The sequence below is a fragment of the Cryobacterium sp. M23 genome (genome assembly GCF_002929655.1).
Lineage (GTDB): Bacteria > Actinomycetota > Actinomycetes > Actinomycetales > Microbacteriaceae > Cryobacterium > Cryobacterium sandaracinum.
This window is the reverse complement of record NZ_PJJV01000082.1, coordinates 111,434-224,129: the sequence shown is the minus strand read 5'-3', so window position 1 is coordinate 224,129 and position 112,696 is coordinate 111,434. Positions and strand designations below refer to the sequence as shown.

Below are 112,696 nucleotides of genomic sequence, written 5' to 3'. Positions count from 1 at the left end.
TGGCTGCTCGAGAGCACCGCCCGCCGCTGGGCGACCCTGGCCGACGCCTGGCATGCGGCCCTGCCGCCGGATGTGCGCGGGATACTCGCCCGCCGGCCCGGCGTGTCCTGGGGCGACGTGCTGCGCAGCTTCGTGGCCTGGCTCTACCCGGCCGGCGGCCAGTGGATGGACGACCGGGTCACCGAGTTCGCCGAGGACGCCGAACTGATCGGCATCACCGCCCACCAGACCACCAGCCCGGCCGGTGCTTCGGTGCTGGCCGGTGACCTCGAGGCGGCCGTCGCCACCATGGCGGCCGCGCTGCCGGCGACCGGCGGCGCGGTGTACCTGCAGAACGACCTGTCGATCGTGTCCCCCGGACCGCTCGCCCCCTCGATCGACAGCCGCCTGCGCGGGCTCGCCGACGTGGAGAGCCGGGAACTCGCCCTGAGCTACCGCATCACCGCCAACTCCGTGAACCGCGCCCTGGCGGCCGGCGAAAGCGCGGAGTCACTGCTCGATTTCCTGCGCACGGTCTCCCTGACCGGCATCCCACAGCCCGTCGACTACCTGATCCGGGAATCCGCCGCCCGCTACGGGCGCGTGCGCGTCGGCCCGACGGACCCGATGGAGTCCCCGGCCCAGGCCTATGTCCAGTCCGACGACGCGGCCCTGCTGAGCACCATCGCCGTGGACCAGACGCTCGCCTCCCTCGGCCTTGTGCCTGCCGAGGGCAGCCGACTGACCAGCCGGTTCCCCTCCGACGTGGTCTTCTGGGCGCTCAGCGATGCGCGCTACCCCGTCGCCGCGGAGGACGCCACCCATGAGATCGTGCACCTGCGCCGCCACCAGCTCGCTCGGGTCGTGCCGGTGGACGCCCCGGATCCGGCCGTCGCCCTGGTCGATAGGCTGCGTGCCGCCGATGGCGGCGAGGGCCAGGCAGCGGATGCCTGGCTCGCCCGCCAGCTCGACTTGGCAATCAAGGCGAAGCAGACCGTCGTCGTCAGCATCGCCATGCCCGGCGGTGTGGTGGTCGACTATCTGCTCGAGCCGGCCAGTGTGGGCGGCGGGCGCTTCCGGGCCCGGGACCGTCGCGCCGACATCGAACGCACGCTGCCTCTGTCCAGCATCATCAGCATCACGCCGGCGCCGTAGGTGCGGGCCTTCACGCTGACCGGGCGTAGGATTAACGGCTATGTCTGATGGCCCTCTGATCGTCCAAAGTGACCGTACGGTTTTGCTCGAAGTCGCCCACCCTCTTGCCGAGGATGCGCGCCACGACCTGGCCGTGTTCGCCGAGTTGGAGCGTGCCCCCGAGCACATCCACACCTACCGCATCACCCGGCTGGGGCTGTGGAATGCCCGCGCCGCGGGGCACGACGCCTCCAACATGCTGGCCACGCTCGAAAAGTACTCGAAGTTCGCCATCCCGCAGACCGTCAGCGTGGACATCACCGAGACGGTCGGCCGGTATGGCCGGCTCATCATCGAACGTGACACCGAGGGTCAGCTCATCCTGCAGAGCAACGACCAGGCCGTGCTCACCGAGATCGCCGGGGCCCGGCGCATCGCGCCCCTCCTGATCGGGCATCCGTCGCCGGACTCGTTCCTGGTCGAGCCGTGGGCGCGCGGCCAGCTCAAACAGGAACTGGTGAAACTGGGCTGGCCGGCCGAGGACCTCGCCGGCTACACGCCGGGAACGCCGCATCCGATCGGTCTTTTGGAAGACGGTTGGGCGCTCCGGGACTACCAGAACAAGGCCGTCTCCAGCTTCTTCGACGGCGGCTCCGGCGTGGTCGTGCTGCCCTGCGGGGCCGGAAAGACGCTGGTCGGCGCCGGGGCCATGGCCACCGCCAAGACCAACACGCTCATCCTCGTCACCAACACGGTCTCCGCCCGTCAGTGGCGCGACGAACTGCTCAAGCGCACGACCCTCACCGCCGACGAGATCGGCGAGTACTCCGGGCAGGTCAAGGAGGTCAGGCCGGTCACGATCGCGACCTACCAGATCCTCACCGCCAAACGGAAGGGCGAATACGCGCACCTCGAGCTACTCGACGCCATGGACTGGGGCCTCGTCATCTACGACGAGGTGCACCTGCTGCCGGCCCCCGTGTTCAAGCTGACCGCGGAGTTGCAGGCCCGCCGCCGCCTCGGCCTCACCGCCACCCTGGTGCGCGAGGACGGCCGCGAGGGCGACGTATTCAGCCTGATCGGCCCGAAGCGGTTCGACGCGCCCTGGAAGGAGATCGAGGCCCAGGGCTTCATCTCCCCAGCCTCCTGCTTCGAGGTGCGCATCGACCTGCCCCAGTCCGAGCGACTCAGCTATGCCGCCGCCGCCGACGACGAGCGCTACCGGATGGCCGCGACCGCACCCGCGAAGCTCGACGTCGTCAAGCGCCTGGTGGCCAAGCACCCCGGAGAACGCATCCTCGTGATCGGACAGTACCTCGACCAGATCGACGAGCTCGCCGAGGCCCTGAATGCCCCCAAGCTCACCGGTGCGACCCCTGTCGACGAGCGCGAGCGCCTCTACCAGGCCTTCCGAGTCGGCGAGGAGAAACTGCTCGTGGTGTCAAAGGTCGCGAATTTCTCGGTCGACCTGCCGGAGGCCACCGTCGCCATCCAGGTCTCGGGTTCCTTCGGCTCACGCCAGGAGGAGGCGCAGCGCCTCGGCCGGCTTCTGCGGCCGAAGGAGTCCGGTCTGTCCGCGAACTTCTACACGCTGGTGGCCCGCGACACCGTCGACCAGGACTTCGCCCAGAACCGCCAGCGCTTCCTCGCCGAGCAGGGCTACAGCTACACGATCCTTGACTCGCAGAATCTGGACGCGCAGGTCGTCTCCGTCTGACCGGCGATGAAACGGCCGGTCAGGCGGTCGGAAAGGAAGCCTTCCGGCGGGCATAGCGCAGGAACAGCATGTCCCCGGCGGTCAGCACGTGCAGCAGGGACATCTCCCGGATGATGGCGGCGGCACCGGCGGAGATCCGTCCGGCCGGGCCGCCCTCGAGCACGGGGCTGACGGTGAGGCACAGCTCGTCGACGCAGTCGGCGTCGATCAGCGCACCGAACAGGTTCGGCCCACCCTCGCAGAGCATCTGCGCCAGACCGCGCCGAGCCAGCTCCGCCCGCATCAGCCGCGGGTCCACGACGTCCTCCCCGCAGACCAGCACGTCCGCCACCTCTGCGAGCTCCGCGCGTCGCCGCAGCGGTGACGCTGCGTGCGTCACGACCAGCGGTCGCACGGCGGCGTCCGCGAACAGCGAGTGGCTCGGCTCGAGGTCCAGCCGTGAGGACACGATGGCGACGGGCAGCTGCGCCGGAAGTCCGTGCCGGACCCGCCACGCGGCATCTGCGGGGCCCTGACGGATGCCGACGTACCCCTCGGCGCGCACCGTGCCCGCACCGACCACGATCACGTCGGCGAGCATCCGAAGGGTATCGAAGACGAGCCTGTCGTCGGCGTTCCCGAGCCCGCCGCTCACGCCCTCCCGGGTGGCGGCGCCGTCGAGGCTGGCGATGAAATTTACTCGCAGGTGCGGCAGAGTGCGGTCAGGCACCCGGTAACGGATGATCAGCTCGTCACGATCCAGCAGCATCAGGCCAGGTTATGGCGCACGTACGCCGGTTCGCGGAAGCCCAGGATCGCCTCGGTCATCCGCACGGCGTCGACCGCGGCGACGACGTTGTGCATCCGCACGATCCGGGCGCCCTGCAGGATGCTGTAGACGGCGGCGGCGAGCGATCCCGCGATCCGGTCGCCCCGCTCACGGTTCAGCGTCTCCCCGATGAAGTCCTTGTTCGAGACTGCGACCAGAGTGGGGTAGCCGAGCGCGGTGATCTCGCCGAGCCTCCGGGTCAGCTCGAGCGAGTGGTAGGTGTTCTTGTTCAGGTCGTGCCCGGGGTCGACGATGATGCGGGATGCCGGGACGCCGCGACTCCGGGCCAGCTCGATCCGTTCATCCAAGAAGGCTGCGACCTCGTGCACCACGTCGCCGTAGGTGGGCCCCGGCCACGGTGTGCGCGGCGGCGCGAGGCTGTGGGTGATCACCAGCGTCGCGTCGCTGTCCGCGACGACGTCAGCCATGGCCGGGTCGTGCACCCCGGTGGTGTCGTTGATCACGTGGGCGCCGGCGGCCAGGCTGGCGCGCGCCACGGCGGGATGAAAGGTGTCGACGGAGATGACGACGCCCGAGCCGCGCAGGGCCTCGACCACCGGGACGACCCGGTCGATCTCCTCCTCAATCGGAATGGACGGGCCGGGCGCGAATCTCGCCCCGCCGATGTCGACCCAGTCGGCGCCGTCCAGGATGGCGCGCCGGGCGGCCGTGACGGCCTCGTCAAGAGCGAAGGTCGCCCCCTTGTCGTAGAAGGAATCCGGCGTGCGGTTGACGATGGCCATCACGGCCACCTCACGGGAAAAATCGAACAGTCTCTCCCCGATCAGTCGCCGTGGATGGATCAGGTCGGGCAGCGCCGGGCCAGGTCGAGTGGTCGCGTTGTCCATGTCAGGTCCTTCAGTCGGGTGCTCCGGCGAGAAGTTCGTCCAGCTCAATGTTCTCATCCGCGAGCCGGGTCGTGTCGACCCGCACCTCCGTCCGGATGAAGCGCTGCACCGTCTCGTTGACGTCCCACACGTTGACGTTCATGCCGGCGACGACCCTGCCGCCCAACACCCAGAACGCGATGAATTCCCGCCTCGCCGGGTCACCGCGAAACACGACCTCCGCATCCCGGGCAAGTGCGCCGTACCCCGAGTACTCCATCCCGAGGTCGAACTGGTCGGTGTAGAAGTACGGGATCGCGTCGTAGCTGACCGCCTGGTCAAGCATCGAGCGGCCGGCCGCGGCGCCGGCCCGCTCGGCGTTGTCCCAGTGCTCGACGCGCAGATGGTGCCGCAGCACCGGGTGGAAGACCGTGGCGACGTCACCCACCGCGTAGACGTCCGGGTCAATGGACCGGAACGCCGCGTCGACGACGATGCCGTCGTCGACGGTCAGGCCCGCGTCCCGGGCCAGATCCGTGTTAGGCACCGCGCCGATGCCGATGACGACGACATCGGCCGAAACGACCTCGCCGCCGGGGAGTCCCACTCCGGTGACCCTCCCCTGCGTCCCGATCAGTCGGTCGGCGTGCGTTTCCATCCGCAGATCCACCCCGTTCACGCGGTGCAGCTCCGCGAACACCGACCCGACCTCGTCGCCGATCACCGGGGCCAGCGGCACGCCGTCCCGCCCGAGCACCGTGACGGTGTTGCCGTAACCGCGGGCGGCCGCGGCGACTTCGAGACCGATCCAGCCGGCCCCGACGATCACGACCCGGCGGTTTCCCGGCTCCAGCTCGGCTCGCAGCGCCTGCGACTCGCCGACCGTGCGCAGATGGTGCACCCCGGCCAGGTCTGCGCCCGGGCCGGGAAAGCGCCGTGACGACGCCCCTGTTGCGAGGAGCAACCTGTCGTAGCGCACCGATTTGCCCTCCCGCAGGGTCAGCTCGTGGGTGTCGAGCGCCAGCCCGGTCACCCGGGCACCCAGCCGCACGTCGATGCCCCGCTCGTCGTACCACGGTGCCGGGTGCACGTCGATCGTGTCCCGGGCGGCCCGCCCGGCCAGGTAGTCCTTGGAGAGGGGCGGCCGCACGTAGGGGTACTCGGTCTCCCCGGCCAGCAACACGATGCTCCCGTCGAACCCCTCGGAACGGATGGCCTCGGCCGCTCTGGCCCCGGCCAAACCGGCCCCCACAATCGCAAAAGTCGGAACAGTCATTCTGGTCTCCCCACGCCGCGGCAGTCTGGTTTGCTCACCAATCTACTCGCCAGCGCGCATACCGGGCATTTTCAGTAAACCTTCAGCTAACGCGCAGATACTGATCTCATGACTGACGGCCCACGCATCCTTATTGTCGACGACGAACCCAATATCCGGGATCTTCTCACCACCAGCCTGCGCTTCGCCGGATTCGCCGTGCGAGCCGTCGGAAACGGCGCGCAGGCGATCTCCGCCGTCCTCGAGGAAGAACCCGACCTCATCATCCTTGACGTCATGCTGCCGGACATGAACGGTTTCGGAGTGACCAAGCGCCTGCGGACCGCCGGCTACACGGCCCCGATCCTCTTCCTCACGGCGAAGGACGACACCGAAGACAAGATCACCGGTCTGACGGTCGGCGGCGACGACTACGTCACCAAGCCGTTCAGCCTCGATGAGATTGTGGCCCGGATCAAGGCCATCCTGCGCCGGACCATGCACGCCGACGAAGACGCGGTCATCCGCGCCGGCGAACTCACCATGGACCAGGACACCCACGAGGTCCTGGTCGGCGACGCCCCCATCGAACTCAGTCCGACCGAGTTCAAGCTTCTGCGCTACCTCATGCTGAACCCGAACCGGGTCCTGTCGAAGGCTCAGATCCTGGACCATGTGTGGGAGTACGACTTCAACGGTGACGCCGGCATCGTCGAGTCCTACATTTCTTACCTCCGCCGCAAGGTGGACGCGCACTCGACCGAACCCCTCATCCAGACCAAGCGCGGCTTCGGTTACATGCTCAAAGCCGCCAAGGCGTAGTCACAGGCTGCGCTCATACACTGGGCTCCTATGCATCAGTCACTTATGGAGCGGTGGAGCCGCATTTCCCTGCGTTCCAAAATCACGGGCGTCACGGTCCTGATGCTGACGCTCGGCCTGCTCGTCTCCGGCATCGGCACGATGGCCATGCTTCGCCAATACGTGATCCAGCAGGTCGATTCGCAGCTGCAGATCGACGCCCAGTCCGCCTCGAACAGCTACTCGGCGGCGGCTCTCGGCCAGGGCACCACAGCCGTGGTCTCTTCGGACTACTACGTCGCCCTGTATGACGAGCACGGCAGCCTCAAGGACCGCACCTGGCGGGATGTCCCGCGCAGTGAGCTGCCTATCCTGACCGCACCGCTCGACCTGCAGACCGTGATGGAGCTCGACGGCAAGACGATGACTCTGGTGGACTCGGCACACGACACCGAGTTCTTGGCCGTCGCCGTGCCGCTCGTGATCTCGCCGCAGGGAACCTTGGGCACGCTGGTCATGGCGGTCTCGTTGAGGCCGACCGAGAACACCATGGCCACCTACCTCACCATTTTCCTGGGGTTCGGGCTCGGGGTCGTGCTGGTGGGCGCCCTGCTCACCCGGCTCCTGGTGACCACCACCTTTGCACCGCTGCGAGAGGTGGAGCGCACGGCCGCGGCCATCGCCGATGGCGACTTCAGCCAGCGGCTCGGCGGCGCCACGCCCAACACCGAGGTCGGTCGCCTCAACCGATCGCTCAACACCATGCTGAGCCGCATCGACCGCCTCTTCAAGGACCGCGCCCGCACCATCGACCAGATGCGCCGCTTCGTCGGCGACGCCAGCCACGAGTTGCGCACTCCCCTCGTCTCGGTGCGCGGCTACGCCGAGCTCTACCGAATGGGTGCCCTGCAGACCCCGGAAGAAATCGCACAGGCCATGGAGCGCATCGAGAAAGAAGCGATCCGCATGGGCGGCCTCGTCGAAGACCTGCTCGAGCTGGCCCGGCTCGACGAGACAAAGCCGCTTGCCCTCGCGCCGGTCGACCTGATGCCGCTCGCCCGTGACGCGGCCCTCGACGCCATGGCCTCCTCCCCCGGTCGCACCATCACCGTCGTCACGCCGATCCCCACCGAGATCGAGGACAGCACCGAACGCCCCGCCATCGACCTCGCTCACTCAACGGGAGAAGTCCCCTCCGCTGCCGCACCAGGTTCGAAGCCCGACGAGCCGAACCACCTGGCGGGCGGATCCGTCTCTTTCGCCGGGGCAACCCTGGCGCGGCTGCGCACCCGCAAACCGCGCAAAGCGGATGTTGCGCTGCCGGCTCCGGAACAGACTCCGGTGACCGAGCCCGGCACTGTGCAGGCCGTGGTGATGGCCGAGGAGAACAAGATCCGCCAGGTCATCACGAACCTGATGGGCAACGCGCTACGCTTCAGCCCGACGGACAGCCCGGTCGAGCTCGAGGTCGCAGTCGACCGCCGAAACCAGCGCGCCTCCATCGCCGTCATCGACCATGGTGAGGGTATCCCACCGCAGATCAGGGAGAAAATCTTCCAGCGCTTCTGGCGTGCGGACACCTCCCGTGCACGGGAGACCGGCGGCAGCGGGCTCGGCCTGGCGATCGTCGCCTCGATCGTCGCCAGCCACAACGGCACCGTCCAGGTCGTGGACACCCCCGGCGGCGGCGCAACGTTCCGGGTCTGGTTCCCACTGGCCTGTTCTCCGAGCGCGCCCCAGCGCGTCGCCCCCGTCATCACGTCGTAGCCGCGTGCCGCGGCGTCAAACCCCCCGCGGTTCCTCCCCCGCGGTCCGGGAGGATGATTTGCCATGGCACAACGGCAGCCAACGGGAACGGCTGCAGGCGGCTCCGTAGTCTGATCGGTATCTTCCCCTGCCGAAAGGACCCCCATGACCCGCTATCAGGTCGACAGCGAAGCAGTGCTCCACACCACCTCCGTGGCGCGCGCCACGATCGGGCGCATCCAGGGCGAGGTCGCCGGGCTCATCGCCCAGCTGACCGCGCTGGAGGGCTCGTGGACGGGCCAGGCCGCCACCGCGTTCCAGGCGGCGGTCTCGGACTGGCGTGCCACCCAACAGCAGGTGGCCCAGAGCGCGGAGGGATTGAATCTGGCCCTGAACCAAGCCGGCCAGCAGTACGCCGAGATCGAGCAGGCCAACGCGCGCCTCTTCCTGCGTTAGCCGCGACCGCCTGCGCATTGGCGACGCCTGTTTTGACGACGCCTGTTTTAGCGACGCCTGTTTTAGCGACGCCTGCATTAACGACGCCTGTTTTAGCGAGGCCTGCATTAACGACACAGGGCGCCTCCCGGCGGAGGCGCCCTGTGTTGTGAAGCGGTGAAGCGGTGTGGACTTAGAAGTCCATTCCGCCGCCCTGGTCGCCGGCCGGAGCAGCGTTCTTCTCCGGCTTGTCGGCGACTACGGCCTCGGTGGTGAGGAACAGTCCGGCGATCGACGCTGCGTTCAGCAGCGCGGAACGGGTGACCTTCACCGGGTCATTGATTCCGGCGGCGAGCATGTCGACGTACTCACCGGTCGCGGCGTTGAGGCCCCAACCGATCGGCAGGTTGCGCACCTTGTCGGCGACAACGCCCGGCTCCATGCCGGCGTTGAGGGCGATCTGCTTGAGTGGAGCGTCGATGGCAACCTTGACGATGTTCGCTCCCGTTGCCTCGTCGCCGACCAGCTCGAGCTTCTCGAACGCGGTCTTGCCGGCCTGGATCAACGCAACGCCACCACCGGCGACGATGCCCTCTTCGACGGCAGCCTTCGCGTTGCGGACGGCATCCTCGATGCGGTGCTTGCGCTCCTTGAGCTCAACCTCCGTCGCGGCGCCGGCCTTGATGACTGCGACTCCGCCGGCGAGCTTGGCGAGACGCTCCTGGAGCTTCTCGCGGTCGTAGTCGCTGTCGGTGTTTTCGATCTCGCTGCGGATCTGCTGGACACGTCCGGCGATGGCTTCGGGGTCTCCGGCGCCTTCGACGATGGTGGTCTCGTCCTTGGTGATGACGATCTTGCGCGCGTTGCCGAGGAGGTCAAGCGTGACGTTCTCGAGCTTGAGACCGACCTCTTCGCTGATGACCTGTCCACCGGTGAGGATGGCGATGTCCTGCAGCTGGGCCTTGCGACGGTCACCGAAGCCGGGAGCCTTGACGGCGACCGACTTGAAGATTCCGCGGATCTTGTTCACCACGAGCGTGGCCAAGGCCTCGCCGTCGACGTCCTCGGCGATGATGAGGAGCTGCTTGCCGGTCTGGATGACCTTGTCCACGATGGGGAGCAAGTCCTTGATGTTGGAGACCTTGGAGTTGACGATCAGGATGTAGGGGTCTTCGAAGACCGCTTCCTGACGGTCGGGGTCGGTCACGAAGTAGGCGGACAGGAAGCCCTTGTCGAAGCGCATGCCCTCGGTGAGCTCGAGCTCGGTGCCGAGAGTGTTCGACTCCTCGACGGTGACAACACCCTCCTTGCCGACCTTGTCGATGGCCTCGGCGATGATGGCGCCGATTTCGGCGTCACCGGCGGAGATGGAAGCGGTGGCCGCGATCTCTTCCTTGGTCTCGACCTCTTTGGCGTTGGCGATGAGCTCAGCGATCACGGCGGCCGTGGCCTTCTCGATGCCACGCTTGAGGCTGATCGGGTCTGCTCCGGCCGCGACGTTGCGCAGGCCTTCACGAACGAGCGCCTGAGCCAGGACGGTGGCGGTGGTGGTTCCGTCGCCCGCGACGTCATCGGTCTTCTTGGCGACCTCCTTGACGAGCTCGGCACCGATCTTCTCGTACGGGTCGTCGAGTTCGATCTCCTTGGCGATGGACACGCCATCGTTGGTGATCGTGGGAGCGCCCCACTTCTTTTCCAGCACCACGTTACGTCCGCGCGGGCCGAGGGTGACCTTGACAGTGTCAGCGAGGATGTTCAGGCCACGCTCAAGGCCGCGACGGGCCTCTTCGTTGAAAGCAATGATCTTTGCCATATGTGTTTCTCGTCCCTCCCGGACGTTACCAAAACGGTGATGGGTTGGCACTCAAACAGAGAGAGTGCCAAGTTGATTCTGGCACTCTGGGGTCGAGAGTGCAAGTGAACGGCAAGGTGCCGCAGCCGCGGCTACGGCACCAGCACAACCGTGCCTCGGTCCGACGGCACCAGCTCGATCCAGGTGTTACCGGCGGCGAGACGAATCGTCACGCCGAAGTCATCGACGAGACGGATGGGGGCGGTCTGGTCGGCCTTGGACCAGACCGCATGCACGGACTTGCCGCCGGCCGAGACCCAGGCTTCCCCCGAACCGATCATTGTCGTCGTGGGAACATCTCCGTAGGTGCCGTCGATCGCGACCCGCAGGACCAGGACGTTGGTCGCCCGCAGCTGCGCACCGGTGGCGTCGAGGTCAGGTGCGCCCTCCTGCGAGCGCAGGTAGGCAGCACCGGCCGCATCCCACGTCCAGCCGGGCCAACGGGCGGTGGAGAAGGTGGAGTTGATCGCCGCGACGGGCGCGCCGTCGACGGCCGCGGACGATCCCTGCACGGTCGCGGAGTAGGCAAATTGCTGGTTCGGCGGCGGCACGGTGGCGTTCCGCGCGACGAGCGCTGAGGCCTGGAGGATGACGTTGTGCGGGGCTTCCCGGTCATCCGAACGCGCGAAGAGGCCGGTGTCGTCGGTATCGAAGGCGGCGCTGACGACATCCGTCGCGTCCATCAGGTCGATGAATTTCTGTTGGCCGCCGGAATAAGCCGCGATCCCGCCGAAGGGCGCGATGATGTCCGGGTCCATGGGTCGGATCGATCGCACCGGCCCGACGAGTTCGGGCACGTCGGAATGCCAGACCGCGACATAACGGGTCAGCCCGCCCTCGACCAGTTCTTCGAAGACGATGTCGGCGCGCTCGAGAGAGAGCTGCGGCCTGGCCGCTTCGTGGTTGTCGATCTTCACCGAGAGGGCAGGGTTCTGGAGGCTCCCGGCCGGCACACTCGTGCCACGCAATGGGGCGACCGCCGGGTCTGCGGCCGACTCGAAGGTGGAGTTCCAGGGCGTGCTGGTCGAGCTTGTCGGCGGCTTCGGCGCGTCACTGGCGCATGCGGAGACCAGCAGAAGGGTCGGCAGAAGGACGACCCCGAGCATCCGGATGGACCGAATTCTCGGTGCCGCACTTCGTCGCTGCGCTTGAACCACTATTTTCGTTGTCACGCCCCAAACCCTAACGCGGCTGCACTGCCGCGCACACATACCCGGGAGCGACTCGACTCTTCGGTCGACCGCTGGAACATCCCCCGCTGGATCAGATCGGACGAACCGCTTCTGCCTGGGGCCCCTTTGCCCCTGTACCCAGTTCGAAGATGACGTGCTGTCCCTCTTCCAGAACCTTGTAGCCGTGCATGTCGATGGCCGAGTAGTGGACGAAGACGTCCTGGCCACCTCCATCGACGGTGATGAAGCCGAAACCCTTTTCAGCGTTGAACCATTTGACGGTTCCGTTCGCCATGTATAACTCCTTGTTGCTGTGAATTCGTCGACACGCGCCCGTTGGCCGTACCGGGCCTGGCGCAGGGATTGCGTCCATTGCATTCGACCGATGGAATACGTCTCCTGCGAGAACGCCCGGACAAACAAAATGAGGGACCAATGCTCAATTTACGGAAGCTCCGGAAGAACGAAAGGGGGTTGACGCGCGAGCGCCCGACGTATAGGCGACGGCTATTCGGCCGGCTCGTAGTCGGCGCCGACGACAACGGTCAGGTCCGCTGCGGAATCGGCGAAATCGCTTGAAAGCAGCACCTCCGAGCCGGGCAGTGACTCCGCGACTCCGCGGGCCGCTCCCTCCAGGGCCGCGTCGGCGTAGTAAACCGTCGTGGTTTGCACATCCTCCGTGCTCGCGTTGTCCAGCTCTTCGATCGTCCAGCCCTCCGCCTCGAGGACATCGCCAACGGACCGGGCGATCCCCTCGCCGGCGGTCCCGTTCAAAACGGTCACGGTCGAGTCAGGGTCCACGGTCGCGGCCGGCGTCGGCACCGGCGCCGGAGTGTCACTCGGAGTGGCGCTCGGCTCGGCCGCGCTGTCAGCAGTCGTCGCCGTGCCCGGCAACTCGAAGTTCAGGTTGTTGTTCAGGACGGCCAGGCCGACGACTCCGATGCCGACCAGCAGCACGGTTGCGCCGAGAGACCACCAAACTGCGACCCAGCCGCGCCCTTTCTTGCCGGGCGCGCGGTGGGCCCCCACCCGCTCCAGGGAGTGCGGGAGGTGGTCGAAGCGGTCTTTCGCGTAGGAGTTCGGCATCGTGAGGCTGGTCAGATCCTTTGTGGTGGTGATGAGACACGGGAAGGGTGCAGGTCAGGGAGTCAATCGGTGGACTGTAGCGACCGGCGCTCCCTTGCCTGCGACCGGGCGTCGCGCATCCGCTGCAGGCGTTTCACCAGCATCGGGTCGTGGGCCAGGGCCAGCGGCGAGTCGATCACAACCCCCAGTAGTTGATAGTACCGGGCGGCCGAGAGGCCGAACTCGGCCCGGATCGCCTGTTCCTTGGCGCCGGCATGCTTCCACCACTGCCGCTCGAAGGCGAGGATCAACCGGTCGCGCGCGGACAAGTCTGCCGGCGAGGAGGACTCCGAGGTAGGCTCCGCGGGAGTCGACGAACCGGGAGTTCCGTCCACGTGCCACCTCCCTCGATCTCTGCAATCCTAATTGTCGATGCCTGCGTACTCGCTGGGCCGTTGTGCCGTGCTGTCCAAGGTGGAAAAACCTGCCTGTCTCCTGATCGAGGAATACCGCCGCGGTCTGGCGAGTTTATTGTTGATACGGACAGATTTCGGCCTCTCCGGGGTCGAGCAGGAAGGAACGGAACATGGACTACGAGGTCGAGAAGTCGGATGCGCAGTGGCGCGCGGAGCTGAACCCCGAGCAGTACGCCGTACTTCGCGGCGCCGCCACCGAGCGGGCGTGGGCCGGCGAGCTCCTCGATGAGGGCCGCTCCGGGATTTACACCTGCGGGGCTTGCAATGCCGAGCTGTTCAAGAGCGGCACGAAGTTCGACTCCGGTTGCGGCTGGCCGAGCTTCTACGAATCGGTGCGTCCCGAGGCCGTTGAACTCCTCGAAGACCGCACCCTCGGCGTTGTGCGCACCGAGGTGCGCTGTGCGAAGTGCGGCTCGCACCTGGGCCACGTTTTCGACGACGGATTCGGAACGCCCACCGGCGACCGGTACTGCATGAACTCCATCTCGCTCAATTTCAAGCCGGTCGAGTAAGCATTGTCCGACCTCCTCGATACGGTCAATCATCGACGCTCCCATTCCAAGGTCACCGGGCAGGCGCCGAGCCATGCGGAACTGCTGCCTTTGGTGGCTGTCGCGGCCCGTGTCGCCGACCATGGCGCTCTGCGTCCGTGGCGGCTGATCGAGTTGCGCGGTGACGCCCGGCGCCGCCTGGGCGAGGCCATGGTCGAGGCCGCCGGGCTGAACGGCGCCGAAGCCGCCAGGCTCGCCGCTAAGCCGCTACGCGCCGAACTTCTGATCGCCGTGGTCGCGAGCCGTCGCGAAAGCGACACGGTGGCGGTCTGGGAACAGGACGCCGTCGCGGCCGGTGTCGCACACATGCTGAGCCTTCTCCTCGCCGCCCAGGGCTGGGGCGTCATGTGGCGTTCCGGCACCCTGGCCCGCACGCAGCCGGTGAACGAAACCCACGGCCTCGCGGCCTCGGAAGAATTGCTCGGCTGGCTGTACGTCGGGGGCATTCCGGCCGATGCAAAACCGGGCGTGCGTTCGCCGATCGATCCGACGGATTTTCTCAGCGCCCTCAAGGAAACCGTCACCGAGAGAACCACGATCTGAAGCGATGAGAGAACAGGGCCGGCCACGGGACTTGAACCCGTAACCCCCACTTTACAAGAGTGGTGCGCTACCAATTGCGCCAGGCCGGCATGAGGCGATTGACGCCTCGACACACCATCCTAAATGACGAACCCGTGCTGTGCCGCCATCGAAGCGGGGCGACTACCCTGCCGGTGGCGGCTCGGGGGTCGGCGTCGAGGTGGAGTAGGTCGCGCCGGCCGCCTGTAGCACGAAGGCCGCGAACTCCCTCGGGTCGTCGAGTGCGCCGACGTACTGCTTTCCGTTGACGAGCACGGTGGGTGTGCCGGTGATGGCCTCGACCTCGGTGTTCGGCAACGGACCGGACAGAGCCCGGTCGGTGGATGCGATGACCCACGATTTGAAGGTCGTGTCGTCAATGCACGCGTTGATCTGCGACACCCGGTCGCTCACGCCGGCATCCTTCACGAGGCCCTTGATGGCCGCGTCGTCGTGACCGGCAGTGCCCTCCTTGGGCTGTTCCTGGAACAGGATGGCGTTGAAGTCGTAGAAGTTTGCGGGGGCGTAATTGGCCACACATGCGGCGGCGTTCGCAGCCCGAAGCGAGTATTTCGTGCCGGAGGACTTGTGGGTCAGGATCGAAACCGGGTGGATCTCCACGGTCGCGGCACCCGACGTGACCCACTGGCTGATCTGGTCACTGTTGGCGGCCTCGAACTCGCTGCAGAACGGGCAGAGGTAGTCGGCGTAGACGCGAATGTCGGCGACCGTGCCGGTCGCATCCGGCTTGGACGGTATCGGCTTGGCCTCGGGCTGGAGCGCGGAGGTCGTGACCGGGGTCATCCCCTCGGAGATCAGCACGCCGTCACTGGCCATGTTCGCCGGACCGGGGCCGACCGGGGGAATCGAGTTGATGATGACCACGGCGATGACCGCGGCAATGGCGACGCCGGCGGCGGCGATTCCGCCGCGCAGGGCGACCCGGTAACGGCGGTCCTTCTTCTTCTGCTCCTCGCGGATCCGCTTGGCCTTGGTGCGCACCGCGTCACGTCGCTGATTCTTAGAGGGACGGCTGTCGCCCGATCCGCCAATAGTCATGAATGCTCGCTCCGAGTAGTTAGTGCAGAGGCAAGCCATTTGCGAATGCCTCCCAAATAGTAGGTCCCCTTTCTGGGAAACGTCCAGACGGGGCCTGTGGGCGGGCTCCGCCGCAGAATTCCCGCCGTCGCCGCGATCCCCCGACATGACATACTAAGAAAGTTGACCTGTCGCACATGACGCGCGGCAGGCGTAGTAACCCATCACAACGGATCGTCCGGCACGTACCTGCCGGTGAAGGAGTAATCAACCATGGCTTCAGTCACGTTCGACAAGGCGACCCGCCTGTATCCGGGTTCCTCTATTCCCGCCGTTGACAAGCTCGACCTGTCGGTTGCCGACGGCGAGTTTCTCGTGCTGGTCGGCCCGTCCGGCTGCGGCAAGTCCACGTCCCTGCGCATGCTCGCCGGCCTCGAAGAAGTCAACGACGGCAACATCTTCATCGGTGAGCGCAACGTGACGGATGTCCCGCCAAAAGACCGCGACATCGCCATGGTCTTCCAGAACTACGCTCTGTACCCCCACATGACGGTCGCCGAGAACATGGGCTTCGCGCTCAAGATCGCCGGCGTCAACAAGGATGAGCGCGCCGCCCGCGTTCTCGAGGCCGCCAAGCTGCTCGACCTCGAGCCGTACCTGAGCCGCAAGCCGAAAGCGCTCTCCGGTGGCCAGCGTCAGCGCGTCGCCATGGGCCGGGCCATCGTGCGTCAGCCCCAGGTTTTCCTGATGGACGAGCCTCTGTCGAACCTCGACGCCAAGCTGCGCGTGCAGACCCGCACCCAGATCGCTTCGCTCCAGCGCCGCCTCGGCGTCACGACGGTCTACGTGACCCACGACCAGACCGAAGCCCTCACCATGGGCGATCGCATCGCGGTCCTCAAGGATGGCGTGCTCCAGCAGGTCGGCACGCCTCGCGACCTGTATTCGAAGCCGAACAACGTCTTCGTTGCCGGCTTCATCGGCAGCCCGGCCATGAACCTGTTCCTGGCCGACACCGTCGACGGCGGCGTCAGGTTCGGCACCGCAACGATCCCCGTGCCCCGCGAGACCCTGGCCGGCTCCACCGGCAAGAAGGTCACGATCGGCGTTCGCCCCGAGGACATCCACCTGTCAACCACGCATGGCGAGGGCCTCGAAGTTGCCGTCGACCTGGTCGAGGAGCTCGGCGCCGACGGTTACCTCTACGGCCACTCCACGGTCGAGGGCAAGCGCACCGATATCGTCGCTCGCGTCGATGGTCGTTCGCACTCGTCCGCCGGCGACACCGTTTACCTCACCCCGACGCCGCACCACATGCACGTGTTCGACGCCGAGACCGGCCTGCGCCTCGGTGGAGCAGTCGCCGACTAGGCACCCGCTCGTCAACGAACGGCCGGATGGAGCATGCTCCGTTCGGCCGTTTTGTCGTTCCCCGACTGCGGAGCACACCGGTAAACTCGACGGATGAGCGGTTCACTCAACATCACATCGGCCACTGCCGATCCAGCCCTACTTGACCTTCCCTGGCACCTCCCGCTGGATGCCTGGCCGAACGAGAACATCGCAGCCCTGCCCAAAGGCATCTCCCGCCACCTTGTGCGCTTCGCTCATTTGAGCGGCCGTGTCGTCGCCATCAAGGAGACCACCAGCGAGATGGCCAAGCGCGAGTACGAGATGCTCCGTACCCTGCAGGGCCTGGAAATTCCCTGCGTCGAGCCGCTCGCCGTGATCACGAACCGCACCGATGACGACGCCGAGCCGCTGAATTCGGTGCTCGTCACCCGGCACCTCAAGTTCTCGCTCCCCTACCGCGCGCTCTACTCGCAGACCCTGCGGCCCGACACCGCCACCCGGCTGGTCGACGCCCTGGCCCTGCTGCTGGTACGCGTGCACATGGCCGGCCTCTTCTGGGGTGATGTGTCGCTGTCCAACACCCTCTTCCGCCGTGACGCCGGCGCGTTCGCCGCCTACCTGGTCGACGCCGAGACCGGGCAGCTATATCCAGGCGGGCTCTCCAACGGCCAGCGCGAGAACGACCTGGAGATCGCGCGCGTCAACATCGCCGGTGAGCTCATGGACCTCGAGGCCGGCGGTCGGGCGGCCGACGAGCTGGATCCCATCCGGGTCAGCAATGGGATCGTGGCCGCCTACCGGCTGCTCTGGAAAGAGCTCACCGGGTCGGAATCCTTCTCCAGCTCCGAACGCTGGCGCATCACGGAACGCGTCGAACGCCTCAACGACCTCGGGTTCGACATCGAGGAACTGGCCATCAAGACGGACAACACGGGTACGACCGTGCGCATCCAGCCGAAGGTCGTCGACGCCGGCCATCACCAGCGGCGCCTGCTGCGGCTGACCGGGCTCGACGCCGAGGAGAACCAGGCCCGGCGCCTGCTCAACGACCTCGACTCCTACCGGGTCTCCTACGGCGACCCGGAGGCCGACGAGGAGATGCTGGCGCACGAGTGGCTGGTGCGCGTCTTCGAACCCGTCATCCGGGCCATTCCCCGCGATCTCAAGGGCAAGCTGGAGCCGGCCGAGGTCTTCCACCAGCTGCTCGACCACCGCTGGTTCATGGCCCAGAACCAGTCCAGGGACATCCCGCTGGCCGAAGCCGTCACCTCCTACGTCAAGGACGTGCTCCGGCACCGCCGCGACGAGGCCACCGTGATCGAGCCGGCCACCGGCGAGATCACGATCCCGATCGACGTGACCGACGATGAGTCCGCCGCCCTGGCGGACGCGGCCGAGTCGGCCGCCGACGACGCGGCCGACTGGCGCCTCAAGGTCTGATCCGGCCGGCGTTCCGCCGGGTCCGTGTACCCAGCCGAACCGTGAGAAAAGCCCGCCGATTGTGGGCTTAAGGGGCTTTTCTCGCGGTTCGGCCTGCCTGACGGGCGCCCGGCGGGTCGGGTTAAGAGGCTGCGGAGGCGGCTGCCGCCGTCGCGGCGGCTGCCTGCTTCGCGACCTTGGCGGCCTTGGCAGCCGCGCGCAGTCGGGAGACCTCGTACAGTGTCACGCCGGCCGCGATCCCCGCGTTGAGGGATTCGGTCGAGGCGCTGATCGGGATCGACACAATCGCGTCGCAGGTCTCGGTGACGAGGCGGGACAGCCCCTTGCCCTCGCTGCCGACCACGATCACGATGGGGCGCTCGGCGAAACCGATGCCGAGCTCGGGCAGCTGGGTGTCGCCATCACCGGCGAGGCCGATGACGAGCACGCCGCGCTCCTTGAGCGCCTTGAGCGACTGGGTCAGGTTGGTGGCCATGGCGACGGGAAGTCGGGCAGCGGCGCCGGCCGACGTCTTCCACGCCGACGCGGTCACGCCGACGGACCGACGCTGCGGCACGATCACGCCATGTCCGCCGAACGCGGCCGTCGAGCGGATGATGGCGCCGAGGTTGCGGGGGTCGGTGATGCCGTCGAGGGCGACGAAGAGCGGCTTGTGGCCGCGGCTGATCGTCAGTTCCAGCAGCTCGAGGGGCTGGGCGTACTCGTAGGACGGCACCTTGAGCGCGAGACCCTGGTGCACCGAGTCCCGGCCGGCCAGGCGGTCGAGCTCCGGGCGCATGACCTCGAGGACGGGGATGCCGCGGGTCGTCGCGAGGGTGAGGACCTCCTTCACCCGTTCGTCCATTTCGATGCGCGTGGCGATGTACAGGGCCGTGGCGGGGATCTTAGCCCGCAGCGCTTCCAGTACGGAGTTGCGCCCGGTCACAACCTCATGCTCGTCGATCTGCTTAGCCCGGCGGGTGGACGCTCCGCCGCCGCCGGTGTTGCCGGTGGTGGCGCTGCGCGGCGCGCTCTTGGGACCCGCGGAACCGCGGCTGCGGCCGCCGCCGGCCGCGACGAAGCGGTCCTGGGCGAGCTTGCGTTTGCCGGCGGGGTGGTAGGGGCGGTCTTCCGCTTTGGGCGTGGGCTTCTTGCCCTCGAGCGCCTGGCGTCCCTGGCCGCCGGAACCGACCTGTGGTCCCCGGCTGCCCTTGCGCACGGCCCCGGTGCGGGACTTACGGTCTGTGTTCTTCATCAGTCAAAACTCCAATGGGCACCCGAGGGGGTGTCTTCGATGGTAATTCCGGCGGCGACGAGCTCGTCCCGGATACGGTCTGCGGCCGCATAGTCGCGGCCCTGCCTTGCGATTTCGCGATCGTCGAGCAGGCGCTCGACGAGGGCGGTGAGTGCGATCATGGCCGGTTCGTCCGTGGCCACGGACCAGCCCGGTGAGAGCGGGTTGATTCCGAGAACCTCACTCATGGCGAGCACGTGACCACGCGCGGCGGCGGCCGCGTGCAGATCTTCGGCGTCCAGCGCCGCGTTGCCGGTACGCACGGTGTCGTGCAACACGGCCAGAGCCTGAGGCACGGCCAGGTCGTCGTCCATGGCGGACGCGAATTCGTCCGGGACGATCTCGACTCCGGATCCGGCGAAGCGGGTGTCCGCCAGGCGGCGGTCGGCGCGGTCGAGGAAGCTCTCGATTCTTTCGAGGGCCGCTTCGGCCTCCACGAGGGAACCCTCGTGGTAGTCGATGGTGGAACGGTAGTGGGCCGCCCCCAGGTAGTAGCGCACGACGATGGCGCGCGCCTGGTCGAGCAGCTCCGCCGCGAAGACCGAGTTGCCCAGCGACTTGGACATCTTCTGCCCGTTCACGTTGACGAGACCGTTGTGCACCCAGTAGCTCGCGAAGCCGTCGCCGGCGGCGGCGGACTGGGCCAGCTCGTTCTCATGGTGCGGGAAGCGCAGGTCGAGCCCGCCGCCGTGGATGTCGAAGTGGGAGCCGAGGTAGCGGGACGCCATGGCCGAGCACTCGATGTGCCAGCCGGGACGGCCGGCTCCCCACGGGGACGGCCAGGAGGCGGACTCCGGTTCGTCGGCTTTGCGACCCTTCCACAGGGCGAAGTCGCGTGGGTCATTCTTGCCACGCGGGTCGGCATCCGCTGCCGGTTCCATGTCGCCGCGCAGCTGGCGGGTGAGGTCACCATAGTCGGGCCAGCTCGCCGTGTCGAAGTAGACGTCGCTGGAGGCGTCATCGGCCGGGTAGGCGTGCCCGAGTTGGATCAGTCGGGTGATCAGGTCTTGCATCTGCTGGATGCTGGCGGTCGCCCTGGGTTCGTAGCTGGGGGCGAGGATGCCCAGCCGCTGGTATCCGGCGGTGAACTCCAGCTCGTAGCGGTAGGCGAGCGCCCACCACTGCTCGGTGCCCCCGACCGCGTGGGCCAGAATTTTGTCGTCGATGTCGGTGACGTTGCGCACGAAGGTGACATCGAAGCCGCGGTAGGTGAGCCAGCGGCGCAGCTGGTCGTAGACGAGGGCGCTGCGCAGGTGGCCGATGTGGGGCGAGGACTGCACGGTGGGTCCACAAACGTAAATACCCACCGCGCCGGGCGTGAGGGGTATGAAGTCGCGGAGGGCCTGGGCCCTGGAATCGTAGAGTCGCATGGTCACGCTTCCCAGCTTAGGTCAGGGTCTGCCGGGGGTTCGGGGAGAATGAGCGCCGTCGCGATGGCGGCGAGGCCCTCGCCGCGGCCAGTGAAGCCCAGGGCATCCGTCGTGGTCGCCGACACGGCGACCGGCGCCTTCAGCAGCGATCCGAGCAGCGCCTCCGCCTCGGCCCGGCGCGTGTTGAGTTTGGGCCGGTTGCCGATGATCTGCACCGTGACGTTGCCGACCCGGAACCCGGCGGCCGCCAGCATGCGCAGGGTCTCGCCGAGGAACACGTCGCCATGGGCGCCGACGAGGCGCGGATCGGATGTGCCGAAGACACCACCGATATCGCCCAACCCGGCGGCGGAGAGCAGGGCGTCGCAGATGGCGTGCACGGCGGCATCGCCATCGCTGTGCCCGGACAGTCCGCGCTCCCCCGGCCAGTGCAGGCCGGCGAGCCACAGTTCGGAGTCGTCGTCGAAGGCGTGCACATCGAGCCCGGTGCCCACGCGGGGCGCGGTGTCGGTGCGGGGCGCGGAGTGGGCCGGCACGCGCGCGCCGAGCAGGGCCTCGGCCCGGCCCAGGTCCCACAGGGTTGTGATCTTGAAGGCGAGCGGGTCCCCGGCGATCACGCTGACCGGGTAGCCGGCGGCGGCCACCACGCCCGCGTCATCGGTCGCCTCGAGCGACGAGCCGGCGGATGCCGCGGCGGCCGCGGCGGCGAGCATCTCCCTCGGGAAGCCCTGCGGGGTCTGCACGGCCGAGAGTGCGGCGCGGTCCACCGTGCCCAGGATCTCGCCGGCAGCGGAGATTTTCTTGATGGTGTCGACCACGGCCAGGCCGGGAACGATGCCGTGACCGGTTGACTGCACCGCGTCGACGACGGCGTCGCAGAGCGCGGCGGGCGTGAGGGCGCGCGCGGCGTCGTGCACCAGGACGGTGCGCACGCCGGGGTGCAGCGCGGCCAGGCCGCGGTTCACCGACTCCTGTCGGGTGGCGCCGCCGGCGACCACGTCGACGGATGCTGCCCCGCCCGCCCTCGAGGCGACCCGGCGGGCGTGGGCCAGGTGGGTGTCGGGCGCGACAACGATGACCTGCACCGGGTCCCGCATCCCGAACACAGAGGCAAGCGCGCGTTCGAGCAGCGTGCGTCCGGCCAGCGAGACGAACGCCTTCGGCTCGGCGTGCCCGAGCCGGCTGCCACTCCCGGCGGCGACGACGATGACTGCGACCTGGGGCGCAGGGGTTTCAGTCATATCTGGAGGCTATCTGGTGAGGTCGGCGACGAATGGACGCGAGACGGTGAGTACGAAGTGGTGCGGGAGGTACTGCGGCAAAAGACCGCGTCGGTGCGGGCGTCGGAGGCACGAAATGCGAAAGGCGGCACCTCGCGGCGCCGCCCTCCATCGAAAGCAAGTCTGGTTACGTGGGTTCTGATTCTGCCGGTTCCGGCTGTGCCGGTTAGGACGCCAGGACCTCGTCGAGGAACGTGGAGGCCTTCTCTTCGTCGGTCTTCTCCGCCAGGGCCAGCTCTGAAATAAGAATCTGACGGGCCTTGGCCAGCATCCGCTTCTCGCCGGCGGACAGGCCCCGGTCCTGGTCGCGGCGCCACAGGTCACGAACGACCTCCGACACCTTGATGACGTCGCCGGATGCGAGCTTTTCCAGGTTGGCCTTGTACCGGCGGGACCAGTTGGTGGGCTCTTCGGTGAAGGGAGCGCGCAGCACCTCGAACACCTTGTCGAGACCCTCTTGGCCGATCACGTCGCGAACGCCGACCAGGTCGACGTTCTCGGCGGGAACCTCAATGGTCAGATCGCCCTGGGTGACATTCAGCTTCAGATACAGTTTCTCTTCACCCTTGACCATGCGCGTCTTCACCTCGGTGATCGTCGCAGCACCATGGTGGGGATAAACGACAGTTTCGCCAACCTCAAACAGCATATGTGTATCCCTTCAGCAACGACGAGGCTACCACAGCCGCCAGTGGTAAGGTGCGCCGCGCCCGGGCGCGCGCGGCTCAGCCCGACGGGAGCCGGTAGGCTGAAGGGGAAAGCTAAATTTGCAGCGTTTGGCCGTCAGGCGGAACGGTGATCTGTTGGAGGCGTTGTGAAAGCTCGTATCATCGTGTCCGTCGTTGTGGCGACCGGCATCCTTCTGGGGACCAGCGGCTGCAATCTCCTGGCACCGCAGTCGACGACCGCGAAATACGACGCAAGCGACGGAGTCAGCGGCAATGTCGGCGACCTCGCCATCCGCAACGCCATGCTCCTGTCGGACGACGGCAACATCGCCAACCTCGTGGTCACCGTCGTCAACTCGGGCGATTCGGCACACAGCCTGAACGTGCAGTACGACGACGGCACCGAGAAGTTCACCCAGGAGGTGAACGTGGACGCGAACTCCAGCGTCACGTTCGGCACACCAGATGCCCCGACCGTCACCGTCACGGCCGACGTCGCGCCAGGGTCGCTGTTCCCCGTCTTCTTCCAGTACGGCAACAAGACCGGCGTCGAAGTTCTCGTCCCGGTGCTCGACGGCTCACTCGAGGAGTACTCGACGCTGCTGCCGACCTCCGCCCCGTAGGGCGAGGCCGACTGGCCGCTCCGGATCGCGGCACGCATTCCCGCGCGGGCGCCCTCCGTCGCGCCCGGCCTCAGGCGTCGAAGCGGTAGCCCAGGCCGCGCACGGTGACCAGCATGGTCGGATCCGAGGGGGCGGCTTCGATCCGCGACCGGATCCGCTTGATGTGCACGTCCAGGGTCTTGGTATCCCCGAAGTAGTCGCTGCCCCAGACCCGGTCGATCAGCTGACCTCGGGTGAGCACCCGGCCGGCGTTGCGGAGCAGGAACTCCAGCAGCTCGAATTCTTTCAGCGGCAGGTTCACGATCTCGCCGGACACTGTCACGGTGTGCCGCTCGGTGTCCATCCGCACTGTGCCCGCCGACAGCAGGCTCAGGTCCTCCCCGACCTCGTCGGTGCGGCGCCGGGAAACGGCACGGATGCGGGCGAGCAGTTCCCGGGTCGAATACGGCTTGGTGACGTAGTCGTCGGCGCCGAGCTCGAGCCCGACCACGATGTCCACCTCGGAGTCCTTGGCGGTCAGCATGATGATCGGCACAGACGACCGCGTGCGGATCTCCCGACACACCTCCGTGCCCGGGATGCCGGGGAGCATGAGGTCGAGCAGAATCAGGTCTGCGCCGGTGCGGTCGAACTCGCTGATAGCGCTCGGACCGTCTTCGGCGACGGTGACCTCGTACCCCTCCCGCTCGAGCAGGAAGCTCAGCGGCTCACTGAGCGCGCTCTCGTCTTCGACTAGAAGGATGTGGGTCATGGGGTGTCTCCTATCGCCGCCGAAGCGGGGTGCGGCGCCTCCGGGAGGCGGATGGTGAAGGTCGAACCGCTGCCCGGCTGCGACCAGACGCGGATGTCGCCGCCGTGGATCTGAACGATGTGCTTGACGATCGCGAGGCCGAGCCCCGTACCGCCGGTGTGCCGCGAGCGGGCCTGGTCGACCCGGAAGAAGCGTTCGAAGATCCGATCAAGATCGGCTTCCTCGATGCCCACGCCCTGGTCGGTGACGCTGATCTCGACGACTCCGGCGTTCTTGCGCACCCCGACCCCGACGCGGGAACCCTCTGCTGAGTAGTTCACGGCGTTGGCCACAAGATTGTGCACGGCCATCACGAGGAGCCGCTCGTCGCCGCTCACCTCGGCCCCCGATTTCTTGCCGAGGGCGATCGTGATCCGGTCCGCCTCCGCGGTGACCCGGCTCTGGTCCACCGCCGTGGCCACGATGACGTCGACGTTGAGGATCTCGGGCTCGGTCAGGGAATCCTGCGCCTGTAGGCGGGACAATTCGATGATCTCCTGGGTCAGGCGGCTGAGGCGACCGGACTCAGTGGTAAGGCGGTTCGCGAAGCGGCGCACCTGCACCGGCTCGTCCGCCGCCTGGGTGAGCGCCTCGGCCAGCAGCCCCACGGCGGCGATGGGCGTCTTCAACTCATGGCTGATGTTGGCGACGAAGTCCCGGCGCACCTCGTCGAGCCGGAAGGCCTCGGTGCGGTCCTCCGCCAGCACCAGAACGTACCGTGTTCCCAGCCGGGCCAACCGCACCCGCACCCGCATGCTGGCATCACCGAAGGGCCCGCGGGAGAGGACCAGGTGGTCCGAGATCGGCTCGCCGGAACGGCGCACCTGGCTGATCAGGTTCAGGAGCTCGGAGTGCACCAGCTGCCGGTTCCAGACCAGTCCCATCGACACCGCGGCCTGGGATGCCTTGATCACGTTGTTGGACGGGTCGACGACGGCACCGGCCGTCTCCAGCGCGTCGAGCACCTGGTCGATTCCGTCGGGGACGGCCGGGTTGACGACCTCGGCGGCGCGCCGACCGTGACGCTCGGCCACGTGCAGCAGCGTCATGAAGCCGGCCCCGACAGTCAGGCCGAGGGCCAGCGCCAGAAGCACAAGCCCTGTCGATTCCATTCATCCAGAATACTGACGTTTATTCCGGGTGGGTGACGGGGCCGTCCCGGCGCGCAGGCTACTTTAGGTAGAGTTCAAGACCACGGCACCTGCCGTTAACCTCCCTCCCCCATGATTCGGTGGGGCCAGGTGGGTCTCACGCGTCTGCGTGTTACGCGCGCCCAGGAAGGACCACACACCATGCGTGAAGTATTCCAGCAGGAACTCGCCGAAGTGCAGGATCGCCTTGTCGAGATCTCCCGACTCGTGGCGATCTCCATCGACAAGGCGACGCGCGCCTTCAACGAGTCCGACGTCGGTCTGGCGGAAGAAGCGATTTCCGAAGACGAGAAGATCGACGAGCTGACCATCGAACTCGATGAGCTGGCCATCACGATCCTGGCCCGCCAGCAGCCGGTCGCACGCGACCTGCGCATCGTCGTCAGCGCCCTGCGCATCAGCGCGTCGCTCGAACGGATGGGCGATCTGTCCACGCACATCGCCCAGCTGGCCCGTTACCGGTTCCCCGACAAGGTCGTGCCGAAAAGCCTGCGCGCCACCTTCGCCGAGATGGGCACGCTCGTCACGGCAATCGCGCACATGCTCACCGCGCTTCTGACCAATGAGGACATGAAGCTGGCCGAAACCATCCGCAACGAAGACGACAAGGTCGACGCGCTGCACCTCAGCGTGTTCGACGCCGTGCTCGGGGCGACCTGGAAGGGCCAGGCGGCCGACACGGTCGATTCCACCCTCGCCAGCCGCTACCATGAGCGCTTCGCCGACCACGCGGTCTCGATCGCGAAGAAGGTGCAGTACCTCGGCACCGGCGCCTGGCAGCAGAACACGAACGCCTAGAGTCCAGGCGTTCCGGCGTCACCAGGAACGAGAAAGCCCCGGAAGCAGTCGCTTCCGGGGCTTTCTCGTTCCTGGTGGGTTGGACGCTACTTCTTGTTTCCCTGGGCCGCGACGGCGGCGGCACCGGCGGCGGCAGCCTCGGGGTCAAGGTAACGGCCGGGGCCGAGCGGCATCATGTCCGCGCCGAGGCGGTAGACCAGCGGGATGCCGGTGGGGATGTTCAGCTCGGCGATGTCCGCGTCACTGATGCCATCGAGGTGCTTGACCAGCGCGCGCAGCGAGTTGCCATGGGCGGTGACGAGAACCGTCTTGCCCGCACGCAGGTCGGGGGTGATGTCGGATTCCCAGTAGGGCAGCATCCGGTCGACGACGTCGCTGAGGCACTCGGTGCGGGGCAGGTCGTCGCCGAGCGCCGCGTAACGCGGGTCGTGCGCCTGAGACCAGCGGGAATCGTCGGCCAGCACGGGCGGCGGAACGTCGAAGGAGCGGCGCCACAGCTGGAACTGCTCGGGCCCGAACTTGGCGAGGGTCTCCGCCTTGTCGAGACCCTGCAGGGCGCCGTAGTGGCGCTCGTTGAGCCGCCAGGAGCGCTTGACGTCGATCCACAGCCGGTCGGCTTCTTCCAGAGCGATGTTCGCGGTTTGGATGGCGCGGGTAAGTAATGAGGTGTGCAGGATGTCGGGCAGCAGGCCCGACTCGGCGAGAAGCTCGCCGGCGCGCTTGGCTTCGCCCGCGCCCTGCTCGCTCAGCCTGACATCCACCCAGCCGGTGAAAAGGTTTTCCTGGTTCCATAGGCTTTGGCCGTGACGGAGAAGGATGAGATTGTATGCATCTGACATGAGTCCAACTCTACCGACGTGGCGAGCGCGCCGGGGCTGGGTCGGCGGCCCGGGTCAGTGGCCGGGGTCAGTGACCGGCGTCAGTGACCGGCGTCAGTGGCCGGGCGTGCGGATGCCGAGCCGGGGCAGGCGCGGGATATCGGCCACCGAGCCCGCCGACTGAGGCACGATGACCTCCTGCGCGGCCGCGACGAGGATCTCCTGGGAGGCCACGTACAGGGTGACCGTGGCGGGAACGGTGCGCTTCACCGTGGCGAGCGCGATCGGGCCCAGCTCGTAATGGATGGCGCTGGAGGTGATCCGGCCGATACCGCGGTGCTCGGTGGTTCCATCGGCCAGCTGCTTCACGGCCTGCACTTCGTCCCCGTGCACGGGGAGCACCGCGTCGGAGCCGTCCAGGTGCAGCAGCACCAGGCGGCGGGGCGGATGCCCGAGGTTGTGTACCTTGGCCACGGTCTCCTGGCCGCGGTAGCAGCCCTTGTTCAGGTGCACGGCGCTGCGCAGCCAGTCGAGTTCGTGCGGCAGGCTCTTCTCGTCGACCTCCGTGGCCCGGCGCGGGCGCCACGCCGCGATCCGGAGGGCCTCGACGGCGAGAAGGCCGGCCGCGGCGACCCCTCCGTTCCGCACGGCGTCGCGCAGAGCCGGCAGGGACGTGCGAGGGACGAGGGTCTCGGTCCAGTGCCACGCGGCGGCCGGATGCGCCGGTCCAGGCGCGTACTGGTATCCGCCCGCGGAGACCTGGGTCCAGGGGTCGTGCCACACCAGAGGCACTCCGCTCGGCGCGGCCGGTGTGAGCGGCAACACCGACGGGTCACCCATCGACCCGATCACGGCGTAGGCGAGAGTGTGGTCGACGACCTGCACCCGCAGTGTGAAGCGCATCGTGTCGAGCCACGCGTGCAACCCGGGCAGTTGGGCTGCCTCGACCAGCAGCCAGGTCTCCACCCCGTCGTCGATGACCGCCATGGCGTATTCGACGTGGCCGTTCGGGTCGAGCAGGAGCGTCTCGGTGGACTCCCCCGGCGCCAGGCGGCGCAGCTCCTGGCTGGAGATGGAGTTGAGCCAAGTCAACCGGTCCGGTCCGGCGACGCTCAGCACGCCGTGGTGGGACAGGTCGACGACGGCTCCGCCGGCGAGAAGCCGGCGCTGCTCCGTGAGAGGTCCGCCGTAGTGCGCGGCCACGCCGGCGTCGATGCCCTCGGCCTGCACCGCGCCGTCGAGTTCGAGCAGCGGGGATCTGAGCGGCGAGGACGGGAGAAGGGACACGGGTGCATCGGTCATGGGAGCTCTTTCCAACGGACGGTTTGGCGCCGGGGCGCCTGGATGTGAGGCGCAGGGATGCCCGGTTTATTCGACGCGCTTGAGGCGGCCGGACGCGTGGGTGCGCAGGCTCTGACCTAAGGCGGCCATGTCCCAGGCCCAGAGCAGATGGCCGTCGACCAGACCATAGAGCCTCGTCGCCGCCGAGTAGGGTTTGGCACCCTGGGTGCGCATCACGGCATCCGTCGCCAGGTCGATGCGCGGACCCTTGACCTGGCCGAGGTAGATTTCCGCGACTCCGCCGGGGTGCACGATGGTCACGTCGATATCGAAGCCGTTGTCGGCGTTGCGGAGGGTTTCGACCGCCGCAGCGGTGACGAACGGATGCTCACCCACGGCCGGCAGCAGACCCGGACCGGGATCGCCGAGCCCTTGGGCACGGCTCAGCCGCCAGTACCCGGTTTCCGTCATCAGCGGCGTCGACTCACCGCCGTCGGCGTCGGGCGTGGGCTCGAGCCAGGTGTAGGAGTTGTAATTCAGGTGCGGCAGGCCGTCGTGGCTGAAGCTCAACCGGTGACCGAACTCCCGGCTGACGGACTCTTCGCCGATCTGATAGTCGATGACTCCCGAACCTTCCCACACCCCGAGGAGCCACGACAGCGGCACCAGTTCGGAGGGAAGCTGAGGGGGCAGCTCAAACATCGAGGGCTACCGTTGCCCCCGGTACAGCTTGAACAGAACCAAGCCGGACACCCAGGCGATCGACAGGCTCGCCAGCGCGAGCAGCCCCAGGAAGAAGATTTCGATAGCGAGGATAGACATGCCCCTTACTCTAGCCCGCTCGCGCGCGATAACCCCTCGGCACGCCTCAGCAGAACCACACGAGCACGGGCTGACTCAGATCAGAGTCAGAGGAGCCCGGCGAGAGCGAAGATTCCGGTGGCGGCGGCGAGCACGGCCACGGCACCGACGAGGCTGGTCGTAACCCGGTCCACGTAGCCTTCCTTGCGTCCGGTCGCGAGCTGTACGCTCAGGGTTCCGATCGTGCAGCCGGCGAAGGAGAGGCTGATCCAGATCAGATGCTGGCCGGGCAGCGACAGCCATCCGGCCAGCACGGCGCACGCGAACGCGAACAACCACACCACGACGACGCTCTTCCACTGCCAGCTCACCCTCTCATTCTGCCCTGCCCGGGACCCTTTCCGCGGCACGCTAGGATTGGGCGCACAATCCTTGGAGGGTGAGTGTGGCCCAGTTGTTGATCCTGACCTCGGCGGTCAACAGTGACGTTCTTCCCGCCCTCGCCCTGCTGTCACACGGCACGCGCACCATCCCCGCCCAGCCGGACCAGCTCGTGACGGCGCCCGACGCCGACCTCATGCTCGTCGATGCCCGCTCCAATCTGATGGCGGCCAAGTCGCTCTGCCAGATTCTGCGCACCACGGGAAACACCGTTCCGCTGCTGCTCGTGATCACGGAGGGCGGCCTGGCCGCGGTGAGCACGGACTGGGGCGTCGACGACGTCATCCTCGAGACGGCCGGGCCGGCCGAGGTGGATGCGCGCATCCGCCTCGCCGTCGGGCGCGCGCCCCGCACTGAGGAATCCGCCACCATCCGCGCCGCCGGGGTCATCATCGACGAGGCCAGCTATTCCGCCAAGGTGCACGGCCGGCCGCTGGACCTCACCTACAAGGAATTCGAGCTCCTGCGCTTTCTCACCGCGCATCCGTCGCGGGTCTTCACCCGGGAACAGCTACTCAGCGAGGTCTGGGGCTACGACTACTTCGGCGGCACCCGCACGGTGGACGTGCACGTGCGGCGACTGCGGGCCAAGCTCGGCGACCAGGAATCCCTGATCGGCACAGTGCGCAACGTGGGCTACCGCTTCAATGTGCAGGAACAGGACGGCACCCGTGGCATTCATCCGGTTTGCGCCTGATCTGACGGATGCCGCCTTCGCGGCCGAGTTCCACCGGGTCAGCGCCGCCGCCACCCAGGGCGACGGCTACGCGCCGTTCAACGAACAGTCCCTTTTCGACGTGGCAGCGGGGCACCGCGCCCCGTTCCTGGTCGTGGAGAAGGACGGGAACGTCGTCGTGGGTGCGGGCATCCTCGGCGCCGGCGAACTCGACCTCGTCGTCGACCCGGCCCGACGCCGGCACGGGTACGGCGCGGCCGCCCTGGCCGAAATCCTGGCCGACGCGCCCGGGGAGCTGACGATCTGGTCGCACGGCGACCACCCCGCTGCCCAGGCGCTCGCCGATCGGTTCGCTTTCACGGCCGAGCGCACTCTGCTGCAGCTGCGGCTGGACCTGTCGAAGGAGACAGCCGGCAGCGCGCCGGCCGAGCCCGGAGCCCCTGCCCGCACCGGCATCCGTGCCGCCATCCAGATCGACGCGTTCCGGCCCGGGCCGGACGACGCGGAGTGGGTGGCGCTGAACGCGCTGGTGTTCGCCGCGCACCCGGAGCAGGGGGCTCTGACCGCGAGCGATCTGGCCGCCCGCTGTGCCGAACCGTGGTTCTCGGCCGGTGATTTCCTGGTGGCCCGCGACGCCGGCACTGGCACCGGTCGGATGGTCGGCTACAACTGGTTGAAGATCGAGTCGGGCTCCCCGGTGGGCGAGATCTACGTCGTCGGCGTGCACCCGGATGCCGCCGGTCGCGGCGTCGGCCGCCGCCTCATGCTGGCCGGGCTCGACCGCCTCCGCGAACGCGGGTGCCGAACCGCGGACCTGTATGTGGAGGCCGACAGCGCCGCCGCGGTGGCCCTGTATCGTTCGCTCGGGTTCACCGAGCGAACGATCGATGTGCAGTACCGCCGGAGCCCGCGTTGACCGGTGTTCATCCAAGATCGTCGCATTCGCGCGGTCCGCAGTGTCAAGATGGTTGAATGGACGGCGATAACATTCAGACCGACTCGGGCCTGGGCAGCGACTTTGACGATGATTTCGATCCCCTGATCGGCGTGAACGATCCGGCGCTCCTTACCGAGCGCTACCTCGACCGGGAACTGAGCTGGCTGGCCTTCAACCAGCGGGTGCTCGAGCTCGCGGAGGACCCCGATCTCCCGGCTCTGGAACGGGCGAACTTCCTGGCCATCTTCGCCAGCAACCTCGACGAATTCTTCATGGTGCGGGTCGCCGGCCTGAAGCGCCGCATCCTCACCGGGCTGGCCGTGCCGACCAACATCGGGCGCGCCCCGCAGGACGCCCTCTCCGACATCTCCACCACGGCCCACGTTCTGCAGGCCCGGCACGCCCACGCCTTCCAGGACCTCGTCAGCCCGGCCCTCGCCGAAGCCGGGATCGACATCGTCAACTGGGACACCCTGGACGACGCCGACCGCCGTTCCCTGCGCGACTACTTCTCGAACCAGATCTTCCCGGTGCTGATGCCCCTCGCGGTCGACCCGGTGCATCCATTCCCCTACATCTCCGGGCTCTCGCTGAACCTCGCGGTCCGGGTGCGCAACTCCAAAACCGGCAAGCAGGAGTTCGCCCGGCTCAAGGTGCCCACCATGCTCCCCCGCTTCGTGCGCGTGGACCGCCGCGAGAAGGCAGACAGCGTACGCTTCATCACGCTCGAGGACCTGATCGCGAACCATCTCGGAGACCTGTTCCCGGGCATGGACATCCTCGAGCACCACGTCTTCCGGGTCACCCGCAACGAAGACGTCGAGATTGAAGAGGACGAGACCGAGAATCTGATCAAGGCCCTCGAGAAGGAGCTGCTGCGCCGCCGGTTCGGCCCGCCCATCCGTCTCGAGATCACCGAAGACATGGACGAGGTCACCCTCGGCCTGCTCGTGCGCGAGCTGGACGTCACCGATCAGGAAGTGTACCGCCTGCCGGCCCCGCTCGACCTGGGCGGCCTGTTCGACCTGCGGATCGACCGCCCGGACCTGCGCTACGTGAAGCACGTGCCGACGACGGCCGTTCAGCTGCTCGCCCCGGAACCGAACGCGGAACCGGACATCTTCAGCGCCATCTCGCGCCGGGACATCCTGCTGCACCACCCGTACGAGTCGTTCGCGACCAGCGTGCAAGCGTTCCTCGAGCAGGCCGCGGCCGACCCGGACGTGCTCGCCATCAAGCAGACCCTGTACCGTACCTCGGGCGACAGCCCCATCGTCGAGGCGCTGATCGCAGCCGCCGAGTCGGGCAAGCAGGTGCTCGCCCTGGTGGAGATCAAGGCCCGCTTCGACGAACAGGCCAACATCACCTGGGCCCGCAAGCTCGAGAAGGCCGGCGTGCACGTGGTCTACGGCCTCGTGGGCCTGAAGACGCACTGCAAACTCGCGCTCGTGGTGCGGAACGAAGACGGCGTTTTGCGCCACTACAGCCACATCGGCACCGGCAACTACAACCCCAAGACCAGCCGCCTCTACGAAGACCTCGGGCTCCTGACCGCGGACCCGCAGGTGGGCAAGGACCTCACCCGTCTGTTCAACGAACTCTCCGGCTACGCGATCGAGAAGAAATTCAAGCGCCTGCTGGTGGCACCGCTGCACCTGCGCCGCGCCCTGCTCAAGAGCATCGCGACGGAAACCGCGGCCGCCCAGGCCGGGAAGCCGTCGGGCATCCGGATCAAGGTGAACTCCATGGTCGACGAGGCCATCATCGACGCACTGTATCGGGCCAGCCAGGCGCGCGTGCCGATCGAGATCTGGGTGCGCGGCATCTGCAGCCTGAAGCCCGGGGTCCCCGGGATGAGCGAGACCATCAAGGTGCGCTCGATTCTCGGGCGATACCTGGAGCACTCCCGGATCTTCTCGTTCCACACCAACGGTGACCCGCAGGTCTACATCGGCAGCGCCGACATGATGCACCGCAACCTCGACCGCCGGGTCGAGGCGCTGGTGCGCCTCGTCGACCCTGACCACCTGACCGAAATCGACGCCCTCTTCACCCGGGCCATGGACGACCGCACCTCATCCTGGTGGCTGGACAGCTCGGGCGAATGGACGCGCCACCACCTGGACGGCTCCGGCCATCCGCTCGACGACATGCAGAACAGGCTCATGCAACAAATCTCCCTCCGCAAGCGCCCGGCGGGGCGCCGATGAGCGACCCTGCCATCTACGCTGCGGGCGCCGTCTGCTGGCGCCTGATCGACGGCAAGATCCACGTTCTCCTGATCCATCGCACCGTGTACGGCGACGTGACCATTCCCAAAGGGAAGGTCGACCCAGGCGAGACCCTGCCGCAGACGGCCGTGCGCGAGATCGGGGAGGAGACCGGCCTGGCCGTGGCCCTCGGCGTGCCACTGGGCATCTCCGCCTACTCGCTGCTCAACGGCCGCGAGAAGATCGTTCACTACTGGGCCGCAGAGATCACGCCCGAGGCCATCCAGCACTCGACCTTCGTGCCCAACGGCGAGGTCGCGGCGATCGAGTGGGTCACCATCAAGAAGGCCCGCACCTACCTCAGTTACACGCCCGACGTGGAGATCATCGACGCGTTCGCCAAGCTCGTCGACACCGGTGTCACCCGCACCTTCGCCCTGATCGCGCTCCGCCACGGCAAGGCCGTGCAGCCCGGCAACTGGGACGGCCCCGACTGCAGCCGGCCGCTGACCGAGCGCGGCGTCAAGCAGGCCGCCGCCATCGTGCCCACGATCACCGCCTGGCAGCCCCTGCGGATCGTGTCGAGCACGGCGACCCGCTGCGTGACCACCGTGGCCCCGCTCGCGGCGGCCACCGGCATCCAGATCAAGCGCACCGAACGCTACAGCCAGGACGCGTTCGAGCAGGGCCTGGCGGATGTCCGTTCCGGCATCGGCAAGCGGGTGCGGTCGCGAAAGACTGCTGTGATCTGTAGCCACGGGCCGGTTCTCCCCGAGATCCTGCACGAGATCGCCCTGGCCACCGGCACCACCCACGGTGCGTACATCTCCGACGCGGCGGCCCTCGAAACCGGGTCGTTCTCGGTGGTGCACCTCTCCGCCGACAATCCGAGCGCGGGAATCGTCGCGATCGAAACACACTCGCCTGCCCTCTGACCACGGTATTCAGTGAATACCCCGCTGCTTCTTTCGGCCTGCCCCGCCGCGTTCACTTTCCGTTAACCTTTTCGCAGGGGTGTCGTTAACCAGGCGGAATATGGTTACGGTGAGGCCAGCACCGGTCTCGAACCTGCAGTCACTTGTTATGAAGTCAACCCTCGAAAGGGATATCTGTGAATTTCATGCGTTTTGGCCGACCCGCGGTCATCGCCGTCGTCGCCGCACTGGCACTGTCTTCATGCGCCGCGAACGAAGGCGCCGCTCCGGAGTCCGACTCCGCCAGCGCCCTCACCGGCACGATCAACGCCGGTGGCGCGTCCTCCCAGGGCTCAGCCCAGGAAGCCTGGATCTCAGCGTTCCAGACCGCGAACCCGGACGTCACCATCAACTACGACCCGTCCGGTTCCGGCGCAGGTCGGGAGGCGTTCATCGCCGGTGGCTCCGACTTCGCAGGCTCCGACTCCTACCTGAGCGACGACGAGCTCGCCGGCACCTTCGGTTCTTGCGCAGCGGACACCACCGCGGTCGACCTGCCCGTCTACATCTCCCCCATCGCTGTGATCTTCAACGTCGATGGGGTCGACGACCTCAACGTCGACGCCGACACGCTGGCCAAGATCTTCTCCGGCGCCATCACCACCTGGAACGACCCGGCCCTGGTCGCACTGAACGAGGGCGTCTCGCTCCCGTCGACCGCGATCACCGCCGTGCACCGCTCGGATGACTCGGGCACCACGAAGAACTTTGCGGACTACCTCGGCCAGAACGCCCCGGACGTGTGGACCGAGAAGGCTTCCGACACCTTCCCGTTCCAGACCGGTGAGGGTGCGCAGGGCACCTCGGGCGTCGTCGACGCCGTCACCAACGGCGTGGGCACGATCGGCTACGCCGACGCGTCGCGCGCCGGAGACCTCGGGGTCGCCAAGCTCAAGGTCGGCGACGAGTTCGTCGCGTACAGCGCCGAAGCCGCCGCCGCCGTCGTCGACGGTTCTCCTCTCGTCGAGGGCCGCGAAGCCAACGACCTCGCGTTCGACCTCAACCGCATGACCGACAACCCGGCCGAGTACCCGCTGGTCCTGGTCAGCTACGCGATCGTTTGCACCGAGTACGCCGACCCCGCCCAGGCTGAGCTCGTCAAGGCCTACGTCGGCTACATGGCCAGCGCCGAGGGCCAGGCCGAAGCGGTAGCATCCGCCGGCGCGGCATCGATGACGACCGAACTTCAGGACAAGGTCGCAGCGGTTCTCGATACCATCAAGTAGCTCCTGTTTCGCCGTTCCTCAGCTGCCCGATCCGGGACTCGCATGGCTTGCGAGCACCGGGTCGGGCAGACTGGGGTTCGTGGCCTGTGACCTGAACCTCTCTTTCTTAGCTTTTGCCCCAACCCTCCCAAGGAGATACCCGGCATGACGACCGCAGTAGAGCGACCCTCGCTCAAGGCCAAGGAACGCCCCGGCGACCGCATCTTCGCCACGAGCACGATTGTGGCCGGCAGCCTCATCCTGGCAATTCTCGCCGCCGTCGCGGCCTTTCTGCTCGTGCAGAGCCTGCCGGCCTTTCTCGCCGACCCGGAGGAGTTCAAGGGCGACACCACCAACTTCTGGTCGTATGTCTGGCCGCTCGTGTTCGGCACACTCTGGGCGGCGTTCCTCGCGCTGATCATGGCCGTGCCCGTCGCCATCGGCATCGCGCTCTTCATCTCGCACTATGCCCCCCGCAAGCTCGCGCAGGGCCTGGGCTACCTGATCGACCTTCTCGCCGCCGTGCCCTCCGTCGTCTTCGGGCTGTGGGGCATCGGCGTGCTCGCGCCGCTCGTGCAGCCGTTCTACACGAACCTGGTCGAGTGGTTCGGCTGGATCCCCCTCTTTGCCGGCCCGGTTTCCGGCACCGGGCGCACGACGCTCACGGTCGCCATCGTGCTGGCTGTCATGGTCTTGCCGATCATCACGGCGCTGTCCCGGGAGATCTTCCTGCAGACCCCCGTGCTATACGAGGAGGCCTCACTGGCCCTCGGCGCAACCCGCTGGGAAATGATCGCCATGGCCGTGCTGCCCTTCGGCCGTGCCGGGATCATCTCCGCCTCGATGCTCGGCCTCGGCCGGGCCCTGGGTGAAACCATGGCCGTCGCCATGGTGCTCTCACCGAGCCGGGACGTCATCTTCCAGCTCCTGACCTCGCAGAACCCCACCACAATCGCCGCGAACATCGCCCTCAACTTTCCGGAGGCGCACGGCGTCGGCGTCAATATTCTGCTCGCGACGGGCCTCATTCTCTTCGTCATCACGCTCGTGGTGAACATGATCGCCCGCGTCATCATCAACCGCCGCAAGGCATTCTCCGGAGCGAACTGATGAGCCTGACGACCACGGCCACGAACACGGCCGCGCCCCTGACGAACTCCCTCACCGCGGGCAAGCTTCCTCGGCACACCTCTCTGGCCGTGCTCCTGGCCAGCTGGCTGGTCACAGGCGCGTTCTTCTTCGTGGTGATGCTCTCCGGCGCCGCCGAGGGATTCAACGTCGTCGGAACGCTCTTCTTCGGCACCGTCGTCTACTGCGTCGCCATCTACCTGCTCTCGTACTTCGTCGAGGGCGTGCGCAAGGCCAAGGACCGCCTGGTCACCGCCCTCGTGACCGTGGCCTTCGCGGTCGCCCTGCTGCCGCTCTTCTCGCTCGTCATAACCACCCTGGTCAACGGACTGCCGGCGTTCCTCACCCCGAGCTTTTTCACCCAATCCCAGCGCAACGTCGTGGGCGAGGGCGGCGGCGCCTTGCACGCCGTCATCGGCACGCTGCTGATCACCGGTGTGGCCACGCTCATTTCGGTGCCGATCGGCCTCCTGGCAGCGATCTACCTCACCGAGTACGGCCGAGGCCGGCTGGCTCGGGCGATCACGTTCTTCGTCGACGTCATGACCGGCATCCCGTCGATCGTCGCGGGACTCTTCGCGTTCGCCCTGTTCTCTCTCCTGTTCAACGACCCCGGCATCCGCTTCGGATTCGGCGGCGCCATCGCCCTCACAGTGTTGATGATCCCCGTCGTCGTTCGTTCGAGCGAGGAAATGCTCAAGCTTGTTCCCAACGAGCTTCGCGAGGCGGCGTACGCGCTCGGTGTGCCGAAATGGCTGACCATCGTCAAGGTCGTGCTGCCGACATCCCTCGCCGGGATCGTGACCGGGATCATGATCTCGATCTCCCGCGTGATCGGTGAGACGGCGCCGCTGCTGATCATCTCCGGGTTCACGGCCAGCATGAACTACGACCTGTTCAACGAGCGCATGATGACCCTGCCCGTGTTCGTCTACACCCAGTACGCTAACCAGGGCGCAGACACCCAGTCCTACCTCGACCGTGCCTGGGCCGGCGCCCTGACGCTTATCTTGATCGTGATGCTATTGAACCTGGGCGCGCGCGTCATCGCCAAAATCTTCTCCCCCAAGCTCGGCCGCTAGGCTCCACCTCCCGGCCCCGGCCGTCTGAACCAAAGGAATGCATGTCCAAGCGCATTGAAGTCAACGACCTCAACGTCTACTACAGCAAGTTTCTGGCTGTCGAAGACGTGTCGTTGGTGATCGAGCCTCGAACCGTGACGGCCATGATCGGGCCCAGCGGATGCGGCAAGTCCACGTTCCTGCGCACGCTGAACCGCATGCACGAGGTCATCCCCGGGGCGTACGTCACGGGCGATGTACTCATCGACGGCAACAACCTCTATGGCCAGGGCGTCGACCCGGTGCTCGTGCGCCGCCAGGTGGGCATGGTGTTCCAGCGCCCGAACCCGTTCCCGACCATGTCGATCGGCGACAACGTGCTGGCCGGCGTGAAGCTCAACAACCGCCGGATGGCCAAGTCCGACGCCGACGACCTGATCGAGAAGTCGCTGCAGGGCGCGAACCTCTGGAAAGAGGTCAAGGACCGCCTCGACAAGCCCGGCTCGAGCCTCTCCGGAGGGCAGCAACAGCGCCTCTGCATCGCACGCGCGGTCGCGGTGCAGCCCGACGTCATCCTGATGGACGAGCCGTGCTCGGCCCTCGACCCGATCTCGACGCTGGCGATCGAGGACCTGATCGAAGAGATGAAGGCCGACTACACGATTGTGATCGTCACTCACAACATGCAGCAGGCATCCCGGGTCTCCGACCGCACCGGATTCTTCAACATCGCCGGCACCGGCAAGCCCGGCAAGCTGATCGAGTACGACGACACGACCACGATCTTCTCCAACCCGAGCGAGCAGGCCACCGAGGACTACGTCTCCGGCCGCTTCGGCTAAGCCCGGTTCCGTGCCTGGCGCGCGGACAGCACTGCGCCCTGGCTCCGTGCCCCGAACGAATTCGACGGAGATTCTGCCCTGAACGCGCCGATTACGCGTGAAACGGCACGATTGGAGCAGAATCTCCGTCGAATTGGTTAGCAAGCGGGCTGCGGGGCGACGGGCTGTGGGTGGGGCGTCAGACGGTGCGGGCGAGCAGGGCGGCGTTGAGGGTGCGGGTGCGCTCGGAGTCGACGGGCATTGGTCTGCCATCGAGTTCGGTCACGTGCACGGCCAGGCGCAGGCTGGAGAGCAGCCACACGGCATCCGCCGACCGTAGCTCGTCGACGCTCATGTCGCGGTATTCCGTGCGCTCCCCTGCCGCCCGAAGGTGCTCGAACGCGCTCTGTTGGGTGGTGCCGTGCAGGATTGCTCCGCTCGGCAGGGGAGAGACGTAGACGTCGCCCCTGCAGAGCATCACGGTCGAGGTGGGCCCCTCGAGCACGAAGCCGTCGTGGGTGAGGAAGATCGCGTCGTCGGCGCCGCGGCGGCGGGCCTCCCTGAGGGCGGCCATGTTGACCGCATAGCTGAGCGTCTTCGCGCCCATCAGGAGCCAGGGCGCCTGCCCTGCGACGCCGTGCGGGTAGCCGCGGTCCAGGGTGACCGCCCGGATGCCGTCCTCGCGGACGACGGCGAAGTCGGGCGCGGGGGTCGCGTGAAGCCAGGCCGTGGGTGCCGGGCCGGAGTCGACGCCGCGGCTGTAGACGAGTTTGAGCACAACTTCGCCCTCGTGCGGGACGCGGTCGACCACGTGCGCGATCGCGGCCAGCCACTGAGCCGTGTTCGGCTCGGGCAGCTCACAGGTCGCGGCCGAGGTGCCCAGCCGGGCAAGGTGAGGGCCGACCGCCTGAGGGTGGCCGCCGACCACGCCAAGTGTCTCGAAGACGCCGTCGCCCCGCTGGGCGCTCAACTCCCCCACCCGCAACGCCGGGGCATCCGAGTCCACCTCGTGGAACGTGTCGTCGAATTCCGTCTGCGGCGCGTCGGCGGGAACCGGGTCGAGAAGCAAGGTGAAGGGCAGCGTCATTCGCCGAACAGTCATTTGACGAGCATAGAGTATCGGGTCAGGAGCAGGTCAGGATCAGGTCGGGATCGACTCAGATCAAGCAGCTCAGGAGCTCTGGATGGCGAGGATCGGGTCGCTGGTGGGCTGCTCCGAGCCGCCCTTCGGCTCGACCGTGACGCCGATCGTGTCGCCGGCGGTGAGGCTGCCGTCGAGCACGCGCCAGACGGTGCCGGTGCCGGTGCCGGACGAGTCGAAGATTCCGGCGGGAACCGCGCCGGAGCCGCCGATGTACCAGAGCTGGTAGTCCCGGTCGGACGGCAAGTCCGGCAGGTCGTCGACCAGGAGCGCTGAGAGTCCGCTCTCTTCGGACCAGACCAGGGTTGCTTCCTGACCGTCGGCGGTGGTCGCCGACGCGCGCTGGATGTCAGCGGCCGCCGTGATTTGCACGAGACCGGCCGCCTGGTCCTGTTCGAATTGGTCGGACTCCAGGGACTGGCCGACGAAGGTGCCGCCCGCGAAGAGGGCGACGGCCGCGGCGGCCGCCGCGAGAACGCCGACGGGCCGCTGGAACCAGCGCAGGCGGGCGCGCTCGGAGGCGCTGCCCGCTGCAGTGGCGCCTTGGATCGGAGCGGGATCGACGCGCGGCGCGGGGGTGGCCGGTGCCGTCTGATCGGCCGGCAGGGGCGCGAGCTGCGGCGTGGCGGCAAGTTTGGCCATCAGGGAGGCCCTGAGTCCGGCCGAGGGTTGAACGGGGGTGGCGGCAAGGCCCAGCGCCACCGCGGTGTCACTCAGCTCGGCCGCCTCGATGCGGGCCGGCTCGGACGCCTTGAGGTGCTCCTCATAGACGGCGGCCTCTTCCGCGCCCAGGGCGTGGAGGGCGTAGGCGCCGGCGAGCTCGCCCGGGTTCTGCCCGGCGGCGTTGCGGGGGTCGTCATTCCGGGTGTTGTCGCTCATGACGCCACTCCCAACTCGTCGCGCAGGCGGATCATGCCGTCGCGCAGCCTCGTTTTCACAGTTCCGAGAGGGATCTGCAACCGCTCGGCGACTTCACTCTGGCTGAGGCCGCCGTAGTAGGCGAGGCTGATCGCCTGGCGTTGCAGTTCCGTCAATCTGGACATCGCCTTTTCCACTCTTTCGTGCTCGATTCGTACTCCGACCGTTTCGGACACCTCGTCGTAGGCAACCGCAAGATCACGGATGCCGATTTTGATATCCCGGTCGCGGCTGGCCTGCGACGACCGAATCCGGTCGATCGCCCGGCGGTGCGCCATGGTCAGGATCCAGGTCGACGCCCCGCCGCGCTGGGCCTCGTACCTCGTCGCCGTCTGCCAGATCTCCAGGAAGATCTCCTGCGTCACTTCCTCCGACTGCGAAGGGTCAACCAGAAGACGTCGAACGAGACCGAGAACACGCGAGGCCATCCGGTCATACAGCTCTCCAAATGCTCCTTCGTCTCCCTGCGCCACCCGGCCCAGCAATTCCTCATGGGAGACAGGAACAGTCCCCTCCCGGTTGACGTTGAATTCAGCACTCATGAGAACAAGCATCTCAGGTCTTGTCCACGTCCATGGTTCGGCGCGGAGACCGAATCGGATTGGTGTGTCACGACAGGCGGAGGAAGAGTGAAGGCCGGACCGCAGAACGCCTCTCGGCGCGAGGCCGCTCACAGCGGCGAATATTGGAGCCCGGGGTTACTGCGGCCCGACCAGAGTCCAGTGTAAACGACCCGGATGCGGATCGCGCACCCGGCGGGACGGCTCGCGGCCGATCAGTTAGACAGGTCAGTCCAGCGAGTCACTGCGCCAGAGCCGGGCGCACGAGCCGAACTCCTGGGCGGTGGTGGAGAACCGGAGGGCGCGGGTGGTCAGTTCGGTGGACCGGAGCGGTTCGGTCGTCTCCAGGTCGTCCGCGACGCTGGTGCAGCCAACGGAGATGACGCGGCAGAACGCCGCCGCGCGGTCGAGTGCCACGGCGAAATCCCCGGTGAAGATCCCCCGCAGGATCTGGTCGGCCAGGACGATAATCTCCGCCGTGCCCGTGGGCACTGCGGCCCCGGCGATGACCGGGTCGATCGCAACCGTGACTTCGGTTCCGCGCTGGTAGAGGAACGCCGTGCCCTCGGGATCCTGGCGGATGAGCAACCGCACCAGGTAGATCCGCCAGAGCGCCCCGGGCAGGCTGCGCGGCGTTGCACGCGACCAGAGTTCGGCCACCGCGTCGACGCCGTTCTCGTCGGTGTAGGTCACGAGCCGCTCGACGATGTCGGGGTCAGGGTCGCTGCGCACGCGGGCCAGAAGCGCGTGCGCGGTTTCATGCGCCACCCGGCTGATCAGTGCCGGGTCTTCGCCCCCCTGGAAGGACTCGAATTTGCTGCCGGAGAACTGGGTCGGCTTGTGAAAATTCTCGGCCATGGCATCCTCCTGGGCTCGGTTTCGTGTTCGCTGTGGGCACATCCGTCTCGTCTGCAGAAAACCCTCTCCCACGGTACCTAGAAAAACGGATCAAAAATCCCCTGTACATTATTAACCGCGGGCCTCTAGCTCAGTTGGTAGAGCAAAGGACTTTTAATCCTTGGGTCGTCGGTTCGAGCCCGACGGGGCCCACTCACAGGATCAGCGTCGGTGCAGACCCGGGTCTCGCCCGGGCCCAGCATCGACTCCGGACTCCCGGCGAGCACCCAGCGATGATTCGGGCGGCGTTCGGGTAGCTGCTCCATACTTCTCTGACATGGTGCCGGCATGCCCGATGCCGGCGACCTGAGAAGGAGGCCCCGTGGGCAGAGTGAATGAAGAAGTTGAAATCGAGACCGGGATCATCACCCGGTACCGGCGTCACCCCAACGGACGCGGACTGGTGTCCCCCAGCGCACGCGTGCACCCCGAGGCGTTCGTATCCCGAACCGCCTACGTGGAGAGCGGCGCGCGGGTCGGGGCGGAGGCGTGGATCGGCCCCGGCAGTTGGATCGACCAGGACGCGGTCATCGGTTCTCACGTGTTCATCGGCCAGAACGTGCACGTCGGCGCGGACGCTGTCGTCGGCAGCGCCACGCGGCTGGGCAGCTATGTGCGGATCGGTCGCGGGGCACGGCTCAGCCCCGGAGCGGTCGTCGAACGCGATCTGCGGGTTCCGGACAACGCCGTGATCGGCGCGGCCCCGCGCACGCGCCTGTCGCCCGGATCGGCACCCGCCGGTGTCGCCCACGCCGCCTAGGGGTGCGTCTACGGGTGCGTCCGCTACTCGGCGGTGAACTGGCTTGCGAGTTCTCGCTGCACCATCAGCGCCAACTCGCGCAACAGCACGAGGTCGACGGTTCCTGCCGCCCTCGGCTCCGAGTCGAACACGCAGAGGGCCCCGATGAGGTCCCCCGACGGCGACTCGATCCGGAATCCGGCGTAGAACCTGAACTTTGGCTCGCCCACCACGAGTGGATTGTCTCGGAAGCGGTCGTCGAGGAGGGCATCCGGTATCACCATAGCCGCGGTGCCCGTGATGGTGACCGCGCAGAACGAATTGGACCGCGGCGACTCGGCATCGGCCACTCAGATGCGGGCCTTATGCCACTGGCGATCGCCATCGATCACCGTGAGCGCCGCGGACTGGGTGCCGAACAGGATGCGCGCCAGTGCCGCGATGCGGTCGAAGCGCTCCTCGGGCGGGGTGTCGACGATCCCGAGCTGGTCGACCGCGAGCTGGCGCCGCGCCTCCTTCGCCCTCGCCTGGTCGTCGGAGGGCACCGGTTCGGCGTCAGGGGTCGCGACCCGGTCGGCGCCGAGGAGCGGCGCCATCCGGGAGGCGAGAACGTCGGCCCAGTGCGCATACGTATCCGTGGACCGGTATCGGCCCGGCGGCGGCGTCGGCGCCGCACTGGACGGTACGAACGCGACCCCGTCGCTGCTGTCGGCGACGAGCCGTACCGTCACCCGGTTCAGGAGCCGGCCGTGGTGGTCCGCCAGATTTCCGAGCCTGGAATCGTACACCGGGATCGACCGGATGGGCTGGATTCCAAGTATTCCCCATTCGGGGCGGGAGTCCAGGGCCGCGTTACACCAGTGCCACAACGGCCTGGGCGAGCGCGAAAATGACCAGGCCGGCGAGCGCGCCCACCACGGTGCCGTTGATGCGGATGAACTGGAGGTCCTTTCCGATCTGCAGTTCGATCTTCTCGGCCGTCTCGGCCGCGTCCCACCGCGCGACGGTTTCGGTGATCACCTCGGCGATCTCGTGCCGGTACCGGCGCACGATGTAGCTTGCACTGTCGGCCAGCCACCGGTCGACGCGGGTGCCGAGGGCCGGGTCGGTGGACAGTCTCCCGCCGACCTCCATGACGGTCGAGCGGATGCCCGTGCGCAACCCGCTCGAGGGGTCGTTCAGCGCCGCCGTCAGGGAGACCTTCACGGCCTCCCAGGTTTTGCTCGCGAAATCGCGCAGCCGGGCGCTGTCGAGCAGTTCGAGCTTGAGCGCCTCCACCCGTTCGATCATCGCCGGCTCGTGCTGCAGGTCGTCGGTCACCTCGACGAGGTAACGATCGATGGCCTGGCGGAGCGGATGCGCGGCATCCGCACGCACGGTGGCCACGAAGGCGAGCACCTCCCGGTGCGCCTTGTCGTCGACCAGCTTGTCGACGAAACCGGGGAGCCAGGTCGGCAGGCGCTGGGACACGGCCCGCCCGAAGGCCTCCGGATGCTCCAACAGCCAGCCCTCGGCCCGTTCCAGCAGCAGGTCGACGGCGGCGTGCTGCTGCCCCGACTCGACCAGCCGCGCCCCCACGTGCCCGATTGTCGGACCCCACTCCGGCTTCAGCAGGTTCTCGCGGGCCACGGTTTCGATCAGCTCCTGGATCGCGTCGTCGCTGAGCAGGTTGAGCAGACCGGCGCCCGCCACCGCGACCTCGTCGGTGAGCCGGCGCGCGTTCTCCTCCTGGGAGAGCCACGCGCCGAGCCGACGGGACGCACCCAGCGATTCGAGCTTGCCACGGATGACCGCCTCGGAGAGGAAATTCGTCTCGACGAATTCACCCAGGCTGGCCCCGATCTCGTCCTTGCGGCTGGCGATGATGTTCGTATGCGGAATGCGCAGGCCCAGCGGGTACCGGAACAGGGCCGTCACGGCGAACCAGTCCGCTAGGGCGCCGACCATGCCGCCCTCAGCCGCGGCGCGCACGTACTGCAGCCACGGGTAGCTCTCCTGCAGCGCGAACGAGGTGGCGAACACCACCGCCATCAGGAGGAGCAGTCCGATGGCGAGCCGCTTCATGCGGATCAGGGCCGTCAGGCGCACGGCGTCCGGCAGGCTCAGCGGCGGCCGGGCGGCGGCTGCCGCCCGTGCTGCACTTGGACCGGTCTCGGTCTGGTTGCTCTGCCTCATCTTCTCGGCCATCCTCCCAGACTGCCGGATCGGGGCCGGGGAGGGAAACCCGTCTTCCCTCGACCCCGGCGCGCTGCACACTCAGCAATGGCAGTGTCCCTCTTCGACGGGCGTCGACGGCGGCACATCGAGCACCGGGCTGCGGTCGAAGAAGCCATCGGGCTTCAGCTTGAAACCAGCGGTGTCCACGGGCCTGATCGGCCAGTCCTCGATGCGCGGATAGTGGGTGAGGCCGAACGTGTGCCAGAGCACGATGTCCTGGCCGTCGATGTCGCGGTCGGCTTCGATGTAGGCAGGCCGGCGCCGCCCGCGTGCTGATTGACGAAGTCGCCGGTCGGGTAGCGCTCGTCCTCGGCGTACCGGGTCACCCACAGGTCCTTAGTCGCGAAGGCCGCCCTTCGTGCCGGTTCCACCGCCGTCGGCCGCTCCATCGTGCTCCGCCGCCTCGAACCTCAAGAAGATCACCCTCGAACTCGGGGGCAAGGCCCCTTCATCATCACTGCGGACGCCGACATCGACGCGGCCGTCGGCGGCAACCTGGCGGGCGGCATGCTCAATTCCGGGCAGGTCTGCACGGCCTACACGCGGTTCTATGTCAACAAGAAGCGCGAGGCCGAATTCGTCGAGAGAATGGCGGCCGGGGTCTCCGGCCTGAAGCTTGGCGCCGGGATGGACCCCAGCACCCAGCTGGGTCCTCTGGTCTCTCAAAAACACCTCGCCCACGTCGAACGGATGGTTACGGTCGGCCGTGCCGAGGGCGCGGAACTCGTGACCGGTGGCGCCCGGGCCGGCGAGGTCGGCTTCTTCTTCCAGCCGACGGTGTTCGCCGGTGTGCGCGACGACATGGCCATCGCGACCGACGAGGTCTTCGGGCCGGTGCTCTCGATCATGTCCTACGACGATGACGACGACCTGCAGGAGCTCATCAACCGGGCCAACGACACCGACTATGGGCTCGCCGCCACGGTCTGGACGAAGGACCTCGAGAAGGCACACCGCCTGGCCAACGGCATCCGTGCCGGTGCGATCTTCGTGAACATGCCACCGGTGCCGGATATGGCCGCGCCGTGGGGCGGGTTCAAGACCAGCGGCTGGGGCAACGAGATGGGTCCGTATTCGATCGACGCGTACACGCAGGTCAAGGGCGTCTGGATGCACTACGGCAGCTAGCCGCACGGGTTTATCGCGGCATCCGTTCGTTTTCGCGCACTCGTCGACTCACGCACTCGTCAACTCACGCAATCGTCAACTCAATGAGGAGTAAACCCATGACGACCACTCGCAGTACCCCTCCGTCCGACTCCCAGACCACCCTACGCACGGGACGCCTCGGTGTGATCGGCATCGTCTTCTTCGTGGTCGCGGCGGCCGCACCGCTCGTGGGCATGACCGGCGCGGTCCCGGTCGCGATCGTTCTCGGTAACGGCGCGGCCGCCCCGGGCGCCTACCTCGCCATCCAGCTGGCGATCTACGGGTTCTTCGGCGGACTGCTCGGCGCCCAGGTCGGCCTGCTCCCCTGGTGGGCGTGGGCGCTGCTGGCCTGGGCGACCGTCACGCTGCTCTCGCTGCTGAGCGTGGATGTCGGCGCCAAGGTGCTCGGCGTGCTGATGCTGCTCGAACTCCTGGCACTGGTCGTCACCTCGGTCGCCATCCTGGCCGACGGCGGGCCGGAGGGCCTGAACTTCTGGGCCTCGTTCAACCCGGCCGCGATCCTCGCCGGCGAGCTGGCCGGCTCGGCGGGCATCGCGTTCGCCTTCGCGTTCGCGTCTTTCATCGGCTTCGAGGCCACCGCGATCTACGGCGAGGAATCCAAGGACCCGAAGACGGTGGTCCCCCGCGCCACCTACCTGGCGGTCGGAGTGATCACGGCGCTGTTCGCCCTGACGGCGTTCGCCATGGTCACGGGAATGGGTGCATCCTCGGTCGTCGAGAAGACCGTGGAGCTGTCGAGTCTCGACGGGGTTCCCCTGGCCGAACCGGCCGCGGTGCTCTTCTCCCTCGCGACCCAGTACGTGGCACCGTGATGGGCGTCCTGGTGATCTCGAGCCTGTTCGCCGGACTGCTGGCCTTTCAGAACGCGGCCAGCCGTTACCTCTTCGCCCTCGGCCGCGGCGGCGCGCTGCCCGCGCCGCTCAGCCACGTCAACGGTCGCGGCGCACCGAGCACCGCCTCCCTCGCCACGTCGGTCCTCACGGGTTTCGTCATCGTGACCTTCGCCGTTTTCCGGCTCGACCCGGTGCTCAACATGTTCTACTGGTTCAGCGGCCTCGCCGTGGTGGCGATCGTGCTCATCGAGATCCTCGTCTGCATCGCGGTGATCGCGTTCTTCCGCCGCAATGCGGGCAGCGAGAACGTGGTCCAGACCATCATCGCCCCGGTGCTGGCCACCATCGGTCTGATCCTCGGCGAGTACCTCCTGATGAGCCGCTTCGGGCTCCTCGCCGGCACGGTGGCCGAGGGCGTGGACCCGACGATGTCATCGTGGGGCCTGAGCCCGATCGGCTGGGTGCTCGTGTCCCTGCCCTTCGTGCTCCTGCTCGTCGGCTACCTGCACTCGCTCTGGTCGCACACCGAGAACGAGGCCCTGGTCAAGGACGTCCTCTCGTAGCCGGCAAGCCGTGAAACGGGGTGACCGCCGCGAGGCGGACACCCCGTCTCTCTGCCCGGCGGACCGTGATGGGCGCGGTGATGCCGGATCAGAGGCGAAATCCCTGGTGGCGGATGCCCCAGCGCACAGACCAGGACTCCCCCGGTTCGACCCAGCGCAGCCCCGCGCCCGAATTGAAGGCATTCGCAGGGGCCGTCATCGGCTCGATCGCCACCGCCAGGCCCAGGAACGGGCCGCCCGGCCCCGGGAAGGGGAAGTTGCGCGGCGTGAAGACCTGAACGTTGCGAATGTTCCGGTCGCCCCAGATCGTGACGCTGCGGCCGTCAGGCGCGGTCAACGAGGCCACGCTGGGGGTGCCGGACTCCTCGCCGGTCACGTCGGACCGCACCTCGGGAGCCTCAGGCCCCACCCCGCCGAAGCCGTCGTCGAGATCGACGTCACCCACCCGGCACCCCGTGCGCAGGTCGAACCGGGTGCCGACGACGGAAGATTCCCCGACGGGGTTCTGCCGGTCGTCGACGTCGATATGGGTGCGCGCCGCGATCGTGAGCACGAGGTCCTCGGTGGGAACGCCGCCGATCTTCGGGTACGGATGCGCGCCGAGCGCTACCGGGGCCGCGTCCCGGCCCACGTTCCGCACCGTGTGGGTGACCGCAAGACCGTTGTCGTTGAGCGCATACCGCACGGTCGTGTCGAGCAGGAACGGGTATCCGGCCTGCGGGAAGACCGTGGCGGCCAGAGTGACCGAACTCGGGCTGCGGTCGAGCATGCGATAGGACGAATACCGAAGCAGGCCGTGGATGGCGTTTTGCTGTTCCGGCTCGGTGAGCGGCAGGCGCTGCACGACGCCCTGGTGCCGCCAAAGGCCGTCCCGGATGCGGTTGGGCCACGGCATCAGCACGATGCCGGCGCCCCACGGCGGGGTGGCCTCGGGCGCGAACGGCTCGACGAGGTCTATGCCGTCCACGGAATACAGCCGGAGGCCGGCGGCCACCTCGGTGACGATCGCCAACGCAGGCCCACTCGGCGTGGCTACCCTCAATTCATACTGGAAACCCGTTGCAGCGCGCATAGTGTCAACCTACTCCGGCTGCAGAACGGTCAGGCCGGCCTCGCGGAGGGGCGCCAGCATGACCTCGTCGGCCGCGGCATCCGTCACCAGGGTGTCGAACGCGCGCAGCGGGCCGACCTGCCCGAGGTGCACCTGGCCGAGCTTGGAGGCGTCGGCCACGACGACCGCCCGGGTCGCGGCGGCCAGCATGAGCGTTTTGACCCCAGCCTCGGGGAGGTTGATGTTCGTGACCCCGTAGCCGGCATCGACGCCGTTGCAGCCGATGAAAGCCAAATCGACGTGAACCTGGCTGAGCACCGTCCGTGCAAGTGGCTCGACCAGGGAGTGCTGCAGCGGTCGGAGCGAACCGCCCGTGACGATCACGGTGTACCGCGGGATGGCCGGCTCGAGGGCGAGGGCGATGCTGAGCCCGTTCGTGATGATGACGACGTCGGTCAGATCGGTGCGGGCCAGCAGCGCGTGGGCGATAGAGAGGGTGGTCGTGCCGACGTCGAGGAGGATGCTCTGCCCGCTCGTGACGAGGGCCGCGGCGAGCACGCCGATCTGCTGCTTGGGCAGCACGGACGACGCGAGGGCCTCCTCGAAGGAGAACTCCCGCAGCGGGCGGCCGCTGGGTGGCGCGGCCGGAACCGCCCCGCCGTGCACGCGCTGCACCGTCCCGGCAGACTCAAGCACGTTGAGGTCGGCCCGCGCCGTGACGCCGGACACTCCGAACGCCTCGCGCAACTCGCGCACTCGTACGAAACCGCGCTCCCCGACGAGGCGCTGGATCTGCTCCCGCCGCTGGTGGGCTGGGAGCGGGCCGCGGTCGCCGGGCCCGTCGCTCACGTCGATGAGGTCGGCCGTGGCGGTCGATTCGGTCGATTCGGTCGATTCGGTCGATTCGCGAGAAGCCATGCCTAATCTTCACTTAGTTTACTTTGGTTTTCAACCTAAAAGATCTGATTTCACATGTGCAAATCAGATAACGTTGCTTTCGCCATGAACACACCAGACTTTGTAGCCGACACCGGCATCATCCGTCACCGCCACACCCTCGCCGATGGTCGGGACCTCATCTACTTCGATGACCCGCAGTCCAGCCTGCCGCCGGATCGGGCGGCCGACCTGCGCGAACTCGACCCGCGCCCGGCCACCGCCCGGATGCGCCAGGACCCGCTCAGTGGCGAATGGGTCTCGATCGCCGCCGCCCGCCAGAACCGCGTGTTCCTGCCGCCCGCGCACCTGGACCCGCTCGCCCCGTCGACGCCGGGGAACCCGTCAGAGGTGCCCAGCAACTACGACGTGGCCGTGTTCGAGAACAAGTCGCCCTCGTTCGGGCCCCTCCTCACCGACGCCGACGCCCCCGCCGGGCTCGACGACCTGAACACCATCGGACTGAACCGCGTCCGCACCTCGGTCGGCCGCTGCGAGGTCGTCTGCTTCAGCCCCGAGAACGAGGGTTCGTTCGCGAGCCTGTCGGTCGTGCGCGCCCGCACGGTGATCGAGGCCTGGGCCGAGCGCACGTACGCCCTGTCACAGCTACCCGGCGTGGAACAGGTCTTCCCGTTTGAAAACCGCGGCGAGGCGATCGGCGTCACGCTGCACCACCCGCATGGCCAGATCTACTCCTACCCCTACGTCACGCCGCGCACCCAGCGCGTGATCGCCTCCCTCGACCAGTACGGACCAAACCTGTTCGCGGACATCCTCGCCAGCGAGCAGGCCGGGGGCCGGGTCATTCTGACCGGCGAGCACTGGACCGCCTTCGTGCCGTTCGCCGCGCGCTGGCCCATCGAGGTGCACATGCTGCCGCACCGGCACGTGCCCGACTTCGCGGCGACCAGCCTGGCTGAGCGTGATGAGCTCGCCGTGCTCTACCGGCGGCTGTTGCGCGGCATCGACGCCCTCTACGACACCCCGACGCCGTACATCGCGGCCTGGCACCAGGCCCCGGTCTCGGTGCGCCGCGACGAGATCCGGCTGATGCTGCAGGTGACGAGTCCGCGCCGGGCCGCAGACAAGCTGAAGTTCCTGGCCGGGTCGGAGGCCGCCATGGGCGCATGGATCGGAGACGTCACGCCCGAGCAGGCGGCCGACAACATTCGCCGCGCGGTCGAACGCTCCGCCGGGACGGACGCGACCGAAGCGGCGGCCGGCGCCGCGGCATCCGTTCCCGCTATCAGCACCACACTCGAAGGGCAGGCCCACGCATGACCGATCTCATCCAGACCGTGACGGATGGCTTCACGAGCCGCTTCGACGCGGCCCCGGCCGGACTCTGGTCGGCCCCCGGCCGCGTCAACCTGATCGGCGAGCACACCGACTACAACGACGGGTTCGTGTTTCCCTTCGCGATCAACCGGCGCACGCTCGTCGGGCTCGGCTTGCGCGGCGACCGCCAGCTGCGGGTGGCGAGCTCGTTCGCCGCGGAAACCGTGGAGCTCTCCCTCGACGACCTGACTCCGGAGAACCTGGCCGGCTGGTCGGCGTACCCGCTCGGCGTGGCATGGGCCCTCGGCCAGTTCGGCGCCGACCTGGCCACCCTGCCCGGATTTAACGTGTTCATCGACTCTGACGTGCCGATCGGGGCCGGACTGTCGTCCTCCGCCGCGATCGAGAGTGCGGTTGCCGTGGCCCTGAACGACCTCTGGCAGCTCGGACTCGACCGGCGCATGCTCGCCCGGGTGGGCCAGCTGGCCGAGAACCGGGCCGTCGGGGCTCCCACCGGCATCATGGACCAGTCCGCGTCCCTGCTGGGCGAGGCCGACTCCGCCGTCTTCCTGGACTGCCGCACCCTCGAGGCCGAGGTGATCCCGCTCGGATTCGACGGGGCCGGCCTCGACCTGCTGGTCATCGACACGCGGGTGAGCCACGCGCACTCGACCGGCGGGTATGCCTCGCGCCGGGCATCCTGCGGACTGGGTGCACGGATGCTGGGGGTCCCCTCCCTGCGCGACCTCACCGTGGACGACCTCGGCCGGGCCGCCGACGTGCTCGACGACGAGACGTTCCGCCGGGTGCGGCACGTGGTCACCGAGAACCAGCGCGTGCAGGACACCGTGCGCACCCTGCGCGAGCAGGGACCGACCGCGATCGGCGCCCTCCTGGACGCCTCGCACCTGTCAATGCGGGACGACTTCGAGATTTCCGTGCCCGAACTCGACCTCGCCGTGGAGACCGCGCGCGGCACCGGAGCGATCGGCGCCCGGATGACCGGCGGCGGCTTCGGCGGCGCCGCCATCGCCCTTACCCCGCGCGCCCTGATCCCCGCGGTCACGGCGGCGGTCACGGCCGCGTTCGCAGCCCGGGCCTTCGCGGTCCCGGACCTGTTCGTGGTGCGCGCGGCCGACGGGGCGGCGCGGGAGCAGTAACGCAGCGGGAACTCGCCCCACGTGGCTAATTCAGGAGAAGTCGTGCCGCCCCCCGTGCGCATCCGCAGACCTGTGCGGGTGCGAACGAGGTTCGGCGGGGATCTCCTGAGTTAGCCACGCACGCGACGGCCGAAATCGGTGCCCGGGGTCGAGGCGGCGCGCAGCGGCGGCGACGTGCCTAGCCCCTCGCGCCGGCGTTGAGTGTGATCGTGTCGAGGCCGCCGTCGACGACCCCCCAGTCGTCCAGAATCGCCTCGTAGGTGCCGTCGTCGACCAGCGACTGTAGCGCGGCCTGCACGGCCTCGGCCATCCCGGAATCCTTCTGCACGGCCATACCGTATGGTGCCGCCTCAAACGTCTCTCCCGCGGTCTGCAGCTTGCCCGTCAACTGTGCGATCCCGTAGAGGGTGACCGGGGAGTCGGCGCTGAAGGCGTCCGCCTGGCCCAGCGCGACGGCATTCGCCGCGGCATCCTGCGTGTCGAGGGGGACCTTCTGGATCGGCGGTTTGCCGGCGGCGACGCAGGCGTCACTCTTCGCCGGGATCTCGACGGTGTCCTGGTAGGTCGTGGACTGCACGGCGACCTTGAGGCCGCACGCATCGTCGGGGTCGACGGTCGTGCCCGCGGGCGAGGCCCACTGGATGCCTGCGAGGTAGTAGTTCACGAAATCGACCTGCTTTTCACGCTCCGCAGTGTCGGTGAAGGACGACATGCCGACGTCGATCTTGCCGCCGACGACATTCGGGATGATGTTCTCGAATTTGGCCACCGTGTACTGGGCCTCGAGCCCGAGCTTGGCGGCGATCGCATCACTCAGGTCGATCGCCCAGCCGATCGGTTCGCCGGCGTCGTTTTTGAACTCGTTCGGCGCGTAATTCGGGCTGGTGCCGAAGACGAGCTTGCCCGGGGTCGCGGTCGTTTCCGGGAGGAGCGCGGCGGCCTCCTCGTCGGTGGTCACCACCTCGGCCGCGGATCCCTCCGTGACGCCAGTCGTCGGAGTGGAGTTGTCCACGCAGGCGGTAAGCAGGAGGGCGGCCACGGCGGCCAGGGCCGGGAGAGCATGTCGAGCGCGCATTTGAGCATCCTTTGTGAATTTTTCGCCATCGAAGTGATCAGAGGTGCAACTCTGCCGAGTCTATGTTCAGTGCCGGTCGCGCCCGGGACGTACCGGGCATCCGTCGCCGTACGCCGCCGAACTGTGACTTTGCCCACCGGCGAGGGAGCCATTCTCCCGGCCCGGCGGTGCGCGAGTGGCGGAGATGAGGCCGTCGGGATCTAGGGCGCGACGGCGGTGGGCTCGCCGCCGGTGATTCGCACGAGTTCGTCGAACGTGGTCGGGAACACGGTGTGCGCGTGGCCCGCAGCCGCCCAGACGACCGGGAATTCGGCGAGGGCGACGTCGACCAGGGTGCGCAGTGGCGACGGATGTCCCAGCGGCGCGACCCCGCCGATCACCTGACCGGTGGCCTGCCTGACGACATCCTTCGAGGCGCGTCCGATCGTGCCGCCCAGTCTGTCCCCCAGCCACGCCGCATCGACCCGGTGAGCCCCCGAGGTGAGCACGAGCAGCGGCTCACCATCGAGGGTGAAGACGAGCGAATTCGCGATGGCGCCACGCGAGATGCCGAGCGCCTCCGCGGCGGCGGCCGCGGTTGTGGCCGCATCGTCGAACCAGCGAATTTCCGGGTCCAGGCCGTGGGCGCGGAGAGCCTCCCGAACCCGGTCGACGGACGGATGCGCGGAATTGACCATGCCGAAATCCTAGAGCCTGCGCACGAGACAGCCCGATAGGCTGACGCGTATGACTGCCGACAGCGCTGCCCGCATCATCACCCTGCCCGACCGACCCGGACCGGTCGTGGCCGAGACCGCCTACGTCGCCCCGGGCGCCGTGGTCGTCGGCAACGTCACCCTGGCCGAACACGCCAGCGTCTGGTACAACGCCGTGCTGCGCGCCGAGGCGGAACCCATCCGGATCGGCCCCGGCTCCAACCTGCAGGACAATGTCTCCTGCCACGTGGACCACGGATTCCCGCTGATCGTCGGCCGGAATGTATCCGTCGGGCACGGGGCCGTGCTGCACGGCTGCACGGTCGAGGACGGCTCGCTGATCGGCATGATGGCGACGGTGCTGAACGGCGCCGTCGTCGGTTCCGGGTCCCTCGTCGCCGCCGGAGCTGTCGTGCTCGAGGGCACCGTCATCCCGCCCAGGTCGCTGGTCGCCGGCATTCCCGCCAAGGTGCGGCGGCCCCTGACGGATGAGGAGGTGGCCGGCCTCGGCCACAACGCAGCGGAGTATCTGCGCCACTGCGCCCTGCACGCCTCGGTGACGGCGCTGCCGCAGCGCTGAGCCGGCCTGCCTCACGCTCGCGGCGCGGGCTACGACTCACGGCGCAGGGAATACCGTGCGCCGGCTTCCACAGCGTGCGCCGCGACGGCGGCACCACCGAGCCTCGCCCGCACGGCCACCTGCGCGAGCCCCGAGAGGCGACCGTCACGAGGCGACCGCCCGTGGCGCCCGGCTACCTGCTGAGCGACAGCTCGGCTGCCTTCACCACGTTGCACAGCAGCATGGCGCGGGTCATCGGGCCGACGCCGCGCGGATTCGGGGACAGGAAGCCGGCGACGTTCGCGACATCCGGGTGCACGTCACCGGTCAGGGTGCCCTTGCCGGTGATCGGGTCGGTCACCCGGGTGATGCCCACGTCGAGCACGGCGGCGCCGGGCTTCACCCAGTCCGCCTGGATCAGGTGCGGCACGCCGACGGCGGCCACGACGATGTCGGCGCGCCGCACCTCGCCGGGCAGGTCGACCGTGCGGGAGTGCGTCAGGGTGACGGTGGCATCCAGACCCTTGCGGGTGAACAGCAGTCCGAGCGGGCGCCCGACGGTGAGGCCGCGCCCGACGACGACGACGCGCTGGCCGACGATCGGCACGTCGTAGCGGCGCAGCAGCTCGACGATGCCGGCCGGGGTGCAGGGCAGCGGCGAGTCCAGCTCGCCCTCGATGCCGAGCACCAATCGGCCGAGGTTCGTCGGGTGCAGGCCGTCGGCATCCTTCGACGGGTCGATCAGTTCGAGCATGGCGTTGTCGTTGTGGCCGACCGGCAGCGGCAGCTGAATAATGTAGCCGGTCACCTCGCGGGCGGAGTTCAGGTCGGCGATTGCGGCGCGCACATCGGCGCTGGTCGCCGACGCGGGCAGGTCGACCCGGATCGATTCAATGCCGACCTCGGCGCAGTCGCGGTGTTTGCCCGCGACATACGAGCGCGAGCCCGGGTCATCGCCGACCAGGAGCGTGCCGAGCCCGGGCACGATCCCGTGCGCGCGGAGCTCCGCGATCCGGTCGATGAGCTCGGTCTTGACCACGGAGGCGGTCGTGACACCGTCGAGGGTTATTGCCGTCATTGTGGATCCATTCAGTCGGTCGGTCTGACGTTTAGAGGTGCTCCGGTGCTCCGGTGCGCAGGTGCGCAGGTGCCGGAGGCACGTGCGAATCCGACGGAGATTTTGGGCAACACGCCGGTGACGGATGCCTCCAGCGGGCTTTCGCAGCAAAATCTCCGTCGAATTCGTTCGCAGGCCGTACGCCAGGGTGCGGAGCCTGCGGCGATGACACCCGGGTCGAGGGCGGCCGGGTGCGCGGCGGACGTTACTGCTGCAGACCGGGGTACAGCGGGAAGGCCTCGGTGAGCACCTTGACGCGGGCGCGGAGGCCCTCGATGTCGGCGTCGGGCTTGAGCGCCTCGGCGATGACGTCGGCGACGACAGTGAACTCCTCGTCGCCGAAGCCACGGGTGGCCAAGGCAGGGGTTCCGATGCGCAGGCCGCTGGTGACCATCGGCGGGCGCGGGTCGAACGGCACCGAGTTGCGGTTGACCGTGATGCCGACCGCGTGCAGGGCGTCCTCGGCCTGCTGGCCGTTGATCGGCGAGTTGCGGAGGTCCGCGAGCACGAGGTGCACGTCGGTGCCGCCGGTGAGCACGTCGACGCCGCCGGCGCGCGAGTCATCCGCCATCAGACGGTCGGCGAGGATGCTGGCACCGCGCAGGGTGCGCTCCTGACGTTCCTTGAACTCGGGCTCGGCCGCGAGCTTGAACGCGGTCGCCTTGGCGGCGATCACGTGCATCAGCGGGCCGCCCTGCTGGCCGGGGAACACGTTGGAGTTGAGCTTCTTCGCCAGCACCATGTCGCGCGAGAGGATCAGACCGGAGCGGGGACCGGCGAGGGTCTTGTGCACGGTGGTGGACACGACATCCGCGTAGGGAACCGGCGACGGGTGCAGGCCGGCGGCGACGAGTCCGGCGAAGTGGGCCATGTCGACCCAGAGCAGGGCGCCGACCTCGTCGGCGATGCTGCGAAAGGCCTCGAAGTCGAGGTGGCGCGGGTAGGCGGACCAGCCGGCGATGATGACCTTGGGCTTGGTCTCGAGTGCCGTCTCGCGCACGACGTCCATGTCGACCAGGAAGGTGGTCGGGTCGACGCCGTAGGCGACGGGATTGTAGAGCTTGCCGGAGAAGTTGAGCTTCATGCCGTGGGTGAGATGGCCGCCGTGGGCAAGTTCCAGACCGAGGATGGTGTCGCCGGGCGTCGCGATGGCCGAGAGCACGGCGGCGTTCGCGGTGGCGCCGGAGTGCGGCTGCACGTTGGCGTAGGCGGCGCCGAAGAGGGACTTGGCCCGGTCGATGGCGAGCTGTTCGGCGACGTCCACGTATTCGCAGCCGCCGTAGTAGCGGCGTCCCGGGTAGCCCTCGGCGTACTTGTTGGTGAGCACGGAGCCCTGCGACTGCAGCACAGCGCGCGGCACGAAGTTCTCGCTGGCGATCATCTCGAGGTAGTCGCGCTGGCGTCCGAGCTCCTGCTCGAGAACGGCGGCGATCTCGGGGTCGACGACCTCAAGGGGCTCGTTGAATGTGGACCGCAGAACGGTGGATGGCACGGATTCGGGCACGGGTTCTCCTCAGACTTCTTGTTTAACGACGTGATGATCAATCGTCGTGGCCCAGGCGTGCGGTCACCAACCGTGTCAGTCGCTCCCCGATGGTGACCCATCTTTCGTGCTACGCCAGTCGCGACAGGGTCGATCTTATCAGTCGGGCCGGGTGCCGAGCTCATCGATTATGAGCACGTCGACGCGCACATGGTGGGTGTCATAGGCGGCCCGGCCCACCATGTGCGCTGCGACCGGGGCGGTCAACGCCTGGAACACGACGATGGCCATGACGAGGGTGACGGTGCCCACGGTAAAGTTGTTCAGGGCGACGTCGGCCGTGATCGCCATGAAGCCGAAGATCTGCGGTTTGGTGGCGGCGTGCAGCCGCGATAGTACGTCGGGGAAACGGATGACGCCGATTCCGGCCGCGAGGCACATCACGGCCCCGGCGAGCACCAGGACAGCCGAGATCACGTCGCGCAGTTCGTCGCTCATTCGGTGTCCCGCACGGGCAGGAAGCGGGCGACGCTCAGCGAGCCGAGCACCGCGAAGAGGGCGAGGACCAGCAGCACCGGCAGCGTGTCGGTGTGCCGGTTGAATGCCATCTCCGCACCCATGGCGCAGATCACGGTCGCGACCAGGACATCCGAGGCGATAACCCGGTCCAGCACGGTCGGTCCTCGCACGATTCGATAGAGGGCGCACAGGGCACCGGCCCCGAACAGCACCCCGGCAATGACGGCAACGATATGCATCAGGCGGTTCCTCCCCGCTTCAGTTTCTCATTCGCATGCTGGTCGCGTGCGCGCTGGTCTTTTTCACTCCGGTCCTCGCCGCTCACCCGGTGGAGCCGTTCCACGTCTTCCCGGGACCCGAGGGCCATCACGATCCGGCGCTCCTCGGCCAGCACGCCGTTCCGGAACCGCTCCACCTGTTCCGGATGCGCCACGTTCAGCACGTGCAGATAGAGGGTGGACTGCACCCGGTCCACATCGACCACGATCGCCCCGGGAACGATGGACGTCGACACCCCGGTCAGCGTCAGGATGAAGTCGCTGCGGGTGCGCAGGTGCACCGCCACGATCGCGTTGCTGGGTGTGTAGCGCGGGGAGAGCGCGAGGACGGCCACCTGCAGCGAGCCCCGGACGATGTCGAACCCGAGCCGGATCAGGTAGAGCACGGTGTACCACGGGTTAAGGCGCAAACCCAGCTCCACGGCCGGCAGGTAGAAGCCCACGGAGACGAGGGTGGCCAGCAGCGTGCCGGTGAGCAGGTTGAGCCAGGAGAACGAGCCCCAGAGCAGCATCCACAGCAGCACGAGCCCCAGGAACAGCGGCGCCTGGTTGGCGATGGCGACGAGGCGCTGCTTCGGGGTGCTCATGGCGTGCCGTTCGGGAAGACGGCGTCGATGTACGTGGCCGGGTTCTCGATGTTGGCCGCCGCGCGGGTGGTGAACGCGAACACCGGCCCGGCGAACACGGTGAGTGAGACGGTCAGCAGCAGCAGCGCCGTCGTCGCGCCGGTCATCAGCGGCGAGATGGTGCGCGTCGTGACCGTGCCCTCGTCGTCCGGGTCGTCCAGGAGCGCATCGAGCATCGGCGACTCGTAGTCCTCGACCTCGCCGGCCCCCCGCCAGAACGCGATGTTCCAGACGCGGGCCAGGGCGTAGAGCGTGAGCAGCGAGGTGGCGGCGCCGGCGCCCATCAGGATGTAGGTCACCGGTTCGGCGATGTCCGCGCCGGCCTGGAAGAGGGCGATCTTGCCGAGGAAGCCCGAGAACGGCGGGATGCCGCCGAGGTTGAGCGCCCCAACGAAGAACAGGAAGGCCACGAACGGCGCCGCCGTCAACAGTCCGCCGAGCCGGGCCAGCGAGGTGGTGCCGCCCACCCGCTCGATCAGCCCCGCGCAGAGGAAGAGGGTCGTCTGCACCGTGATGTGGTGCACGACGTAGAAGATGGTGGCCGCGATCGCCAGCGGCGTGCCCATCGCGATGCCGAAGATCATGTAGCCGATGTGGCTCACCAGCGTGAACGACAGCAGCCGCTTGATGTCCGCCTGCGCGAGCGCCCCGAGGATGCCCACGATCAGGGTCAGCAACGCCACCACCATCAGCGGCACCGACAGCGGGCTCTCGGGGAAGAGCAGGGTCTGGGTGCGGATGATCGCGTAGATTCCGACCTTCGTGAGCAGCCCCGCGAACACCGCAGTGACCGGCGCCGGGGCCGTGGGATAGGAGTCGGGCAACCAGAACGACAGCGGAAACACTGCGGCCTTCACGCAGAAGGCCAGCAGGAGCAGCAGGTTGAGGATCAGCTGCACGTCCGGCGGGAGGTCCGCCACCCGCTCGGCGATGAGCGCCATGGTGACGGTGCCCGTGGCCCCATAGATCAGGGCGATCGCGCTGAGGAACAGGATGGAGGAGACCAGGCTCACCACGATGTAGGTGACACCGACACGGATGCGCGCACCCGTTCCGCCGAGCGTCAACAGCACGTAACTAGCCGAGAGCAGCATCTCGAAACCAACGTAGAGGTTGAACAGGTCCCCCGCGATGAACGCGTTGAACAGCCCGGCCGCCAGCACGAGATAGGTGGGATGGAAGATCGAAACCGGGGTTTCCCGGTCTCCGTCCACGATGCCCTGCCCCACGGCGAACAGGAGCACGCCGAGCAGCATCAGCGCGGAGACCAGAAGCATGATCGCCGAGAGCCGGTCGACGACGAGCACGATGCCCCACGGCGCATCCCAGCCGCCCACGTGCACGACGGCGGGGCCGATCTGATCGACCTGCACCAGCAGGACCGCGCCGATGATCGCCACCAGCGTCAGGGCGATCACGCTGACCACGATCTGCTGGGGGCGACGGCGGCCGAGGGCGAGGGTCAGAGCGCTTCCGAGCAGTGGGATGGTGACGACCAGAGGAACGAGGAGATTCATAGCTTCATCCCCTTGTCCGGCGCGTTGGCAGGGGCACCGAGCTCGCTCTCGCGCTCGCTCGCGTCGAGGTCTTCCTGGCTGGCTGCCTCGTCCTCGGTGACCGAGCGGAAGGACTCCTCCGTGCTTGCCACGGTCTCGGCCGCATGCTCGTCGGTGACCGTGTCACCCTCGTCGCCCAGCCGGGCCAGCCACCAGGACCGGTAGATCAGCGCGAGGATGAGCGCCGTGATGCCGAAGTTGATCACGATGGCGGTGAGCATGAGCACCTGGGGCACCGGGTCGACCATCGCAGCGTCGGCGGCCGTGCCGGTGACGATGGGCGCGTTGCCGGGGCGGCCGCTCATGATGAAGATCAGCAGGTTCGTGGCGTTGCCCACCAGCAGGAATCCGATCAGCACCCGGGTGAGACTGCGCTCCAGCATCACGTAGACGCCGGCGGCGTACAGGACCGCCATCACGATCACGAGGGTGAGGGAGCCGCTCATCCGGCTACCACCGCGCCCTGCTCGGACTGCGGGTGCGGCTCGGTCTCGCCGGCTTCCTGCTGTCGATCGACCTCGCTGCCGAGGCTGCGCAGGATGTCCAACACGAGACCGACCACGACCAGGTACACGCCGATGTCGAAGATGGTGGAGGTGCCGAAAGAGAGGGGGCCGAGCACGGGTACCGTGGTTTCGAAGTAGGCGGATTCCAGCGGGATGCCGCTGAAGAAGAGCGAGACCACGGCCATCCCGACCGCCAGCACGATGCCGAGCCCGAGGATCTTGCCGGGATCGACGGGTACCGCCTCGCCCAGCTCGTAGCGGCCTCCCGCGAGGTAGCGGGAGACGAGCGCCAGCCCGGCGATCAGGCCGCCGGCGAAGCCGCCGCCGGGAGCGTTGTGGCCGGCGATGAGCAGGTAGACGGAGACGATCATGGCCGGGTAGAACAGCAGCCGCACGAGCACCTCGAGCATGATCGACCGGTCCTTCTCGGCAACCGTACGGCCGGCCAGGAGCCAGGACTGGCGAGTGACCGCATGCCCCTCGGAGGACGCGGCCGGGTCGGCGACGACCTTGCGACGGTGCGGCAGCGACCGGCGTTTGCGGGAATCGCGCAGCCGGGGCACGACCGCGTTGCGGCCCGAGACGAAGAGGAGGCTGGCGACGCCGGTGGCCACCACGATCAGCACGGAGATCTCACCCATCGTGTCCCAGGCACGGATGTCCACGAGTATCACGTTCACGATGTTGCGTCCGTGCCCCTCCTCGACCGCGAGGCGCGGAAGCTCCGCCGCGATGCTTGGGGCCTCCCGTGCACCGAGCGCGATCACGCCGATGGTGCCCATCACGGCGCCCACCAGCACGCCGATCAGCACGCGCCGCCGCCGGTGCATCGGCCGGTTGTGCTGGGCGATCTTCTGCGGCAGCCGGCGCAGCACCAGCACGAAGACGACGACGGTCATCGTCTCGACCAGGGCCTGCGTCAGGGCCAGGTCGGGAGCGCCGTGGAAGGCGAAGAACGCGACGAGGCCGTAGCCCGTGACGCCGGCCAGCAGCACGGCAGTGATGCGCTCACCGACGCGAGCCGCCATCACCGCCGCGACGCCCATGATGAGGGCGATCACGACCTGGCCCGGGTAGTCCCAGAGCACGACCTCCTCGGGCCAGCTGCGGTTGACGAAGGCCGCGAAGCCCAGGGCCAGCACGAAGACGACGAGGATGGTGGACAGGTACTGTGGCAACCCGCCCTGCTGGGCGAAGTGGGTGATGCGCGCCGCGGCCCGGTCGATGCCGCGCACGGTGGAGCCGTAGCCCTGACCGGCGTCGATGTAGGCCGGCACCGTGCCCTGCAGCCGGGCCACGCCCGGCCGCTTCCAGAACAGCACGGCGCCGAGCAGGAGAACAACGGCACTCAGGGCGAGGGCCGGTTCGAAGCCGTGCCAGAGCGCGAGGTGGTAGTCGCCGCCGCCGGGAACGGTGTCGGCGTAGGAGGCCAGCACCGGGTCGAGCAGGAAGACGAGGGGGCCGAGCAGGAGGGTGGCCACGGCGAGCAGTCCCGGCGCCAGCTGGAAGTCCCAGCGGGCGGGGTGCAGGGCGGTGTCTGCGAGGCTGACCCGGGTGCCGAAGGCACCCCAGAAGAAGCGGGCGCTGTAGGCGACCGTCAGCACGGAGCCGACCACGGTGCCGACCAGGGCCACCCAGCCCCATCCGTCGCCGGCCAGGCCTGCCTCGAGGAATGCCGTGAACACGGACTCCTTGGCGACGAAGCCGAGCAGCGGCGGGATACCGGCCATAGATGCGACCGATAGCAGGGCGATCACGGCCAGCACGGGCGCGTTGCGCCCCACGCCGGAGAGCTGTCGCCAGTCGCGGGTGCCGGCCCGGTGGTCGATGATGCCGACGGTCAGGAACAGCGCCGACTTGTAGAGGGCGTGGGCGAGGAGCAGTGCCACCCCGGCGAGCGCGGCATCCCGGGTGCCGAAGCCGACGACGACCATCAGGAACCCAAGCTGGCTGACCGTGCCATAGGCGAGCACCAGCTTGAGGTCGTACTGGCGCAGCGAACGCCACGCGCCGACCAGCATGGTGACGACGCCGAGGGTGACGAGCACCGGCATCCAGCCCGGAGTGTCGGCGTAGCCGGGAGCGAGGCGCGCCACCAGGTAGATGCCGGCCTTGACCATCGCGGCCGCGTGCAGGTAGGCGCTCACCGGGGTGGGCGCCGCCATCGCGGCCGGCAGCCAGAAGTGGAAGGGCACGAGCGCGGACTTAGACAGCGCGCCGACCAGGATGAGCACAATCGACCAGGTGGTAGCCGGGCCGGTGACGGGGTCGGCGACGATCGCTGCGAGCGACGTGGTTCCGGCCTCCACCGCGAGGATGACGACCCCGACCAGCATGATCAACCCACCGAAGGTGGTCACCAGCAACGCCTGCAGGGCGGCGCCGCGGCTCGCCCGTTTGAACGTGTAGTGCCCGATCAAAATGTAGGAGAGCACGCTCGTGATCTCCCAGAAGATGAACATGACGACGATGTCGTCGGATGTCACCAGGCCGTACATCGCGCCGGCGAACGCCAGCAGGACCGCGGCGAAGCGCCCGAGCGCCGGCTCGTCGGCGCTGAAGTAGCGGGCGCAGTAGACCAGCACGAGCGCGCCGACCCCGGTCACGACGAGGGCGAGCAGCCAGGCGAGGGTGTCGACGCGGAATGAGAGCGAGATACCCAACGCGGGAATCCACGGGACGCTCTCGGTGATCGCTCCGCCGCTCGACACGGCCCGGGTCTGGGTGAGGGTATAACCGAAGACGGTCGCGGGGAGCAATGCGATGACGTAGAAAACACGCAGCGAGAGCCACCGCGTGAGGATCGGGGTGAGCGCGGATAGGGCAACAAAAGTCAGGAGGATTGTCGCCATGCGGCCTCCCGGCTCTCGTGAAGTCAGAATATCGAGTCAGTCTACCGGAGGCCGTGGACGCCGACCCCGTGCGGGGGCGGCTAGGGTTGGCCAAAACCGGATCTATCGGAAGAGCCCCATGACGCGTGCAAGCCGGAAGCCACAACTCCCCCTTAAACCTGACCACCCCGAATACCACGGTCGTGGCGTGGAGACGCCGTTCGAGCACATCTCGGACGCCCTCAATGTGCACGAGGATGAGGGGCTGCACAAGGGCCTCAAGGCCCGCCAGGTGCAGATGATCGCCATCGGCGGGGCCATTGGCACCGGCCTGTTCCTCGGGGCAGGAGGACGCCTGGCCATCGCCGGGCCCTCCCTCGTCTTCGTGTACGCGATCTGCGGTTTCTTTGCGTTCCTGATCCTGCGCGCGCTCGGCGAACTCGTGCTGCACCGCCCCTCGTCGGGCTCGTTCGTTTCCTACGCCCGCGAGTTCTTCGGCGAGAAGACGGCGTTCGTCACCGGTTGGCTGTACTGGCTGAACTGGGTGATGACCGCCATCGTCGACGTCACGGCCGTGGCGCTGTACATGAACTTCTTCGCGAAGTACTCGGCACCCTTCGGTGATGTGCCGCAGTGGCTGTACGCGCTCGCCGCCCTCGCCGTCGTGCTGTCCCTGAACCTTCTGTCAGTGAGCGTGTTCGGCGAACTCGAGTTCTGGTTCGCGCTGATCAAGGTGCTCGCCATCGTGGCCTTCCTGCTGGTCGGCACCTGGATGGTCATCTTCGGCACGCCGATCCCCGGCCAGGAGACGGGCTTCAGCCTGATCGGGGACAACGGGGGCTGGCTGCCGAACGGGCTGATCGCATCCGTTCTCGTGGTGCAGGGCGTCATCTTCGCGTACGCCTCGATCGAGCTGGTCGGCACGACCGCCGGGGAGACCCAGAACCCGGAGAAGGTGATGCCGAAGGCGATCAACACCGTCATCATTCGCATCGCCGTCTTCTACGTGGGCTCGATTTTGCTGCTCTCCCTGCTGCTGCCCTACACCGCGTACAAGGCCGGCGAGAGCCCATTCGTCACGTTCTTCGGCACCATCGGCGTCGGCGGCGTCGACGTGATCATGAACCTGGTTGTGCTCACCGCGGCCCTGTCCTCGCTCAACGCGGGCCTGTACTCGACCGGGCGCATCCTGCGGTCGATGGCGCTGGCGGGATCGGCGCCGCGCTTCGCCGGCAAGGTGAGCCGCACGGGTGTGCCGTTCGGCGGCATCCTGCTCACCGGCGTGGTCACCCTGCTGGGCGTCGCCCTGAACGCCGTCGTGCCCGACAAGGCCTTCGAGATCGTGCTGAATATGGCCGCCATCGGCATCATCAGCGCCTGGGGCATGATCGTGCTCTGCCAGCTGCGCCTGCACGCCTGGTCGAAGCTCGGCATCCTGCGGCGACCGGCGTTCCGGATGTTCGGAGCACCGTATTCGGGGTACGCCAGCCTGGTCTTCCTCGTCGCCGTGCTCGTGCTGATGGCCTTCGACTGGCCGGTCGGCACGCTCACGATCAGCTCGCTCGTGATCATCATCCCGCTGCTGATCGTGGGCTGGTACGCCTGCCGCGGCCGCATTCTCGAGATCGCGAGCGCCCGCGAGGGGTTCACCGGCCAGGTGCCGATCCTTCCCAGCCGCCCGCTGTCGGACCAGCTGCGGGGCGCCGACCGGAAGGACACCGACCGCGAGGAGTAGCCGCCACGCCACCGATCGCCGATTCCCCCATGCGTGGAGCCGGGGCGGCTAGCATGGCCGACTGATCACTGCGCGGCAGATTGCCTCGCGATTTACGGAGAACTCTATGACCACCGAATCGGTGTGGCTGCCACCCCGCTCGCTCGCCCTCCTGATCGAGGAACTCGCTGTGCTGGGCAGCGACCCCACCCCGAACGCGGCCACGTCCGAGCGAATCCGGGAGCTGCGCACGACCCTCCGCCAGGCCGAGGCCTCGGTCAAACCGGACGACGGCCTGGTCGAGCCCGGGATGAGGATCACCGCGATGCTCTCCGGCGACACCCGGGCGACCGTGTTCCTCCTTGGCGAGCGTGAACTTGTCTCCCTCGACCCTGAAGTGAAGGTAGACGTGTACTCCCCCTCGTCACCGATCGGCCAGGCCATCATCGGAACCCACGTCGGCGACACCGTCGCGTACACGACGCCGACCAACGTCAGCATCCAGATCGAGATCCTCGCAGCGGTCCCGTACACCGGCGGCCGGTGAACCGACACGATTGAGGCGTGCGGATGCTTCCGCGCCCCTCAATCATGTCGTCTCAGCCGTTTCAGGTCGACACGCCGTCGGTCAGGCCGCCCGGCGGCGCACGACGACGTCGCTGACGATCACCAGCACGAAGGCCAGCACCAGGATTCCGACGTAGACCAGCGGCACGGCCTGCATTCCGGCCGAGCCGAGAAGCGCGGCGCCGAGAAGGGCGCCACCGCCGATCCCGGCGTTGAACGCGGTCGTATAGATGGCGCTGGCGGTGTCACGGATGCGGAGCGAGGCCGTACGCAGCAGCCGCGTCTGCAGCAGCGGCGGCAGCATGCCGAAGGCCAGACCCCAGAGCACGAAGGCGGTGATGGCAACCGGCAGCGTCGCCGCGAAGAGGGCCAGCACGGTCACGCTCAGCGCCGACACGGCGATGCCGATGACGAGCCCGAGCTGCGGCCGGGGGCCGAAGACCGTGCCGGAGAGCACCAGGCCGACCGCGCCGGCAATCCCATAGGCGAACAGGAGCGGGGCGACCGCGCCGGAGTCCACGCCCATCTCGTCGATCAGGAATGGGGCGATGTACGTGTAGAACGTGTAGTGCCCGACCATGGTCAGGCCGGTGATCACGGAAAGCAGGATCACGGCGCGCATGGTCGGGTCGCGACGCGGTTCAGCGATAGCAGTGGCGGTATGTGCGGCGGCGGCCCCCGCGTTGCCGGCCGCGGTCGGATCGCTTGCCGCGGCATCCGTCACGCGAGCACCATAGTGCGACACCGGCGGCAGGAACCGCCAGACGACGACCGCGCCGATCAGCATGAGGGCGGCGAGGGCCAGGAACGACAGCCGCCAGCCGAGCAGGTGCCCGGCGGCGGTGGCGATGGGCACCCCGAACACGAAGGCGAGCGTGCCGCCCGAGACGGTGATGGCCACGGCGCGGCCGATCTGTTCCCGCGGCACGAGGTGCGCGGCGTAGGCGCCGACGACGGCCCAGAATAGGCCGTGGGCCATTCCGCCGATGATGCGCCCGCCGACCATGAAGGCGTAGTTGGGGGCGATGGCGGTGAGCACGTTGCTGATCGCCAGCACCACGAGCACGAGCACAATCAGACCGTGCCGCGGCAGGCGGCGGGTGAGGTGGGCGAGCGAGGTGCTCGTGAGCACCACGGTGAACGCGAACCAGGAAACGAGCAGACCGACCTGTCCCTCGGTGACCCCGAGCGCCCGGCTCATGTCGGGTAGAAGGCCCGTCGGAAGCATCTCGGAGGTGACGGAGAGGAAGACGGCGGCGGCCAGGGCGAGCAGGCCCACCCAGGGGAAGGGTCGGGCGGCGGCCGCGATGCTCTCCGGCGCGTGCGGCGCTTCCGCCGCTTCCAGCGAGGGCAGGTTGATAGGTGCGGTGAATGACATGGCTCTGTGGCTCACAGACGGGAACAGGGGCAGCGCGGGTGTGCCGCGGGCCGGTCCGGATCGACTGCGCGCCGACGTGCGCGCCCGGGGCCGGCGTGCTGCGCCGACCGCTATCTAGCCTAGCCGACGGGCCGAGTGTGCGGCAGGGGGCCGGTAACCTAGTCCGATGACCTCTTCCCTTGCACCGAACCCGCGCCACCATTGGGTGATCACTCTCGTCTGCGTCGACCAGCCGGGTATCGTGCACGCGGTCAGCGGCGCGATCGTGCGGGCGCGCGGCAACATCACCGAGAGCCAGCAGTTCACCAGCGCCGACACCGGCCGGTTCTTTATGCGGCTGCAGGTGGAATCCGCGGCGAGCCAGGCTGATCTCGAGGACGAGCTCGCCCCGGTCGTGCGCAGATACGCCATGGAATCCGTCATCGATGTCGTCGGGCGTCCCAAGCGCACCCTAATCCTGGCCTCGACCGCCGGAAACTGCGTCAACGACATGCTCTTTCGCCAGCGCGGGGGCCAGCTGCCTATCGAGGTTCCGCTGGTGCTGAGCAACCACGGCACGCTGCGCGACCTGGTCGGCTTCTACGGGGTGCCGTTCGAGTCGCGTCCGGTGACGGATGCCGCCGGCAAGGCGGCCTTCGAGACTCGCGTCGTCGATGCCATCACCGAGCACGACATCGAGCTCGTGGTGCTCGCCCGGTATATGCAGATCCTCTCCCCCGCACTCTGCACGCTGCTGGAAGGCCGCGCCATCAACATCCACCACTCCTTCCTGCCCGGGTTCAAGGGCGCCAACCCCTACAAGCAGGCGCACGCCCGCGGGGTGAAATTGATCGGGGCGACGGCCCACTTCGTCACGGGCGACCTCGACGAGGGTCCGATCATCGAGCAGAACGTCGTGCGGGTGGACCACTCGCGCAGCCCGGCCGAACTCGTCGCCATCGGACAGGACGAGGAGAGCCGCACCCTGACCCAGGCGGTCACCTGGTTCGCCGAGCACCGGGTCCTGCTCGACGGCGCCCGCACCATCATCTTCAGGTAGCCTCCCGCCTCTCGGTAGGATGGGGCGAGTGACCGATACGAGCGCGACGACCAGTACCAGCCCCAACGACATCGTGCGCTTCCTGCTCGAATTGTTCGCGTTCATCAGCCTGGGCATCTGGGGCTTCACCGCGTGGCCGCTGCCGTGGCCGGGCGTGCTCATGGGCATCCTGGCCCCTGCCTTCGCCATTGTGCTCTGGGCGCTGTTCCGCTCGCCCAAGGCGGTCTTCCGCCTCGACCCGTTCGGCAAGGCCATCGTCGAGATCAGCGTCTTCGGGGCCGCCGCGCTGGCCTGGTGGGACCTCGGCCTGCCGGTGGTCGCCGTGATCTTCGCCCTGGTGGCCACGGTCAGCGGCGTCATCTCGGGCCGCGCAGAACTGCGCTGAGGACGGCCGCCGCACAGTCAGGCTGCCTTGGCTCGAACGGCGCCGGAAAGACGACGACCATCCGGTTGCTGTTGGGCATGCCGTGGCCGACGTCCGGGCAGGCGCCGATACCCGAGGCACCATTGACCTCCTGGTCTCCAACCCGATCGGGCGCTGCCAGTTGCTCCTGGCGAAGTTCGCCGCCCTCCCGCTGGGCACCATCCTGCTTGCCGAGAGGACCGGAGTCTCCCTGGTCGTGCTCGGCGCCGTGGCCGAGATGAGGTTCCCGAAGGATAACGTGGCAACCGCGATGCTGCACCGGGAACTGCTCGGGGAGAGTCGGTGCGCTGGCGCTGGCGGCCGCATCGGGCAGGACCGTGCAGAACCGGGTTGAGCCGGGTTGAGCCGGGTTGAGCCGGGTTGAGCCGGGTTGAGCCGGGAGGATCCCGGCCCCAAGGTTCCCCTGACGCCGGCCGAGCTTGTCAGACCAGGTGACGAACCCTCCCAAGGTTCCCCCGACGCTGGTCGAGCTTGTCAAGACCCGGCGACCAATCCTCCGGAGGTTCCCGCGACGCTGATCGAGCCTGTCGAGACCAAAGGCCAGACCCCCGCCCTACAGCCCTGTCCTCTTGCTCTGCAACACAATACGCGTCTGCTCCGGGTCGACTTCCGCCGGTGGACGCAGCCAGTACTGGGTTTTGGTGCGGGTTATCTTCCAGTGCTGATTATGCAGCAGCAAATGGTGCGGGTGGCACAGCAGCACTCCGTTGGCGAGGTCGGTGTACCCATTGTCCGTGAGCCACTCACTGATGTGGTGGGCCTCGCTCCAGGCCGGTGATCGGTCGCAGCCGACCCAAAGGCATCCGCCGTCACGCACTGCCATCGCGGCGCGCTGTGCCTCGGTGAAGAGTCGTTCGTCACGGCCGACGTTGATGATCTGACCGTCTTCGTCGAATTTGATGCCACGGGTGCCGGTGTCGCAGAGCAACCGGTCGATGGTGTCCTGCGAGATCGGGACGGGGTTGCCCTCGATCTGCCCGTGCGCGGCGGGTTCGGCCGCCTGATCCGGCCCGGTCTGCCCGGCCTGCACCGTCTGCCCCGTCTTGAGCGCCTTTTCGGTCACGATCACGCGCACCGAGGGGCGTCGCCCGCCGAACACGCGGCCGGGGTCGGCCTCGCCGGCGATCGTGAGCAGCTGCACGAGCGAGTCCGCGTTGATCTGCTCGTTGCTGCGCGGGTCGTCCTGCATCTTCTCGGCCCAGGCGGCCCGCTCCTTATCGACGAATCGCACCCCGCCGCGGCGCGGGCCGGTGATGGAGTCAAAGGTCGAAAGCACGAACTCGCCGTCTTCGGGGGCGAAGAGGCCGTTCAGGCGCACGTTCCCGTTGCTGAGCCGGTAGACCTTCAGGTAGCGGTCGTCGTGGGCCTGCTTCTCCCGGGCGGCGATGCCGGCCTCGTCAAGGTGGTCACGCATCCGTCTTGCGCGTTTGAAGACCTCGTCGGCGTTCAACGTTGACACCTCGGCCAGCAGGGACTCCAGCGCCGCTCCGAGCTTCTCGGCGGTGACGGCGGCGTCGATCTGGCCGAGGCCGGCGCGGATCGACTCGGCCGCGTCGACCGAGAGCGTGCCGGCGGTGACGGCCCGGGCGATCGGCGCCTGCCACGGCACCTTCGCGACGAATTCGGCGACCTCGGCGGCATCCGTGTCGGGCGACGAGAGCGCCTCCTTGACCAGCTTCTCGGCCGCCTCGGTGTCGGCCATCATCGTGCCGACTGCGACCAGTTTGTAGGCGTCACCTTTGGACGAGCCCGTCCAGTTCTGGATCAGGGCTTCCGGGGACAAGTACCCCTGCTGCGCCGCCAACCCCGAATGGCCGAGCTCCGGCCGCGAACGGTCAGCAATGGTTGCGGCCATCAGCGCGGCATAGGTGTCGAGCAGACGGCGGGCGCATGCGATTCGCTTCTGGCCGGCCAGCGCCTCGGCGTCGGGAAGGGCTGCGAGGTCGGCGCTCGAGGAACCCAACAGCGCGACGGCGTCGGCCGCCTGCCTGAGGTCTTCCGCGAGGTTCGTCATGTTACGAGGATACCTCGTTGCGCACATGAAGTCGAGTGTCTGTCACTATTTATTGGTGACAGTTTCGTAGCTGCATTCGACCTCTCTCGGGGCGGGACTACGCCGGGCGGGCCTGCCGCGGCATCCGTAGCGCATAGGCGGAGGTTGCGAAGAACAGCAGGGCACCGACGCCGAAGGCTACCGGATAGGACGCGCTGTCAACGAGAAACCCGGCCGCCAGCGGACCGACGATGGCACCCAGGTCGGAGAACATCGAGAAGACCGACACGGGTCGACCGCCACCGGCGCCGGCCGCGTCGCCGACGGATGCGGCCGGGGCGGTGCCCATGAACGCCGAGGCCACGCCGTAGAGGCAAAGCAGCGCCGTGAGCACGATGATGTTCGGCGCGAACGGGACCGCGAGGATGGTGAGCCCGGCAACCAGGAATGCCCCGATGATGGCCGGGCGACGGCCCACAGTGTCGACGAACCGCGCGGCCGGCGCGAGTGCCACCGTCTGGGCGACGGCCGCGAAGGCGAAGGCGATGCCGGTCCAGACGGTAGGACCCCGCAGCACCTCGACGACCAGCACGGGGATCAGCGCGTTGCGCACGCCGAACGAGTTCCAGCCGGTGGAGAAGTTGGCGATGCACGCCGCGCGGAACCGGGTGTCCCGCAGCACCGTTCGGAACGGGATGCGCTCGGGCGCCGGGCCGGCCGCGGCGACGACCCCACCCCGCACCGGGCGCAACAGCACGAGCCCGAGGATGCCGGCAACGGCGAGCGTCGCGGCGTAGAAGAAGAACGGCGCGGTGAGCGAGATCGTGGCGAGGAGTCCGCCGAGCGCGGGGCCGGCCATCCCGCCGAGCAGGAACCCACCCTGGTAGAACCCGATGGCCCTGGCCCGGAATCCCGGTGCCGTGGAGCCGAGCAGGAGAGTCATGGCCGCCACCGTGAACATGGCCGAACCGACGCCGCCGGCTCCGCGCAGGAGCAGCAGCTGCGGATAGTTCTGGGCCACGCCGACCAGCCCGCTGGAAACGGCGACGATCCCGATGCCGGAGGCGAGGATCACGCGTTCGCCGGCCCAGTCGATCAGGCGCCCGGTGAACGGGCTGGAGACGAAGCGCATCAGCGCGAACGCGGAGACGACGACGCCGATTTCCAGGTAGCCGACCCCGAAGCTGCGCACGTAGACGGGCAGCACCGGCACGACGACGCCGAAGCCCACCATCACGAAGAACGCGATCACGCCGAGCACGTAGACCTCTCGGGACAGCCGCGGCCGGCTCACGCCGAGGGTCTCGCCGCCTCGGCGCATTCGTGCGAATCGCATTACCTCAGGGTAAGCCTTCGCTCGGTGTCCGTCCGCCGCCCGCCCAGAACCGCACCCCTGACGAATTCGACGGAGATTTTGCCCAAAACGGGTTCGAAACAGCTCGCAAGCGGCCTCGTGTCGCAAAATCTCCGTCGAATTGGTTCGACGCCGGACGCAGCGGGCGAGTCCGACCTCGCTGACGAACCTGGCGGCCGCTAGTTCTCCACCGCCACGACCGTCGAGAAGCCAGTGTCGCCGTAGCGCACCAGCCCGAGGTAATCCGTGCCCGCGGCCAGACCACTCCACGAGGCCGTGTAGGTCGCTTCAACGCCCTGCACTCCCGGGAGAGGGTTCGGGGCAACGGTGAACGCTCCGGCGCCGGCACCCGGTGCGACCGTGAAGGTGGTCAGGTCGTACCGGTCGGTGCCACTGAAGACCGACGCGACAACCTGGTAGTACCCGGCCGTCGGGTTCAGCAGGTCGACGTGTTCGTCCGTCGCCGCCGTGGCCGACTGCCAGCCTTCGATCGGCGTGCCGCCCTTGCCGCTCAACCGGTTGACCACCAGGTCAAGGTCGGCGGCGTCGGTCAGTGAATCAAGGTCGAAGCGCTGCAACACCGTTCCCGCCGGAACCTGCACGGTGAAGACGATCTCCGTTCCGGGGAGCCCCGTTCCGGTGTAGGCCTTGCCCGGGCCGCCCTTCTTCTCCCTGAGCAGCACGCCGGCCGCGAGGCCGTCGGTCGCCAGGGGGATGTCGGCGGTCGTGCCGGGCGTCACGCGGATGCCGACGGAGCCGGCCAGACCGGTTCCGTCGGCGGTGATCGGCGACTCGAGGGTGACGGGCTTGACCGCCACCGGGCTGTGCACGACGGTCGCGCCGCTGGTCCAGCTGAGCGAGCCGGTCGCGAACGTGTCGACGGGCGCATCCGTTCGGGAGAACGTCGCCGTGTAGGACTGAGTCTCCCCTGCCGCGCCGAAGGTCAGCGTGGACGGCTCGATCGTCACGTCGATGCCGGCGAGGCCGGACACCGAGGCGTCGAAGGTGCCCGCCTGGGTCGACGTCACCGTGCGGGTGATCGCCTCCGGCCGGGTGAGCGAACCGATGCCGATCGAGGCCAGGTTGAGGTTCGACGGGTCGACCGCGGTGACGGCGTCCAGGCCGCCCCCGGTGTAGCCGGCGCCCTTGATGTAGGACATCCAGTCGCTCTCCCCGTTCAGGTAGACGAGTCCCGGCGTGAAGAACTTCGTCGGGTCGACGTGGCCGGCGCCCTGCAGAAACGGGTCAGTCACGGCAGCGCCGGAGCCGGCGACCGTGTCGTAGGCGGTGGTCATGAAGGCCGATTTCACCTCGGCCGGGCTCGCGCTCGGCGTCTGGCCCAGGTAGAGGGCGGCAAGGCCCGCCACGTGCGGCGACGACATCGACGTTCCGGACAGGAACTGGTACGTGCCTGCCGCGCCCGCGGCGTTGGCACCGCCGGCGAGAATCGCAACCCCGGGCGCCGAGACGTCCGGCTTGATGATGTCACTGCCGTCGGCAAGTACCGGTCCGCGCGAGGAGAACCCGGCGACCTGCGGGGTGGGCGGAGTGGTCCCGAGCGCGTTGCCCGGCGTGAGGGTCACGGTCGCCCCGGCGGTGCCTGCGTAGGCGAAGGCCGTGGCGAACGCTTCGGCGTTGAGGTGCACCGTCGGCACCGCGTGCTGGTCGAGGTCGAGCGAGCTGGCCGTCTTGTTCACCAGCACCATGCCGATACCCCCGGCGCGCTTCACCTCGACGGACTTGGCGACCCGGTCATAGACGCCGCGCTGACAGAACACGATCGTGCCGGTCACCTTGGCCGGGTCGAGCGAGTTCGGCCCGCAGAGCAAGGGGTCTGTTCCGCGCCGGGCGGCGACGAGGTCACCGCGCACCAGCGCACCGGTCACGCCGACGGCGGGGACCGTGATCGAGCCGCCGCCATAGGCAGGGCCGCTGCCGAGGGTGGCGGTGGCCTCGTAGCTCGGAATGGTGCTGGCCGCCACGGTGGTGATCCACGGCGACGCGTTATCGAGCGTGGAGGCGTCGGGACCGGCGTTACCGGCCGACGCCGCCACGAAGATGCCGGCGGATGCCGCGCCCAGGAAGGCGACGTCGGTGGCGGACACCGTGGTCTGGGCCGCACCGCCGCCGATCGAGAAGTTGATCACGTCGACACCGTCGGCCGTGGCCTGGTCGATCGCCGAGAGGAGGTCGCTGGTGGCGCATCCGTCGTCGTCCTGGCTGACCGGGTCGGGGCCGGACCAGCAGACCTTGTACGCGGCGATCTTCGCCGCGGGCGCAACGCCCGAGATGGTGCCGAAGTCGATGCCACCGACCGACGCGGCGACGGCGTGGTTGCCGGCTGCGGTGCCGCCGGTGTGTGAGCCGTGGCCGTCGCCGTCGCGCGGCGAAAGGTACTCGCCGACGCTTTCGGCGCCGATCCGGGAGGCGCCGAACCCGTCGACGTAGTACCGGGCACCGACGATTTTGGTGCTGCAGTCGTCCGCGGTGAACTGCACACCCACGACGCAGGCGCCGGTGAAGGTGCCGCCGTCGGACTTGCCGAAGCGGATGCCGCCGTCGGCCGTGCGAAACGGAGCGTCGCCGGAGTCGGTGCCGAGGGGGCCGCCGGCGAAGGACCCGTTCTCCGGGGCGATGCCGGTGTCGATGATACCGACGACGACGCCGGTGCCGGCCGCGTCAACGCCGCCGACCGCGTCCCAGACGCCGCCGGCGCCGGCGGCGTCACCAAGCCCGAGGAAGTCGGTCGAGGACTGCGCCGTGACCCGGCGGATCGCGTCCTTCTCGACGGCGAGAACCTCTCGGTTCGCGGAGAGCGCGGCGGCCTGGGCCGTGCTGAGTTCGGCGGCGAATCCGTTGAGTGCGGTCGTGTAGGAGACGCTGACGCTCACCCCGGCGGTCGCGGCGACCCTTCTCTGCTCGGTTGCGAGGTGCGCGGCGTAAGCGGTCGCGTTCTTCGAGCTCGCGTCGAGCTGCCGGCCCGGGGCCGGCTTGGTGGCGTCGAAACCGGCGACGCCGCCGGAGTAGGCGGCGACCGCGCTGGCGGCCAGCGTGACGACGTAGCGGCCGGCCTCGAAGGCGGTGGCCGGTTTTTCGGTGGCCAACCGCGGAGCCTGCTGCGGTGCGGCGCCGGCTGCGACGGTGCCGCCGACGAGGGCCGCGGTAGCCACCAGCCCGACGGTCAGGGCCACCGCGGTGGCCCGGCACAGTGCGCGCGGCGGCCGGGGGTCGAGGTCCCAGGGTGAGAAATGCCGATTTCGTGAGTTCACGTGCATCATCCAATCCGTTCAACGACGAAAGGTTGACCCCCAACGGAGGGACATGAACTTGAAGCTAGCTGAATTCGACCTCAGACTGTGCAACTTGCACGCGTTGACACCTGAACTGGGGGCATCCAGCACAATAGGGTGACGCGACTCAACGACTCAGCGCGCCGGCCGCCGCCGGCTTGCGAGCGGCGATCTGGGCCTGCACCGAGGCGTCCCGGCGACCGCCGATCGCCCGCAACGCGTTCAGGATCGTGGCCAGGTCGACGAATTCCTGCAATAGCGCCCCCGCAGTAGCTGGAATGAAGCCGAACGCGGCCAGGACCATCAGGCCGAGGCTCAGAGCGATGCCGAGCCAGATGCTCTGCAGCGCGATCCGGATGGTGTCCTGGCCGATCGCGACCGCGCGGGCGGCGCGAGTCAGATCGTCGATCAGGATGACGACGTCGGCCGATTCGCTCGCGGCCGTGGCCCCGCGGGCTCCCATGGCGATACCGACGTCGGCGACGGCCAGCACGGGCGCGTCGTTCACCCCGTCGCCGACCATGATCACCGGGCGGTGGGCCAGGCCACGCACGGCGTTGACCTTGTCGGCGGGCAGGCAGTCCGCCTGCACCTGCTCGATCCCCACCAGCGCCGCGATGTGCTCGGCGGTGGGCCGAGCGTCGCCGGTGAGCATCACGGTGTCCCGCAGGCCGAGCGCCCGCAGATCCGCCAGAGTCTGCGGTGCGTTCTCCCGCAGCGTGTCGCTGGCGACGATGCTGCCGGCGAAGCGCCCGTCGACGGCGATGTAGATGGCCAGTTCGCCGCCCTCGATCGGGGCGGCCACGGCATCCGTCGCCCGTTCCCGGATGAACGACAGCTTGCCCACGGTGACCTCGCGGCCGCCCAGCCGGGCCACGACGCCGTGCGCGGGAACCTCGTTCGCGGTCTCCGACCCGATCAGCTCCAGCCCGCGGGTCCGGGCCGCCGCGATCACGGATGCCGCGAGCACGTGCGACGAGTACTGCTCCGCGGACGCGGCGAGTGCGAGCAACTCGTCCTCGTCGAAGCCGGGCTCGGGAAGCACGCGGGCGATGGTGGGGCTGCCGTGGGTGAGCGTGCCGGTCTTGTCGAAGACCACGGTTTTGGCCCGGGAGAGCATTTCGAGCACCCCACCGCCCTTGACGATGATGCCGTTGCGGGCGGCCCGGCTCATGCCGCCCATGAAGGCGACCGGTGCGGAGATCAGGAGTGGGCAGGGGGTCGCCACCACCAGCACCTCGGCAAACCGGGCCGGGTCGCCGCTGACGATCCAGGCCAGGGCGCCGATCGAGAGCGAGACCGCAGTGAACGGCACGGCGTAGCGGTCCGCCAGGCGCACCACGGGGGCCTTGCTGGCCGATGCCTCTTCGACCAGCGCGATGATCTGCTGGTACTGGCTGTCCGCGGCGGTCGCGGTGGCTCGGATGGTGGCGGCAGCCTGGCCGTTGATCGACCCGCTGAGCACGGCGTCGCCGGCTTCGCGCTCGACCGGGAGGCTCTCCCCAGTGAGCGAGGACTCGTCGAAGACTGCGCTGACGGAGACCAGAGCGCCGTCGACCGGCACGATCTCGGCGGGGCGAACGAGAAGCAGGTTGCCCGGCCGCACGTCGGTGGCCGGCACGTCCTCGACCTCGCCGTTTCCGGTGTCGGTATCGGTATCGGTATCGGTGCCGGCGCCGAGCCGGTGCGCGATCTGCGGGGCCCGCCGGAGCAGGGCGTCGAGCTCGCGCTTGGCCCGGTTCACGGCGAAGTCTTCGAGGGCCGCGCCTCCGGTGAGCATCAGCACGATGATCAGGGTGGCCACGTATTCGCCCACCAGCACCGTGGCGACGATGGCCGTGATCGCGAGCACGTCGACACCGAGGGTGCCGCGCAGCAGCCGTCGTACCATGCCGATCGTTTCGTAACCGGCGACCAGCAGGCCGAATCCACTGAACAGCCAGCGCACGGCATCCGTCTGACCGCCCAGGGCGAGCACCGCGCCGATGAGCCCGAGCAGCACGGTCGTTGCGACGAGAGGGTAACGACGAACGGCGGCGACCAGAGACGACATGGTCATATTCTTGCCTCACTCGCCGGCCTCCGCCAGCAAGGAAAGCCTCCCCTCAGGGCCGGGAAAACCCGGGAAAACGCCCAAAAAAGGGCGGCAGCCTCACCCCGCGGGTGAGACTGCCACCCTGTCGCTGCGGGTTAGGCCATGCGGGCCTGGAGGTTCTCCGCGATGGCCGCGAGGAACTCCTCGGTCGTCTGGAAGGCCTGCTCCGGGCCCACGAGAAGCGCGAGGTCTTTGGTCATCTTACCGCTCTCGACGGTCTTGATGACCACGTCTTCGAGCGTGTTGGCGAACTCGGCGAGCGCCGGGTTGCCGTCAAGCTTGGCGCGGTGCGCGAGGCCGCGGGTCCAGGCATAGATCGAGGCGATCGGGTTGGTCGAGGTGGCCTTGCCCTGCTGGTGCTGGCGGTAGTGGCGCGTCACGGTGCCGTGCGCGGCCTCGGCCTCGACGACCTTGCCGTCCGGCGTTGAGAGCACGCTGGTCATCAGGCCGAGCGAGCCGAAGCCCTGCGCGACGGTGTCCGACTGCACGTCGCCGTCGTAGTTCTTGCAGGCCCAGACGTAACCGCCCTCCCACTTCATGGCAGAGGCGACCATGTCGTCGATCAGGCGGTGCTCGTAGCTGAGGCCGGCCGCGTCGTAGCGGGCCTTGAACTCGGCGTCGAAGATCTCCTGGAAGATGTCCTTGAAGCGGCCGTCATAAGCCTTGAGGATCGTGTTCTTCGTCGACAGGTAGACCGGGTACTTGCGCTCGAGGCCGTAGTTCAACGACGCGCGGGCGAAGTCGCGGATGGAGTCGTCGAGGTTGTACATCCCCATCGCGACGCCGCTGCCGGGGGCCTGGAATACCTCGAACTCTTGCGGGGCCGAGCCGTCCTTCGGGGTGAAGGTCATGCTGAGCGTGCCCTCGCCCTCGAAGCGGAAGTTGGTGGCCTTGTACTGGTCGCCGAACGCGTGGCGGCCGATGATGATCGGCTTATTCCAGCCCGGCACGAGGCGCGGGATGTTCGAGATGATGATGGGTTGGCGGAAGATGGTGCCGCCGAGGATGTTGCGGATGGTGCCGTTGGGCGACGCCCACATCTTCTTCAGGCCGAATTCCTCGACGCGCGCCTCGTCGGGCGTGATGGTCGCGCACTTGACGCCGACGCCGTGCTTCTGGATGGCGCGGGCCGAGTCGATCGTGATCTGGTCGTCGGTCTCGTCGCGCTTCTGGATCGACAGGTCGTAATACTCGAGGTCGATGTCGAGGTACGGGTGGATCAAGGTCTCCTTGATCGCGTGCCAGATGATGCGGGTCATCTCGTCCCCGTCGAGCTCGACGACAGTGCCTTCAACCTTGATCTTCGCCAATGGAAATCTCCTCAGAATATCGGGGGGCAAGAATAGCCATACCGATTCTAGTGGAGCGACGTAACTATCTTGACATCGAGACAGTTTCCGGATCTTCCGGATGGGCCACCCCCACGCCCTGTCGTCGGAAAACCCGACTACCGGCCGGCTCCGGTGCACGTTAGCCTGTTCGCATGGGTGAACTACGACTGGAAGAACTGTCCGCGCGCAACATCGTCGCGGCGAACAGCCTGAGCCTGAAACCGGGCCAGGAGCAGTTCATCGCCCCCGTCTCCTACGCGGTCGCGGCGTCCGTCATCAACCCTGCTACCGCCTGGCAGCGCGTCGTTCTGCTGGACGGCGAGGTTGCCGGCTTCATCCACGGAAACTTTGACCCCGACTCACCGCACGAAGAATTCCGTGCCTGCATCTGGCGCATCAACGTGGACGCGGAGGCCCAGGGCAAGGGTGTCGGCAAGTTTGCCGCAGACGCACTCGCCGCCGAGGCCCGCAAGCGCGGCTTCGACCACATCACCGTGATCTGGGAACCCGGCGAAGAGGGGCCGGAGTCGTTCTTCCACCGCCTCGGCTTCAGCGACATCGGCCAAACCGACTACGGCGAGACCATCGGCGCATTGCAGCTCTGACTCGCAGCCGATGACGGATGCCGGCACCCGGGAACCTGCCTTCGTCACGCACGTTCTCGGAATCGTGGAGTCGATCCCGGCCGGTCGCGTGATGACCTACGGTGACGTCGCGGCCGTGCTCGGCTCCCGTGGAGCCCGCCTGGTCGGGCAGATCATGGCGCGCCACGGCGCCGCGCTGCCCTGGTGGCGTGTGATCCGGGCCGGCGGACGCCCGCCGATCGGGCACGAGGAGCGCGCGCTCCCCCACTACACCGCGGAGGGCACCCCGTTGAAGCCCGGGGCATACGGCTACCGCATCGACTACGCGGCGGCGCGCTGGAGGCCCGCATAGCGATCACCGCCCGGGGTTGCCCGCAATGCTTGGTTCGAGGCTGCGCCGAATGCTACCGTTTTTCATGGACAGCGAAAGCACAGCCGCACACACCGCCCTCGATCCCGTCGTCACCGACCCGGGCGCCTACCGAGTACTGCTTGAGAACGACCGCGTTCGCGTGCTCGAGTTCCTCGACGCTCCCGGCGATGAGACCAATCCCCACGAGCATCCCGACAGCGTCATGATCACGCTCAGCGCCTACGCCCGGCGCCTGTCATCGGAGGGCCGCGAAATCGACGTCGAGCTGCCCGCCGGCGAGACCCGCTGGCTGCCGGCCCAGGAGCACGCCGGCGTGAACATCGGCCGCACGCCGACGCACGCGATCTTCGTCGAACTCAAGGAATCGCCCGCGATCCCGCGGGATCCCAGCTACCACCCGCTCGGACCGGTCGCCTCCAACCGCCCCCTGACGGGCACGCCGCTCTCCGACGACTCGAGCGACGAGGAGAAGGCCTGGGGGTTCGCCTAACCGCTCGCGCCGCGAGTCGCGTCGCCGATCACACCAGCGAGTCGCGCCAGGCGGCGTGCAGCTGCGCGAACCGGCCGGTGCCGGCGATCAGCTGGTCGGGCGTGCCGTCTTCGACGATGCATCCGTGCTCCATCACGAGCACCCGGTCGGCGATCGCCACGGTCGACAGGCGATGCGCGATGATCACGGCGGTGCGTCCCCCGAGCAGTGTCTGCAGCGCCTGCTGCACAAGACGTTCGCTCGGGATGTCCAGACTCGAGGTGGCCTCGTCGAGGATGAGCACCGCCGGGTCGGCCAGGAACGCCCGAGCGAACGAGATCAGCTGCCTCTGCCCGGCGGAGACGCGCCCGCCGCGCTTGTTCACGTCGGTGTCGTACCCGTTCGGCAGCCCCGCGATGAAGTCGTGCGCGCCGACCGCTTGCGCCGCCGCCACGATCTCGGCGGGCGTCGCATCCGGTTTGCCGATCGAAATGTTGTCGGCGACCGAACCGCTGAACAGGTAGGCCTCCTGGGTGACCATGACGATCGCTCGGCGCAGGTCCTTGGGGTGCAGGTCGCGCAGGTCGACGCCGTCGAGGGTCACCTGACCCTCCGACGGGTCGTAGAAACGCGCCATCAGCTTGGCCAGGGTGGACTTGCCGGCCCCGGTCGACCCAACCAGGGCGATGGTCTGCCCGGCCGGGATCGTCAGGTCGAACTGCGGCAGGATGACCCGGTCGCTCTGGTATTCGAATTGCACGTTCTCGAACGAGACCGCACCCTTTGCCGCCCAGAGGTCGACCGGCGTCACCGGGTCCGGCACACCGGGATGCTCCTCAAGCACCCCGGAGATCTTCTCCAGCGCCGCGGCGGCCGACTGGTAGGAGTTGTAGAACATCGCCATCTCCTCCATCGGGTCGAAGAACCGGCGGGTGTAGAGCAGGGCCGCGAGCAGCGCGCCGATATAGAGCTGGCCGTCGACGACGCGGAACCCGCCGACCAGGAGCACGACCGCGACGGCCACGTTCCCGATCAACACGAGACCCGGATCGAAAATGCCGAACAGCTGGATGACCCGCTCATTCACCTTGCGGTAGTCCTCGACCAGTTCGCCGAACACCTTCTCGTTGCGTTTTTCCGCCCGGAAGGCTTTGACCGCACGGATGCCGGTCATGGTCTCCACGAACTGCACGATCAGGCTCGCCGACGCCGTTCTCGACCGGCGGAAGAGCGTTTGCGAGCGCACCTGGAACCAGCGGGTGAGCAGCGCCAACGGCACGATCGACGCGAGCAGGACGAGCCCGCTCGTCCCGTCGAGCAGGAACAGTGCGATCGCGGTGAACACCATGTACAGCAGCCCCTGCACGAGCTGGTTGATGCCCGAGTCCAGCAGTTCCCGGATGGCGTCGAGGTCGCTGGTCTGCCGGGAGATGATGCGCCCCGAGGTGTACGACTCGTGGAATTCGAGGCTCAGCCGCTGCGTGTGCAGGAAGACCCTCTTGCGCAGGTCGATCAGCACGGCCTGGCTGATCCGCGCCGACATGATCGTGTACCAGGCGATCAGGATGGCCCCGACCACGCCCGTGGCTAGGTAGACCACCCCCGTGGCGGCCAGCGGCACCCAGTCCTGCTCCATCAGCGCGGGCAGACCGCGGTCGATCCCGAACGCGATCAGGGCCGGGCCGGCCACCTGCGCGGCCGTGGACACGACCACGATCAGCATTGCCGCGAGGACCGAAAAGCGCACCGGGTGCAGCAGCGACCCGAGCAGACGCAGCGACCGGCCCCGGATCTGCTTGCTCTCCGCGGCGGTGAAGTTGCTGCGGTCTTCGCCCTCGACACCGGTGACGCTCATCGCGCCGCCTCCTCTCGTGCGGACTCTCGTCGTTCTTCGTCTTCCAGGCTCGAGATGACGAACTTGTAGTGTTCGCTCTCGCGGAGTAAATCGGAGTGCCGTCCGATCGCGGTGACACGCCCGTTCTGGAGCAGCGCCACCCTGTCGGCGAGCATCACGGTGGACGGCCGGTGCGCCACGATCAGCGCCGTGGTCGCGGAGAGCACCTCGCGCAGCGCGGCTTCGACAAGGGACTCGGTGTTCACGTCGAGCGCCGACAACGGGTCGTCGAGCACGAGCACGGCGGGTTTCGCCGCCACCGCTCGCGCGAGCGCGATCCGCTGCCGCTGGCCGCCGGAGAGGCTCATCCCTTCCTCTCCGACGAGCGTGTCCACGCCCTCCGGGAGGTCGTGGGCGAAGCCGGCCTGGGCGACCATGAGCGCCTCCTCGAGTGCGGCATCCGCTTCGGACGAGCGCTCGGCCCACTCCGGACGGCCGAGCAGCACGTTGTCGCGCACGGATGCCGAGAACAGCGTCGCATCCTCGAACGCCATCGACAGGTGGCGACGCAGTTCCTCGCGGCCGAGGGAGCGCACGTCGACCCCGTCGAGGGTCACCGCCCCCTCCGTCACGTCGTAGAGGCGGGTGGTGAGCGCCGTCAGGGTGGACTTGCCGGAGCCGGTCAGACCGACGAGAGCCATGGTCTCCCCCGGTTCGAGCACCAGGTCCACGCCGTCGAGCAGGTCCGGGAAGCGGCTCGGCGAGTCGGGGTAGCGGAAGTGCACGTTCTCGAACGCGAGGCGGCCGCGGGGCCGGTCGACGGTGACGGGATGCTCGGGGTCCGTGATCGCGTTCGGCGCGTCGAGCACGTCGAAGAACCGGTCGGTCGCGGTGCGGGCATCGAAGGTCATCGACAGCAGGAACCCGACCGACTCGATCGGCCAGCGCAGCACGGTGGCCGTGGCGAAGAAGGCCACGAGCCCGCCCACGCTGAACTCGCCCTGGCCAGCCAGCCAGACACCGGCGACGAGGCAAAGGGCGAAGGCCACATCCGGGATCATCAGCAGCCACAGCCAGATGCCGGCGATGGCGCGCGCCTTCTCGATCTCGGTGCCGCGCAGGCTCTCGGCCTGGTCGGAGAAGTTCTTCAACGCGAACTTGCCTCGCCCGAAGGCCTTGAGTACCCGGATGCCGTGCACCGACTCTTCGACGGCCGTCGCGAGGTCGCCGGCCTGGTCCTGGCTGCGCCGCGCAACGACGGAGTATTTCTCCTCGAACAGGTAGCCGACGATCCACAGCGGCACGGAGCAGATGAGGAAGATGAGGCCGAGGATCCAGTTCATCGACACCAGGATGGCGGCGCCGATCACAACGGTGACGACGTTCACGATGAGCAGCACGAGCCCGAACGAGATCCAGCGGCGGATCAGGTTGAGGTCGCTGACGGCGCGGGAGAGCAGTTGGCCGCTCGGCCACTTGTCGTGGAATGTGACCGGGAGGTCCTGCAGCCGGGCGTAGAGCGCGTTGCGCATCCGGGCCTCGATGTGGGTGCCGGGGCCGAGAACGAACCAGCGGCGCAGTGCGATCAGCACCGCCTCGATCACGCCGAGGGCGAGTACCACGATGACGGCCGGCCAGATCTGGGCGGCGTCCTGCTGAGTCAGGGCACCGTCGACGAGGCGCTGCAGCACCTGCGGGATGGCGAGCGCCACGAGCGCCGCCAGCAGGGCGGCGAGCATGCCGAGGGCCAGCCGCGGCAGGGCCGGCCGGGCGAAGGGGTAGAGGCGCAGCAGCACCTGGAGTGTGTTCCTCCGGGGCAGGTCAACGGGGTCGGTTCCCGCTGCGGGGTCGGGGTCGGGCGGATGGCTGTGGTCGGTGAGCGTGGTCACGAGTGAGTCCTGAACGAGTCTGGTTCCGGTGAACGGCGGCGCGCGGCGCCGGGAGGCCGACGACGAGCACGTCGGCCGGCGGGGGTGGAAGCCGTAGCTTCCGGGAAGCAGCATGGCTGCCGGCCTGCGGGGCGGAGCCGGTCGCTGGGTGTCAGCGGCCCGGAGTCAGGCCCGAGGCGGGGCGGGAGATCGCGGGAGGGGGCCGGCTAAGCGGCGCGCGGGAACGAGGTGGCTGCGCCAAAGCGCGCGCCGTCGTTCGCAGACGTTGCGATGGTGAACGATGCTGTCTTGGTCATGTCGGCCTCCTGAGCGCGTGGTGTCTGAGCTGTGCCCCCCTGATCAGGCAGCTTTTCAGACTACGGTTCCGGGGCCTCGGGCGCAAGCGCCGAATTCGGGGATCGGGATTCAGCGCACCCGTACGCTCAGGCAGGTGACGCAGCCCTCGAGCTTCTCGAAGTCGGAGATGGGTGGCTCGGATTCGGCGCGCCGGTCATGCGCCGCTCCGCGCGTGGCGTGCCGTGCGCGGAGCGGCGCAGCACGCGCGCAGCGCCGGCGAAGCGACCGGGGAGCTGCCCGGGGCGGCTACCGCGGGCGGGCGGCGTCCAGCCGCGCGGCAGCGAGGCGCTCGGCGGCGGCGAGCGTTGTGATGCCTTGCTCGCGGGCATCCGTGAAGATTTGCGCGACGACATCGCCGATCGCGGCGACCCGCTCGGCCACGACGGCCCGGTCGGCGTTCGGCTCCGAGGCCAGGGCCAGGTAGATGACGCCGCCGGCGTTCACGACGAAGTCGGGTGCCCAGAGGATGCCCCGCGCGTCCAGCTGGGCGGCACCCTCCGGCTGGGCGAGCTGGTTGTTGGCGGCCCCGACCACCCCGAGCACGTTGAGTTCACCGATCACCCGGGCGGTGAGCACCCCGCCGAGCCCGCAGGGCACGAACAGGTCGGCCGGCACGTGGTGCACCTCGTCGACGGGGACCCAGGTCGCGCCGAGGCCGGCGGCGAACTGCTGCTTGCCGAGGTTGACGTCGCTGACCGTGAGGCGGGCCCCGGCGGCGGCGAGCTCGCCGGCAAGGCGGCCGCCGACCTGGCCGAGGCCGGAGATGACGATGTGCCGGCCGGACACCTCGCGGCTGCCGAACAGGGCGTCGAGGGTGGCGAGCACGCTGGCATAGACGCCGGCCGCGGTCGCGTCGGCCGGTTCGCCCACGCCGCCGCTGGCGGCCGGGAGACCGCAGACGTGGTCGGTGCGTTCCTTCACGATGGCCATCGACTCGGCGTTCGTGCCGACGTCCTCGGCCGTCATGTACGCGCCGTCCAGACTCTCGATGGCGTCGCCGAGGTCGAGCATGACGTCACGCCGCTCCGCCTCGCTCAACTCGGTGCCGAGCGGCACGTGGATCACGGACTTGCCGCCGCCCAGGTTCAGCCCGGCGGCCGCGTTCTTCAGCGTCATGGCCGCGGACAGGCGCAGGGCGTCGGCGACGGCATCCGTCCAGTTCTCGTACTGCCACAGGCGGGCGCCGCCGAGGGCCTGGCCGAGCCGGGTGGAGTGCACGGCCACGGTGATCACGAGGCCCGAACGGATGCCGGTGGTGATCAACACGCGCTCGTGCGTGAATGGGAGGCCGATCAGGGCATCCAGCGAGGTGGTGGGGTGCGTGAGCGTCATGGGGTGGTTCTCCTCGCTGGTCGGCCTTGTGGGCTGGCTGTGCCGCCGCGATCGTGACGCGTCGACTGCACCAGAATAGCCGCGCGACTCCCCGACTGCGCGTCGTGACCGGCGGCGCGTCAGCGCTTCTCGGCCGGACCCTCCTGCACGGGGATGGTCGCGGTGAACTCGGCCGCCCGCGCCTTGGCGTTCTCGTCGCCGGAGAACAGCCCGATGGGCGCGGTGACGGGGTGGGCCGACGGCGCGGCGCGCGCGGGAACCTCCGCACGCGGGGGTTCCCGCCGCAGTTCCATCCGTCCCACCGGCAGTGCCTCGGGGTTGTGCGTGTTGAGCCAGTCGATCAGGTTCTCGCGCACGAGGCAGCGGAGGTCGAACAGGGTGGGAGCGTCGGCGGCGGAGACCAGCACGCGCACGCGCACGAAGCCGCCCACGGCATCCGTCACCTGGAGCACGACCACGCGGCCGTCCCAGAGCTCGGTCTGCGCGACGATGCGGTCGAGTTCCACGCGCATGCCGGCTGGGTCGACACGCCAGTCGAGGTCGAACTCGACCGCGCCGAGCAACTCGCTGTTGTGCCGGGTCCAGTTCTGGAAGGGGTTGGTGGTGAAGTAGGTCGACGGCAGCACCATGCGGCGGTCGTCCCAGATGTGCACGACCACGTAGGTGAGGGTGATCTCCTCGATCTTGCCCCACTCGGTCTCGACGATGACCACGTCGTCGACCCGCAGGGCGTTGTTGAAGGCCAGCTGGATGCCGGCGAACACGTTCGCGAGAGTGGACTGCGCGGCCAGGCCGGCCACGACGCTGAGCAGACCGGCTGAGGCGAACAGACTCGCGCCCAGGGTCGCGGCGCCGGGGATGCTGAGCAGCACGGCCCCGATCGCGCAGATGACGATCACGGCGACGCCGATGCGCCGCAGCATCCGCAGCTGGGTACGCACCCTTCTCGCGACGCGGTTGTCGCGCACGTCGATGCGGTAGCGGCCGGCCGCCACCTCCTCGAAGAAGTAGAGCAGCGCGCAGACCAGCCAGGTGGACGCGGCGATGAAGAGGGCCCGGAAGAAGAAGTCGACCAGTCGTTCGATCCCCTCGGAGGTCTGCAGGAACAGCGTGTGAACGGTCCAGATCGCGCCCACCAGCAGCATCAACCGGAACGGCACCCTGACCAGGCCGACCAGCGTGCGCGCCCAGGCTTCCTTGCGGCCCACCACCCGGAAGACCAGGGCGATGATCGCCGTGATCGCCACCGCGGCCACGACCGCGACCGCCAGGGCGACGAGGTAGTCGGTCTGGATGAATCCCTCGAGGTCTGGCACGGCGTTCCTTCCTGCCGGGACGGGTCTGGCGAAGCCACGGTTCCTTCAATCGTGCCAGATTCCGTGGCCGCACCGGGGCTGCCCCGATGAACGCCTAGTGGAAGAAGTGGCGCTCCCCGGTGAAGTACATGCTGACGCCGGCATCCGCGGCCGCCTGGATGACCTCGGCGTCGCGCACGGAGCCGCCGGGCTGCACAACGGCGGTGACGCCCGCGTCGAGCAACACCTGCAGGCCGTCCGCGAACGGAAAGAACGCGTCCGAGGCCGCGACCGAGCCGGCCGCCCGGTCGCCGGCCCGCAGCACCGCGAGGTGGCAGGAGTCGACCCGGTTGACCTGGCCCATTCCGACGCCCACGGATGCCCCGCCGCGCGCCAGCAGGATGGCGTTCGACTTCACGGAGCGGCAGGCCTTCCACGCAAACTCGAGGTCCGCCCGGGTGGCCGCGTCGACCTCGTCGCCGGCCGCGAGGGTCCAGGTCGACGAGTCGAGGTTGTCGAACGTGTCGGACTCCTGCACGAGCAGGCCGCCAGAGATCTGGCGCAGTTCGAGCGAGGATCGGTGGTAGTCAACCGGAAGCTCGAGCAGGCGGATGTTCTTCTTGGCGCTGAGCAGCTCGAACGCGGCCGGCTCGAAACCCGGGGCGACGAGCACCTCAGTGAAGATCTGACTGACGGTCTCGGCCATGCCGAGGGTGACCGTGCGGTTGGCCGCGATGACGCCGCCGAACGCGGAGATCGGGTCACAGTCGTGCGCGCGGTGATGCGCGGAGGCGATCGCGTCGGGCGCCTTGGGGTTGGCGACGGCGATGCCGCAGGGGTTGGCGTGCTTGATGATGGCGACGGCCGGTGCGACGAAGTCGTAGGCGGCGCGCACGGCGGCATCCGCGTCGACGTAATTGTTGTACGACATCTCCTTGCCGTGGCGCTGCACGGCCTGCGCGATGCCCTGGCCGCCCGCGCCGAGGTAGAGGGCCGCGGCCTGGTGCGAGTTCTCGCCGTAGCGGAGCACCGCACTGCGGGTGGCCTCGATGACGAGGGTCTCGGGGAACGGCATCTCCTCGGAGAGGGCCTCGCCGATCACGGCGTCGAACTCCTCGAGGATCTCCTCGTTGAGGGCCGCGGCGTCGTCCTGCCACTGGTCGTAGACGTTCTCCGTGAACCAGGCGGAGACGCTCAGGTCGTAGCCGGCGGTGTGCTCGAAGGCGAGCGAGGCCAGCTTCTGGCGCAGCGTCAGTGGGGTGCCGCCGGCCTCGACGGCTGCGATGATCTCGTCGTAGTTGTCGGGGTCCACCACGATGGCGACGTTGGCGTGGTTCTTGGCCGCGGCGCGCACGAGGGCAGGGCCGCCGATGTCGATCTGCTCGATCACGTCGGCCGGGACCGCACCCGACAGGGCGGTCTCGACAAACGGGTACAGGTTCACGACGACGAGCTGGAATGCGGCGATGCCGAGGTCGGCGAGCTGCGCCTCGTGCGCCTCGAGGCGCAGGTCGGCGAGGATACCGGCGTGCACTCCCGGGTGCAGGGTCTTGACCCGGCCGTCGAGGGATTCGGGGAAGCCGGTGACGGCGGAGACATCCGTCACGTCGTGGCCGGCGGCGCGGATGAAGGCCGCCGTCGAACCGGTCGACACGATTTCGACGCCGGTCGCCGCGAGAGCTGCGGCCAGTTCGACCAGACCGGTCTTGTCGCTCACCGAGATGAGGGCGCGCTGCACGGGCACGACGTCGCGGTGGCGGTACAGGCTCGGGGCGTTAGTGGGAACGCTCATATGTGGGGATGCTCCTTGAGATCGACGTGTCCGTTGGCGATATCGAGCACGGCCTGCACCAGCAGGCGACGCTCGACGATTTTGATGCGGTCGTGCAGGGATGCCTGGGTGTCACCGTGCAGCACCGACACCCGTTCCTGCGCGATGATCGGTCCGTCGTCGACGCCGGTGTCGACCACGATCAGGCTGGCGCCGCTTTCGGCGACCCCGGCGGCGAGCGCGTCACGCACCCCGTGCGCCCCGGGGAATTCGGGCAGGTAGGCCGGATGTGTGTTGAGCAGGTTCGGGGTCAGCGCCGCCACCACCCGGGGCGGCAGCAGGCGCATGAAGCCGCTGAGCACGATGAGGTCGGCATCCCACTGCTGGATCTGCGCGAGGAGCTCGTCGCCCCAGGCCTCCCGGGACGGATGCGACGTGTACGGCACCGTGAAAGTGGAGATGCCGTATTCCTCGCCGAGCACGAGCCCGTCGGCGTCCCGGTCGGAGCCGATGGCCACCACGCGGGCCGGGTATTCGGCGTCGCGGCAGGCCTCGAGCAGGGAGCGAAGGTTGGATCCCCCGCCGGAGATCAATACGACCAAGTTCAGCACGGGAGAAGCCTACCGGCGAGGGAGCGCGGCGCGCAGCCGGCCGAGGAGACGACCGACCCCGCTAGTCCCACTGCGCGCGGCACGTGACGCGGTTGCCGGCTTCGTGCCCGGCTTCGTGCCCGGCTTCGTTCCCGGCATTCCGCCCGTCGCACCGCGCCCGGAGCCGTTCGCGCCGACCGGGGGCGCGGGAGTCAGGAGACCGAGGCAGGCCGCGATGCCGACCTCGAGCGCGACCAACGCCCCGACCAGCAGCGGGTTCGGGCCGACCTCGACAAGACGGCCCGGGCCGAGAGCTCCGCCCGACCACCAGGCCAGCAGCCCGAGCAGCACACCGGCGACGAACCCGGTGCCGAGGCCCGTGAGGAGCCGTTCCGAGATGGAAGGAGGGACATCCGCGGTGGCCCGCTGCCTCAGGATGACGGCGGCGAGGAAACCGACCAGCAGCGGCACGAGCAGGCCGACGAACCCGAACGCCAGGCTGCCCTGCGGCAGCACGCCGAGGATCGGCAGGCCCGGTACGGCGCCGAGCGAGGTGCCGACCGGGGACACGCTGGTGCCCACGCCTACCGCGATGCCGGGTCCGGCAAACCAGGCCGCGGCCCAGATGACCAGGTTCGGGATCAGCGAAAGCTGCAGGAGTGTGAGCGCGATGCCGCCCAGGACGCCGGCCTGCACGGTCTCGTAGAGTCCGATGATGGTGGCGTAGCTGGTTAGGATCAGCACGAAAACGGTGATCCCGGAGACGCAGAGGATACCGGCGGCCGCGGCCGCTCCGCTCCGCAGCGCCGCGGCGGCGCCCGCGCACACCGCGACCGGGAGCAGGCCGGCTGCGGCACCCGTGCTGCTGGTGTTGCTGCTGGTGTTGCTGGTGCCATTGAGGCCGTGGACGCTCTTGCCGGCGCTGCTGCCGGCGCCGGAACCGCTGACGCTGGCGACGTTGCCGGCGCTGTCGGCACTGCTGCCGGTTGCGCCGCGGCCCGCGCCCCGGACGACTCCCGGGAGGCGGCCGGGCAGGCCGGGGATGCTACCGATCAGGCGGCCCAGCTGACCCTGGCCGGCGCCGATCAGAACGCCGGCGGCGAAGATGAGCGGAGGCAGAACCAGACCCTGTACCGTCTGGGGGCGCACGGCATCCGTGCCGGCCGACAGCACGAGCAGAGCGGTCAGCAGCGCGTAGCCGGCGATGGCGCCCGTCACCCCGACCCAGCGGTAGGGGGTTTCCGCCGCCCGGCGGCCGGTGCGCAAGCCGAAGAGCACGGCCATCAGCGCGAAGCCCAGCAGTGCGATCGTGATCGGGAACGCGGCGTCCGAGCCGGGCAGGTTCAGGGCGGCGACGAGGGTCGGGTCGAGTTGGACGACCAGGTCGACGCCGTTGCCGACGAGCCAGACGTCGACCGCGGCACGCCAGAACACGAGCCAGTTGACGGCCATGTCGAACTGCGTGGCCCACAGAACCGTGAGCGGAACGAGCGCGATGCCGACCCCGATGGCTACGACAATGAGCGCGTCGAGCGCGGCAAGCAGGGCGGTCGTTAAGCGTTTCATCCGGTCGGAGCCTACCGTTTCCGCCGCCCCGGCTCCCCGGCCCCCCGCCGCGCGCTGACGAATTCGACAGAGATTTTGCTCGATCCAGGCTGAAACGGATGTTTCGGGCCGGTTCTGACCAAAATCTCCGTCGAATTCGTTCGGGCCCCGGGCACGGCAGAGGCACGGGAGAGGCAGGGCGGCAGAGGCACGGCAGGCAGGCTCGCCGGCCGCGGCCGACAACGCGTCAGGGCCCGCTTGGTGAGGCGGGCCCTGTCGTTCGGTGCCGGTGCAGCGATGCCGGTTACAGCGCCGCGAGAACCTCACGCAGCAGGGTGGCGGTCTCGCTCGGCGTCTTGCCGACCTTGACCCCGGCGGCCTCGAGGGCCTCCTTCTTGCCCTGGGCGGTTCCGGCCCCGTTGGAGACGATGGCGCCGGCGTGGCCCATGGTCTTGCCCTCGGGGGCGGTGAAGCCGGCTACGTAGCCGACAACGGGCTTGGTGACGTGGGCCTTGATGTACTCTGCCGCCTTCTCCTCGGCGTCGCCGCCGATCTCTCCGATCATGACGATGGCGAGCGTCTCGGGGTCAGCCTCGAACGCCTCGAGCGCGTCGATGTGCGTTGTGCCGATGATGGGATCGCCGCCGATGCCGATGGCGGTGGAGAAGCCGAGGTCGCGCAGTTCGTACATCATCTGGTAGGTCAGGGTGCCCGACTTGGAGACGAGGCCGACCGGGCCCTTGCCGGTGATGTTCGCCGGCGTGATGCCCACGAGCGCCTCACCGGGGGTGATGATGCCGGGGCAGTTCGGACCGATGATGCGGGTCTTGTTGCCCTTGGCGTTGTTGTAGGCCCAGAACTCGGCCGAGTCCTGCACGGGCACACCCTCGGTGATGATGACGAGCAGCGGGATGCCGGCGTCGATGGCTTCGATGACGGCGTCCTTGGTGAAGGCCGGCGGCACGAACGCGATGGAGACATCCGCGCCCGTCTTTTCGATCGCCTCGGCAACCGTGCCGAACACGGGCAGCTCAACGCTGCCGTGTACGACGGTGGTGCCGGCCTTGCGAGCATTCACGCCGCCGACGACCTGGGTGCCGGCCCTCAGCATGAGGGCGGTGTGCTTGGTGCCCTCACCGCCGGTGATGCCCTGCACGATGACCTTGGACTCCTTGTTGAGGAAGATTGACATGTTCGAAAATCCCTTACTTCGCGGCGTGGGCGAGTTCGGCGGCCTTGGCGGCACCCTCGTCCATGGTGGCGGCCAGTGTGACGAGCGGGTGGTTGGCCTCGGTGAGGATGCGACGGCCTTCCTCGACGTTGTTGCCGTCGAGGCGCACAACGAGCGGCTTGTTGGCGGCGCTGCCCAGTTCGGCGAGCGCGCCCACGATGCCCTTGGCCACAGCGTCACAGGCGGTGATGCCGCCGAAGACGTTGACGAACACGGCCTTGACCTGCGGGTCACCGAGGATGACGTCGAGGCCGGCGGCCATGACCTCGGCGGATGCTCCGCCCCCGATATCGAGGAAGTTGGCAGGCTTGACGCCGCCGTGGTTTTCGCCGGCATAGGCGACGACGTCCAGGGTGCTCATCACGAGTCCGGCGCCGTTGCCGATGATGCCCACTTCGCCGTCGAGCTTGACGTAGTTGAGGTCGTTCTCCTTGGCCTTCGCCTCGAGCGGGTCGGCAGCGGCCGCGTCCTCGAGGAGGGCGTGCCTCGGGTGGCGGAAGCCGGCGTTTTCGTCGATCGTGACCTTGCCGTCGAGGGCGATGACGTCGCCCTCTTCGGTCAGCACGAGCGGGTTGACCTCGACCAGGGTCGCGTCTTCACCCGTGAATACGTTGTAGAGCTGCACGAAGACGGGTGCGACCTTGTCGACGAGGTCGGCCGGGAACTTCGCGTCGACCGCGATCTGACGGGCCGTGTTCAGGTCGATCCCGGCAATCGGGTCGATGGCCGTGTAGGCGAGCGCTTCGGGCTTCTCGACAGCGAGAACCTCGATCTCCACGCCACCCTCGTAGCTCGCGAGCGAGAGGTAGGAGCGGTTGGTGCGGTCCAGCAGCACGGAGAAGTAGAACTCCTGCGCAATGCGGGCTCCGCCGGCCACCATGACCCGGTTGACGGTGTGGCCCTTGATGTCGAGTCCGAGGATGGCGCGCCCGGCGGCTTCAGCGTCGTCGGGGGTCTTCGCCACCTTCACGCCGCCGGCTTTGCCGCGGCCGCCGACCTTGACCTGGGCCTTGACGACAACAACGCCGCCCAACTTCTCGGCCGCGGCACGCACCTCCTCCGGAGTGTCCGCGATGATGCCCGGCAGAACCGGGACTCCATACTGTTCAAACAGGTCTCGTGCCTGATATTCGTAAAGATCCACGCTGCTCTTCCAATCCGCGTCGTAGCGTTCCTGCAAGGTCTTGAGGGGCAAGGGCACGGATGCCCGCGCCGCAGATAGCTCGACATCAAGACATACGTACCATTTGAAACTCTATCGGTCCCCACCGACATCGCGAACACGCCGTGCGCCGCACGTCGGTCGCCGTGAAGTTGCCGCCGTGAGGCAAGCCAGTCCTTGCTGGCGCGGCACGCATCCGCCTGCTTGGATTCAGTCATGACTGAACCCGAACACGGCGTCGATCCCCACTCCGCCGACCATGCCTCGCGCCTGAACTGGCTGCGGGCCGGCGTGCTCGGAGCCAACGACGGCATCGTGTCGGTTGCGGCCCTGGTGGTCGGCGTCGCGGCGGCGACCACGGATGCCTCGGCGATCCTGATCGCGGGCGTCGCCGCCCTGCTCGCCGGCGCGATCTCGATGGCCCTGGGCGAGTACGTCTCGGTGAGCAGTCAGCGCGACACCGAGCGCGCCCTGATCGCCAAGGAGACCTGGGAACTCGAGAACATGCCCGAGCAGGAGCTCGCCGAACTGGCCGACCTTTACCAGGCAAAGGGGCTCACCCCCCGGACGTCGAAGCAGGTGGCCCTCGAGCTGACCGCGCACGACGCCCTCGCCGCGCACCTCGAGGTGGAACTCCACATCGGCGCCGACGAGCTGTCGAACCCGTGGCACGCCGCCTACGCCTCCGCCATCGCGTTTACGGTCGGCGCGAGCCTGCCGCTGCTGGCGGTGCTGCTGCCGCCGCCGGAGTGGCGCCTGCCGGCCACTTTCCTCGCCGTCGCGATCGCCCTGGTCATCACCGGCTGGCTGAGCTCCTACCTCGGCGGCAGTCCGAAAGCCCGCGCGATCTCCCGGGTGCTCGTCGGCGGCCTGCTCGCGCTCGGAGTCACCTGGGCGATCGGCTCCCTGCTCGGCACCGCGGTCTGATCGGCACCGCGGCCGGATCGGCACCGCGGCCGGATCGGCAACGCGGTCTGACCCTCCGGGCCCCCGTAGGCTGGAAGCATGGCAATCCAGCAGAGCAGTCGGTCCAGTCTCCTCCTCGCGGCGGGACTCGACGCCGCCCTGGTGCTGGTCTTCGTGCTGATCGGCCGGGCCAGCCACCAAGAGGATATTCTCGGCACCCTGATCACCGGGCTGCCCTTCCTTGGCGGTCTCCTCGTGGGCTGGCTCGTCATGCGCGCCTGGCGCAGCCCGCAAAAGATCGTCTGGACAGGCACCGGAATCTGGCTCTTCGCCGTCGGCGTCGGGATGCTGCTGCGCACCGTGAGCGGGCAGGGAACGGAATTCAGCTTCGTCGTCGTGGCGACCGTCGTGCTCGGGGTGCTCCTGCTCGGCTGGCGCGGGCTCGCGGTGCTCCTCCGCCACCGGCAGGCTCGCACCCGCGCCGTCGCGTAGCCGCGCCGTCGCGTAGCCGCTCCGACGCACGTACGCTCGCCGAACGGTGAGCAGAGCTCCTCTCCCCACGGGCCACAGGGTTGAGGAGCCGAATTCACGGCTCGCCGAGTCTCTCGAGTACGCGGCGCTTCAGCGACTCCGGACTGAACGAATTCGACGGAGATTTTGGCCGAAACGGCCCTGATTACCCTCGAAAAGCCGTTTTTCAGGAGAATCTCCGTCGAATTGGTTCGCCGCGAGCACGGCGCTCCTCTGGGGGTGAACGGCGTCCGCGCGGTGCGGTCGGCTCTGATCTTCCGAGAGCGACAGAACTAATCGGTTTGACGAGGCCGGCTACTCCCGGGGTCCGGGCTCGCCGGGCTCCTCGGTTTCCCGGTCGTCGTGCTCGTCGTCAAGCTCAACCGGGCGCTGGTCGGCGTCGATCTTCCACACCGCATCTCCGTCCTCGGCGAGCGGCACATCCTTGTCGAGGGTCAGTTCGATGTCATCGATCTCGCGGTCTTCGTCGAGTCCGTCGACGCTGCCCGCGAGCCCGGTCAGGCCGACGCTGCCCGCAGGCCCGGCGTGGCCAGCAGCGAACCGTCGCGCAGTACCGCCAGCACATCGATCGGGAAAGCCTCCGTGCTGCGGTCCAGTGCCGCCTGCCCACCGGCGACGATGGCCGTGGCCAGCACATCCGCGGTCACGATGTCCCGGGCGAAGACGGTGACCTGGCGGTAGGGCGACACCCCGCCGTCGACGGTGGTCCAGATGTGGTCGCCGCGCTCCGCGCTGCCCGAGGTGGCCACGGCCCGCACCGGCAGGGTCAGCGGCATCGTGGCGAGCAGGGTTCCTCGGTCCAGAGGGTCGACGATCCCGGCCGACCAGCCGAGGCCGGAAGCCCGGTCACCGCCGACGAGGATGTCCCCGCCTGCGTTGAGCGACCAGTCCCGGGCTCCGAGCCGGTTCAGCAGGTCCCCGGCCTCCGCGATCGCGAGGCTCTTGACGATGCCGGACAGGTCGATGGCGCCGTCGGCGCGGTGCGGGGTGAAGACCCCGTCGGTGCGGCCCCGCCACGCCAGGGCGAGCGCGTAGCAGTTGCGGAGTTCGGGCCCGGCCTGGGTGAGCCGCAGCTCGCCGCGGTTGACGCGGCTGAGCTCTGACCCCTCCCGGTGGAGGCTGAAGCGTTCGTTCCAGCCTCGGAACACCTCCACGACCGCGTTCCGGGCAGCAGCCAGGCGGGCGTCGTCGTGCGGGGCGGCGCCGTCACCGAGACGGATGCTGATGACGGTCCCCATGCTCAGGGCCGTGATCGCCGTGTGACCGGCCACCGCGCTAGAACTGTGCGGCATCGAGGGCTGCCTGGAGCGAACGGAGGTACCCCTGGGTCGTGTACGTCGCGCCGCTGACGTTCGCCACGTTGGCGGACTGCGCGGCGAGCACCTCGTCCCGCAGGATCGGGGCCGCCCGGTTGCTGATCTGGACCGACTTCCGGTCGTCATTGGTCAGCTGCAGCGGGGTGACCATGGTGATCGTGCCGTTGTCGATGGTCACCGACACCTGCATCGGGCCGAACCGGGTCTGCACGGCTGAGCCCTCGAACGTGCCGGTGACGCCGGTGGGCGCGAGCGCCTCGTCGACAGGTGCCGACGCGTCGGTCGTGGTCGTCGCACCGCCCGTGCCACCGCCCGTCGCACCGCCCGTCGCACCGCCCGTCGTTTCGTTGGACGGCGGCGTCGTCAGGGTCGTCGTCAGTGTGGCCTGCAGGGATTGCACGGCGGGGGCTCCGACGAGCCAACCCACCGACAGAACGGAAACGGAAGCCACGGCGGCCGCAGCCGCTGCTCGAATTCTCACCAGTCAAACCTTTCGAAATGAATCTGTCGCGGGGGAAGGCCGGCCGAGCGGGCATCCCGCACGACCTCGTCGGTCCACCGCCGTGGACCACAGACATACACGTCCGCGTCACGCAGCCGCGGCACCAGGGTCAGCAGGTTCACCGGGCCCGCCACCGCGTCGGCGGGCAGCCAACTGGCCACACCCGGCGGCCTCTTCCCCACGATGACGCGGAACTCCGCGCCCCGCGCCCGGCACAGCTCGGCGAGTTCGTCGGCCAGGTAGCTGTCTGCGAGCGTGTGGGAGCGCAGGATGACCGTGGCCTGCCCGGGCAGGAAGCTCGCCGTCTCCAGCAGGGAGCGGATCGGGGCGACGCCGATACCGGCGGCCACGAGCACGATCCGCGGTGACGTCCTGGCCCGGTGGGTGAACAGTCCGTATGGGCCCTCGACGCTCACCCGGGTGCCCCGGCGCAGGCCGCCGAGCGCGGCAGAGGCGTCGCCAAGGGAGCGCACCGTGATGCGCAGGGAGTTGCCGGTGGGCGCGGCCGAAAGGGAGAACGGATGCGCCTGCCACCAGAGCCCGGGAGTCCAGAACCGCCAGATGAAGAACTGCCCGGCGTCGGCCTGAAGCCGGGCCAGGCGGTGGCCGGACACACGGATCGAGACGACGCCGTCGGCGACCCGGTCGACGCCCTCCACCCGCAGCCGGGCCCGCAGCGAGCGGACGACCGGCAGGATGACCCGGAAGACGAGGATCGAGCCGGCCACCCCCACGTACAGGACCAGCCAGTAAAACCACTGCGGCGAGCCGGCGACCAGAAGGGCCCCGACGGTGAGCTGGTGCGGCAGCGACGCCAGCACGGCCACGTAGGAGAGCAGGTGCACGATGTGCCACACCTCGTACGGCAGGCGGTGCCGAACGATTACGATCGAGCTGACGACCACCAGCACCAGGAGTCCGAGGCCGATGACGGCCAGCAGCATGTCCGGCAGCACGGTCAGCATGCGCCAGACCTCGGCGACGACGCTGATCTCGCCGGCCAGCGCGTAGCCCACGATCAGGAGCCCGGCGTGCGCGAGGATCAGGGAGAGCGCCGGCTTGCCGAGCGACTGGTGCAGGGCCATGGCGCTGTCGTGGCCGAAGGCCCGGTCGATGGCGGGCAACCGTGCGGCCAGCAGCATCATGATCAGGAGCAGATCTGTGCCGACCAGTCCGGCCAGCACTCCGAGAGAGGTGAGCAAGTCTGCGGGGGTGGCGAAGCGGGCAGCGCCGCCATCGGCCAGGAACAGGGCGATGACGAGGGCGACGGAGACGGTACAGAGAACCTGCAGGGTGTCAGCCAGCCGCATCCGTTGCCGGTATTCGGGGCGCACGCGCGGCGCGGGAGCAGTGCGCCGCCGCGGCGGGGTGGTGCGGGTGTCGATGCTCATGCGAAGAGCCTCGCGAGCGTACCAATCGACGGGCTATCGAAAAGCTGGGAGCAACCTGTGCAATTCCTATGCGTTCAGGGGCTGACGCTGTCCACCGAGCCGACGCGAACGCTGCCGGGCGAGGCCGCGCGCCACGAGCACGATCAGCACCGCGACCACTCCGCCGAGCGCGGTTTCCACCACCCGGTCGACCAGCAGCGTCGGCACGGCGACCGGGTCGGCCAGGTGAGCCACGGTCAGCGCCAATGGCGTGACGAACAGCAGGGCGGCGCCGTAGTGCCTGCCGATCAGGATTTCCGCGCCGAACTGGCCGATCGCGATCACCGCGACCAGCACCCAGACGGATGGCCCGGGCAGCAGCACGAGGGCGGTCACCGCCACTCCGAGCGCGGTACCGATGATGCGGTGCACCGCCCGGGAGATGGAGTGCGCGGCACGGGGCGGCGGGAGCACGGCGACCACGCTCACCACTGCCCAGTAGGGGTGCCCGATGCCCACGAAGAGGGCGAGCCCGCCGGCCAGCAGCACGCCGACCAGGTGCTGCAGGATGGTGAGCCACACCTGGACGTCGCGGAACGCGGCCGGTCGCAGCAGCGGCGTGCGCGGCAGTTCCTTGAACAGGTCGCCGGAGCGGTCGCCGGCCAGGCACCGAAACGCCCAGCCGGACATGGTGAGCAGCCAGGCCAGCGCGGCGCTCGCCACTGCCACCAGCAGGCGCGGCAGCATCTCGTCGACCGGCGCGGGCACCTGCGCGCAGACCAGGTAGGCGAAGACGAAGAAGATCGGCGTGCCGGGGAACAAGCCATACGTCGATGCCAGCAGGATCCCCGCCGTGATCACGAGCAGGAGCCCGAGCACCAGGGCCGACAGGGTTGCCTCGGCCACGCTCATCACGAGCCCGGCGGCGACGCTGACCAGCAGGAAGGCCGCGGCGACGCTGACCGTGCGCGCGCGAATCCGGTACGGCTCGCTCCGGCCGTACAGCGACGTCATCGCCCCGAACGACGCGTAGGCGGCCCAGTCGATCCGGCCCAGCAGAACGAGCACGACGAGTGGCACGACCACGGCGATGCTGGCCCGGGACGCCACCTCGAGGTCGAGGGCGCGCACCGATTTCACGCGTTCGAGCAGGGTTTCCGGTCTGCCCGGTTCCGGCGCGCCGGGGCCCGCGGCTCCGCCACTAGAGCTTCTCGATCGGCGCGATCTTGATCAGAAGCTTCTTTGCGCCCACCGTGTCGAACTGGACGTGCGCGATGCGCTTGGTGCCGTCACCGGTGACCTGGTTGACGCGGCCGTCGCCGAAATCGACGTGACGGATGCGGTCGCCCTGCATCAGGGTGAGGTCACCGTTGTCGCGCACCTGGCTCGGCACCCGGCTGGCCCATTCGGTCTTCTTCTTCGGCGCGGGCGGCAGCGCCTGCGGGTCACCGCGCCCCGCGAACCCGCCGCCGAAACCGTCGCGTCTCGCGTTCAGCGCCCGGGGCTGGGTGCCGCCGCGGGAGTTCGCCATGCCCGGGGACTGCTTCCAGTCGATCAGGTCGACGGGGATCTCCTGCAGGTAGCGGCTGGGCATGGCCACGTTGATGTCGCCGAACTGGGCCCGGGTCATCGCCAGGGAGAGGTAGAGCCTCTGGCGGGCGCGGGTGATGCCCACGTAGAACAGGCGCCGCTCCTCGGCGGGCCCGCCGGGCTCGTTGGCCGACATCTGGTGCGGCAGCAGGCCCTCCTCCACGCCGGTCAGGAACACGGCCTCGTATTCGAGTCCCTTCGCCGTGTGCAGGGTCATCAGGGACACCGTTCCGGAGGCGTCGTCGAGGTCGTCGGCGGCGGCGACCAGGGACACCTGGGTGAGGAAGTCGACCAGCCCCGAGTCGGGGTTCTCCTTGTTGAAGTCCTTGGTCTGGGCGACGAGTTCCTCGATGTTCTCGGCGCGCGCCTCGTCTTGCGGGTCGCGGCTGCCTCGCAGCAGGCTGAGCAGTCCGCTGCCGTCGAGCAGGAAGGTGAGCAGCTCGGACACGTTCGCCGTGCCGGCCGGGTTCTCCGGGTCGAGCTTCAGCGCCGCCTCGTCGAGCAGGGTTGCCAGCTTCAGGATGGCCCTGGTCACCTTGGGGCCGAGGCCCAGCGACGCGCAGTCGCGCATCGACTGCCGGAAGCTGATCTGGTTCGCCTCCGCGAAGCTCGCCAGCGCCGTCTCGGTGGCCGGGCCGATCCCGCGCTTGGGGGTGTTCAGGATGCGACGCAGCGCCAGTTCGTCGTTCGGGTTAGCGACGGCGATCAGGTACGCCAGCGCATCCTTGATCTCAGCCCGCTCGTAGAACTTGGTGCCGCCGACGACCCGGTAGGGCACCGCGGAGCGCACCAGGATTTCTTCAAGCGCACGGGTCTGCGCGTTGGTGCGGTAGAACACGGCCATGTCGCGGTAGGCCATGCCGGCTCGGTGCAGCACCTCGATCTCGTCGGAGACGAACTGGGCCTCGTCGTGGCCGGAATAGGCCGTGTAGCCCACGATCTTCTCGCCGTCGCCGCCCGCGCTCCACAGTTTCTTGTCTGTGCGGTCGAAGTTGTGGCCGATCACCGCGTTGGCGGCCGAGAGGATGTTCTGGGTCGAGCGGTAGTTCTGCTCGAGCAGGATCACCCTGGTGCCCGGGAAGTCGCGCTCGAACTCGCTGATGTTGCGGGTGTCCGCGCCGCGGAAGGCGTAGATCGACTGGTCGGAGTCGCCGACCACGGTGAGCGAGGCTCCCGGGATGCCGCCGGAGGCGTCGCGCAGGTTGCGCACGTGCACACCGGTCGCCTCCATCTCCTCGGCCAGGTCGGGCTCGACGGGACGGGTCAGCTCGCGCACGAGCGAGTACTGCGCGTGGTTGGTGTCCTGGTATTCGTCGACCAGGATGTGGCGGAACCGGCGCCGATAGAGGGCCGCGACCTTCGGGAACGCGCGGAACAGGTAGACCGTCTCGCCGATCAGGTCGTCGAAGTCGAGGGCGTTGGCCGCGCGCAGCCGGTGGGTGTACTGCCGGAAGATCTCGACGAACATGACCTCCTGCGGGTCGCTCATGTTCGCGTTGCGGGCGTAGGAGTCGGCGTCCGCGAGCTCGTTCTTGAGCTTGGAGATCTTCGCTGACGCATTGCCGGGCGTGAAGCCGAGCGTGTCGGCGTCGAGGGCCTTGATGATGCGCTTGAGCGTGACCTTGGTGTCGGCCGAGTCGTAGATGCTGAACGTGGCGGAGAGGCCCGCGCTTTCCGCTTCGCGGCGCAGGATGCGCACGCAGGAGGAATGGAAGGTGCTGATCCACATGCCGTCGGCCCCCTGGCCGAGGATCGCCCGCACCCGCTCGCGCATCTCCGCCGCGGCCTTGTTGGTGAAGGTGATGGCGAGGATCTGGCTCGGCCAGGCCTCGCGGCTCTCCAGCAGGCTGGCGATGCGGCGGGTGAGCACGCTGGTCTTCCCGGAGCCGGCGCCCGCGATGATCAGCAGCGCCGGTCCGCGGTACAGCACGGCCTCGCGTTGCTGGGGGTTGAGCCCTTCGAGCAGTGGACTCTCCCGGTCGCGCGGAGCCGCTCCGTCCAGGATGATGGGCATTGCGGAGGGAACCTGGCGGGCGGGCGTGTGGTCCGGGTCGGAGAGGGTCGTCATATCGCTCCCAATTCTAGGTGTTGCGTCTGACACCGCCCCGGTGCGGCGCAGCGCCCCGGTCAGTCCTCCGCGGCCAGCTCGTCCCGCACGAGCACCGCCAGGTCGGGGTGGTCGGCGAAGACCCCGTCGATCCCGGTGCCGAGGATGGTGCGGAACTCGGCCTGCCAGTTTCCGAAGTCGGCCCGCAGCCGCCCACGGCGGAACGTCTTCGCAAGGTACCGGTTCTCCGGGCGCAGCGTCCAGCAGTAAATCTCCAGGTCCGCGGCGTGCGCGGCGTCGACCAGGTCGGAGGCGCCGGAGACGTGACCGTCGGCATCCGTGGCCAGGATGAGCGATTTGGGCACGCTGATCCCGTCGACCGTGCCGCTCAGCCCGTAAAGCCCGGTGTCGGAGAGGTAGTCGGCGTAGTGGGGCGCTTTCGGCCCGAGCAGCGCGACCTCGTCGACGGGTTTGCCGCGCGCCTCGAGCAGGAAGACACGCTTGCCGTAGATGCCGCGCGCGTAGACCTTGTCGAGGAGGCTGCGCTCGAAGCTCTCGATGGTGAGGCGGCCGTCGCCGGCGTTCCAACCGGCGTCGTTGACCTCAGCGGCGAACAGCTCGTCGAGCGGAAGCCCGATCGACTCGAAGTAGGTGGCGTGCTTGAGCTCGGCGACGACGCCGATGGGCCGGCGCACCCGTCCGGAGAGCCGGTCCATCAGCTTGAACACGTCCCGCAGGCGCAGCAGGGGGAACCGGTCGTCGAAGGTGGCGCTTGCCTTCCGCACCTCGGGCAGGCGCTCCCGGGCGCGCAGGGTTCGCAGCTCGGCCCAGGTGAAGTCCTCGGTGAACCAGCCGGTGAGCCGGATGCCGTCGATCACCTTGGTCGCCCGGCGGCCGGCGAACTCGGGGTGCGCTGCGACATTCGTCGTCGCCCCGATCTCGTTCTCGTGGCGCACCACCAGTACACCGTCGCGGGTGGCGACGATGTCAGGCTCGACCGCGTCCGCGCCGAGAGCGACGGCCAGTTCGTAGGCGGAACGGGTGTGCTCTGGCCGGTAACCGCTCGCCCCGCGGTGACCGATCACAATCGGCTGCATTTGCCAACCCTACGCGTGCACCTGCCAGAATCGAGGCGATGACACCCTGGACCGTTCCACCGACCCGCCTGCACCGGTGGGGCAGCTACCGCGCCCGCTACGTGACCGGACTGACGCTGGTCGTGCTCGGGGTGCTTGCCACGAACTTCACCAGTACCTACAGCCTGTTCTTCCTGGCCATCGGCCCGCCGCTCCACGTGCTGGGTTGGCTGATTCTGCCGGGGGCGCTGTGGCGGCGGCTGACGGTTCTGGTTCCGGCCCTGCTCTGCAGCATCCTGCTGCTGGGCGGAGCCGATTTCAACGGTGTCTTCGCCGTGCTGCTGGCCTGCTGGCTGCTCGTGCGGCACCGCCCGTGGTTGAGCTACCTGGCCCTGATCCCGTCGATCACGATGAGTTTCCTGCTCAAGGACGCGCTGAACAATTACGACCAGAACTGGGTCGGCTATCTGGTCGGTTTCATCACCACGGCGGCCGCCTCCTGGCTCGCCTGGTGGCTGGCCGGCTGGTCGGAGGGGCGCCGCCCCCGGTCACCGCGAGTCGCAAACCTGAATACGGCGGATCCCCAGCAGATCTGAATAGAATCTAGGAACTGTCCAGCACTTACCGGTGTTGGCTCCGCTCTCTACGCACTTGATTGTGAGCTACGGCAACCATGGCATCCTCCAACCCCGCATTCTCCCGAAACGCCGCGTTCGGCGCTCCTGGCGCCACTGCAGGTGGCAAGGTGCTCTCCGACAGCGACCTGCAGGGCATGTTCAACGCTCCCTCCGCCGGTTCACAGGACACCGACCGGATGAGCTACGACGACACCATCCGCAAGACGGTGCTCAGCTTCGCCTTGCTGCTGGTGACCGCAGCAATCGGCTGGCTCGTCACCCCGGTGACGATGCTGCCGCTCATCGTCGGTGCGATCGCGGGTCTGGTCCTCGGACTGGTCAACGCGTTCAAAAAAGAGCCGTCGCCGCCCCTGATCCTCGCGTACGCCGCGGCCCAGGGCCTCTTCGTCGGTGGCATCTCGATCGTCTTCGAGCAGATCTACCCGGGTGTCGTCACCCAGGCCGTGCTCGCCACGCTCGTCGTCGTCGGCGTCACGCTGGCCCTCTTCGCCAGCGGCAAGATCCGCGCCTCCAAGAAGGCCACCAAGGTCTTCATGATCGCCATGATCGGCTACGGCGTGTTCTCGCTGATCAACTTCGGCATGATGGTCTTCGGCGCGACCGACAACGCGTTCGGTCTCCGCAGCGCCGAGATCTTCGGCATCCCGATCGGCCTCCTGATCGGCGTCCTCGCCGTGATCATGGCCGCGTACTCGCTGGTGCTCGACTTCGACTTCATCCAGCGCGGCGTCAACAACCGCATCCCCCGCAAGTACGGCTGGACCGGCGCCTTCGGCATCATGCTGACCGTGGTCTGGCTTTACGTCGAGATGCTCCGCATCTTCGCCATCGCCCGCGAGTAGCACCCACCCCGCCGCACGACCGCACGTAGAAAGGGCCGCCCCATCGGGGCGGCCCTTTCGTCGTCCTCACCCCCAAAGTTGCTTGTCCCTCAGCGATCGCGAGGCGGGGCGAGGGCGTGTCGCGGGGTGTCGAGTTAGGGGCGGCGGATGCCGGCCCCGGAGCGAAGCGGAGGGTCCGGCATCCGCCGCCCATTGTTTGAGCTGAGGAGCGACACGCCCACTCCCCGCGTCACAACCGGGAGCATTCCCCTACTCCCATTCGATGGTCCCCGGCGGCTTGGACGTGACGTCGAGCACGACGCGGTTCACCCCGTCCACCTCGTTCGTGATCCGGTTCGAGATCCGCGCCAGCAGGTCGTACGGCAGGCGGGTCCAGTCGGCCGTCATGGCGTCTTCCGACGACACCGGGCGCAACACGATCGGGTGCCCGTAGGTGCGGCCGTCACCCTGCACGCCCACGGACCGCACGTCGGCGAGCAGCACCACCGGGCACTGCCAGATCTCACGGTCGAGGCCCGCGGCGCTCAGCTCGGCGCGCACGATCGCATCCGCGTGGCGAAGCAGGTCGAGCCGGTCCTGGGTGATCGAGCCCACGATGCGGATGCCGAGGCCGGGTCCGGGGAACGGCTGGCGCTGCACGATCTCGGCCGGCAGTCCCAGCTCGGCGCCGATCGCGCGCACTTCGTCTTTGAACAGGGTGCGCAGCGGTTCGATCAATTCGAACTGCAGGTCTTCCGGCAGCCCCCCGACGTTGTGGTGGCTCTTGATGTTGGCGGTGCCGCTGCCGCCGCCGGACTCGACGACGTCCGGGTACAGGGTGCCCTGCACGAGGAAGCGGATCGGGTCTTCATTCGTTGCCGCCGCTTCCTTGATCAATTCGGCCTGAGCCTGCTCGAAGGTGCGGATGAACTCACGACCGATGATCTTGCGCTTGGTCTCCGGGTCGCTGACGCCCTCCAGCGCGGTCAGGAACCGCTCACGCACATCGACGGTGACCAGACGCACGCCGGTGGCCTTGACGAAGTCTTCCTCGACCTGACGGCGCTCGTCCTGGCGGAGCAGGCCGTGGTCGACGAACACGCAGACGAGCTGGTCGCCGATGGCCTTGTGCACGAGGGCAGCGGCCACAGCGGAATCGACTCCGCCGGAAAGCCCGCAGATGACCTTGCCGGTCCCGACCTGGGCCTGGATGCGGGCCACCTGTTCGGCGATGACGTTGCCGCTGTTCCAGTCGGCGGGGATGCCGGCGGCGCGGTGCAGGAAGTTCTCGAGCACGTTCTGGCCGAATTCGGAGTGCTTGACCTCGGGGTGCCACTGCACGCCGTAGAGCCGGCGCGTATCGTTCGCGAAGGCGGCGACCGGGGTGGAGCTCGTGGACGCGAGCACCGAGAAGCCGTCGGGGGCCTTCGACACGGAGTCACCGTGGCTCATCCACGCCGTCTGCTCGGCCGGCTGCCCGGCCAGCAGCGCGTTGCCGCTGTCGGTGACTCTGACCGGGGTCGCGCCGTACTCGCTCCGGCCAGTGCGGGCCACCTCGCCGCCAAGGGTCGTGGCCATCACCTGAAAGCCGTAGCAGATGCCCAGGATCGGGATGCCCAGGTCGAAGATGTCCGGGTCGAAGGTGGGGGCACCCTCGGAGTAGACGCTGGACGGCCCGCCGCTGAGCACGATGCCGAGCGGGTTCTTCTCCGCGACCTCGGCCGCGGTGATCGAGTGGGCCACGATCTCGGAGTAGACGGATGCCTCGCGCACCCGGCGCGCGATCAGCTGCGCGTACTGGGCACCGAAGTCGACCACCAAGACTGGGCGGGCGCCGGTCGAGGCGCTCACAGCGGTGCTCACGAGCGGGCCTCGGCCCCAGCGGCAGCGGCAGCGGCAGACGAGTCGGCGTGCGTCGCCAGGAAGGCGTTGACCTCGCGCGCGACGCGCACCTCGAGGAAGAAGGACAGGGTAGGAATGATGCCTCCGAGTGCGATCAGCAGAAACTTGGGGAATGACCAGCGCATCAGGCTCCAGAGCTGGAAGTCACTGAACAGGTAGAGCACGTACAGCCAGCCGTGCACGATCAGGATGCCGGTGCTCAGGTTGAATGCGGTCACCGAGTCCCGGGCGACGAGGGCGATGATCCCGTTCGGGCCGCCGACTTCGATTTCGAGCTGCAGCACGAACTTCAGGAAGACCTCGACGCAGAGCAGCAGCAGGAAGACACCGGTGATGACCGAGGAAACCTTGTAGAGCCGGAGCGCACCGGGGATTTTGGGGATGTCGGCAGGCTTGGGGTCAAGTGGCATGAGCCAATTCTAGACGGCCTCCGCCGCGTCGATGGCGGCCTGCTCCTGCTGACGCTCCCAGTCGTCCCGAACCAGGCGGTACCAGAGGAACACCGCGAACCCGGCGAAGACTGCCCACTCGAGGGCGTAGAAGATGTTCAGCCAGTTGACCGATGCGTCGTTGCCGGGCACGGGCGAGTCGATCACGGTGAGGTTCGCGGCAGCATCCGTGTCGACGATGTAGCCGGCGTAGACGGACTGGTCGGTGAAGTCCGCCCACCGGTTGATCAGCGCGGCGGTGGAGACCGTGGTCTGGGTGCGCGGGTCGCTGTCCTCGTCCGGCACGACGGGAGCCTCGGAGGGAACGAAGCGGCCGGTCACCGTCTGCTGCTGCGCGGCGGCCTGCGCCGAGAGCGCCTCGATCGCCGACCTGGCCTCCTCCTCGGTGGCGGCCCAGCCGCGAGCCACGGCGATGGTGGAGACGGGCACGGATGCCGTTTCCACCGTCGACAAGCGGCTCACCACCCAGAAACCGCTGTCGCCCCCGTTGAGGCGTTCGCTGATCAGCACGTCGTCCCCCGGCACGAAGGAGCCGTCCACGGTGACCAGCTGGCCGGTCGCTGACTCGCGCGGCGGCCCGTCCGGCGACACCGCCTCGTGGAGCGGCTGCACGGTCTCGGTGCTGCGCTCCACGACTTCGCCGGACGCGATGGCGCGTTCGAGCTGCCACCGGCCGAGCAGGGCGAAGGCCGCGGCGATCGCGAGCGCCAGCAGCAGCGCGATCAGCCAGCGCGGCCGGAGCATGGTTGTGATCATGAGTAGTCCCCTGAAGCGGTGTCACGCGCCGGCTTGTCGACCTGGCCGGTTTCGGCCGGGCGCCGGCCGGAGATGAAGTCGAGCATGGAGTCCGGGGCCGCGGACGCCGGTCCGTCGGCCGCGGCGGCGTCTGCCTCCGAGTCGGCGGTCGCGTCGGCAGGCGCCATGGCCGGCACTGCGCCGGGTGCCGCGGCGGCCGGGCGCTGGCGGTGGTCGGCGAGGAGACGGTCGGCGGCGCGTTGGGCATCCGTGCCGGTGTCGGCGGCGGTGGCCGCCTCGACCAGGGCGATTTCCTCCGCCAGCATCACGTCGTGGGCGCGTTTCCGGGCCGGGACGGCGTTCCGGCGTCGCCGCAGGGCCGCGCCGATCTTCTCGGAGTTCGCCGCGAAGAGCGGCCCCAGGATCGCCATCGTGAGCACGTAGAGGCCGGCGAAGGGCTGCAGCCGCTGGTCGAGACCAGCGGTCACCGACAGGGTTGCCAGGATCAGCGTGAACTCGCCGCGGTTGACGAAGATGGCCGCGGTGTTGAGTCCCTCCCGCGGGCCCATGCCGTGCAGTTTCGCCATCAGCATTCCCGAGATCAGGCTGAGCACGAAGGTCATGCCGACGGCCGCAAACACGATGGTGATCACCGACCCGAATTCGGCCACGTTCAGCGCGAGGCCGAAGTTGAGGAAGAAGAAAGCCCCAAACACGTCGCGCAGGGGCACGGCGACGCGCTCGATCCGGCCGCGGTACGTGCTCGCGCCGAGCACCACCCCGATCAGGAAGGCCCCGATCGCATCCGTCACGCCGATGATCTCACCGATCCCGGCGAAGAGCACCGCGAGTCCGAAGAAGAGGATGGTGAACAGTTCGTCGTCCTTGGTGCGCATCAGCCGGGAGACGACTTTGGCGCCCCAGCGGGCCACCGAGAACATCACGACGAGAAAGAGGAAGGCGATGCTCAGTTGCAGCACGATCGGCCAGGCCTCGGTCTTGCCGCTGAGCACGACGGAGACGATCGCCAGGTAGACCGCGATGAAGATGTCGCCGACGACGGTCACGCCGAGGATCATCGGAGTTTCCTTGTTGGCAAGCCGGCGCAGTTCGATCAGGAGCTTGGTGATGATGGCGCTCGAGGAGGTGCCGGTCATTCCGGCGATCACGAGGGCCTCCCGGCTGCCCCAGCCGACCATCAGGCCGAACGCGAAGCCGACTCCCATGTTGATCAGAACGTAAGAGCCGCCGGAAATCAGAAGTTTTCCGGCGTCGCCGAAGAACGCCTCCTGGTCGAATTCGAGGCCGAGGCTGAACAGGAGCAGGATCAGCCCGAAAATGGCGATCAGTTCGATGTCCGCCGACTGGAAGTCCAGCGGGAACCAGCCGGTGTTCGGGCTGGCCAGGAGCCCGACAATCATGTAGATGGGGATGGACGGCAGCCCGATCAGCTTTCCGGCACGACCGAGGAGATAGGCAACGACGAGCAGGATGCCAAGAGTGATGAGGTCTTCGCCGAGTTGCATGAACTAGCCCCCGGGCGGCGCGTCGACGGACTTGGCCTTAACCTCGCCGGTGCGGAAGAAGGCGAAGGCCTTCGCGACCTTCTCGGGCGAGCCGGCGACGACGAGCGTGTCGCCGGGGAAGACACGGAAGTCGTGGGCGGGCGCCGGGTTCGCGGACTCCCCGCGGACGACGGCCACGACCGTCAGACCGGCTATGCCGCGGTCGGCGGGGTTGCCGAGCGCCTGGCCGGCGATGTGGTCTTCGTAGTCGACGGTGAACCAGTCGATGCTGAGGCCGGGGATCTGGTCGAGCGCGGTGAGCGACTCGGTGATCTGGGTGCCGCCGAGGAGCTCGGCGAGTGTGTGCGCTTCGTCTTCGTTCAGCCGCAGGGACACCTTGGCGGCGTCGGGGCCGCCCTCGTCGTCCGCGAAGGTGATGAGGTCGCTGTGCCCCGAGCGGTGGGCGATGACGCCCACTTTGCCGCCGTCATCCGTGATGAAGGTGTGCAGCACTCCCACCCCGGGAAGTTTGACCCGCCGAACGTCAACCATGGTGCAACTCCTGAGGTTTGTGGGCAGTCAGCCCAGTCTACCGGAGCGAGTTTGCGTGCCTCCCGCCCGCTGTCGCGCCGCCAGCCCCGCGGCCCCGCGGCCCGCCGCCGCGCCGCCGCGCCGCCCATTGCTCTCACCAACTCGACGGAGATTTTGCTCTCGAAGGCGCTGTCGGGCGCTTTCTGCCCCGCACGGGCCAAAATCTCCGTCGAATTGGTACGGGCTGGGGCTGAGTGTCTGGCGGATGCCCGAACCACAAAGGCGCTGCGGCACATCCGCTCGGTGTTGCGGCTAACGCAGGAGATCCGTCCGGCCGGGCCCGGGCACCCGCACGAGTTCCGCTCTGGTCCGTGTCGGGCGGGCAGCCCAGGCGACGGATGTCCTGAGTTGGCCACACGCGTGCGCTCGGACGGCCCAACCAATTCGACGGAGATTTGGCTCTGAACGGCGCTGTCGGGCATTTTTCAGGCCCCACAGGGCAGAATCTCCGTCGAATTCGTTCACGCACCGGCGGGGTGCGAGCGGACAAGCGGAGGCAGGGAGTGGACGCCGGGCGAGGGTGCCGGGCGAGGGTGCCGGCGGGCGGCTCCTATTTCGTGGCGGCGATGTCCGGAGCCTCGAGCCGCACGCGGTCGGCGGACTCGTCGTCGGGCTGCTGCTGCGACGCGCGTTCCGCCGCCACCCGCTTGAGGTAGGTGCCCACTTCGCGCGTCTCCCGGGCTTCGTCCCAGCCGAGCACCCCGGCCATCAGCCGCGCGGCCACGGGCGCCGCCGAGACGCCGCGGTCCCAGGCCTCGATCGAGATGCGAGTGCGGCGAGCCAGCACGTCCTCGAGGTGCAGGGCGCCCATATGCGTGGCCGCGTACACGACCTCCGCCTCGATGTAGTCGTCGGCCCCCGGCAGCGGGTCCGCCAGTGACGGGGTCTTGCGGATCAGATCGAGAAGCTCGTCGGTCAGGGTGCCGTAGCGGTTCAGCAGGTGCTCGACGCGGACGGTGTGCAGGCCGAACGCCCGCGCGATCCGGCCGCGCTTGTTCCAGGCGGCCTGGTAGCCCTCGGCGCCGAGCAGCGGGATCTCCGCCGTGGTGGAGGCCGGGACCCGTTCGTCGAAGGCGTCGACGGCCGCATCGATCGCATCCTTCGCCATCACCCGGTACGTGGTCCACTTTCCGCCCGCGATCACCACCAGGCCGGGCACGGAGTGTCCGACGAGGTGTTCGCGGGACAGCTTCGAGGTGCTCTCCGACTCCCCGGCCAGGAGCGGCCGCAGGCCGGCGTAGACTCCCTCGACGTCCTCCCGGGTCAGCGGCACCCGGAGCACGGCGTTCACGTGTTCGAGCAGGTAGTCAATGTCAGCGGCGGTGGCGGCCGGGTGCGCCTTGTCCAGATGCCAGTCCGTGTCGGTCGTGCCGATCAGCCAGTGTCGTCCCCAGGGGATCACGAACAGGACGCTCTTCTCGGTGCGCAGCAGCAGCCCCATGGCCGACTGGAACCGGTCCCGGGGCACGACCAGGTGGATGCCTTTCGATGCGCGCACCTTGAACGTGCCGCGTTCGCCGACCATGCGCTGCGTGTCGTCGGTCCAGACCCCGGTGGCGTTCACGACCTGCCGGGCCCGCACCTCGAACCGTTCATCGGTCTGCAGGTCGTGGGCGTGCACGCCGACCACCCGCTCACCCACCTTGATGAATCCTTCGACCCGCACCCGGCTGGCCGCGTGCGCCCCGTAGAACGACGCGGTGCGCACGAGCGAGGCCACGTAGAGCGCGTCGTCGACCTGCCCGTCGTAGTACGTGATGCCGCCGACGATCGTGTCGGTGTTCAGGCTGGGCAGAAGCCCCTTCACCTGCCGCTTGGACAGGTGGCGGTGGTGCGGCACACCGGGGGCGCGCCCGCCGGTATACGAAAACAGGTCGTAGAGGAGCATGCCGGCGCCCACGTAGAAGCGCTCGGTGACGCGCTTCCTGAGCGGGTACAGGAACCGCACCGGCTTCACCAGGTGCGGGGCGATGCGCTGCAGGAGCAGGCCACGCTCCGTCAGAGCCTCGCGCACCAACCGGAAGTCGGCCTGTTCCAGGTAGCGGATGCCGCCGTGCACCAGCTTGGACGACCGGCTCGACGTTCCCGACGCCCAGTCCCTGGCCTCGAGGATTCCCACGCTCAGGCCGCGGGTGACCGCGTCCAGGGCGGCTCCGGTGCCGACGATGCCGCCGCCGACCACGAGGATGTCGAGCTCTTTGCCCTTCAGCCGTTCGAGGGCCGCAGCTCGTTCCTCCGGACCCAGTTTCGTGGATCGCGACGCCGAATTACCTGATGCCATGTGCTCACTCCCATTCCAGATGGTGTGGTGCTTACCTGACGCTAATTCATACCGACGCTAGTTCACTCGGTGCGGCGCGACAACCGTCTAATTCCCCCGGTACGGGGCGACGACCACATCGACGCGCTGGAATTCCTTCAGGTCGGAGTAACCGGTGGTCGCCATCGACCGGCGCAGCGCGCCGACGAGGTTCGCGGTGCCGTCGGCGATCGGCGTCGGGCCGTACAGGATGGTCTCGAGCGGCGCCAGGGCGCCCACCGCGACCCGCTTGCCGCGGGGCAGCTTCGAGTGGTGCACCTCGGCACCCCAGTGGAAGCCGCCGCCGGGGGCATCCGTCGCTCGGGCCAGCGCGGTGCCGAGCATGACGGCGTCGGCGCCGCAGGCGATGGCCTTGACGATGTCGCCGGAGGTGTTGAGGCCGCCGTCAGCGATGACGTGCACGTAGCGTCCACCGGACTCGTCCATGTAGTCCCGGCGGGCACCGGCGACATCGGCCACGGCCGTGGCCATGGGCGCGTGGATGCCGAGGGAGGCGCGCGTGGTCGAGGCCGCGCCGCCGCCGAAGCCGACGAGCACGCCGGCCGCACCCGTGCGCATGAGGTGCAGGGCCGCGGTGTAGGTCGCCGCCCCGCCCACGATCACGGGTACGTCGAGTTCGTAGATGAACTTCTTGAGGTTGAGGGGTTCCTGGTTCTGCGAGACGTGCTCGGCAGAAACGGTGGTTCCGCGGATGACGAACAGGTCGACGCCGGCGGCGACGACGGTCTCGTACAATTCCTGCGTGCGCTGCGGCGACAGGGCGCCGGCCACAGTCACGCCGGCCGCGCGGATCTCCGCGAGGCGGGCGGTGACGAGCTCGGGCTTGATCGGCTCGGAGTACATCTCCTGCATGCGCGCGGTGGCCCGGTCGGCGGGCAACTCGCGGATCTCGGCGAGGAGCGGCTCGGGGTTGTCATAGCGGGTCCAGAGGCCCTCGAGGTCGAGCACGCCCACGCCGCCGAGCTGACCCATCATGATGGCCGTCTGCGGGGACACCACGGAGTCCATCGGCGCCGCGAGGAACGGGATCGAGAATTGATACGCGTCGATGGTCCAGTCGACCGACACATCCTCCGGGTCGCGGGTGCGCCGGCTGGGCACAATCGCGATGTCGTCGAAGGCGTACACGCGGCGGGCGCGCTTGGAGCGGCCGATCTCGATTTCCATGATTTTAGTTTAGGTGCCGCGGCGCTCCTCGACGACGGATGCCGCGGGGTGCATCCTGAGGTGATGGACGTCACCGCCGACCCTCTCTCCCTCCTGCGCGAGCGCACCAGCATGAAATGGCGCAGTTTTCCCGCCGATGTGCTGCCGCTCTTCGTCGCCGAGTCCGACTTTCCGCTCGCCGAACCCATCCGGGACGCGTTGACAGCGGCGGTGCGGCGCAGCGACACCGGGTATGTCGCACCGGTCAACGGGCTTGGCGCGGCCTTCGCGGGATTCGCCGGTCGCCGCTGGGGCTGGCAGGTCGACCCGGAGCAGGTGACCACCACGACGGATGTCAGCGTGGCCATCGTGGAGACCCTGCGAATGCTGATCAGGCCCGGCGACCGGGTTGTGATCACTCCCCCGGTCTA

At 68.3% G+C, this 112,696-nt stretch carries 105 protein-coding genes, 2 tRNA genes, 1 pseudogene and 1 riboswitch (2 of these 109 cut by a window edge); of the genes and pseudogenes, 40 read left to right on the top strand and 68 right to left on the bottom strand.

Features of this window, described 5'->3' with window-relative positions:
* Positions 1-1,134, top strand: the 3' portion of a protein-coding gene (locus CXY82_RS16600) for a helicase-associated domain-containing protein (RefSeq protein ID WP_104171868.1). 741 nt of this gene lie to the left of the window's left edge; the window shows 1,134 of its 1,875 coding nt (coding positions 742-1,875); its start codon lies beyond the left edge, outside the window; its stop codon occupies positions 1,132-1,134.
* Positions 1,135-1,174: 40 nt separating this feature from the next.
* Positions 1,175-2,830 (top strand): DNA repair helicase XPB, encoded by a 1,656-nt coding sequence (locus tag CXY82_RS16595; RefSeq protein WP_104171867.1) that lies wholly within the window; start codon positions 1,175-1,177, stop codon positions 2,828-2,830.
* Between the two features lie 19 nt (positions 2,831-2,849).
* Here the strand turns inward: CXY82_RS16595 and CXY82_RS16590 are convergent, their stop codons facing one another.
* Genes CXY82_RS16590 through CXY82_RS16580 form a run of 3 tightly spaced genes read right to left on the bottom strand, consistent with a single transcriptional unit; the run spans position 2,850 to position 5,741 of the window.
* Positions 2,850-3,578, bottom strand: a complete 729-nt coding sequence (locus CXY82_RS16590; RefSeq protein WP_104171866.1) for a pyrimidine reductase family protein — start codon at positions 3,576-3,578, stop codon at positions 2,850-2,852.
* Positions 3,578-4,486: a dihydropteroate synthase gene (gene folP / locus CXY82_RS16585; protein WP_104171865.1), complete on the bottom strand. Its 909-nt coding sequence runs from the start codon at positions 4,484-4,486 to the stop codon at positions 3,578-3,580. Before folP ends, CXY82_RS16590 begins: the two co-directional genes overlap by 1 nt.
* 10 nt (positions 4,487-4,496) lie before the next feature.
* A complete protein-coding gene (locus CXY82_RS16580) occupies positions 4,497-5,741 on the bottom strand; it encodes an NAD(P)/FAD-dependent oxidoreductase (protein ID WP_104171864.1) in 1,245 nt (414 codons plus the stop codon).
* Positions 5,742-5,849: 108 nt separating this feature from the next.
* On the opposite strand from CXY82_RS16580, the gene CXY82_RS16575 reads away from it, so the two are divergent.
* The 3 genes from CXY82_RS16575 to CXY82_RS16565 all read left to right on the top strand — a co-directional run bounded on the left by CXY82_RS16575 (position 5,850) and on the right by CXY82_RS16565 (position 8,723).
* A complete protein-coding gene (locus tag CXY82_RS16575; protein WP_104171863.1) occupies positions 5,850-6,542 on the top strand; it encodes a response regulator transcription factor in 693 nt (230 codons plus the stop codon).
* A 30-nt stretch (positions 6,543-6,572) separates the two neighbouring features.
* The gene (locus CXY82_RS16570; RefSeq protein ID WP_104171862.1) at positions 6,573-8,288 is read left to right on the top strand and encodes a cell wall metabolism sensor histidine kinase WalK; all 1,716 of its coding nucleotides are present in this window, start codon (positions 6,573-6,575) and stop codon (positions 8,286-8,288) included.
* 144 nt (positions 8,289-8,432) lie between these two features.
* Complete coding sequence (locus CXY82_RS16565) at positions 8,433-8,723, top strand: WXG100 family type VII secretion target (protein WP_104100130.1); 291 nt, start codon at positions 8,433-8,435, stop codon at positions 8,721-8,723.
* 172 nt (positions 8,724-8,895) lie between these two features.
* Here the strand turns inward: CXY82_RS16565 and groL are convergent, their stop codons facing one another.
* From groL to CXY82_RS16540, 5 genes are all read right to left on the bottom strand, one after another.
* The gene (gene groL, locus CXY82_RS16560) at positions 8,896-10,515 is read right to left on the bottom strand and encodes a chaperonin GroEL (protein ID WP_104100131.1); all 1,620 of its coding nucleotides are present in this window, start codon (positions 10,513-10,515) and stop codon (positions 8,896-8,898) included.
* A gap of 131 nt (positions 10,516-10,646) precedes the next feature.
* Positions 10,647-11,726 (bottom strand): DUF3048 domain-containing protein, encoded by a 1,080-nt coding sequence (locus CXY82_RS16555; RefSeq protein WP_158251974.1) that lies wholly within the window; start codon positions 11,724-11,726, stop codon positions 10,647-10,649.
* Positions 11,727-11,817: 91 nt separating this feature from the next.
* A complete protein-coding gene (locus tag CXY82_RS16550) occupies positions 11,818-12,021 on the bottom strand; it encodes a cold-shock protein (protein WP_104100133.1) in 204 nt (67 codons plus the stop codon).
* Between the two features lie 212 nt (positions 12,022-12,233).
* Positions 12,234-12,812, bottom strand: a complete 579-nt coding sequence (locus CXY82_RS16545; protein ID WP_104171860.1) for a LytR C-terminal domain-containing protein — start codon at positions 12,810-12,812, stop codon at positions 12,234-12,236.
* Positions 12,813-12,874: 62 nt separating this feature from the next.
* A complete protein-coding gene (locus CXY82_RS16540; protein ID WP_104171859.1) occupies positions 12,875-13,186 on the bottom strand; it encodes a DUF3263 domain-containing protein in 312 nt (103 codons plus the stop codon).
* 191 nt (positions 13,187-13,377) lie between these two features.
* On the opposite strand from CXY82_RS16540, the gene msrB reads away from it, so the two are divergent.
* Both msrB and CXY82_RS16530 read left to right on the top strand, forming a co-directional pair.
* Positions 13,378-13,779, top strand: a complete 402-nt coding sequence (msrB, locus tag CXY82_RS16535) for a peptide-methionine (R)-S-oxide reductase MsrB (RefSeq protein ID WP_104171858.1) — start codon at positions 13,378-13,380, stop codon at positions 13,777-13,779.
* Positions 13,780-13,782: 3 nt separating this feature from the next.
* The gene (locus CXY82_RS16530; RefSeq protein ID WP_104171857.1) at positions 13,783-14,361 is read left to right on the top strand and encodes a nitroreductase family protein; all 579 of its coding nucleotides are present in this window, start codon (positions 13,783-13,785) and stop codon (positions 14,359-14,361) included.
* Positions 14,362-14,377: 16 nt separating this feature from the next.
* Here the strand turns inward: CXY82_RS16530 and CXY82_RS16525 are convergent.
* Together CXY82_RS16525 and CXY82_RS16520 are read right to left on the bottom strand one after the other, a co-directional pair.
* Positions 14,378-14,450 (bottom strand) — tRNA-Thr (locus tag CXY82_RS16525).
* Positions 14,451-14,523: 73 nt separating this feature from the next.
* Entirely contained in the window at positions 14,524-15,438 is a 915-nt protein-coding gene (locus CXY82_RS16520) for a thioredoxin domain-containing protein (RefSeq protein WP_104171856.1), read from the bottom strand.
* A 252-nt stretch (positions 15,439-15,690) separates the two neighbouring features.
* Here CXY82_RS16520 and CXY82_RS16515 point away from each other — a divergent pair, with 252 nt between their 5' ends.
* On the top strand, positions 15,691-16,788 hold the full coding sequence (locus CXY82_RS16515; RefSeq protein WP_104171855.1) for an ABC transporter ATP-binding protein: 1,098 nt from the start codon (positions 15,691-15,693) through the stop codon (positions 16,786-16,788).
* A 93-nt stretch (positions 16,789-16,881) separates the two neighbouring features.
* Complete coding sequence (locus tag CXY82_RS16510; RefSeq protein WP_104171854.1) at positions 16,882-18,210, top strand: DUF4032 domain-containing protein; 1,329 nt, start codon at positions 16,882-16,884, stop codon at positions 18,208-18,210.
* Positions 18,211-18,331: 121 nt separating this feature from the next.
* Here the strand turns inward: CXY82_RS16510 and rlmB are convergent, their stop codons facing one another.
* From rlmB to CXY82_RS16490, 4 genes are all read right to left on the bottom strand, one after another.
* Positions 18,332-19,444, bottom strand: coding sequence for a 23S rRNA (guanosine(2251)-2'-O)-methyltransferase RlmB (gene rlmB / locus CXY82_RS16505; RefSeq protein WP_104100141.1), 1,113 nt, complete (start codon positions 19,442-19,444; stop codon positions 18,332-18,334).
* Entirely contained in the window at positions 19,444-20,859 is a 1,416-nt protein-coding gene (cysS, locus tag CXY82_RS16500) for a cysteine--tRNA ligase (RefSeq protein WP_104171853.1), read from the bottom strand. Before cysS ends, rlmB begins: the two co-directional genes overlap by 1 nt.
* The gene (gene ispD / locus CXY82_RS16495; RefSeq protein ID WP_104171852.1) at positions 20,856-22,094 is read right to left on the bottom strand and encodes a 2-C-methyl-D-erythritol 4-phosphate cytidylyltransferase; all 1,239 of its coding nucleotides are present in this window, start codon (positions 22,092-22,094) and stop codon (positions 20,856-20,858) included. Before ispD ends, cysS begins: the two co-directional genes overlap by 4 nt.
* A 205-nt stretch (positions 22,095-22,299) precedes the next feature.
* Positions 22,300-22,782 (bottom strand): CarD family transcriptional regulator, encoded by a 483-nt coding sequence (locus tag CXY82_RS16490; RefSeq protein ID WP_104171851.1) that lies wholly within the window; start codon positions 22,780-22,782, stop codon positions 22,300-22,302.
* Positions 22,783-22,947: 165 nt separating this feature from the next.
* Here CXY82_RS16490 and CXY82_RS16485 point away from each other — a divergent pair, with 165 nt between their 5' ends.
* Complete coding sequence (locus CXY82_RS16485; RefSeq protein WP_104171850.1) at positions 22,948-23,424, top strand: hypothetical protein; 477 nt, start codon at positions 22,948-22,950, stop codon at positions 23,422-23,424.
* A gap of 70 nt (positions 23,425-23,494) precedes the next feature.
* Here the strand turns inward: CXY82_RS16485 and CXY82_RS16480 are convergent, their stop codons facing one another.
* Both CXY82_RS16480 and CXY82_RS16475 read right to left on the bottom strand, forming a co-directional pair.
* Positions 23,495-24,175, bottom strand: coding sequence for a response regulator transcription factor (locus CXY82_RS16480; RefSeq protein WP_104100146.1), 681 nt, complete (start codon positions 24,173-24,175; stop codon positions 23,495-23,497).
* A complete protein-coding gene (locus tag CXY82_RS16475) occupies positions 24,172-25,326 on the bottom strand; it encodes a cell wall metabolism sensor histidine kinase WalK (protein WP_104171849.1) in 1,155 nt (384 codons plus the stop codon). The genes CXY82_RS16480 and CXY82_RS16475 overlap by 4 nt, the downstream gene beginning before the upstream one ends.
* Before the next feature lie 180 nt (positions 25,327-25,506).
* On the opposite strand from CXY82_RS16475, the gene phoU reads away from it, so the two are divergent.
* On the top strand, positions 25,507-26,163 hold the full coding sequence (phoU, locus tag CXY82_RS16470; protein ID WP_104100148.1) for a phosphate signaling complex protein PhoU: 657 nt from the start codon (positions 25,507-25,509) through the stop codon (positions 26,161-26,163).
* 86 nt (positions 26,164-26,249) lie between these two features.
* Here the strand turns inward: phoU and CXY82_RS16465 are convergent, their stop codons facing one another.
* The 4 genes from CXY82_RS16465 to CXY82_RS16450 all read right to left on the bottom strand — a co-directional run bounded on the left by CXY82_RS16465 (position 26,250) and on the right by CXY82_RS16450 (position 29,434).
* Positions 26,250-27,002 carry a phosphoglyceromutase gene (locus tag CXY82_RS16465; RefSeq protein ID WP_104100149.1) on the bottom strand — a complete coding sequence of 251 codons (753 nt, stop codon included), beginning with the start codon at positions 27,000-27,002 and terminating at the stop codon, positions 26,250-26,252.
* A 93-nt stretch (positions 27,003-27,095) separates the two neighbouring features.
* On the bottom strand, positions 27,096-28,283 hold the full coding sequence (locus CXY82_RS16460) for a folate-binding protein YgfZ (protein ID WP_104171848.1): 1,188 nt from the start codon (positions 28,281-28,283) through the stop codon (positions 27,096-27,098).
* Between the two features lie 66 nt (positions 28,284-28,349).
* Positions 28,350-28,964: an FABP family protein gene (locus tag CXY82_RS16455; protein WP_104171847.1), complete on the bottom strand. Its 615-nt coding sequence runs from the start codon at positions 28,962-28,964 to the stop codon at positions 28,350-28,352.
* Between the two features lie 206 nt (positions 28,965-29,170).
* Complete coding sequence (locus tag CXY82_RS16450; RefSeq protein ID WP_104171846.1) at positions 29,171-29,434, bottom strand: hypothetical protein; 264 nt, start codon at positions 29,432-29,434, stop codon at positions 29,171-29,173.
* Positions 29,435-29,508: 74 nt separating this feature from the next.
* On the opposite strand from CXY82_RS16450, the gene CXY82_RS16445 reads away from it, so the two are divergent.
* The 8 genes from CXY82_RS16445 to pstB all read left to right on the top strand — a co-directional run bounded on the left by CXY82_RS16445 (position 29,509) and on the right by pstB (position 38,537).
* A complete protein-coding gene (locus tag CXY82_RS16445; protein WP_104171845.1) occupies positions 29,509-30,201 on the top strand; it encodes a response regulator transcription factor in 693 nt (230 codons plus the stop codon).
* Complete coding sequence (gene mshD / locus CXY82_RS16440; RefSeq protein ID WP_233199394.1) at positions 30,176-31,096, top strand: mycothiol synthase; 921 nt, start codon at positions 30,176-30,178, stop codon at positions 31,094-31,096. Before CXY82_RS16445 ends, mshD begins: the two co-directional genes overlap by 26 nt.
* 56 nt (positions 31,097-31,152) lie before the next feature.
* Positions 31,153-33,327 (top strand): RNA degradosome polyphosphate kinase, encoded by a 2,175-nt coding sequence (locus CXY82_RS16435; protein ID WP_104100155.1) that lies wholly within the window; start codon positions 31,153-31,155, stop codon positions 33,325-33,327.
* Positions 33,324-34,262 carry an NUDIX hydrolase gene (locus CXY82_RS16430; RefSeq protein ID WP_104171843.1) on the top strand — a complete coding sequence of 313 codons (939 nt, stop codon included), beginning with the start codon at positions 33,324-33,326 and terminating at the stop codon, positions 34,260-34,262. The genes CXY82_RS16435 and CXY82_RS16430 overlap by 4 nt, the downstream gene beginning before the upstream one ends.
* Before the next feature lie 176 nt (positions 34,263-34,438).
* On the top strand, positions 34,439-35,527 hold the full coding sequence (gene pstS, locus CXY82_RS16425) for a phosphate ABC transporter substrate-binding protein PstS (protein WP_370443718.1): 1,089 nt from the start codon (positions 34,439-34,441) through the stop codon (positions 35,525-35,527).
* 144 nt (positions 35,528-35,671) lie between these two features.
* Positions 35,672-36,616, top strand: a complete 945-nt coding sequence (gene pstC, locus CXY82_RS16420; RefSeq protein ID WP_104171842.1) for a phosphate ABC transporter permease subunit PstC — start codon at positions 35,672-35,674, stop codon at positions 36,614-36,616.
* On the top strand, positions 36,616-37,716 hold the full coding sequence (pstA, locus tag CXY82_RS16415; RefSeq protein ID WP_104171841.1) for a phosphate ABC transporter permease PstA: 1,101 nt from the start codon (positions 36,616-36,618) through the stop codon (positions 37,714-37,716). Before pstC ends, pstA begins: the two co-directional genes overlap by 1 nt.
* Positions 37,717-37,757: 41 nt before the next feature.
* Complete coding sequence (gene pstB, locus CXY82_RS16410) at positions 37,758-38,537, top strand: phosphate ABC transporter ATP-binding protein PstB (RefSeq protein WP_104171840.1); 780 nt, start codon at positions 37,758-37,760, stop codon at positions 38,535-38,537.
* 178 nt (positions 38,538-38,715) lie between these two features.
* On the opposite strand, the gene CXY82_RS16405 is transcribed toward pstB, so the two are convergent.
* The 4 genes from CXY82_RS16405 to CXY82_RS16390 form a co-directional block, all read right to left on the bottom strand.
* Positions 38,716-39,618 carry an aminodeoxychorismate lyase gene (locus tag CXY82_RS16405; protein WP_233199393.1) on the bottom strand — a complete coding sequence of 301 codons (903 nt, stop codon included), beginning with the start codon at positions 39,616-39,618 and terminating at the stop codon, positions 38,716-38,718.
* 69 nt (positions 39,619-39,687) lie between these two features.
* Positions 39,688-40,536, bottom strand: coding sequence for an anti-sigma factor domain-containing protein (locus CXY82_RS16400; RefSeq protein WP_104171838.1), 849 nt, complete (start codon positions 40,534-40,536; stop codon positions 39,688-39,690).
* The gene (gene sigK, locus CXY82_RS16395) at positions 40,533-41,117 is read right to left on the bottom strand and encodes an ECF RNA polymerase sigma factor SigK (RefSeq protein WP_104171909.1); all 585 of its coding nucleotides are present in this window, start codon (positions 41,115-41,117) and stop codon (positions 40,533-40,535) included. Before sigK ends, CXY82_RS16400 begins: the two co-directional genes overlap by 4 nt.
* 246 nt (positions 41,118-41,363) lie before the next feature.
* Entirely contained in the window at positions 41,364-41,993 is a 630-nt protein-coding gene (locus CXY82_RS16390; protein WP_104100162.1) for a DNA-directed RNA polymerase subunit beta, read from the bottom strand.
* Between the two features lie 119 nt (positions 41,994-42,112).
* Here CXY82_RS16390 and CXY82_RS16385 point away from each other — a divergent pair.
* A tRNA-Lys gene (locus tag CXY82_RS16385) sits at positions 42,113-42,185 on the top strand.
* A gap of 169 nt (positions 42,186-42,354) precedes the next feature.
* Positions 42,355-42,792 carry a hypothetical protein gene (locus tag CXY82_RS16380; RefSeq protein ID WP_104171837.1) on the top strand — a complete coding sequence of 146 codons (438 nt, stop codon included), beginning with the start codon at positions 42,355-42,357 and terminating at the stop codon, positions 42,790-42,792.
* Between the two features lie 23 nt (positions 42,793-42,815).
* Here the strand turns inward: CXY82_RS16380 and CXY82_RS16375 are convergent, their stop codons facing one another.
* From CXY82_RS16375 to CXY82_RS16360, 4 genes and pseudogenes are all read right to left on the bottom strand, one after another.
* Positions 42,816-43,121: a GAF domain-containing protein gene (locus CXY82_RS16375; protein WP_104171836.1), complete on the bottom strand. Its 306-nt coding sequence runs from the start codon at positions 43,119-43,121 to the stop codon at positions 42,816-42,818.
* Positions 43,122-43,559, bottom strand: coding sequence for a hypothetical protein (locus tag CXY82_RS16370; RefSeq protein WP_104171835.1), 438 nt, complete (start codon positions 43,557-43,559; stop codon positions 43,122-43,124). It abuts the gene before it with no gap.
* A gap of 64 nt (positions 43,560-43,623) precedes the next feature.
* The gene (locus CXY82_RS16365; protein ID WP_233199392.1) at positions 43,624-44,958 is read right to left on the bottom strand and encodes a DUF445 domain-containing protein; all 1,335 of its coding nucleotides are present in this window, start codon (positions 44,956-44,958) and stop codon (positions 43,624-43,626) included.
* A gap of 69 nt (positions 44,959-45,027) precedes the next feature.
* Positions 45,028-45,350 (bottom strand): annotated as a pseudogene (locus CXY82_RS16360) (histamine oxidase); the annotation flags it as partial.
* A gap of 28 nt (positions 45,351-45,378) precedes the next feature.
* Between CXY82_RS16360 and CXY82_RS16355 the strand changes: the two are divergent.
* The 3 genes from CXY82_RS16355 (at position 45,379) to CXY82_RS18195 (ending at position 47,554) form a co-directional block, all read left to right on the top strand.
* Positions 45,379-46,116: an aldehyde dehydrogenase gene (locus tag CXY82_RS16355; protein WP_158252213.1), complete on the top strand. Its 738-nt coding sequence runs from the start codon at positions 45,379-45,381 to the stop codon at positions 46,114-46,116.
* 98 nt (positions 46,117-46,214) lie between these two features.
* Positions 46,215-46,970, top strand: a complete 756-nt coding sequence (locus tag CXY82_RS18200) for a hypothetical protein (RefSeq protein ID WP_233199391.1) — start codon at positions 46,215-46,217, stop codon at positions 46,968-46,970.
* Positions 46,967-47,554, top strand: coding sequence for a hypothetical protein (locus CXY82_RS18195; RefSeq protein WP_233199390.1), 588 nt, complete (start codon positions 46,967-46,969; stop codon positions 47,552-47,554). The genes CXY82_RS18200 and CXY82_RS18195 overlap by 4 nt, the downstream gene beginning before the upstream one ends.
* An 88-nt stretch (positions 47,555-47,642) precedes the next feature.
* Here CXY82_RS18195 and CXY82_RS16345 read toward each other — a convergent pair whose 3' ends face one another.
* On the bottom strand, positions 47,643-48,626 hold the full coding sequence (locus tag CXY82_RS16345) for an aldose 1-epimerase family protein (protein ID WP_104171833.1): 984 nt from the start codon (positions 48,624-48,626) through the stop codon (positions 47,643-47,645).
* A 9-nt stretch (positions 48,627-48,635) separates the two neighbouring features.
* Complete coding sequence (locus CXY82_RS16340) at positions 48,636-49,523, bottom strand: DeoR/GlpR family DNA-binding transcription regulator (RefSeq protein WP_104171832.1); 888 nt, start codon at positions 49,521-49,523, stop codon at positions 48,636-48,638.
* A gap of 84 nt (positions 49,524-49,607) precedes the next feature.
* Here CXY82_RS16340 and galT point away from each other — a divergent pair, with 84 nt between their 5' ends.
* Together galT and galK are read left to right on the top strand one after the other, a co-directional pair.
* The gene (gene galT / locus CXY82_RS16335) at positions 49,608-50,822 is read left to right on the top strand and encodes a galactose-1-phosphate uridylyltransferase (protein ID WP_104171831.1); all 1,215 of its coding nucleotides are present in this window, start codon (positions 49,608-49,610) and stop codon (positions 50,820-50,822) included.
* Positions 50,819-51,979 (top strand): galactokinase, encoded by a 1,161-nt coding sequence (galK, locus tag CXY82_RS16330; RefSeq protein WP_104171830.1) that lies wholly within the window; start codon positions 50,819-50,821, stop codon positions 51,977-51,979. Before galT ends, galK begins: the two co-directional genes overlap by 4 nt.
* A 178-nt stretch (positions 51,980-52,157) precedes the next feature.
* Here the strand turns inward: galK and CXY82_RS16325 are convergent, their stop codons facing one another.
* Positions 52,158-53,054 (bottom strand): ABC transporter substrate-binding protein, encoded by an 897-nt coding sequence (locus CXY82_RS16325; RefSeq protein ID WP_104171829.1) that lies wholly within the window; start codon positions 53,052-53,054, stop codon positions 52,158-52,160.
* A 200-nt stretch (positions 53,055-53,254) separates the two neighbouring features.
* The gene (locus CXY82_RS16320) at positions 53,255-53,731 is read right to left on the bottom strand and encodes a YbaK/EbsC family protein (protein ID WP_104171828.1); all 477 of its coding nucleotides are present in this window, start codon (positions 53,729-53,731) and stop codon (positions 53,255-53,257) included.
* A gap of 49 nt (positions 53,732-53,780) precedes the next feature.
* On the opposite strand from CXY82_RS16320, the gene CXY82_RS16315 reads away from it, so the two are divergent.
* Positions 53,781-54,329, top strand: a complete 549-nt coding sequence (locus tag CXY82_RS16315) for a gamma carbonic anhydrase family protein (RefSeq protein ID WP_104171827.1) — start codon at positions 53,781-53,783, stop codon at positions 54,327-54,329.
* A 172-nt stretch (positions 54,330-54,501) separates the two neighbouring features.
* Here CXY82_RS16315 and CXY82_RS16310 read toward each other — a convergent pair whose 3' ends face one another.
* The 8 genes from CXY82_RS16310 to CXY82_RS16275 all read right to left on the bottom strand — a co-directional run bounded on the left by CXY82_RS16310 (position 54,502) and on the right by CXY82_RS16275 (position 63,245).
* Positions 54,502-55,386 carry a bifunctional methylenetetrahydrofolate dehydrogenase/methenyltetrahydrofolate cyclohydrolase gene (locus tag CXY82_RS16310; RefSeq protein ID WP_104171826.1) on the bottom strand — a complete coding sequence of 295 codons (885 nt, stop codon included), beginning with the start codon at positions 55,384-55,386 and terminating at the stop codon, positions 54,502-54,504.
* Between the two features lie 244 nt (positions 55,387-55,630).
* Positions 55,631-56,929: a serine hydroxymethyltransferase gene (gene glyA, locus CXY82_RS16305; protein WP_104171825.1), complete on the bottom strand. Its 1,299-nt coding sequence runs from the start codon at positions 56,927-56,929 to the stop codon at positions 55,631-55,633.
* A gap of 42 nt (positions 56,930-56,971) precedes the next feature.
* A riboswitch (ZMP/ZTP riboswitch) is annotated at positions 56,972-57,061 on the bottom strand.
* Positions 57,062-57,067: 6 nt separating this feature from the next.
* Positions 57,068-57,406: a monovalent cation/H(+) antiporter subunit G gene (gene mnhG, locus CXY82_RS16300; protein WP_104171824.1), complete on the bottom strand. Its 339-nt coding sequence runs from the start codon at positions 57,404-57,406 to the stop codon at positions 57,068-57,070.
* Positions 57,403-57,666 (bottom strand): monovalent cation/H+ antiporter complex subunit F, encoded by a 264-nt coding sequence (locus tag CXY82_RS16295; RefSeq protein ID WP_104100174.1) that lies wholly within the window; start codon positions 57,664-57,666, stop codon positions 57,403-57,405. Before CXY82_RS16295 ends, mnhG begins: the two co-directional genes overlap by 4 nt.
* Complete coding sequence (locus tag CXY82_RS16290; protein ID WP_104100175.1) at positions 57,666-58,292, bottom strand: Na+/H+ antiporter subunit E; 627 nt, start codon at positions 58,290-58,292, stop codon at positions 57,666-57,668. Before CXY82_RS16290 ends, CXY82_RS16295 begins: the two co-directional genes overlap by 1 nt.
* Positions 58,289-59,848, bottom strand: a complete 1,560-nt coding sequence (locus tag CXY82_RS16285) for a Na+/H+ antiporter subunit D (protein WP_104171823.1) — start codon at positions 59,846-59,848, stop codon at positions 58,289-58,291. The genes CXY82_RS16290 and CXY82_RS16285 overlap by 4 nt, the downstream gene beginning before the upstream one ends.
* The gene (locus CXY82_RS16280) at positions 59,845-60,333 is read right to left on the bottom strand and encodes a sodium:proton antiporter (protein WP_104171822.1); all 489 of its coding nucleotides are present in this window, start codon (positions 60,331-60,333) and stop codon (positions 59,845-59,847) included. The genes CXY82_RS16285 and CXY82_RS16280 overlap by 4 nt, the downstream gene beginning before the upstream one ends.
* Positions 60,330-63,245 (bottom strand): Na+/H+ antiporter subunit A, encoded by a 2,916-nt coding sequence (locus CXY82_RS16275; RefSeq protein ID WP_104171821.1) that lies wholly within the window; start codon positions 63,243-63,245, stop codon positions 60,330-60,332. Before CXY82_RS16275 ends, CXY82_RS16280 begins: the two co-directional genes overlap by 4 nt.
* Positions 63,246-63,363: 118 nt before the next feature.
* On the opposite strand from CXY82_RS16275, the gene CXY82_RS16270 reads away from it, so the two are divergent.
* Together CXY82_RS16270 and CXY82_RS16265 are read left to right on the top strand one after the other, a co-directional pair.
* Positions 63,364-64,959 (top strand): amino acid permease, encoded by a 1,596-nt coding sequence (locus tag CXY82_RS16270; protein ID WP_104171820.1) that lies wholly within the window; start codon positions 63,364-63,366, stop codon positions 64,957-64,959.
* Between the two features lie 106 nt (positions 64,960-65,065).
* Complete coding sequence (locus CXY82_RS16265) at positions 65,066-65,485, top strand: GreA/GreB family elongation factor (RefSeq protein WP_104100180.1); 420 nt, start codon at positions 65,066-65,068, stop codon at positions 65,483-65,485.
* Between the two features lie 81 nt (positions 65,486-65,566).
* Here the strand turns inward: CXY82_RS16265 and CXY82_RS16260 are convergent, their stop codons facing one another.
* The gene (locus CXY82_RS16260; RefSeq protein ID WP_104171819.1) at positions 65,567-66,883 is read right to left on the bottom strand and encodes an MFS transporter; all 1,317 of its coding nucleotides are present in this window, start codon (positions 66,881-66,883) and stop codon (positions 65,567-65,569) included.
* Between the two features lie 166 nt (positions 66,884-67,049).
* Here CXY82_RS16260 and CXY82_RS16255 point away from each other — a divergent pair, with 166 nt between their 5' ends.
* The 3 genes from CXY82_RS16255 (at position 67,050) to CXY82_RS18185 (ending at position 68,680) form a co-directional block, all read left to right on the top strand.
* Positions 67,050-67,922 (top strand): formyltetrahydrofolate deformylase, encoded by an 873-nt coding sequence (locus tag CXY82_RS16255; protein ID WP_104171818.1) that lies wholly within the window; start codon positions 67,050-67,052, stop codon positions 67,920-67,922.
* Positions 67,923-67,950: 28 nt separating this feature from the next.
* Positions 67,951-68,307, top strand: a complete 357-nt coding sequence (locus tag CXY82_RS16250) for a YrdB family protein (protein WP_233199388.1) — start codon at positions 67,951-67,953, stop codon at positions 68,305-68,307.
* An 82-nt stretch (positions 68,308-68,389) separates the two neighbouring features.
* Positions 68,390-68,680, top strand: coding sequence for a hypothetical protein (locus CXY82_RS18185; protein WP_104171816.1), 291 nt, complete (start codon positions 68,390-68,392; stop codon positions 68,678-68,680).
* 219 nt (positions 68,681-68,899) lie between these two features.
* Here the strand turns inward: CXY82_RS18185 and CXY82_RS16240 are convergent, their stop codons facing one another.
* The 5 genes from CXY82_RS16240 to CXY82_RS16220 form a co-directional block, all read right to left on the bottom strand.
* Entirely contained in the window at positions 68,900-70,360 is a 1,461-nt protein-coding gene (locus CXY82_RS16240) for a DUF222 domain-containing protein (protein WP_158252212.1), read from the bottom strand.
* Between the two features lie 97 nt (positions 70,361-70,457).
* The gene (locus CXY82_RS16235) at positions 70,458-71,675 is read right to left on the bottom strand and encodes an MFS transporter (protein WP_233199387.1); all 1,218 of its coding nucleotides are present in this window, start codon (positions 71,673-71,675) and stop codon (positions 70,458-70,460) included.
* Between the two features lie 197 nt (positions 71,676-71,872).
* Complete coding sequence (locus CXY82_RS16230; protein WP_233199386.1) at positions 71,873-74,962, bottom strand: S8 family peptidase; 3,090 nt, start codon at positions 74,960-74,962, stop codon at positions 71,873-71,875.
* Positions 74,963-75,110: 148 nt separating this feature from the next.
* Positions 75,111-77,036 (bottom strand): heavy metal translocating P-type ATPase, encoded by a 1,926-nt coding sequence (locus CXY82_RS16225; protein ID WP_104171813.1) that lies wholly within the window; start codon positions 77,034-77,036, stop codon positions 75,111-75,113.
* 137 nt (positions 77,037-77,173) lie between these two features.
* Positions 77,174-78,388 carry an NADP-dependent isocitrate dehydrogenase gene (locus tag CXY82_RS16220; protein ID WP_104171812.1) on the bottom strand — a complete coding sequence of 405 codons (1,215 nt, stop codon included), beginning with the start codon at positions 78,386-78,388 and terminating at the stop codon, positions 77,174-77,176.
* Positions 78,389-78,561: 173 nt separating this feature from the next.
* Between CXY82_RS16220 and CXY82_RS16215 the strand changes: the two genes are divergently transcribed.
* The 3 genes from CXY82_RS16215 to CXY82_RS16205 all read left to right on the top strand — a co-directional run bounded on the left by CXY82_RS16215 (position 78,562) and on the right by CXY82_RS16205 (position 79,856).
* Entirely contained in the window at positions 78,562-79,014 is a 453-nt protein-coding gene (locus CXY82_RS16215; RefSeq protein ID WP_104171811.1) for a GNAT family N-acetyltransferase, read from the top strand.
* Between the two features lie 10 nt (positions 79,015-79,024).
* On the top strand, positions 79,025-79,345 hold the full coding sequence (locus tag CXY82_RS16210) for an MGMT family protein (RefSeq protein WP_104171810.1): 321 nt from the start codon (positions 79,025-79,027) through the stop codon (positions 79,343-79,345).
* A 64-nt stretch (positions 79,346-79,409) separates the two neighbouring features.
* Positions 79,410-79,856 (top strand): cupin domain-containing protein, encoded by a 447-nt coding sequence (locus CXY82_RS16205; protein WP_198411461.1) that lies wholly within the window; start codon positions 79,410-79,412, stop codon positions 79,854-79,856.
* Between the two features lie 28 nt (positions 79,857-79,884).
* Here CXY82_RS16205 and CXY82_RS16200 read toward each other — a convergent pair whose 3' ends face one another.
* From CXY82_RS16200 to sucC, 9 genes are all read right to left on the bottom strand, one after another.
* Positions 79,885-81,690: an ABC transporter ATP-binding protein gene (locus CXY82_RS16200; RefSeq protein WP_104171809.1), complete on the bottom strand. Its 1,806-nt coding sequence runs from the start codon at positions 81,688-81,690 to the stop codon at positions 79,885-79,887.
* Complete coding sequence (locus CXY82_RS16195) at positions 81,687-83,408, bottom strand: ABC transporter ATP-binding protein (RefSeq protein ID WP_233199401.1); 1,722 nt, start codon at positions 83,406-83,408, stop codon at positions 81,687-81,689. The genes CXY82_RS16200 and CXY82_RS16195 overlap by 4 nt, the downstream gene beginning before the upstream one ends.
* 732 nt (positions 83,409-84,140) lie before the next feature.
* Positions 84,141-85,226, bottom strand: a complete 1,086-nt coding sequence (locus tag CXY82_RS16190; RefSeq protein WP_104171807.1) for a Glu/Leu/Phe/Val dehydrogenase family protein — start codon at positions 85,224-85,226, stop codon at positions 84,141-84,143.
* A gap of 119 nt (positions 85,227-85,345) precedes the next feature.
* Positions 85,346-86,542, bottom strand: coding sequence for a mechanosensitive ion channel family protein (locus tag CXY82_RS16185; RefSeq protein ID WP_233199385.1), 1,197 nt, complete (start codon positions 86,540-86,542; stop codon positions 85,346-85,348).
* A gap of 94 nt (positions 86,543-86,636) precedes the next feature.
* Positions 86,637-88,313: a bifunctional phosphoribosylaminoimidazolecarboxamide formyltransferase/IMP cyclohydrolase gene (gene purH, locus CXY82_RS16180; protein ID WP_104171806.1), complete on the bottom strand. Its 1,677-nt coding sequence runs from the start codon at positions 88,311-88,313 to the stop codon at positions 86,637-86,639.
* Entirely contained in the window at positions 88,310-88,903 is a 594-nt protein-coding gene (gene purN, locus CXY82_RS16175; protein ID WP_104171805.1) for a phosphoribosylglycinamide formyltransferase, read from the bottom strand. The genes purH and purN overlap by 4 nt, the downstream gene beginning before the upstream one ends.
* A 9-nt stretch (positions 88,904-88,912) precedes the next feature.
* Positions 88,913-90,448, bottom strand: coding sequence for a DUF6350 family protein (locus CXY82_RS16170; RefSeq protein ID WP_104171804.1), 1,536 nt, complete (start codon positions 90,446-90,448; stop codon positions 88,913-88,915).
* Between the two features lie 283 nt (positions 90,449-90,731).
* Positions 90,732-91,619, bottom strand: a complete 888-nt coding sequence (gene sucD, locus CXY82_RS16165; RefSeq protein WP_104171803.1) for a succinate--CoA ligase subunit alpha — start codon at positions 91,617-91,619, stop codon at positions 90,732-90,734.
* 13 nt (positions 91,620-91,632) lie between these two features.
* Positions 91,633-92,802, bottom strand: coding sequence for an ADP-forming succinate--CoA ligase subunit beta (gene sucC, locus CXY82_RS16160; protein ID WP_104171905.1), 1,170 nt, complete (start codon positions 92,800-92,802; stop codon positions 91,633-91,635).
* A 234-nt stretch (positions 92,803-93,036) separates the two neighbouring features.
* Between sucC and CXY82_RS16155 the strand changes: the two genes are divergently transcribed.
* Complete coding sequence (locus tag CXY82_RS16155; RefSeq protein WP_104171802.1) at positions 93,037-93,747, top strand: VIT family protein; 711 nt, start codon at positions 93,037-93,039, stop codon at positions 93,745-93,747.
* 78 nt (positions 93,748-93,825) lie between these two features.
* Complete coding sequence (locus CXY82_RS16150) at positions 93,826-94,218, top strand: DUF3054 domain-containing protein (RefSeq protein ID WP_104171801.1); 393 nt, start codon at positions 93,826-93,828, stop codon at positions 94,216-94,218.
* Between the two features lie 536 nt (positions 94,219-94,754).
* Here the strand turns inward: CXY82_RS16150 and CXY82_RS16145 are convergent.
* The 6 genes from CXY82_RS16145 to CXY82_RS16120 form a co-directional block, all read right to left on the bottom strand.
* A complete protein-coding gene (locus tag CXY82_RS16145) occupies positions 94,755-95,549 on the bottom strand; it encodes an FAD:protein FMN transferase (RefSeq protein ID WP_233199384.1) in 795 nt (264 codons plus the stop codon).
* Positions 95,533-96,054, bottom strand: a complete 522-nt coding sequence (locus CXY82_RS17670; RefSeq protein ID WP_199180990.1) for an FMN-binding protein — start codon at positions 96,052-96,054, stop codon at positions 95,533-95,535. The genes CXY82_RS16145 and CXY82_RS17670 overlap by 17 nt, the downstream gene beginning before the upstream one ends.
* Positions 96,051-97,466 (bottom strand): ferric reductase-like transmembrane domain-containing protein, encoded by a 1,416-nt coding sequence (locus tag CXY82_RS16135; protein ID WP_233199383.1) that lies wholly within the window; start codon positions 97,464-97,466, stop codon positions 96,051-96,053. The genes CXY82_RS17670 and CXY82_RS16135 overlap by 4 nt, the downstream gene beginning before the upstream one ends.
* A 66-nt stretch (positions 97,467-97,532) precedes the next feature.
* Positions 97,533-98,585 carry an FUSC family protein gene (locus CXY82_RS16130; RefSeq protein ID WP_233199382.1) on the bottom strand — a complete coding sequence of 351 codons (1,053 nt, stop codon included), beginning with the start codon at positions 98,583-98,585 and terminating at the stop codon, positions 97,533-97,535.
* A gap of 61 nt (positions 98,586-98,646) precedes the next feature.
* A complete protein-coding gene (locus CXY82_RS16125; RefSeq protein WP_104171799.1) occupies positions 98,647-101,103 on the bottom strand; it encodes a UvrD-helicase domain-containing protein in 2,457 nt (818 codons plus the stop codon).
* A gap of 59 nt (positions 101,104-101,162) precedes the next feature.
* Positions 101,163-102,179, bottom strand: a complete 1,017-nt coding sequence (locus CXY82_RS16120; RefSeq protein WP_104171798.1) for a glycerophosphodiester phosphodiesterase family protein — start codon at positions 102,177-102,179, stop codon at positions 101,163-101,165.
* 38 nt (positions 102,180-102,217) lie between these two features.
* On the opposite strand from CXY82_RS16120, the gene CXY82_RS16115 reads away from it, so the two are divergent.
* Both CXY82_RS16115 and CXY82_RS16110 read left to right on the top strand, forming a co-directional pair.
* Positions 102,218-102,754, top strand: coding sequence for a hypothetical protein (locus CXY82_RS16115; protein WP_104171797.1), 537 nt, complete (start codon positions 102,218-102,220; stop codon positions 102,752-102,754).
* Positions 102,755-102,831: 77 nt separating this feature from the next.
* Positions 102,832-103,638, top strand: a complete 807-nt coding sequence (locus CXY82_RS16110; protein WP_104100912.1) for a Bax inhibitor-1/YccA family protein — start codon at positions 102,832-102,834, stop codon at positions 103,636-103,638.
* Between the two features lie 249 nt (positions 103,639-103,887).
* On the opposite strand, the gene guaA is transcribed toward CXY82_RS16110, so the two are convergent.
* From guaA to CXY82_RS16075, 7 genes are all read right to left on the bottom strand, one after another.
* The gene (gene guaA / locus CXY82_RS16105; protein ID WP_233199381.1) at positions 103,888-105,480 is read right to left on the bottom strand and encodes a glutamine-hydrolyzing GMP synthase; all 1,593 of its coding nucleotides are present in this window, start codon (positions 105,478-105,480) and stop codon (positions 103,888-103,890) included.
* Positions 105,477-105,929, bottom strand: coding sequence for a DUF3817 domain-containing protein (locus tag CXY82_RS16100; protein WP_104171796.1), 453 nt, complete (start codon positions 105,927-105,929; stop codon positions 105,477-105,479). Before CXY82_RS16100 ends, guaA begins: the two co-directional genes overlap by 4 nt.
* 9 nt (positions 105,930-105,938) lie before the next feature.
* Positions 105,939-106,724 carry an SURF1 family protein gene (locus CXY82_RS16095; protein WP_104171795.1) on the bottom strand — a complete coding sequence of 262 codons (786 nt, stop codon included), beginning with the start codon at positions 106,722-106,724 and terminating at the stop codon, positions 105,939-105,941.
* Entirely contained in the window at positions 106,721-108,229 is a 1,509-nt protein-coding gene (locus CXY82_RS16090; RefSeq protein ID WP_104171794.1) for a cation:proton antiporter, read from the bottom strand. The genes CXY82_RS16095 and CXY82_RS16090 overlap by 4 nt, the downstream gene beginning before the upstream one ends.
* Before the next feature lie 3 nt (positions 108,230-108,232).
* Positions 108,233-108,760, bottom strand: a complete 528-nt coding sequence (locus tag CXY82_RS16085) for a cation:proton antiporter regulatory subunit (RefSeq protein WP_104100916.1) — start codon at positions 108,758-108,760, stop codon at positions 108,233-108,235.
* A 589-nt stretch (positions 108,761-109,349) separates the two neighbouring features.
* Positions 109,350-111,080, bottom strand: coding sequence for a glycerol-3-phosphate dehydrogenase/oxidase (locus CXY82_RS16080; RefSeq protein WP_104171793.1), 1,731 nt, complete (start codon positions 111,078-111,080; stop codon positions 109,350-109,352).
* Positions 111,081-111,167: 87 nt separating this feature from the next.
* Complete coding sequence (locus tag CXY82_RS16075) at positions 111,168-112,286, bottom strand: GuaB3 family IMP dehydrogenase-related protein (RefSeq protein WP_104171792.1); 1,119 nt, start codon at positions 112,284-112,286, stop codon at positions 111,168-111,170.
* Between the two features lie 63 nt (positions 112,287-112,349).
* On the opposite strand from CXY82_RS16075, the gene CXY82_RS16070 reads away from it, so the two are divergent.
* Positions 112,350-112,696: the beginning of a MalY/PatB family protein gene (locus tag CXY82_RS16070; protein ID WP_104171791.1), read on the top strand. The gene runs 796 nt beyond the window's last position; only the first 347 of its 1,143 coding nucleotides appear in the window; its start codon is at positions 112,350-112,352; the stop codon falls past the right edge of the window.

Bases quoted from the DNA above. Each gene is read 5' to 3' on its own strand.
- CXY82_RS16595 (WP_104171867.1), top strand. From the start codon at position 1,175: ATGTCTGATGGCCCTCTGATCGTCCAAAGTGACCGTACGGTTTTGCTC.
- CXY82_RS16590 (WP_104171866.1), bottom strand. From the start codon at position 3,578: ATGCTGCTGGATCGTGACGAGCTGATCATCCGTTACCGGGTGCCTGAC.
- folP (WP_104171865.1), bottom strand. From the start codon at position 4,486: ATGGACAACGCGACCACTCGACCTGGCCCGGCGCTGCCCGACCTGATC.
- CXY82_RS16580 (WP_104171864.1), bottom strand. From the start codon at position 5,741: ATGACTGTTCCGACTTTTGCGATTGTGGGGGCCGGTTTGGCCGGGGCC.
- CXY82_RS16575 (WP_104171863.1), top strand. From the start codon at position 5,850: ATGACTGACGGCCCACGCATCCTTATTGTCGACGACGAACCCAATATC.
- CXY82_RS16570 (WP_104171862.1), top strand. From the start codon at position 6,573: ATGCATCAGTCACTTATGGAGCGGTGGAGCCGCATTTCCCTGCGTTCC.
- CXY82_RS16565 (WP_104100130.1), top strand. From the start codon at position 8,433: ATGACCCGCTATCAGGTCGACAGCGAAGCAGTGCTCCACACCACCTCC.
- groL (WP_104100131.1), bottom strand. From the start codon at position 10,515: ATGGCAAAGATCATTGCTTTCAACGAAGAGGCCCGTCGCGGCCTTGAG.
- CXY82_RS16550 (WP_104100133.1), bottom strand. From the start codon at position 12,021: ATGGCGAACGGAACCGTCAAATGGTTCAACGCTGAAAAGGGTTTCGGC.
- CXY82_RS16545 (WP_104171860.1), bottom strand. From the start codon at position 12,812: ATGCCGAACTCCTACGCGAAAGACCGCTTCGACCACCTCCCGCACTCC.
- msrB (WP_104171858.1), top strand. From the start codon at position 13,378: ATGGACTACGAGGTCGAGAAGTCGGATGCGCAGTGGCGCGCGGAGCTG.
- CXY82_RS16520 (WP_104171856.1), bottom strand. From the start codon at position 15,438: ATGACTATTGGCGGATCGGGCGACAGCCGTCCCTCTAAGAATCAGCGA.
- CXY82_RS16515 (WP_104171855.1), top strand. From the start codon at position 15,691: ATGGCTTCAGTCACGTTCGACAAGGCGACCCGCCTGTATCCGGGTTCC.
- CXY82_RS16510 (WP_104171854.1), top strand. From the start codon at position 16,882: ATGAGCGGTTCACTCAACATCACATCGGCCACTGCCGATCCAGCCCTA.
- rlmB (WP_104100141.1), bottom strand. From the start codon at position 19,444: ATGAAGAACACAGACCGTAAGTCCCGCACCGGGGCCGTGCGCAAGGGC.
- ispD (WP_104171852.1), bottom strand. From the start codon at position 22,094: ATGACTGAAACCCCTGCGCCCCAGGTCGCAGTCATCGTCGTCGCCGCC.
- CXY82_RS16490 (WP_104171851.1), bottom strand. From the start codon at position 22,782: ATGCTGTTTGAGGTTGGCGAAACTGTCGTTTATCCCCACCATGGTGCT.
- CXY82_RS16480 (WP_104100146.1), bottom strand. From the start codon at position 24,175: ATGACCCACATCCTTCTAGTCGAAGACGAGAGCGCGCTCAGTGAGCCG.
- CXY82_RS16475 (WP_104171849.1), bottom strand. From the start codon at position 25,326: ATGGAATCGACAGGGCTTGTGCTTCTGGCGCTGGCCCTCGGCCTGACT.
- phoU (WP_104100148.1), top strand. From the start codon at position 25,507: ATGCGTGAAGTATTCCAGCAGGAACTCGCCGAAGTGCAGGATCGCCTT.
- CXY82_RS16465 (WP_104100149.1), bottom strand. From the start codon at position 27,002: ATGTCAGATGCATACAATCTCATCCTTCTCCGTCACGGCCAAAGCCTA.
- CXY82_RS16460 (WP_104171848.1), bottom strand. From the start codon at position 28,283: ATGACCGATGCACCCGTGTCCCTTCTCCCGTCCTCGCCGCTCAGATCC.
- CXY82_RS16455 (WP_104171847.1), bottom strand. From the start codon at position 28,964: ATGTTTGAGCTGCCCCCTCAGCTTCCCTCCGAACTGGTGCCGCTGTCG.
- CXY82_RS16435 (WP_104100155.1), top strand. From the start codon at position 31,153: ATGGACGGCGATAACATTCAGACCGACTCGGGCCTGGGCAGCGACTTT.
- CXY82_RS16430 (WP_104171843.1), top strand. From the start codon at position 33,324: ATGAGCGACCCTGCCATCTACGCTGCGGGCGCCGTCTGCTGGCGCCTG.
- pstC (WP_104171842.1), top strand. From the start codon at position 35,672: ATGACGACCGCAGTAGAGCGACCCTCGCTCAAGGCCAAGGAACGCCCC.
- pstA (WP_104171841.1), top strand. From the start codon at position 36,616: ATGAGCCTGACGACCACGGCCACGAACACGGCCGCGCCCCTGACGAAC.
- pstB (WP_104171840.1), top strand. From the start codon at position 37,758: ATGTCCAAGCGCATTGAAGTCAACGACCTCAACGTCTACTACAGCAAG.
- CXY82_RS16405 (WP_233199393.1), bottom strand. From the start codon at position 39,618: ATGACTGTTCGGCGAATGACGCTGCCCTTCACCTTGCTTCTCGACCCG.
- CXY82_RS16400 (WP_104171838.1), bottom strand. From the start codon at position 40,536: ATGAGCGACAACACCCGGAATGACGACCCCCGCAACGCCGCCGGGCAG.
- sigK (WP_104171909.1), bottom strand. From the start codon at position 41,117: ATGAGTGCTGAATTCAACGTCAACCGGGAGGGGACTGTTCCTGTCTCC.
- CXY82_RS16390 (WP_104100162.1), bottom strand. From the start codon at position 41,993: ATGGCCGAGAATTTTCACAAGCCGACCCAGTTCTCCGGCAGCAAATTC.
- CXY82_RS16365 (WP_233199392.1), bottom strand. From the start codon at position 44,958: ATGGCCGAGAAGATGAGGCAGAGCAACCAGACCGAGACCGGTCCAAGT.
- CXY82_RS18200 (WP_233199391.1), top strand. From the start codon at position 46,215: ATGACGACCACTCGCAGTACCCCTCCGTCCGACTCCCAGACCACCCTA.
- CXY82_RS16345 (WP_104171833.1), bottom strand. From the start codon at position 48,626: ATGCGCGCTGCAACGGGTTTCCAGTATGAATTGAGGGTAGCCACGCCG.
- CXY82_RS16340 (WP_104171832.1), bottom strand. From the start codon at position 49,523: ATGGCTTCTCGCGAATCGACCGAATCGACCGAATCGACCGAATCGACC.
- galT (WP_104171831.1), top strand. From the start codon at position 49,608: ATGAACACACCAGACTTTGTAGCCGACACCGGCATCATCCGTCACCGC.
- galK (WP_104171830.1), top strand. From the start codon at position 50,819: ATGACCGATCTCATCCAGACCGTGACGGATGGCTTCACGAGCCGCTTC.
- CXY82_RS16325 (WP_104171829.1), bottom strand. From the start codon at position 53,054: ATGCGCGCTCGACATGCTCTCCCGGCCCTGGCCGCCGTGGCCGCCCTC.
- CXY82_RS16320 (WP_104171828.1), bottom strand. From the start codon at position 53,731: ATGGTCAATTCCGCGCATCCGTCCGTCGACCGGGTTCGGGAGGCTCTC.
- CXY82_RS16315 (WP_104171827.1), top strand. From the start codon at position 53,781: ATGACTGCCGACAGCGCTGCCCGCATCATCACCCTGCCCGACCGACCC.
- CXY82_RS16310 (WP_104171826.1), bottom strand. From the start codon at position 55,386: ATGACGGCAATAACCCTCGACGGTGTCACGACCGCCTCCGTGGTCAAG.
- mnhG (WP_104171824.1), bottom strand. From the start codon at position 57,406: ATGAGCGACGAACTGCGCGACGTGATCTCGGCTGTCCTGGTGCTCGCC.
- CXY82_RS16295 (WP_104100174.1), bottom strand. From the start codon at position 57,666: ATGCATATCGTTGCCGTCATTGCCGGGGTGCTGTTCGGGGCCGGTGCC.
- CXY82_RS16290 (WP_104100175.1), bottom strand. From the start codon at position 58,292: ATGAGCACCCCGAAGCAGCGCCTCGTCGCCATCGCCAACCAGGCGCCG.
- CXY82_RS16285 (WP_104171823.1), bottom strand. From the start codon at position 59,848: ATGAATCTCCTCGTTCCTCTGGTCGTCACCATCCCACTGCTCGGAAGC.
- CXY82_RS16280 (WP_104171822.1), bottom strand. From the start codon at position 60,333: ATGAGCGGCTCCCTCACCCTCGTGATCGTGATGGCGGTCCTGTACGCC.
- CXY82_RS16275 (WP_104171821.1), bottom strand. From the start codon at position 63,245: ATGGCGACAATCCTCCTGACTTTTGTTGCCCTATCCGCGCTCACCCCG.
- CXY82_RS16270 (WP_104171820.1), top strand. From the start codon at position 63,364: ATGACGCGTGCAAGCCGGAAGCCACAACTCCCCCTTAAACCTGACCAC.
- CXY82_RS16265 (WP_104100180.1), top strand. From the start codon at position 65,066: ATGACCACCGAATCGGTGTGGCTGCCACCCCGCTCGCTCGCCCTCCTG.
- CXY82_RS16260 (WP_104171819.1), bottom strand. From the start codon at position 66,883: ATGTCATTCACCGCACCTATCAACCTGCCCTCGCTGGAAGCGGCGGAA.
- CXY82_RS16255 (WP_104171818.1), top strand. From the start codon at position 67,050: ATGACCTCTTCCCTTGCACCGAACCCGCGCCACCATTGGGTGATCACT.
- CXY82_RS16240 (WP_158252212.1), bottom strand. From the start codon at position 70,360: ATGACGAACCTCGCGGAAGACCTCAGGCAGGCGGCCGACGCCGTCGCG.
- CXY82_RS16235 (WP_233199387.1), bottom strand. From the start codon at position 71,675: ATGCGATTCGCACGAATGCGCCGAGGCGGCGAGACCCTCGGCGTGAGC.
- CXY82_RS16225 (WP_104171813.1), bottom strand. From the start codon at position 77,036: ATGTCGTCTCTGGTCGCCGCCGTTCGTCGTTACCCTCTCGTCGCAACG.
- CXY82_RS16215 (WP_104171811.1), top strand. From the start codon at position 78,562: ATGGGTGAACTACGACTGGAAGAACTGTCCGCGCGCAACATCGTCGCG.
- CXY82_RS16210 (WP_104171810.1), top strand. From the start codon at position 79,025: ATGACGGATGCCGGCACCCGGGAACCTGCCTTCGTCACGCACGTTCTC.
- CXY82_RS16205 (WP_198411461.1), top strand. From the start codon at position 79,410: ATGGACAGCGAAAGCACAGCCGCACACACCGCCCTCGATCCCGTCGTC.
- CXY82_RS16200 (WP_104171809.1), bottom strand. From the start codon at position 81,690: ATGAGCGTCACCGGTGTCGAGGGCGAAGACCGCAGCAACTTCACCGCC.
- CXY82_RS16195 (WP_233199401.1), bottom strand. From the start codon at position 83,408: ATGCTCGCCGCCCTGCTGGCGGCGCTCGTGGCGCTCGCCATCCCGCAG.
- CXY82_RS16190 (WP_104171807.1), bottom strand. From the start codon at position 85,226: ATGACGCTCACGCACCCCACCACCTCGCTGGATGCCCTGATCGGCCTC.
- purH (WP_104171806.1), bottom strand. From the start codon at position 88,313: ATGAGCGTTCCCACTAACGCCCCGAGCCTGTACCGCCACCGCGACGTC.
- CXY82_RS16170 (WP_104171804.1), bottom strand. From the start codon at position 90,448: ATGAAACGCTTAACGACCGCCCTGCTTGCCGCGCTCGACGCGCTCATT.
- sucD (WP_104171803.1), bottom strand. From the start codon at position 91,619: ATGTCAATCTTCCTCAACAAGGAGTCCAAGGTCATCGTGCAGGGCATC.
- CXY82_RS16155 (WP_104171802.1), top strand. From the start codon at position 93,037: ATGACTGAACCCGAACACGGCGTCGATCCCCACTCCGCCGACCATGCC.
- CXY82_RS16150 (WP_104171801.1), top strand. From the start codon at position 93,826: ATGGCAATCCAGCAGAGCAGTCGGTCCAGTCTCCTCCTCGCGGCGGGA.
- CXY82_RS16145 (WP_233199384.1), bottom strand. From the start codon at position 95,549: ATGCCGCACAGTTCTAGCGCGGTGGCCGGTCACACGGCGATCACGGCC.
- CXY82_RS16135 (WP_233199383.1), bottom strand. From the start codon at position 97,466: ATGAGCATCGACACCCGCACCACCCCGCCGCGGCGGCGCACTGCTCCC.
- CXY82_RS16125 (WP_104171799.1), bottom strand. From the start codon at position 101,103: ATGACGACCCTCTCCGACCCGGACCACACGCCCGCCCGCCAGGTTCCC.
- CXY82_RS16120 (WP_104171798.1), bottom strand. From the start codon at position 102,179: ATGCAGCCGATTGTGATCGGTCACCGCGGGGCGAGCGGTTACCGGCCA.
- CXY82_RS16115 (WP_104171797.1), top strand. From the start codon at position 102,218: ATGACACCCTGGACCGTTCCACCGACCCGCCTGCACCGGTGGGGCAGC.
- CXY82_RS16110 (WP_104100912.1), top strand. From the start codon at position 102,832: ATGGCATCCTCCAACCCCGCATTCTCCCGAAACGCCGCGTTCGGCGCT.
- CXY82_RS16100 (WP_104171796.1), bottom strand. From the start codon at position 105,929: ATGCCACTTGACCCCAAGCCTGCCGACATCCCCAAAATCCCCGGTGCG.
- CXY82_RS16095 (WP_104171795.1), bottom strand. From the start codon at position 106,724: ATGATCACAACCATGCTCCGGCCGCGCTGGCTGATCGCGCTGCTGCTG.
- CXY82_RS16090 (WP_104171794.1), bottom strand. From the start codon at position 108,229: ATGCAACTCGGCGAAGACCTCATCACTCTTGGCATCCTGCTCGTCGTT.
- CXY82_RS16085 (WP_104100916.1), bottom strand. From the start codon at position 108,760: ATGGTTGACGTTCGGCGGGTCAAACTTCCCGGGGTGGGAGTGCTGCAC.
- CXY82_RS16080 (WP_104171793.1), bottom strand. From the start codon at position 111,080: ATGGCATCAGGTAATTCGGCGTCGCGATCCACGAAACTGGGTCCGGAG.
- CXY82_RS16075 (WP_104171792.1), bottom strand. From the start codon at position 112,286: ATGGAAATCGAGATCGGCCGCTCCAAGCGCGCCCGCCGCGTGTACGCC.